Here is a 112592-nt window from a genome sequence, read left to right as displayed (position 1 = left end):
TGTCGGGTCTCACCCACAAGCGCCGTCTGTCGGCACTTGGCCCGGGTGGTCTCTCCCGTGAGCGGGCCGGCTTCGAGGTCCGTGACGTGCACCCGTCCCACTACGGACGCATGTGCCCGATCGAGACCCCTGAAGGCCCGAACATCGGTCTGATCGGTTCGCTCGCCTCGTACGGACGTGTCAACGCGTTCGGCTTCATCGAGACGCCGTACCGCAAGGTCGTCGACGGCCAGGTCACCGACGAGGTCGACTACATCACCGCCGACGAGGAAGACCGCTTCGTCATCGCCCAGGCGAACGCGACCCTCTCCGAGGAGCTGCGCTTCACCGAGCCCCGCGTCCTGGTCCGCCGCCGTGGCGGAGAGGTCGACTACGTGCCGCCGGCCGAGGTCGACTACATGGACGTCTCGCCGCGCCAGATGGTGTCCGTCGCGACCGCGATGATCCCCTTCCTGGAGCACGACGACGCCAACCGTGCCCTCATGGGCGCGAACATGATGCGTCAGGCGGTGCCGCTGATTAAGTCGGAGGCCCCGCTCGTCGGCACGGGCATGGAGTACCGCTGCGCCACCGACGCCGGTGACGTCCTGAAGGCCGAGAAGGACGGTGTCGTCCAGGAAGTCTCCGCGGACTACGTCACCGTCACCAACGACGACGGCACGTACACCACGTACCGCATCGCCAAGTTCTCGCGCTCCAACCAGGGCACCTCGGTCAACCAGAAGGTCGTCGTCTCCGAGGGCGACCGGGTCATCGAGGGCCAGGTCCTCGCCGACGGGCCGGCCACCGAGAACGGTGAGATGGCGCTCGGCAAGAACCTGCTCGTGGCGTTCATGCCGTGGGAGGGTCACAACTACGAGGACGCGATCATCCTGTCGCAGCGCCTCGTGCAGGACGACGTCCTCTCCTCGATCCACATCGAGGAGCACGAGGTCGACGCCCGTGACACCAAGCTCGGCCCGGAGGAGATCACCCGGGACATCCCGAACGTCTCCGAAGAGGTCCTCGCCGACCTCGACGAGCGCGGCATCATCCGTATCGGTGCCGAGGTCGTCGCCGGTGACATCCTCGTCGGCAAGGTCACGCCCAAGGGTGAGACCGAGCTGACCCCCGAGGAGCGCCTGCTCCGCGCGATCTTCGGTGAGAAGGCGCGCGAGGTGCGCGACACCTCGCTGAAGGTGCCGCACGGTGAGATCGGCAAGGTCATCGGCGTCCGCGTCTTCGACCGCGAAGAGGGCGACGAGCTGCCGCCGGGCGTGAACCAGCTGGTCCGCGTCTACGTCGCGCAGAAGCGCAAGATCACCGATGGTGACAAGCTCGCCGGCCGTCACGGCAACAAGGGCGTCATCTCGAAGATCCTCCCGATCGAGGACATGCCGTTCCTGGAAGACGGCACCCCGGTCGACATCATCCTCAACCCGCTGGGTGTCCCGTCCCGAATGAACCCGGGACAGGTCCTGGAGATCCACCTCGGCTGGCTCGCCAGCCGCGGCTGGGACGTCTCCGGCCTCGGTGACGAGTGGGCCAAGCGCCTGCAGGCCATCGGCGCCGACCAGGTCGCCCCCGGCACCAACGTCGCCACCCCCGTCTTCGACGGTGCGCGCGAGGACGAGATCTCCGGTCTCTTCGAGGCCACGATCCCGAACCGCGACGGCGACCGCCTGGTCCAGCCCTCCGGCAAGGCCAAGCTGTTCGACGGCCGCTCCGGTGAGCCGTTCCCGGACCCGGTTTCGGTCGGGTACATGTACATCCTCAAGCTCCACCACCTCGTCGACGACAAGCTGCACGCTCGCTCGACGGGTCCGTACTCCATGATCACCCAGCAGCCGCTGGGTGGTAAGGCTCAGTTCGGTGGACAGCGCTTCGGTGAGATGGAGGTGTGGGCGCTGGAGGCATATGGCGCCGCTTACGCCCTCCAGGAGCTGCTGACGATCAAGTCCGACGACGTGACCGGCCGCGTGAAGGTCTACGAGGCCATCGTCAAGGGCGAGAACATCCCCGAGCCGGGCATCCCTGAGTCCTTCAAGGTGCTCATCAAGGAAATGCAGTCGCTCTGCCTCAACGTGGAGGTGCTCTCCTCGGACGGCATGTCCATCGAGATGCGCGACACGGACGAGGACGTCTTCCGCGCGGCGGAGGAGCTCGGTATCGACCTGTCCCGGCGCGAGCCGAGCAGCGTCGAAGAGGTCTGACGGGCTGGCCGGCCGCCCCGCTCCGGGGCGGCCGGCTCTCCCCGGACCCGTTCAGACCATTGATTGAGACTCGACCCCGAAAGAGGGATTGACGACAAGTGCTCGACGTCAACTTCTTCGACGAGCTGCGGATCGGCCTTGCCACCGCGGACGACATCCGGACCTGGTCGCACGGCGAAGTGAAGAAGCCGGAGACCATCAACTACCGCACGCTCAAGCCCGAAAAGGACGGACTCTTCTGCGAGAAGATCTTCGGTCCGACCCGGGACTGGGAGTGCTACTGCGGCAAGTACAAGCGTGTCCGCTTCAAGGGCATCATCTGTGAGCGCTGTGGCGTGGAGGTCACGCGCGCCAAGGTGCGTCGTGAGCGCATGGGCCACATCGAGCTTGCCGCTCCCGTCACCCACATCTGGTACTTCAAGGGCGTCCCGTCGCGCCTCGGCTACCTGCTCGATCTCGCGCCGAAGGACCTCGAGAAGGTCATCTACTTCGCCGCGTACATGATCACGTTCGTGGACGAGGAGCGCCGTACGCGTGACCTGCCCTCGCTGGAGGCGCACGTCTCCGTCGAGCGTCAGCAGGTCGAGAACCGTCGCGACTCCGACCTGGAGGCCCGCGCCAAGAAGCTCGAGGCCGACCTGGCCGAGCTCGAGGCGGAGGGTGCCAAGGCCGACGTACGCCGCAAGGTGCGCGAGGGTGCCGAGCGTGAGATGAAGCAGCTGCGCGACCGTGCGCAGCGCGAGATCGACCGTCTCGACGAGGTGTGGAACCGCTTCAAGAACCTCAAGGTCCAGGACCTCGAGGGCGACGAGCTGCTCTACCGCGAGCTGCGTGACCGCTTCGGCACGTACTTCGACGGCTCCATGGGTGCCGCTGCCCTGCAGAAGCGCCTGGAGTCCTTCGACCTCGACGAGGAGGCCGAGCGCCTCCGCGAGATCATCCGTACCGGCAAGGGCCAGAAGAAGACCCGTGCGCTCAAGCGCCTCAAGGTCGTCTCCGCGTTCCTGCAGACCAGCAACAGCCCCAAGGGCATGGTGCTCGACTGCGTGCCGGTCATCCCGCCGGACCTGCGTCCGATGGTGCAGCTGGACGGTGGCCGCTTCGCGACCTCCGACCTGAACGACCTGTACCGCCGTGTGATCAACCGCAACAACCGCCTCAAGCGTCTCCTTGACCTCGGTGCCCCCGAGATCATCGTGAACAACGAGAAGCGGATGCTGCAGGAGGCCGTCGACGCGCTGTTCGACAACGGCCGCCGTGGTCGCCCGGTCACCGGCCCGGGCAACCGCCCGCTGAAGTCCCTGAGCGACATGCTCAAGGGCAAGCAGGGTCGTTTCCGTCAGAACCTTCTCGGAAAGCGTGTGGACTACTCCGCGCGTTCCGTGATCGTCGTCGGTCCGCAGCTGAAGCTGCACCAGTGCGGTCTGCCGAAGGCGATGGCGCTGGAGCTCTTCAAGCCGTTCGTGATGAAGCGCCTGGTCGACCTGAACCACGCGCAGAACATCAAGTCGGCCAAGCGCATGGTCGAGCGCGGCCGCACCGTGGTGTACGACGTCCTCGAAGAGGTCATCGCCGAGCACCCGGTGCTGCTGAACCGTGCACCGACCCTGCACCGCCTCGGCATCCAGGCCTTCGAGCCGCAGCTGGTCGAGGGCAAGGCCATCCAGATCCACCCGCTCGTCTGCACCGCGTTCAACGCAGACTTCGACGGTGACCAGATGGCCGTGCACCTGCCGCTCTCCGCGGAGGCGCAGGCCGAGGCCCGCATCCTGATGCTGTCCTCGAACAACATCCTCAAGCCGGCCGACGGTCGTCCCGTCACCATGCCGACCCAGGACATGGTGCTGGGCCTGTTCTTCCTCACCACGGACGAGGAGGAGCGCAAGGTCATCGGCCAGGGCCGTTCCTTCGGTTCCACGGCCGAGGCGATCATGGCCTTCGACGCCGGCGAGCTGTCGCTCCAGGCGCAGGTCGACATCCGCTTCCCGGTGGGCACCATCCCGCCGCGTGGCTGGGTGCCGCCGGTCGCCGAGGAGGGCGAGCAGGAGTACCAGCAGGGCGACACGTTCCGGCTGCGTACGTCCCTGGGCCGCGCGCTCTTCAACGAGCTGCTGCCCGAGGACTACCCGTTCGTCGACTACTCGGTGGGCAAGAAGCAGCTCTCCGAGATCGTCAACGACCTGGCCGAGCGCTACCCCAAGGTCATCGTGGCGGCGACGCTCGACAACCTGAAGGCGGCCGGTTTCCACTGGGCGACCCGCTCGGGTGTCACCGTGGCCATCTCCGACGTCGTCGTGCCCGAGGCCAAGAAGGCCATCGTCGCGGGTTACGAGGCTCAGGACGAGAAGGTCCAGAAGCAGTACGAGCGCGGTCTGATCACCAAGGACGAGCGCACGCAGGAGCTCATCGCGATCTGGACCAAGGCGACCAACGAGGTTGCCGAGGCGATGAACGCGAACTTCCCCAAGACGAACCCCATCTTCATGATGGTTGACTCGGGCGCCCGAGGAAACATGATGCAGATGCGGCAGATCGCCGGTATGCGTGGTCTGGTGTCCAACGCCAAGAACGAGACCATCCCGCGTCCGATCAAGGCGTCCTTCCGTGAGGGCCTCACCGTTCTGGAGTACTTCATCTCCACGCACGGTGCCCGTAAGGGTCTGGCGGACACCGCCCTGCGTACCGCCGACTCGGGTTACCTGACCCGTCGTCTGGTGGACGTCTCGCAGGACGTGATCATCCGCGAGGAGGACTGCGGCACCGACCGTGGCCTCAAGCTGAAGATCGCCGTCAAGGGTGCGGACGGTGTGCTCCGCAAGACGGAGGACGTCGAGACCTCGGTCTACGCCCGCATGCTCGCCGAGGACGTCGTCGTCGACGGCAAGGTCATCGCGCCTGCCAACGTCGACCTCGGTGACGTCCTGATCGACGCCCTGGTGGGCGCCGGCGTCGAGGAGGTCAAGACCCGTTCGGTCCTGACCTGTGAGTCCGCGGTCGGCACCTGTGCCTTCTGCTACGGACGCTCGCTCGCCACCGGCAAGCTGGTCGACATCGGTGAGGCGGTCGGCATCATCGCCGCCCAGTCCATCGGTGAGCCCGGTACTCAGCTGACGATGCGTACCTTCCACACCGGTGGTGTGGCCGGTGACGACATCACCCAGGGTCTGCCCCGTGTCGTCGAGCTCTTCGAAGCCCGTACGCCCAAGGGTGTCGCCCCGATCTCGGAGGCGGCCGGCCGCATCCGTATCGAGGAGACCGAGAAGACCAAGAAGATCGTCGTCACCCCGGACGACGGCAGCGACGAGACGGCGTTCCCGATCTCGAAGCGTGCCCGTCTGCTCGTGGGCGAGGGCGACCACGTCGAGGTGGGCCAGAAGCTCACCGTGGGTGCCACCAACCCGCACGACGTGCTGCGCATCCTCGGTCAGCGCGCGGTCCAGGTCCACCTGGTCGGCGAAGTCCAGAAGGTGTACAACTCGCAGGGCGTGTCGATCCACGACAAGCACATCGAGATCATCATCCGGCAGATGCTGCGCCGCGTGACGATCATCGAGTCCGGCGACGCGGAGCTGCTGCCGGGCGAGCTGGTCGAGCGGTCGAAGTTCGAGACCGAGAACCGTCGTGTGGTCACCGAGGGCGGTCACCCCGCCTCCGGCCGTCCGCAGCTGATGGGTATCACCAAGGCCTCGCTCGCCACCGAGTCGTGGCTCTCGGCGGCGTCCTTCCAGGAGACGACCAGGGTTCTGACCGACGCGGCGATCAACGCCAAGTCGGACTCCCTGATCGGCCTCAAGGAGAACGTCATCATCGGTAAGCTCATCCCGGCCGGTACGGGCCTGTCCCGCTACCGCAACATCCGGGTCGAGCCGACCGAGGAGGCCAAGGCCGCGATGTACTCGGCCGTCGGCTACGACGACATCGACTACTCGCCGTTCGGCACGGGCTCCGGCCAGGCCGTTCCGCTGGAGGACTACGACTACGGTCCGTACAACCAGTAAGCGAGTCGTTCGAAGGTCTGAACGACTGAAGGGCGGTCACCCCGTTGCGTACGGGGTGGCCGCCCTTCGGCGTGTGCGGGGTCTGCGTCCGGGCTGAGGACAGGGCCGCAGGCGGTGCAGCCGGGTCGGGCAGGGTGGCTGAAGAGCAGCGGGGCCGGGGGTGCCCGGCGTGGCGGGTTCGGCACCCCGCGCCGCCGGCCGGGCGGGCTGCGGCCCGGAATACCGCGGCTTCCCGGACAGCGACGGGGCCGTGCGCCCGGTCCAGCCGGTCCCGTGCACGGCCCAGCCCGGGCGTCCAGCGGCAGCTGTGGCGTCGCGGGGTCCGGCTGGGGCCAAACCCGGGAAGCCGCTGGTTCGGAACGTCGCTCAGCGCCCGCAGAGCGAGCTTCTTCGGCCCCTCCCGCTCATAGCGCTCCGTCGCTGCCGAGCGACGGGCCGGCCGGGTCCATCTGGGCCTGCATCATGCGGAGTTGGCTCACACGCATGCTGTCCAGGGCGAGCCGGGAGTTTTTGGCGGTCAGCGAGGGGAGTGCCCCCCGGCGCGCCCCGCCGGGCGGTGGGGCGAGAGGCTGACGAAAGTGACCGTGGCATGTGCGGGGAACGACTGGTTTGTGCCAGGTGGTGAACGGGACGCAACGCTCTGTCCCGCGCATCCCGGCGGACAGCATTTGTTTTGACCGGAGTCCGTGAGGTAGGTACGCTCAGACCTTGTGCCTGGGGTGTGCCTGGGCTCGTGTGCGTGTCCTCAACCGCACGGCGAGCCCGTCAGTGGTCACCGCGATCTGTGCCCCTTCTGCCCTCGGGCGGGAGTCCGCAGCATTCGACACACCCGACCGCGTGGGTCGGTGACGTTCCAGGTTAGTTTCACGAACGGCACACAGAAACCGGAGAAGTAGTGCCTACGATCCAGCAGCTGGTCCGGAAGGGCCGGCAGGACAAGGTCGAGAAGAACAAGACGCCCGCACTTGAGGGTTCGCCCCAGCGCCGCGGCGTCTGCACGCGTGTGTTCACGACCACCCCGAAGAAGCCGAACTCGGCCCTCCGTAAGGTCGCGCGTGTGCGTCTGACCTCCGGTATCGAGGTCACGGCCTACATCCCGGGTGAGGGACACAACCTGCAGGAGCACTCCATCGTGCTCGTGCGTGGTGGCCGTGTGAAGGACCTGCCGGGTGTTCGTTACAAGATCATCCGCGGCTCCCTTGACACCCAGGGTGTCAAGAACCGCAAGCAGGCCCGCAGCCGCTACGGCGCCAAGAAGGAGAAGTAAGAATGCCTCGTAAGGGCCCCGCCCCGAAGCGCCCGGTCATCATCGACCCGGTCTACGGTTCTCCTCTTGTCACCTCGCTGATCAACAAGATCCTGCTCAACGGCAAGCGTTCCACCGCCGAGCGGATCGTGTACGGCGCCATGGAAGGCCTCCGCGAGAAGACCGGCAACGACCCGGTCATCACGCTGAAGCGCGCGCTTGAGAACGTCAAGCCCTCGCTCGAGGTCAAGTCCCGCCGTGTCGGTGGCGCCACCTACCAGGTGCCGATCGAGGTCAAGCCCGGTCGCGCCGCCACCCTCGCGCTGCGCTGGGTCGTGGGTTACTCCCGCGCCCGCCGCGAGAAGACGATGACCGAGCGCCTCATGAACGAGCTGCTCGACGCCTCCAACGGTCTTGGCGCTGCCGTCAAGAAGCGCGAGGACACCCACAAGATGGCCGAGTCCAACAAGGCCTTCGCGCACTACCGCTGGTAGTCGCTACCCACATCGAGACCGAGAGAAGATTGAGCCTTATGGCCACCACTTCGCTTGACCTGGCCAAGGTCCGCAACATTGGGATCATGGCCCACATCGACGCGGGCAAGACGACCACCACTGAGCGGATCCTCTTCTACACCGGCGTTTCGTACAAGATCGGTGAAGTCCACGACGGCGCTGCCACGATGGACTGGATGGAGCAGGAGCAGGAGCGCGGCATCACGATCACGTCCGCCGCGACGACCTGCCACTGGCCGCTCAATGATGTTGACCACACCATCAACATCATCGACACCCCGGGTCACGTCGACTTCACCGTCGAGGTGGAGCGTTCGCTCCGCGTCCTCGACGGCGCTGTCACCGTGTTCGACGGTGTCGCCGGCGTCGAGCCGCAGTCCGAGACCGTCTGGCGTCAGGCGGACCGCTACGGCGTGCCGCGTATCTGCTTCGTCAACAAGCTCGACCGCACCGGTGCCGACTTCTTCCGCTGTGTCGACATGATCACGGACCGCCTCGGCGCGACCCCGATCGTGATGCAGCTCCCGATCGGTGCCGAGGCCGACTTCACGGGTGTCGTCGACCTCGTGACGATGAAGGCGTTCATCTACCCGGTGGAAGCCACCAAGGGCGAGGCGTACGACATCGTCGACATCCCCGCGAACCTCGTGGAGAAGGCCGAGGAGTACCGCGCCAAGCTCCTCGAAGCCGCCGCGGAGAACGACGAGGCCCTCATGGAGCTCTACCTGGAGGGCGAAGAGCCTTCCGCGGAGCAGCTCTACGCGGGCATCCGTCGCATCACCATCAACTCGGGCAAGGGCGGCGAGACGACCGTCACCCCCGTGTTCTGCGGCACCGCGTTCAAGAACAAGGGCGTTCAGCCCCTGCTCGACGCCGTCGTGCGCTACCTCCCCTCCCCCCTGGACGTCGAGGCCATCGAGGGCCACAGCGTCAAGGACCCGGAGGAGGTCGTCAAGCGCAAGCCGTCCGAGGACGAGCCGCTCGCGGCCCTCGCGTTCAAGATCATGAGCGACCCGCACCTCGGCAAGCTCACCTTCGTCCGGGTCTACTCGGGCCGCCTGGAGTCCGGCACCTCGGTGCTGAACTCCGTCAAGGGCAAGAAGGAGCGCATCGGCAAGATCTACCGCATGCACGCGAACAAGCGTGAGGAGATCGAGTCGGTGGGCGCCGGCGACATCATCGCCGTCATGGGCCTGAAGCAGACCACCACTGGTGAGACGCTGTGCGACGACAAGAACCCGGTGATCCTGGAGTCCATGGACTTCCCGGCGCCGGTCATCCAGGTCGCCATCGAGCCCAAGTCCAAGGGTGACCAGGAGAAGCTGGGTGTCGCCATCCAGCGTCTCTCCGAGGAGGACCCGTCCTTCCAGGTGCACTCGGACGAGGAGACCGGCCAGACCATCATCGGTGGTATGGGCGAGCTTCACCTCGAGGTGCTCGTCGACCGGATGAAGCGCGAATTCCGCGTCGAGGCCAACGTTGGCAAGCCCCAGGTCGCGTACCGCGAGACGATCCGCAAGGCCGTCGAGCGCATCGACTACACCCACAAGAAGCAGACCGGTGGTACCGGTCAGTTCGCCAAGGTGCAGATCGCGATCGAGCCCATCGAGGGCGGCGAGGCCTCGTACGAGTTCGTCAACAAGGTCACCGGTGGCCGCATCCCCCGTGAGTACATCCCCTCGGTGGACGCGGGTGCTCAGGAAGCCATGCAGTTCGGCATCCTGGCCGGTTACGAGATGGTCGGCGTCCGCGTCATCCTTCTCGACGGTGGCTACCACGAGGTCGACTCCTCCGAGCTGGCGTTCAAGATCGCCGGTTCGCAGGCGTTCAAGGAGGGTGCCCGCAAGGCGTCCCCCGTGCTCCTCGAGCCGATGATGGCCATCGAGGTGACCACGCCCGAGGACTACATGGGCGATGTCATCGGTGACATCAACTCCCGCCGTGGCCAGATCCAGGCCATGGAGGAGCGCAGCGGCGCTCGCGTCGTGAAGGGCCTCGTGCCCCTTTCGGAGATGTTCGGCTACGTCGGAGACCTCCGCAGCAAGACCTCGGGTCGCGCAAGCTACTCGATGCAGTTCGACTCCTACGCCGAGGTTCCGCGGAACGTCGCCGAGGAGATCATCGCGAAGGCCAAGGGCGAGTAACTCTCCCGAGCTCACGCTTTAGGCTTGTCACCGGAGCCTGATGGGGCATTCGTCGCAGAGCGCAAGCAATGTGGTGAATGCCCCTGGCCCCGGCATCCCAGCAAAGATCACCTGGCGCCGATGAAGCAAGGCGTACAGAACCACTCCACAGGAGGACCCAGTGGCGAAGGCGAAGTTCGAGCGGACTAAGCCGCACGTCAACATCGGCACCATCGGTCACATTGACCACGGTAAGACGACCCTCACGGCCGCCATTACCAAGGTGCTGCACGACGCGTACCCGGACCTGAACGAGGCCTCGGCCTTCGACCAGATCGACAAGGCTCCTGAGGAGCGCCAGCGCGGTATCACGATCTCGATCGCGCACGTCGAGTACCAGACGGAGTCGCGTCACTACGCGCACGTCGACTGCCCGGGTCACGCGGACTACATCAAGAACATGATCACGGGTGCCGCGCAGATGGACGGCGCCATCCTCGTGGTCGCCGCCACCGACGGCCCGATGCCGCAGACCAAGGAGCACGTGCTCCTGGCCCGCCAGGTCGGCGTTCCGTACATCGTCGTCGCCCTGAACAAGGCCGACATGGTGGACGACGAGGAGATCCTGGAGCTCGTCGAGCTCGAGGTCCGTGAGCTCCTCTCCGAGTACGAGTTCCCGGGCGACGACCTGCCGGTCGTCAAGGTCTCGGCGCTCAAGGCTCTTGAGGGCGACAAGGAGTGGGGCCAGACCGTCCTCGACCTGATGAAGGCCGTCGACGAGTCGATCCCGCAGCCCGAGCGCGACGTCGACAAGCCGTTCCTGATGCCGATCGAGGACGTCTTCACGATCACCGGTCGTGGCACCGTCGTCACCGGTCGTATCGAGCGTGGTGTCCTGAAGGTCAACGAGACCGTCGACATCGTCGGTATCAAGCAGGAGAAGACCACCACCACGGTCACCGGCATCGAGATGTTCCGCAAGCTGCTCGACGAGGGCCAGGCCGGTGAGAACGTCGGTCTGCTCCTCCGTGGCATCAAGCGCGAGGACGTCGAGCGCGGCCAGGTCATCATCAAGCCCGGTTCGGTCACGCCGCACACCGAGTTCGAGGCCCAGGCCTACATCCTGTCGAAGGACGAGGGTGGCCGTCACACCCCGTTCTTCAACAACTACCGCCCGCAGTTCTACTTCCGTACCACGGACGTGACGGGCGTTGTGACCCTTCCCGAGGGCACCGAGATGGTCATGCCGGGCGACAACACCGTCATGAACGTCGTGCTGATCCAGCCGGTCGCCATGGAAGAGGGCCTGAAGTTCGCCATCCGTGAGGGTGGCCGGACCGTGGGCGCCGGCCAGGTCACCAAGATCGTCAAGTAATTACCTGACTGTCTGACCTGGTAGCTCCGCACAGAGCACCAAGAAGGGCCCCGGCCCGCCGCGCAAGCGGTGGACCGGGGCCCTTCGGCGTGTGACGACGTCGCGTGGGTCCCTGGTCAGCCCACGGCGTCCCGCTGCGGTGCGGGGCCTCGGGGCGTGTCCGGGTGCCGGGTCCGGCCCGCGGTCCGGCCACCGCTCGGCAGTGGCAGCCGGACCAGCAGGTGGAAGTGTCCCGGGTCCGGCCGCTCGGCGGTCAGGGTTCCGCCGAGTGCGGCCGCGCGGGCGGCGAGGTTGGTGAGGCCGGTGCCGGGAGCGGTCGTACCCGGGGAGCCGGGAGCGTCGTTGCTCACGGAGAATTCGACGGCCGGGTCGGTGGCTGCCTTGCGGATGATGCTCAGGGAGATCGAGCAGTGGGCGGCACGGGAGTGGCGCAGGACATTGGCGACGGCCTCCCGCGCGACCACGGCGAGACAGTGGTCGACAGCCCGGGGCAGATCATCGGCGGTGAACGGAGCGATGTCGCTGGCCGGTCGAGCACGGTCAGGATGAGCGTGCGGCATGAGGGCAGTCGCTCGGCGAGCTGACGGGTCGTGGTGATGCCGTCCTGGCCCGGCATGGCCACATCTAGTACCGCCACGTCGGGCCGGGCGGCCAGCGCGGCGGCGAGGACCTCGTCGCCGCGGGCGGTCTGGGCCACGACATCGATGCCGGGCTGGCGCGCCAGCACAGAGACCAGTCCCTCCCCTACGACCGTCATGTCCTCGGCGATCAGCACCTTGAGCATGATCAAAGGATGTCAGCCGCTGCCTTCGGGCAGGTGCCCACCTGCGTCGTCAGGCCTGCTGGGACGCCAGAACCAGGGGCGGGCATCCGGCCCCAGCCCCACCACCGCCGCGCGCACCCTGCCCCCCGCGTACAGCGCGGGACCGCCGAGCGCCACCGGTCCCCGGGTGCGTAGGGACAGCCCCGCGCCGGTACGGAGCTGGATCAGGCCCTTCTCGGTGCGGCCGAGCAGCACCTGTCCGAACGGCGAACCGGCCGCAGTCACCGGCCCGTACCCGTCGAAGTCGGTGCGTTCCTCCACCGCCCCCGCGCGGACGACCGTCAGTGCGGCCCGCGCCGCCGCCCGGTACAGCAGCTCCACGGACCCGTCCGCGACGATCTGCGCGGCCGGCCCGTCGCCCGGCACCGGCGCCCCGTCGATCTGCGGATGGGCGGTCAGTTCGGCTCCGGGTGCCTCCTGCGTCCAGTGGTGCACCGCGAGATGCCCGGCGGCGAACACATGGACGAGGCCCTGTCCGTCCACCACGGCGCTCAGTCCGTCCTGGACCTCCCCGCCGCCCAAGTCCCGCCAGTCGCCCCACCGCCCGGACCGTTCCCGCACCCGCGTGCTCACGCCGTTGGCGGCGTTCCGCACGAAGAGATGGACCCGCCCGTCGGGCGCCGTAATCGCCACCGGGACGCCGATCCTGCGGCCGCGGTCCTGGTCCCGCTCCGGGTTGCCCAGCCCCCGCCAGGCGCGGAAGGCGCCTGCCGGGGAGCCCTGTTCGAGGAGCACGATCTCCCGCTCGTCGGCCGCCCCGTGCCCGCCGAGCGCCGCGAAGCGCAGCCCGAACAGCAGTTGCCTGCCGTCCGCCGTCGTCGCCCCGCCGAGCACCGGTGCCAGCGGTCCGCCGCCGAGATCGTCGGGGTCGCCCCAGACCCCGCTGCCGGGTGCGCTCTCGCGCCACCGCACCGCCCGCAGTCCGAGAACTCCGTACGCGGTGAGCTGCCCGTCCGCTCCGGCGGCGAGGGTGGGGCGGGGGCCCGGGTAGCGGTAATGGGTGGAGCGGACCCAGCCCTTCCGGTTGGTCAGCGGCCTGTTGCCGCCCACGTTGTAGTCCCCGCAGCCCGCCACGTTCCCGCACCGCCAGTCGGCGTCGCCCCCGTACGGGACGAGGTGCGCCGCCTTCTCCTTCAGTACGCGGTACGGCAGGTTCTTCGGCCAGTGCCGGTTGTAGTAGCCGCGGTACGCCGTGGTGACGAACCGAGGCACGGGCCCACCGTCCCCGGTGGCGCGGGCCACCCACCGCATCAGCGCCGCCCAGGTGAACGAGGCGGTCGCGGTGTGATCCGGGTGGTCGGAGTAGCCGGGCTGCTCGCTGTCCCGGCGGCGGACGGCCTCGGTGCTGTGCTGGATGTCCGGGTCCGGATCCATGGTGTGGACGAGGGTCGGCCGGTAGTGGTCGAGGAGCCCGACGAGGACGTTGATCATCTTGTCGTACGTGTACGAGCCCACCCGCTTCAGCGGTGAACCCTCGGCGACGACGGTGCGCAGGTCGAGCTCCCGGTCGTGCCAGAGGCTGGGCAGCCCCAGGCGGCCGCGGCCGGTGTGCATCGCCGTATTGAGGAAGATCAGCTCGACCCGGCGCCCGCCGTGCGTCAGGGTGTTGATCTCGGCCCGGAGCCCGTCCGCCAGCGTGATGACGGACTTCTGCCAGGCGGTGAACATCGGCAGCCCGAGCTGCATCGCGTACGACTGGCGCAGCCCCTGGTGCCGGGCGGAGGAGTACGCCGCCTTGTCGGCGGCGGGCCGCGTCGCACCGGGAATCAGGTTGATGCCGACGGCCTCACCGGCGGTGAGGTACACACAGACCACCGGGGTCCCGGCGTCCAGAGCCTGCTGGGTGTCTGGGTTCATGAAGTACAGGTCGTCGTCCGGGTGGGCGAGGATCTGCATCAGCAGGGACTGTCGGGCGTCGCCGATCACCATTCCGGGCGTCGGATCCGCCATGGGGTCACTGCGCCGGGGGGCCGGTACGGAACAGGCGCCGACGCCCATCAGGGCGGCTGCGGCGGCGGCCGCCACGACGCTGCGCCGCCGCACACCGGGCGGGCCCGGTTCCAGGCCGAATCGATCCTTCACGCCCCGTGCTCCGTCCGCTCACTCCGTCGAAGCAGCCGGTCAGTGCCGCTTCCCGCGGCAGATTAGACGGGGATCGGAGCGGTCGCGCTGCTTGTCGCGGCTACACGCCGGACCGGCGCACCATCCCTCTTCTTGGGAGGGAATCCGATCCTGGGCCCGGAGGTGCGGAGCGCCGGAGTTCTCTGCCCCCTGTCGTGACGGTCAGGTAGGCCGCTTCTGGTTCTCGATGTTGTCCTTCACTACCTGGAGTGGTGCGCCGCCGCATGATCCGGCGAAGTAGGAGCCGGACCAGAAGCGGCCGTGCAGGGTTGCGCGGTTGACGCGGTCGGTGAACGATGGCCGCGCCGCACACCGGGGTTTGGTTCCCATCGCGGTGACATGCACCAAGCCTGTCTCGGGTCTCGGTCTCGCTCCAGGGTGAACCCGTGGCGCTCGTACAGCCGACGGGCGGCGCTGCCCTGGACGGCATTCAGGCGGACGCACCCCCCTGCGGCGTCGGCGCGTTCCACGCCGACTGTGCGTCCGGTACCCAGCGCACCTCGCCCGTGCCCAGCGCCACCGTCGCCCGTACCCGCATCGGCTCGTCGCCGCGGCGCGACAGCAGCGCCAGCTCCCCGACCCGGACCGGCATCGGATCGAGCCGCCAACCGCACTCGGCGGCCAGGGCGTGCGGGTCGGTGGTCCGGCCCAGGCTGAGGTGCGGGGTGAAGCCCCCGTGGTGGCCGCGGCAGGCGGGGAACCGCCGCACCAGCTCCTCCCACAGGCCGGCCCACGGCTCCTCGCCCCCGGCCGCCGGGTCCAGCCACACCGTGGCCCCCTCGCGGTGCCCGAACCACTGCACACCTGCCAGCCGCGCATCGAAGGGCGCACACGCGGCTGCTGCGGCGGCGAGCAACGGGGCCGCCTGCTCGAAGGTGTACTCGGGGACGAAGCCGAAGAGCAGATTGACGTGCGGCGGCCAGCGGCGGATCTGCGGGTCGTGGTCCCGCCGGATCGCCTGCAGCGGCGGCCAGAGCTCCTGCGGCGGGATCCATGCCAGTGCCGTACGGGCCGTGGGCGGTACGTCCAGGACCTCGGCGCTCTCCGTGACCACAGGGGCCAGTTCGGCCAGCACGCCGTAGTGGTCGGAGACGTACAGGCCCTCGGCCGTGGGGACGTCGCCGCGGAGTTCGGCGCGCCGCACCCGCAGCCCGTCCGCGCGCAGCAGCACCCGGTCCAGCCGGGACGCCCGCCCGCTCAGCGAGGAGACCGCGGCCAGCGGATTGACGCGCGGGTCGAACGTCGGCGTCGCATCGTCCGGGCCGTGGGCCTCGCTCCACGCGTCGCGCATCCCGAGCACCGTGCCCGGCGCCTCGGTGCCGTCGTTGAAGTCGCCCATGAGGACGAGGTCGCCGTCGAGGGTTGCCAGACCCTCGGCGATCCGGGTCAGTTCGGCGTCCCGCCGCTCTGCGCCGTTCTCCGAGTGGTTGCTGCTCAGATGGGTCGCGGCGACCGTGACCGGCTCGGCGCCGGTTTCCACGACGAGGGCGACCACCGCCTTGTGCGGCCCGAGCGCGTGGTGTCCGGCCTCCCGCACGGGCAGCCTGCTCAGCAGCAGCACACCGCACTCGTCGACGTCCCGCGAGGCCGGCTCCGTCCCCAGGGTGTACGTCTCACGCACCCACGGCTCCTGGAGCAGCAGCGTGAGCAGCGAGGGTTCCACCTCCTGGAGCGCGACGACGTCGGCGTCGGCCTGGCGCAGTGCGGTCATCAGCAGCGGTCTGCGCACGGCGGTGCCGATACGGTCGGCGTCGTAGCGGTCCCACAGGGTGTTCCAGGTCAGCACGCGCAGCCGTCCCGCGGGCCCGGCAGCCCGGGGCGTCCGCGCGGGGACCCAGTCGGCGCCGTCCCAGGCGTACGGTGTGCGGGCCGTGAAGAACGGCGCCCGCAGCCGGCGTGCCTCCCGCACCCGCCCGGCGTCCGTGTCGTCGATCCGGTCGACGCCCGTGGCCCGGTTCCACACGACCTCACCGTCGGCCTCGAAGAACAGCACCCGGTGCCAGGGGATGTCGCCGCCCGGCACGAACGCGGGCAGCGGGATGCGCTCGGGCGGGGCGCCGCGCTGGTTGATCCCGATGACGAAACGGGCGGGGTCGAAGCGCGCGTCCCACTGCACCCGGTGGTAGATCTCTTCGCTGGTGCGCACGGCTACGCCTCCTCCTCGATGATCCCACTCGCCCCGATGCGCCAGGTGCGGTGCGCCTGGTCCGGGTACGGCGGGCCGAAGGGGTGCGGCGGCGTTCCCGCGGATATTCCTCCTGCGCTTCTTGCGGCGTCCGGTCGCCGTGTCGCAGAGCTGGGTGAGGCGCGGTTTGACACGCAACACCCGCGGGGTAATCTCTTCGGCCGGATTGGCCAGGCTCCCGTCACGTATGGCACACTGACCAGGTTGCTCGGTTGAGTGTCAATGCTGCGCGCCTCCCGCCGGGAGGACCGGAAGCGAGTCCCACAGTACTCGTCGGCCCCATGTGGGCCGGACGTACGGGAATCTTTCGGGAAGCGTAAGTGGGGCGCCGGCCAGGCACCCGGTGGGTGTTCCACCCCCGACGCTCTTCATTGAGCACAGCGCGGTCCATGGCCCGCACCCCCTTGGTTGGGAAATCCTTCGGGAGATCTGCGTAGAGGGGATGCGACACGCCCGACCGCGTGGGTCGGAGGAGGAGTTACCAGAACCCCCGGGTTCCAGAGCGTTACGAGAGACAGGACTACTAGTAGCCATGGCGGGACAGAAGATCCGCATCCGGCTCAAGGCCTACGACCACGAGGTCATCGACTCCTCGGCGAAGAAGATCGTCGAGACGGTGACCCGCACTGGTGCGTCGGTCGCGGGCCCGGTGCCGCTGCCCACTGAGAAGAACGTGTACTGCGTCATCAAGTCGCCGCACAAGTACAAGGACTCGCGCGAGCACTTCGAGATGCGCACGCACAAGCGCCTCATCGACATCCTCGACCCCACGCCGAAGACGGTTGACTCGCTGATGCGTCTCGACCTGCCGGCCGGCGTCGACATCGAGATCAAGCTCTGAGGTGACGCGCGAGATGGCTAAGAACATTAAGGGCGTCCTGGGCGAGAAGCTCGGCATGACCCAGGTCTGGGACGAGAACAACCGGGTCGTCCCGGTGACCGTCGTCAAGGCCGGGCCCTGCGTCGTCACCCAGGTCCGCACCAACGACAGCGACGGTTACGAGTCGGTCCAGATCGCCTTCGGCGAGATCGACCCGCGCAAGGTGAACAAGCCCCTCAAGGGCCACTTCGCCAAGGCCGACGTCACCCCGCGCCGCCACCTGGTGGAGCTCCGCACCCCTGACGCCAGCGAGTACACGCTGGGCCAGGAGGTCACTGCCGCAGTGTTCGAGTCCGGCGTCAAGGTTGACGTCACGGGCAAGAGCAAGGGCAAGGGCTTCGCCGGTGTGATGAAGCGTCACAACTTCAAGGGTGGCAAGGCGTCCCACGGTGCCCACCGTGTGCACCGTATGCCCGGCTCCATCGGTGGCTGCGCCACCCCCGGCCGTGTCTTCAAGGGCATGCGCATGGCGGGTCGCATGGGCAACGAGCGTGTCACCACCCAGAACCTGACCATCCACGCGGTTGACGCGGAGAAGGGTCTGCTCCTCATCAAGGGCGCAGTCCCCGGTCCGAACGGCGGCCTCGTCCTGGTCCGTACCGCGGCCAAGGGGGCTTGAGGTAATGAGCACCATTGACATCCTTTCGCCGGCAGGCGACAAGGCCGGTACCGTCGAGCTCCCCGCGGAGATCTTCGACGCGAAGACCAGCGTTCCGCTGATCCACCAGGTCGTTGTCGCTCAGCTGGCTGCTGCCCGTCAGGGCACGCACAAGACCAAGCGCCGCGGCGAAGTCCGTGGTGGTGGCCGCAAGCCGTACCGCCAGAAGGGCACCGGCCGCGCCCGCCAGGGTTCGACCCGCGCACCGCAGTTCGTCGGCGGTGGCGTCGTCCACGGTCCGCAGCCGCGTGACTACTCGCAGCGCACCCCGAAGAAGATGAAGGCCGCCGCCCTGCGCGGTGCCCTCTCCGACCGGGCACGCCACTCCCGTATCCACGTCGTCACCGGCGTGGTCGACGGTGCAGTCTCCACGAAGGCCGCGAAGACGCTGCTCGGCAAGATCTCGGAGCGCAAGAACCTGCTCCTGGTCGTCGACCGCGCCGACGAGGCCGCGTGGCTGTCCGCCCGCAACCTGCCCCAGGTGCACATCCTGGAGCCGGGCCAGCTCAACACGTACGACGTGATCGTCTCCGACGACGTGGTCTTCACCCAGGCCGCTTTCGAGTCCTTCGTGTCTGGCCCCAAGGCCGATGAGACCGAAGGGAGCGACGCCTGATGAGCGAGGCGACCGTAACCAGCAAGACCTTCACGGACCCGCGCGACGTTCTCGTCAAGCCGGTCGTTTCCGAGAAGAGCTACGCGCTGCTCGACGAGAACAAGTACACGTTCATCGTCGCGCCCGGCTCCAACAAGACCCAGATCAAGCAGGCCGTGGAAGCGGTCTTCTCGGTCAAGGTCACCGGGGTCAACACGATCAACCGGCAGGGTAAGCGCAAGCGCACCAAGACCGGTTTCGGCAAGCGCGCTGACACCAAGCGCGCCATCGTGACCCTCGCCGAGGGCGACCGTATCGACATCTTCGGCGGTCCGACCGCCTAAGGGCGGTCTGGATCGTCCGGAATCGGACGAGGACTGAGAAATGGGTATCCGCAAGTACAAGCCGACGACCCCGGGCCGTCGTGGCTCCAGCGTCGCCGACTTTGTCGAGATCACGCGGTCCACGCCGGAGAAGTCGCTGGTCCGCCCCCTGCACAGCAAGGGCGGCCGTAACAACGCCGGTCGTGTGACCGTTCGCCACCAGGGCGGTGGCCACAAGCGCGCCTACCGAGTGATCGACTTCCGTCGTCACGACAAGGACGGCGTGCCGGCCAAGGTCGCGCACATCGAGTACGACCCCAACCGCACCGCGCGCATCGCGCTCCTGCACTACGCGGACGGCGAGAAGCGCTACATCATCGCGCCGCGTGGACTGACGCAGGGCGACCGGGTCGAGAACGGCCCGACGGCCGACATCAAGCCCGGTAACAACCTGGCGCTGCGCAACATCCCGGTCGGTACGACCATCCACGCCATCGAGCTGCGGCCCGGCGGCGGCGCGAAGTTCGCCCGTTCCGCGGGTGCCTCCGTGCAGCTGCTGGCGAAGGAGGGCACCATGGCCCACCTTCGTATGCCGTCGGGTGAGATCCGCCTGGTCGACGCCCGCTGCCGCGCCACGATCGGCGAGGTCGGCAACGCCGAGCAGTCGAACATCAACTGGGGCAAGGCCGGCCGTATGCGCTGGAAGGGCGTTCGCCCGACCGTCCGCGGTGTCGCGATGAACCCGGTTGACCACCCGCACGGTGGTGGTGAGGGCAAGACCTCCGGTGGTCGCCACCCGGTCTCGCCGTGGGGTCAGAAGGAGGGTCGTACTCGCTCGCCGAAGAAGGCATCGAGCAAGTACATCGTCCGCCGCCGCAAGACGAACAAGAAGCGCTAGGAGCGGGTTTAGATGCCGCGCAGTCTCAAGAAGGGGCCCTTCGTCGACGGCCACCTCATCAAGAAGGTGGACGCACAGAACGAGGCAGGCACCAAGAACGTCATCAAGACCTGGTCCCGTCGCTCGATGATCGTCCCGGCCATGCTGGGTCACACCATCGCGGTGCACAACGGCAAGATCCACGTCCCGGTGTTCGTCACCGAGTCGATGGTCGGCCACAAGCTCGGCGAGTTCTCGCCGACTCGCACCTTCCGCGGCCACGTCAAGGACGACCGGAAGTCGAAGCGCCGCTAACCGCGGAGTGGAACGACTATGACTTACACCGAAGGGACAACCATGGAAGCCAGGGCCCAGGCGCGGTACATCCGCGTCACGCCCATGAAGGCCCGCCGCGTGGTGGACCTCATCCGTGGCATGGATGCCACGGAGGCTCAGGCGGTCCTGCGTTTCGCCCCGCAGGCCGCGAGCGTGCCGGTTGGCAAGGTGCTGGACAGCGCCATTGCCAACGCTGCACACAACTACGACCACACCGACGCCTCTTCGCTGGTCATCAGCGAGGCGTACGTGGACGAGGGCCCGACCCTGAAGCGGTTCCGTCCGCGTGCTCAGGGCCGTGCCTACCGGATCCGTAAGCGGACCAGCCACATCACCGTGGTCGTCAGCAGCAAGGAAGGAACCCGGTAATGGGCCAGAAGGTAAACCCGCACGGGTTCCGACTCGGCATTACCACGGACTTCAAGTCCCGTTGGTACGCCGACAAGCTGTACAAGGACTACGTCAAGGAAGACGTCGCCATTCGTCGCATGATGACGAAGGGCATGGAGCGGGCCGGCATCTCGAAGGTCGAGATCGAGCGCACCCGCGACCGCGTCCGCGTTGACATTCACACCGCCCGCCCGGGCATCGTCATCGGTCGCCGTGGCGCCGAGGCCGACCGCATCCGTGGCGAGCTGGAGAAGCTGACCGGCAAGCAGGTCCAGCTGAACATCCTCGAGGTCAAGAACCCCGAGGTGGACGCTCAGCTGGTGGCCCAGGCCGTCGCCGAGCAGCTCTCCTCCCGCGTCTCCTTCCGTCGTGCGATGCGCAAGAGCATGCAGAGCTCGATGAAGGCCGGCGCCAAGGGCATCAAGATCCAGTGCGGTGGCCGCCTCGGCGGCGCCGAGATGTCCCGCTCGGAGTTCTACCGCGAGGGCCGCGTGCCCCTGCACACGCTCCGCGCGAACGTCGACTACGGCTTCTTCGAGGCCAAGACGACCTTCGGCCGCATCGGTGTGAAGGTCTGGATCTACAAGGGCGACGTCAAGAACATCGCCGAGGTCCGCGCCGAGAACGCTGCTGCCCGCGCAGGCAACCGCCCGGCCCGTGGCGGCGCTGACCGCCCGGCCGGCCGCGGTGGCCGCGGTGGCGAGCGTGGCGGTCGCGGTCGCAAGCCGCAGCAGTCCGCGCCGGCAGCCGAGGCCCCCAAGGCCGACGCTCCCGCCGCCGCTGCTCCGGCTGAGAGCACCGGAACGGAGGCCTGACCGAAATGCTGATCCCCCGTAGGGTCAAGCACCGCAAGCAGCACCACCCGAAGCGCAGCGGTATGTCCAAGGGTGGCACGCAGGTTGCGTTCGGCGAGTACGGCATCCAGGCGCTGACCCCGGCGTACGTGACGAACCGCCAGATCGAGGCAGCTCGTATCGCGATGACCCGCCACATCAAGCGTGGCGGCAAGGTCTGGATCAACATCTACCCGGACCGTCCCCTGACGAAGAAGCCCGCCGAGACCCGCATGGGTTCCGGTAAGGGTTCTCCCGAGTGGTGGATCGCGAACGTCAAGCCGGGTCGGGTGATGTTCGAGCTGTCCTACCCGAACGAGAAGATTGCTCGTGAGGCGCTTACCCGCGCTGCTCACAAGCTTCCGATGAAGTGCCGCATCGTTCGGCGCGAGGCAGGTGAGGCGTGATGTCGGCCGGAACCAAGGCGTCCGAGCTGCGCGAGCTGGGCAACGAGGAGCTGCTCAACAAGCTCCGCGAGGCCAAGGAAGAGCTGTTCAACCTCCGCTTCCAGGCGGCGACCGGACAGCTCGAGAACCACGGTCGGCTCAAGTCCGTCCGTAAGGACATCGCCCGGATCTACACCCTGATGCGCGAGCGCGAGCTGGGCATCGAGACGGTGGAGAGCGTCTGATGAGCGAGAAGACTGTGACTGAGACGAACACCGACCGCGGTTTCCGCAAGACCCGTGAGGGTCTCGTCGTCAGCGACAAGATGGACAAGACTGTCGTCGTCGCTGTCGAGGACCGCGTCAAGCACGCCCTGTACGGCAAGGTCATCCGCCGTACGAACAAGCTGAAGGCTCACGACGAGCAGAACGCTGCGGGCGTCGGCGACCGTGTTCTCCTGATGGAGACCCGGCCGCTGTCTGCGACGAAGCGCTGGCGCGTCGTCGAGATCCTCGAGAAGGCCAAGTAATTCCTGAGGGGCATTCCCCTCAGGCAAGTTCCGCCAGGCTCGGTGGGGTTCGACCCGTTCAGGGTTCGAACCCCGCCGGGAACCGGCAGACGATCAGGAGATAGACGTGATCCAGCAGGAGTCGCGACTTCGCGTCGCCGACAACACGGGTGCGAAGGAAATCCTCACCATCCGTGTTCTCGGTGGTTCGGGTCGCCGCTACGCGGGCATCGGTGACGTCATCGTCGCCACCGTCAAGGACGCGATCCCCGGTGGCAACGTGAAGAAGGGTGACGTCGTCAAGGCCGTCATCGTTCGCACCGTCAAGGAGCGTCGTCGTCAGGATGGCTCGTACATCCGCTTCGACGAGAACGCCGCCGTCATTCTGAAGAACGACGGCGACCCCCGCGGCACCCGTATCTTCGGCCCGGTGGGCCGTGAGCTGCGCGAGAAGAAGTTCATGAAGATCATCTCGCTCGCGCCGGAGGTGCTGTAAGCATGAAGATCAAGAAGGGCGACCTGGTTCAGGTCATCACCGGTAAGGACAAGGGCAAGCAGGGCAAGGTCATCGTGGCCTACCCCGCTCAGGACCGCGTCCTCGTCGAGGGTGTCAACCGGGTCAAGAAGCACACCAAGGCCGGTCAGACGGCTCGCGGTTCGCAGACCGGCGGCATCGTCACCACCGAGGCCCCGATTCACGTCAGCAACGTTCAGCTGGTTGTGGAGAAGGACGGCAACAAGGTCGTCACCCGCGTCGGCTACCGCTTTGACGACGAGGGCAACAAGATCCGCGTTGCCAAGCGGACCGGTGAGGACATCTGATGACTGCCACCACTGCGCCGCGTCTCAAGACGCGCTACCGCGAGGAAATCGCCGGCAAGCTGCGTGAGGAGTTCTCGTACGAGAACGTCATGCAGATCCCCGGCCTGGTCAAGATCGTGGTCAACATGGGTGTGGGCGACGCCGCCCGCGACTCCAAGCTGATCGATGGCGCCGTGCGCGACCTCACCACGATCACGGGCCAGAAGCCGGCTGTCACCAAGGCCCGCAAGTCCATCGCGCAGTTCAAGCTGCGCGAGGGTCAGCCGATCGGCTGCCACGTCACCCTCCGCGGTGACCGGATGTGGGAGTTCCTGGACCGTACGCTGTCGCTCGCGCTGCCGCGTATCCGTGACTTCCGTGGCCTGTCGCCGAAGCAGTTCGACGGCCGTGGCAACTACACCTTCGGTCTCACGGAGCAGGTCATGTTCCACGAGATCGACCAGGACAAGATCGACCGGGTCCGGGGCATGGACATCACCGTGGTCACCACGGCGACCAATGACGACGAGGGTCGTGCCCTCCTTCGTCACCTCGGCTTCCCGTTCAAGGAGAACTGACCGTGGCGAAGAAGGCTCTGATCGCTAAGGCCGCCCGTAAGCCGAAGTTCGGCGTTCGCGGGTACACCCGCTGCCAGCGCTGCGGCCGGCCCCACTCCGTCTACCGCAAGTTCGGCCTGTGCCGTGTGTGCCTTCGTGAGATGGCTCACCGTGGCGAGCTGCCGGGCGTGACCAAGAGTTCCTGGTAAATCTCCTTCGCCCTTTGGGCGTTGGAACTACCCGGAAGCTCTCGGTAAGCATCTGGTCGGCAGGAGCCCGGCTCTTCATGCCGTAAGCTTGAAGGGTTGGGCGCCTGCCGCCCTGGACCGACTTACTACGCCGTAGGTCCCCGCACCGCACCCGTCCCGCCACTGAGTGGGGAGAGGGATGGCGCATACAGGAAACCCCGGCGAGAGAGGCCGAAGGCCAATTCATGACCATGACTGATCCCATCGCAGACATGCTCACGCGTCTGCGTAACGCGAACTCGGCATACCACGACTCCGTCGTGATGCCGCACAGCAAGATCAAGTCGCACATCGCGGAGATCCTCCAGCAGGAGGGCTTCATCACCGGCTGGAAGGTCGAGGACGCCGAGGTCGGCAAGAACCTCGTCCTCGAGCTGAAGTTCGGCCCGAACCGCGAGCGCTCGATCGCTGGCATCAAGCGAATCTCGAAGCCGGGTCTGCGTGTATACGCAAAGTCCACCAACCTGCCGAAGGTCCTCGGCGGCCTGGGCGTGGCGATCATCTCCACGTCCCACGGTCTCCTGACCGGCCAGCAGGCGCAGAAGAAGGGCGTAGGTGGGGAAGTCCTCGCCTACGTCTGGTAGTCGGGAACGGAGGAATAGCTCATGTCGCGAATCGGCAAGCTCCCCATCCAGGTTCCCGCCGGTGTGGACGTCACCATCGATGGCCGTACGGTCGCGGTGAAGGGCCCCAAGGGCACCCTCACGCACACCGTTGCCGCGCCGATCGAGGTCACCAAGGGTGAGGACGGCGTCCTGAACGTCGTCCGCCCGAACGACGAGCGTCAGAACAAGGCCCTTCACGGCCTGTCCCGCACGCTGGTGGCGAACATGATCACCGGTGTGACCCAGGGATACATCAAGGCGCTCGAGATCAGTGGTGTCGGTTACCGCGTCCAGGCGAAGGGCTCCAACCTGGAGTTCGCCCTGGGCTACAGCCACCCGATCCTGATCGAGGCCCCGGAGGGCATCACCTTCAAGGTGGAGTCCCCCACGAAGTTCAGTGTCGAGGGCATCGACAAGCAGAAGGTCGGCGAGACCGCGGCCAAGATCCGCAAGCTGCGGAAGCCTGACCCGTACAAGGCCAAGGGCGTCAAGTACGCCGGCGAGGTCATCCGCCGCAAGGTCGGAAAGGCTGGTAAGTAGCCATGGCATACGGCGTAAAGATCGCCAAGGGCGACGCGTACAAGCGTGCCGCCCTCAAGCGTCGCCACATCCGCGTCCGCAAGCACATCTCCGGTTCGCCGGAGCGTCCGCGCTTGGTCGTGACGCGTTCCAACCGCCACATGGTCGCCCAGGTCATCGACGACATCGCGGGCCACACGCTCGCGTCGGCGTCGACCCTGGACGTGTCCATCCGTGGTGGCGAGGGTGACAAGAGCGCCCAGGCCAAGCAGGTCGGCGCCCTGGTCGCTGAGCGTGCCAAGGCCGCAGGCGTCGAGGCCGTCGTGTTTGACCGCGGTGGTAACCAGTACGCCGGGCGGATTGCCGCTCTGGCTGACGCCGCCCGTGAAGCCGGGCTGAAGTTCTAAGCCCCGGTTCCTACGCACAGCGGACGTAACAGAGAGAGGTAAATCCAATGGCTGGACCCCAGCGCCGCGGAAGCGGTGCCGGTGGCGGCGAGCGGCGGGACCGGAAGGGCCGTGACGGCGGCGCAGCTGCCGCCGAGAAGACCGCGTACGTTGAGCGCGTTGTCGCGATCAACCGCGTCGCCAAGGTTGTGAAGGGTGGTCGTCGCTTCAGCTTCACCGCGCTGGTCGTGGTGGGCGATGGTGACGGCACCGTCGGTGTCGGTTACGGCAAGGCCAAGGAAGTTCCCGCGGCCATTGCCAAGGGCGTGGAAGAAGCCAAGAAGAACTTCTTCAAGGTTCCGCGTATCCAGGGCACCATTCCTCACCCGATCCAGGGCGAGAAGGCTGCGGGCGTCGTCCTGCTGAAGCCTGCTTCCCCCGGTACCGGTGTTATCGCCGGTGGCCCGGTGCGCGCCGTTCTGGAGTGCGCCGGCGTTCACGACATCCTGTCGAAGTCGCTCGGCTCCGACAACGCGATCAACATCGTGCACGCGACCGTGGAGGCCCTCAAGGGCCTGCAGCGTCCCGAGGAGATCGCGGCTCGCCGTGGTCTGCCGCTCGAGGACGTCGCCCCCGCGGCTCTGCTTCGTGCACGTGCGGGAGCGGGTGCGTAATGGCTCGCCTCAAGATCACGCAGACGAAGTCGTACATCGGCAGCAAGCAGAACCACCGCGACACCCTGCGTTCGCTCGGGCTCAAGCGCCTGAACGACGTGGTTGTCAAGGAGGACCGTCCCGAGTTCCGCGGCATGGCTCACACCGTCCGCCACCTCGTGACGGTTGAGGAGGTCGACTGACATGGCGGAGAACAACCCGCTGAAGGCCCACGACCTCCGGCCTGCCCCGGGCGCCAAGACCGCCAAGACCCGTGTGGGTCGTGGTGAGGCGTCCAAGGGTAAGACCGCTGGTCGTGGCACCAAGGGCACGAAGGCCCGCTACCAGGTTCCGGAGCGCTTCGAGGGTGGCCAGATGCCCCTCCACATGCGTCTCCCGAAGCTCAAGGGCTTCAAGAACCCGTTCCGCACCGAGTACCAGGTCGTGAACCTGGACAAGCTCGCGACGCTCTACCCCGAGGGTGGAGAGGTCACCGTGGCCGACCTGGTCGCCAAGGGTGCGGTGCGCAACAACCACCTCGTCAAGGTCCTCGGACAGGGCGAGATCTCCGTGGCGCTGCAGGTTTCGGTTGACGCCGTCTCCGGCTCCGCCAAGGAGAAGATTGCCGCCGCCGGCGGCACCGTCACTGAGCTCGTCTGAGACAACTCGGACAACTCGATGGCTTGAACATCCGACCGGGGATGCCTCTTATTTGGGGCATCCCCGGTTGGTCGTTCCTAGGTGGGCATGGTCGCCGGTAAGGTGGCGTGCATTGTTGCTGTGGTAACCCCTGGGCGCATGCCCGGGAATCTTTGACTCTTTCGTATTTGTCGATCCTCAAGACCGTCACCTCTCGCTCTGCGCGGGGGTCGCAGGAGGCACCGTGCTCACCGCGTTCGCCCGGGCGTTCAAGACGCCCGACCTGCGCAAGAAGCTGCTCTTCACGCTCGGCATCATCGTGCTCTACCGGCTCGGGGCGCACATCCCGGTACCGGGAGTGAGCTACGAGAACGTCCAGACCTGTGTTGACCAGGCAAGCAAGGGCAACAACAGCCTCTTCGGCCTGGTGAACATGTTCAGCGGTGGTGCACTGCTGCAGATCACGATCTTCGCGCTCGGCATCATGCCGTACATCACGGCCAGCATCATCCTTCAGCTGCTGACCGTGGTCATTCCCCGACTCGAGGCGCTCAAGAAGGAGGGGCAGTCCGGCCAGGCCAAGATCACGCAGTACACGCGTTATCTGACCGTCGCGCTCGCCATCCTCCAGGGCACCGGGCTGGTGGCCACCGCCACCAGCGGCGCGCTGTTCAGCGGCTGCCCGGTCGCCGACCAGATCGTTCCGAACCACTCGATCTTCACGACCGTCGTCATGGTGATCACCATGACCGCGGGCACCGCTGCCGTCATGTGGCTCGGTGAGCTCATCACCGACCGCGGCATCGGCAACGGCATGTCGATCCTGATGTTCATCTCGATCGCTGCCAGCTTCCCCGGCTCCCTGTGGGCCATCAAGCAGAGCGGCAAGCTGGCGGACGGCTGGATCGAGTTCGGCACCGTCATCCTGGTCGGCTTCGTCATGGTGGCCCTCGTGGTCTTCGTCGAGCAGGCCCAGCGCCGGATCCCGGTGCAGTACGCGAAGCGCATGATCGGCCGCAGGTCGTACGGCGGTACGTCCACGTACATCCCGCTGAAGGTGAATCAGGCGGGTGTGATTCCCGTCATCTTCGCTTCTTCGCTGCTCTACATTCCGGCCCTGATCGTCCAGTTCTCCAACTCCACTGCGGGCTGGGCCACATGGATCAAGGACAACTTCGTCAAGGGCGACCACCCGTACTACATCACGACGTACTTCCTGCTGATCGTCTTCTTCGCCTTCTTCTATGTGGCGATTTCGTTCAACCCCGAGGAAGTCGCCGACAACATGAAGAAGTATGGTGGGTTCATCCCGGGTATCCGGGCTGGTCGACCTACTGCCGAGTACCTGAGCTACGTGCTCAACAGGATCACTTGGCCGGGCTCGCTGTACCTGGGTCTGATCGCTCTCGTGCCGACGATGGCGTTGGCAGGCTTCGGTGGCGCTAACCAGAACTTCCCGTTCGGCGGGACGAGCATCCTCATCATCGTGGGTGTGGGTCTGGAGACCGTGAAGCAGATTGAGAGTCAGCTCCAGCAGCGCAATTACGAAGGGTTCCTCCGCTGATGCGAATCGTCCTCGTCGGGCCGCCCGGTGCCGGCAAGGGAACGCAGGCTGCGTACCTTGCCAAGAACCTGTCGATTCCGCACATCTCCACGGGCGATCTCTTCCGCGCCAACATCAGCCAGGGCACTGACCTTGGCAAGCGGGCCCGCGCCTACATGGACGCGGGCCAGCTGGTGCCGGACGAGGTCACCATTGCGATGGCCAAGGACCGCATGTCCCAGCCGGACGCCGTGAACGGCTTCCTGCTCGACGGCTTCCCGCGCAACGTGGGCCAGGCCGAGGCGCTCGACGAGATGCTCAAGAGCGAGGGCGTGACGCTGGACGCGGTTCTCGACCTGGAGGTCCCCGAGGACGAGGTCGTCAAGCGCATCGCGGGCCGGCGTATCTGCCGCAACGACAGCGCGCACGTCTTCCACGTGACGTACAACCCGCCGAAGACCGAGGGTGTCTGCGACACCTGCGGCGGCGAGCTGTACCAGCGCGACGACGACACCGAGGACACGGTCCGGACCCGGCTCGAGGTCTACCACACCCAGACCGAGCCGATCATCGACTACTACCGGGCCCAGGGCCTGGTGGTGACGATCTCGGCGCTCGGCAAGGTCGAGGACGTGACCAAGCGGTCGATGGAAGCCCTCAAGAAGGTCCGCGAGGACTGACGAACACCTGTAACACCTGTACAGACGGCCGCGGCGTCCTTGGGCGCCGCGGCCGACTGTTTGCGCCGTATCGTGGAGTACGCCGCACACCCGTTCCCGTTCGATGCAGAGAGGCGCCGCGCAATGGTGCAGATCAAGACCCCCGAGCAGATCGCGAAGATGCGTGAGGCGGGGCTGGTGGTCGCTGCCATTCACGCCGCCACCCGCGAGGCGGCGGTGCCCGGCGCCACCACTCACGACCTGGACCAGGTTGCACGCAAGGTGATCGCCGACCACGGTGCGAAGTCGAACTTCCTCGGGTACGGCGGGTTCCCCGCGACCATCTGCGCCTCGGTCAACGAGGTCGTCGTGCACGGAATCCCGGACGAGAAGACCGTCCTCAAGGACGGCGACATCATCTCCATCGACGCCGGCGCGATCGTGGACGGCTGGCACGGCGACGCGGCGTACACGGCGTTCGTCGGCACCGGTCACGCTCCGGAGCTCATCGAGCTGTCCCGGGTGACCGAGGAGTCCATGTGGGCCGGGATCGCGGCGATGAAGGTGAACAACCGTCTCGTCGACATCTCGAAGGCGATCGAGTCCTACATCCGCCGCCAGCCGCGTCCGGCCACCGGCAAGTACGGGATCATCGAGGACTACGGCGGCCACGGCATCGGTACCGAGATGCACATGGACCCGCACCTGCTGAACTACGTTGCACGCAAGCGCGGCAAGGGCATCAAGCTGGTTCCCGGTGTCTGCCTGGCCATCGAGCCGATGGTCTCGCTCGGTACGCCGCGGACCGAGGTGCTCGAGGACAACTGGACGGTCATCACGACCGACGGCACCTGGTCCTCGCACTGGGAGCACTCGATCGCCCTGACCGAGCAGGGCCCCCTGGTCCTGACGGCCCCCGACTGCGGCCGCGCGAAGCTGGCGGAGTACGGGATCCAGGCCGCGCCGGACCCGCTGGGCTAACGGCCCCACCCGATGAGAACGCGCCCCCGGGCGGGTCTAAGGATCTCCTCCGGTGGGCAAACTTGACGGATTCGTCTTTTGGGGTCCGCTGACGTAGACTGACTCGTCGGCTCTTGTGCATCCGTGTGTCCGCATACGGAGCGGAGAGTTGATCAAGGTAGCCGATTCGAAAGGCGAAGCGTGGCCAAGAAGCAAGGTGCCATCGAAATTGAGGGCACCGTGATCGAGTCCCTCCCGAACGCCATGTTCAAGGTGGAACTCCAGAACGGTCACAAGGTCCTCGCGCACATCAGCGGCAAGATGCGGATGCACTACATCCGTATCCTCCCGGATGACCGGGTCGTGGTGGAGCTCTCTCCGTACGACCTGACGCGTGGCCGGATCGTCTACCGATACAAGTAGATCTTGCCCACCCCCTGCTGCGGCGGGGCGGTGGCACTGACCCGGAGAACCTGACATCCCATGAAGGTCAAGCCGAGCGTCAAGAAGATCTGCGACAAGTGCAAGGTGATCCGCCGTCACGGTCGGGTCATGGTCATCTGCGACAACCTGCGCCACAAGCAGCGCCAGGGCTGACGCACGACCCCCTGCATCTCGCAGCACTTCGCGCGACGCACGTAATACGTACATACGCAGTGCCCGTCCAAGCTTCGGCTGACGACACCTCCGGCGGGGGCCGGGGACCCGGACGTACCACCGCTTCCCTTTCGGGAGCGGTCGGCGGCCGGGAGTGGCATTGCGGAAGACCCCCGACATAACAACTGGAGCCATTCAATGGCACGCGTTTCAGGTGTTGACATCCCGCGCGAAAAGCGCGTGGAGGTTGCCCTCACCTACGTCTTCGGTATCGGGCGCACCCGGTCCAAGGAGATCCTCGCCACCACGGGTGTGAACCCGAACACGCGCGTTCGCGACCTGGCCGAAGAGGACCTGGTCAAGATCCGCGAGTACGTGGACGCCAACCTCCGCACCGAGGGTGACCTCCGTCGCGAGATTCAGGCCGACATCCGCCGCAAGGTCGAGATCGGCTGCTACCAGGGTCTGCGTCACCGCCGCGGCCTGCCGGTCCACGGCCAGCGCACCAGCACGAACGCTCGTACCCGCAAGGGTCCGCGTCGCGCGATCGCCGGTAAGAAGAAGCCGGGCAAGAAGTAGTCCTCAGCGGACGCACTGCGGCAGTCCGGATCCCCGGGCCGTTGCAGCATCCAGCGGTCTTCGCTGTAGGACCGATCACCTCCCCTCTCCATCTGGAGTAAAGACATGCCCCCCAAGGGACGTCAGGGCGCAGCCAAGAAGGTGCGTCGCAAGGAAAAGAAGAACGTTGCTCACGGCCACGCGCACATCAAGAGCACGTTCAACAACACGATCGTTTCGATCACGGACCCCTCGGGCAACGTGATCTCCTGGGCCTCCGCCGGCCACGTCGGCTTCAAGGGCTCGCGCAAGTCCACCCCCTTCGCCGCGCAGATGGCCGCCGAGTCGGCCGCCCGCCGCGCGCAGGAGCACGGCATGCGCAAGGTTGACGTTTTCGTCAAGGGTCCCGGCTCCGGCCGCGAGACCGCGATCCGCTCCCTCCAGGCCACTGGCCTCGAGGTCGGTTCGATCCAGGACGTCACCCCCACTCCGCACAACGGATGCCGGCCGCCCAAGCGCCGTCGCGTCTGACGCACTGAAGCAACGGAGACAACTGGAAAATGGCGCGATACACCGGGGCCGACTGCAAGCGTTGCCGTCGGGAGAAGCAGAAGCTGTTCCTTAAGGGCAGCAAGTGCGAGAGCGCGAAGTGCCCGATCGAGATCCGTCCTTACCCCCCGGGTGAGCACGGACGCGGGCGCACCAAGGACAGCGAGTACCTTCTTCAGCTTCGTGAGAAGCAGAAGTGCTCGCGGATCTACGGTGTCCTTGAGAAGCAGTTCGTGAACTACTACAAGGAAGCGAACCAGAAGACCGGCAAGACCGGTGAGAACCTTCTGCGCATCCTTGAGACCCGCCTCGACAACGTGGTCTACCGGGCCGGCTTTGCCAAGTCCCGCGACCATGCCCGTCAGCTGGTGCGTCACGGACACATTGCTGTGAACGGCACGAAGACCGACATTCCGTCGGCCCGCGTCGCCGTGAACGACGTCATCGAGGTCCGCCAGAAGTCCAAGGCCCTGACCCCCTTCCAGGTGGCCCAGGCCGAGGCCGGCGAGCGCACCGTCCCGGCATGGCTCGAAGCCGTGCCGTCGACGCTGCGGATCCTCGTGCACTCCCTGCCCGAGCGCCAGGTGATCGACACCCAGGTGCAGGAGCAGCTGATCGTCGAGCTCTACTCCAAGTAGGAGAGCTCGCGGGTCCGGGCGGTACGGCTCTTTCGGGTCGTGCCGCCCGTACCCTTGTCAGTATCTGGGGGCGTCAAATAGTGGGCGCCCACGACTGAAGGACCACAGCATGCTTATCGCTCAGCGTCCGTCGCTGACCGAAGAGGTCGTCGACGAGTTCCGCTCCCGGTTCGTGATCGAGCCGCTGGAGCCGGGCTTCGGCTACACCCTCGGTAACTCTCTCCGCCGCACGCTCCTCTCCTCGATCCCCGGCGCTGCTGTCACCAGCATCCGGATCGACGGTGTCCTGCACGAGTTCACCACCGTGCCGGGTGTCAAGGAGGACGTCACCGACCTCATCCTCAACATCAAGCAGCTGGTCGTCTCCTCGGAGCACGACGAGCCGGTCGTGATGTACCTGCGCAAGCAGGGCCCCGGCCTGGTGACCGCTGCTGACATCGCCCCGCCGGCCGGTGTCGAGGTCCACAACCCGGACCTGGTCCTCGCCACCCTGAACGGCAAGGGCAAGCTGGAGATGGAGCTGACCGTCGAGCGCGGTCGCGGCTACGTCTCCGCCGTCCAGAACAAGCAGGCGGGCCAGGAGATCGGCCGTATCCCGGTCGACTCCATCTACTCGCCCGTGCTCAAGGTCACGTACAAGGTCGAGGCGACCCGTGTCGAGCAGCGCACCGACTTCGACAAGCTGATCGTCGACGTCGAGACCAAGCAGGCCATGCGTCCGCGTGACGCCATGGCGTCGGCCGGTAAGACCCTGGTCGAGCTGTTCGGTCTGGCCCGCGAGCTCAACATCGACGCCGAGGGCATCGACATGGGCCCGTCGCCGACGGACGCCGCGCTCGCTGCCGATCTGGCGCTGCCGATCGAGGAGCTGGAGCTCACGGTCCGCTCGTACAACTGCCTCAAGCGTGAGGGCATCCACTCCGTGGGTGAGCTCGTGGCGCGCTCGGAGGCTGACCTGCTCGACATCCGCAACTTCGGTGCGAAGTCGATCGACGAGGTCAAGGCGAAGCTGGCCGGTATGGGCCTGGCGCTCAAGGACAGCCCGCCCGGATTCGACCCGACCGCTGCCGCCGACGCCTTCGGCGCCGACGACGACGCGGACGCGGGCTTCGTCGAGACCGAGCAGTACTAGGACGCCTCCGGCTGGGGTGCCTGGTTTTTCGGGCGCCCCGGACCGGGGCGAGGATTTTGTCCTCAATCCCCCCATAGCCTCAAGGGCATGGGGGGACCCCCTCGATGGGCTTGATTTTTCGGGCCTGAGGTGAGGGCTTTGTCCTCAATCGCCGGACGGGCTTGATTTTGGCCGATGACTGATCTCATCGGCCTGGTCGGTGTCCGGATGGCCCATGATCTTCCGTGAGGCGGCCGCTTCACGGGAACTGACACCGGTACCTGATACGGCCGGTGCAGCACACAAGGAGAAACACCATGCCGCGTCCCGCAAAGGGTGCCCGTCTGGGCGGCAGCGCCGCGCACGAGCGTCTGCTTCTCGCGAACCTCGCGAAGTCGCTGTTTGAGCACGGCCGCATCACGACGACCGAGGCCAAGGCCCGCCGCCTGCGTCCGGTCGCCGAGCGTCTGATCACCAAGGCGAAGAAGGGCGACATCCACAACCGTCGCCTCGTTCTGCAGACGATCACGGACAAGAGCATCGTGCACACGCTCTTCACCGAGATCGCCCCGCGCTACGAGAACCGCCCCGGTGGTTACACGCGCATCACCAAGATCGGCAACCGTCGTGGCGACAACGCCCCGATGGCCGTCATCGAGCTGGTCGAGGCGCTGACCGTGGCGCAGCAGGCCACCGGTGAGGCCGAGGCCGCGACGAAGCGTGCGGTCAAGGAGGACTCCCTCAAGAAGGACGAGTCCGCCGAGGTCGTCGAGGACACCAAGCCGGCCGAGGCCGACGCGGAGTCCAAGGACGCCTGAGCGTTCTGAGACCACTGGACGGGCCCGCATCACCCTTCGGGGCGGTGCGGGCCCGTTCCGTACGTTCAGGCTTGAGAGGATCGTTGGGTGAGTGACGAAGTAGAGCCCGGTTTCGTACGGGTGCGGCTGGACCTGGCGTACGACGGCAAGGACTTCTCCGGCTGGGCGAAGCAGACGGCGCGGCGCACGGTGCAGGGGGAGATCGAGGACGCGCTGCGTACCGTGACGCGGTCCGAGCGGACGTACGACCTGACGGTCGCCGGGCGCACCGATGCCGGGGTACATGCCCGCGGTCAGGTCGCGCACGTCGATCTGCCGGACGAGGTGTGGGCCGAGCACGGTGCGCTGCTGCTGCGTCGGATGGCCGGCCGGATGGCCCCCGATGTACGGATCTGGCGGGTGGCCGAGGCTCCGGCGGGGTTCAACGCGCGTTTCTCGGCGCTGTGGCGGCGGTATGCGTACCGGATCTCGGACCGGCCCGGCGGCGCGGATCCCCTGACTCGCGGGCATGTGCTCTGGCACGACCGGCCGTTGGACGTGGACGCGATGAACGCGGCTGCGGCCAGGATGGTCGGGGAGCACGATTTCGCCGCGTACTGCAGGAAGCGCGAGGGCGCGACGACCATCCGTACGCTGCAGAAGCTGAGTTGGGTACGGGACGAGGCGTCCGGAGTCATCACGGGGGCCGTGCAGGCCGATGCCTTCTGCCACAACATGGTGCGCGCGCTGGTCGGCGCCATGCTGTTCGTGGGGGACGGGCGCCGCCCCGACCCGTGGCCGGCCCAGGTGCTGGCGGCGGGGGTGCGGGACCCGGGGGTGCACGTGGTGCGGCCGCACGGACTGACGCTGGAGGAAGTCGCCTACCCGGCCGACGAGTTGCTCGCCGCGCGCAACAAGGCGGCACGCAACATGCGGACGCTGCCGGGGGGCGGCTGCTGCTGAGGGGCGGTGCCGTCCGCTGCTGAGGGGCGGTGCCGTCCGCTGCCTCCGGACCTCTTTGATGCGCGCGTCGCCGCCGTGCCTCGGCCCTGTCGGTGACGTTCCGGTGCGGCAACGCGTCAGAGCGAGGCCGGGGCGCGGCCGATGGGGGTGCCGGCTGTCCTGATGGGTTGGGACTGGTCGGCGAAGCCCGCGGCGGCCGCCGCCGACTCCTGCGGCCGTGTCAGTTGGTGGCCGCGGTCGCCGCCGCCGAGGCCTGGACCTCGCCGCGGTGGCGGATCTGACGGAACGTGAAGTCCGTCAGGTCGTCGCCGACCGCGAAGACATTCTTGTCGGCCGTGGTGACGTTCTTGCCGTTGGTGAAGCCCCCGACGGTGAAGTAGGCGTAGCGGCCGTACGAGTTGGCGGTGCGGCGGCAGATGGAACCGCCGCGGCAGAACGTCGGCACGCCCGCGCCGCTCAGCGACGCCAGACCGCCGGACGCCTGCTGCGCCGCCTTCTTGGCCTGTGCCTCCGTCTCGAAGACCGCGACGCCGACGGTGACGGCGACCCCCGCCTTGCTGTACGTGGCGCGGATGACCTGGTCGCAGCCGTTGTTCGTGAGGATCGAGCCGAGGGCGCCCTGGGTGGTCGCGGCGCAGTTCGTCGTGCGGTGCGTGGCGCCCTTGGCGTAGACGCGGTCGCCCATCGTCAGCTTCCTGCCGGGGTAGAAGGAGTCGATGGAGATCGGCGCCCTGTCCTTCTTCACATCGGATATGTAGTCCTTCGGGTCCGGCGGGGGCGGAGGCGCCACCGTGGAGAAGGACGGCTCGGGCTCCGCCGAGCCGGTCGGCAGATCGGCGGGTCCCGGCAACTGGCTCGCGTTCTTGTCCGAGCCGGTGGAGCCGCCGTTGTTGTTGGTCGAGATGACGGCTGTGGCGACGATCGCCGCTGTCGCGGCGGTGGCAAGGGCGCCGCCGCCGATCATCAGCCATTTCTTGCGACGGTTCCGCGCGGCGGATTCATCGGCCAGCGCTGCCCAGTCCGGAGTGTGATTGCCTCCGGGCCCCCAGGAGGGCCCCCCTTGCCCAAAGCTCATGCGGCGAATCCTAGTGCCCCCTCCCGGCAGGTTTTTGCCTCGTCGCGCTGCTCGGTACGCCCGCTCGCAGCGTTGGCCGAAAGTCCTTGTAGCGGAGCTACCAGGACGTCCGGCCGCCTTGCGATCGCACGCACTGGACGACGCTCCTCATGGGGCAGACATGGCCGGGCACGGCACCAGAGGAGGCGTAAATCGGTTGGGGCGGGGCTTCGCGGGCCGTGACAATGCTGTGCATGGGACATCTTGAAGCAGGCCATCTCGAGTACTACCTACCGGACGGGCGGGTGCTGCTCGGCGATGCTTCGTTCCGGGTCGCGGACGGGGCCGTCGTCGCCCTCGTGGGGGCGAACGGCGCCGGGAAGACGACGCTGCTGCGGCTGCTGTCCGGGGAGATCCAGCCGCATGGCGGCACGGTGTCGGTGAGCGGCGGGCTCGGCGTGATGCCGCAGTTCGTGGGCTCGGTGCGGGACGACCGTACGGTCCGGGACCTCCTTGTCTCCGTCGCCCAGCCGCGTATCCGGGAGGCGGCGCAGGCCGTCGACAAGGCCGAGGAGCTGATCCTCACCGTCGACGACGAGGCCGCGCAGATGACGTACGCGCAGGCCCTCAGCGACTGGGCGGAGGCCCGTGGGTACGAGGCCGAGACCGTCTGGGACATGTGCACCATGGCCGCGCTCGGCGTCCCGTACGAGAAGGCGCAGTGGCGCGAGGTCCGCACGCTCAGTGGTGGTGAGCAGAAGCGGCTGGTGCTCGAAGCGCTGCTGCGCGGGCCCGACGAGGTGCTGCTGCTCGACGAGCCGGACAACTATCTCGACGTGCCCGGCAAGCGGTGGCTGGAGGGGAAGCTCAAGGAGACCCGCAAGACGGTCCTCTTCGTCTCGCACGACCGGGAGCTGCTGTCCCGGGCCGCGGAGAAGATCGTCAGCGTGGAGCCCGGTCCGGCGGGCAGCGACGTGTGGGTGCACGGTGGCGGTTTCGACACGTACCACGAGGCCCGCAAGGACCGGTTCGCCCGGTTCGAGGAGCTGAAGCGACGCTGGGACGAGAAGCACGCCCAGCTGAAGAAGCTGGTGCTCAGCCTTCGGCAGGCGGCGTCCATCAGCCACGAGCTGGCCTCGCGTTACCAGGCGGCGCAGACCCGGCTGCGGAAGTTCGAGGAGGCCGGGCCCCCGCCGGAGCCGCCGCGCGAGCAGGACATCAAGATGCGGCTGCGCGGTGGCCGGACCGGGGTGCGGGCGGTGACCTGCAAGGGGCTGGAGCTGACCGGGCTGATGAAGCCGTTCGACCTGGAGATCTACTACGGGGAACGGGTGGCCGTCCTCGGCTCGAACGGCTCGGGCAAGTCGCACTTCCTGCGGCTGCTGGCCGGGGAACCGGTCGCGCACACGGGGGAGTGGAAGCTCGGTGCGCGGGTCGTGCCCGGGCATTTCGCGCAGACGCACGCCCATCCGGAGCTGATGGGGCACACGCTCGTCGAGATCCTGTGGACGGAGCACGCGAAGGACCGGGGCGGGGCGATGTCCGTACTGCGCCGGTACGAACTGGAGCGGCAGGGCGACCAGCCCTTCGAGAAGCTGTCCGGCGGGCAGCAGGCACGGTTCCAGATCCTGCTGCTGGAGCTGGCGGGAACCACGGCGCTGCTGCTGGACGAGCCGACGGACAACCTGGACCTGGAGTCGGCGGAGGCGCTGCAGGACGGGCTCGAGGCGTACGACGGGACGGTGATGACCGTCACGCATGACCGGTGGTTCGCGAAGTCCTTCGACCGGTACCTGGTGTTCGGGTCGGACGGGGTGGTGCGGGAGACGGCGGAGCCGGTGTGGGACGAGCGTCGGGTGGAGCGGGAGCGGTAGGGCCGGCGCGTTTTGACCCGTCCCGGGCGGGGCGGGTACTGTCGGGGGTTGTTATACGTATCGGCTTCGTCGTTCTCACGCGAAGAGCCCTTACGTAGGTTCTCTGGAGCAGTTACCAGTGGCTCGCATACGGGCAGCGTTCCCGGCATTGTGAGCCCCAGCTGCATGATCGCTTCAGGGGTGCCATGTGTCTGGACCTCATCCACTGAAGAAGCGAAGGCTACGAAGTGCGTACGTACAGCCCCAAGCCCGGCGATGTGACGCGCCAGTGGCACATCATTGACGCGCAGGACATCGTCCTGGGTCGTCTGGCCACCACGGCTGCGAACCTCCTCCGAGGCAAGCACAAGGCGATTTACGCCCCCCACATGGACATGGGCGACTTCGTCATCATCATCAACGCCGACAAGGTTCACCTGTCCGGCAACAAGAAGACCCAGAAGATGGCGTACCGCCACTCCGGGTTCCCGGGTGGTCTGCGCTCCGTGCGTTACGACGAGCTCCTCTCCAAGAACCCGGAGAAGGCCGTCGAGAAGGCCATCAAGGGCATGATCCCCAAGAACACCCTGGGCCGTCAGATGCTCTCGAAGCTCAAGGTCTACGCGGGCGACCAGCACCCGCACGCTGCGCAGCAGCCGGTCCCGTTCGAGATCACCCAGGTCGCGCAGTAGTTCCGGCCTCCCCCTAAGACGTAAAGAAAGATCTGAGGAGAATCGTGGCCGAGACCACTGTTGAGAACCCCATCGAGGGCACCGAGGGCGAAGAGGTCTACGCCGAGGTGACCACCTTCGAATCGGAGGTTCCCGTCGAGGGCGAGTACACCAGCGAGTCGCTGGCGTCCCGCTTCGGCGAGCCGCAGCCTGCCGCCGGCCTTGGCCGTCGCAAGAACGCCATTGCCCGCGTCCGGATCGTTCCGGGCACCGGCAAGTGGAAGATCAACGGTCGCACCCTTGAGGACTACTTCCCCAACAAGGTGCACCAGCAGGAAGTCAACGAGCCCTTCAAGGTGCTCGAGCTCGACAACCGCTACGACGTCATCGCCCGCATCGCGGGTGGCGGCGTCTCGGGTCAGGCCGGTGCCCTGCGCCTCGGTGTCGCCCGTGCGCTGAACGAGGCGGACGTGGACAACAACCGCGCCCCGCTGAAGAAGGCCGGCTTCCTCTCCCGCGACGACCGTGCGGTCGAGCGCAAGAAGGCCGGTCTCAAGAAGGCCCGTAAGGCCCCGCAGTACAGCAAGCGCTAATCCGCCTGCTCACCTGCTGTACACGTTCGCCCCGGAGGCACTCCCTGTGCCACCGGGGCGTTCGTTTATTGGCACCCACAGGCGTATAACGGCATCAGACGTTCATAGGCCCGCCATGCTTGGCATGGCTCTTTGTTGCCTTGCGTCGGTCTGGGTCATGCCTGTCATGACGTGTTTTGTTTTCGCAGTTCGGTTTCGGAGCATCTTCGGAGGAAACCAGTGGGACGACTCTTCGGCACCGACGGTGTGCGCGGCGTTGCCAATGCGGACCTGACGGCTGAGCTCGCGCTCGGTCTGTCGGTCGCTGCGGCGCATGTGCTCGCCGAGACGGGCACCCTTGAGGGGCATCGGCCGACCGCGGTGGTGGGCCGTGACCCCCGCGCGTCCGGAGAGTTCCTGGAGGCCGCTGTGGTGGCCGGTCTGGCGAGCGCGGGTGTGGACGTCCTGCGCGTCGGTGTGCTGCCCACCCCGGCGGTGGCGTACCTCACCGGCGCGCTGGGCGCCGACCTCGGCGTGATGCTCTCCGCCAGCCACAACGCCATGCCGGACAACGGTGTCAAGTTCTTCGCCCGTGGTGGTCACAAGCTCGCCGACGAGCTGGAGGACCGGATCGAGACGCTCTACGAGCAGCACCGCACCGGTGAGCCGTGGGCGCGTCCGACCGGTGCCGGTGTGGGACGGGTCACGGATTACACCGAGGGCTTCGACCGGTACGTGGCCCACCTCGTCGCGGTCCTGCCGAACCGGCTCGACGGGCTGAAGGTCGTCCTCGACGAGGCGCACGGCGCGGCCGCCCGGGTCTCGCCCGAGGCATTCGCCCGGGCCGGCGCCGAGGTCATCACCATCGGGGCCGATCCGAACGGCCTGAACATCAACGACGGTTGCGGCTCCACCCACCTGGAGCTGCTGAAGACCGCCGTCGTCGAGCACGGCGCGGACTTCGGCATCGCGCACGACGGCGACGCCGACCGCTGCCTCGCCGTGGACGCCTCGGGCGAGGAGGTCGACGGCGACCAGATCCTGGCCGTGCTGGCCCTCGCCATGCGCGAGGCCGGGCAGCTGCGCAAGGACACCGTGGTCGGCACGGTCATGTCCAACCTCGGCTTCAAGATGGCCATGGAGCGGGAGGGCATCCACCTCGTCCAGACCGCCGTCGGTGACCGATACGTCCTGGAGTCGATGAAGGCGGAGGGCTACGCGCTGGGCGGCGAGCAGTCCGGCCATGTCATCGTCCTCGACCACGCCACGACCGGTGACGGCACACTGACCGGCCTGATGCTGGCGGCCCGGGTCGTCGCCACCGGCCGTACGCTCGCCGACCTGGCCGGTGTCATGCAGCGGCTCCCGCAGATCCTGGTCAATGTCCGGGACGTCGACAAGTCCCGGGTCGGCACCTCCCCGGAGCTGGCTGCCGCGGTCGAGGAGGCCGAGCGCGAGCTGGGCGACACCGGGCGCGTACTGCTGCGCCAGTCGGGCACCGAGCCGCTGGTGCGGGTCATGGTCGAGGCGGCCGACATCGAGCAGGCACGGGCGGTGGCCGGGCGGCTGGCCGACGTGGTGAAGTCAGCCCTGGGGTGACCTTCGCCGTGCGAGGTTTCGCCGTACGAGGGTGAGGTGCCGCCCGGTGTTCCTCTTGGAGGGGCGCCGGGCGGTGTCGTGTGCGGCCGGTGCCGGGCGACAGCCGAAGGACGGTCGCCGGCCCCGGGCCGTCGCGTCAGGCAGCCCGGAGCCGACGGCGGTGCATCGCCCACAGCGCCTTGAGGACCAGCAGTGTCAGCGTGCCCGCGAGCACGATCCCGCAGAGGTTCGCCGCCAGCTGGCCCACCGAACCCCACGTCTGGGAAAGGTCCTGGTAGCTGAAGGCCACCGCCGCATTGGCGGCCGCGGGCACCGTCGTCACCGAGATCGCGACGCCGATCAGCGCCCCCGACTTCGCCGAGGTGAGGGAGAGCGTCCCGCCGATACCCGCGAGGAACGCCACCACGAACGACATCCAGTCAGGCTGCCAGATGAACGCCGTATTGGGCCGCTTCGCCTCGATCATCGCCTCCGTGAACAGCCCGAGGCTGTTCATCATCCAGGCGAACCCGGCCGTCAGTACCATCGCCACGGCGAACCCGCCGACCAGCGCCCACAGCGACCGCCACACCAGCCGCGGGGCGCGCTGCACCAGCGCCGTGGAAATGCCGGCCAGTGGCCCGAACTCCGGGCCCACCGCCATGGCGCCCACGATCAGGATCGCGTTGTCCAGCATCACACCGCAGGCCGCGAGCATCGTGGCGATCGCGAGGAACGCCAGGTAGGTGACGCTGAGCGTCGACTCCTCGTGGGTCGCGTCCGCCAGCTCCTCCCACAGCACCGCGTCCGCGCCCTCGCCCGGCGCCTCCTCCTCGGCCCGGTCGGCATGCGCGGAGAGCGTCAGGTCCGTTTCCTCGACGCTGATCGAGCCGGTCTCGTCGATGCCGAGCTCGCGCAGTGATGCGATCAGCTCGTCACCCGCCTCGCGCGCCACGTCGCACGTCACGACATCGCCCGCGGGGTCGAGGGCGACACCGGGCATGACCACCAGATGCGTGGCGCCGACGGTGTGCTGCACGATGTGCACCACCTCGTCCGTGCGGCCGTGAGGGACGATCAGGCGCAGATGCAGCACGCGGATACTCCCGGAGAGGTTCGGGGGACTCAGAGTTTGCGCAGCGAGAGACGCTGGACCTTGTGGTCCGGGCCCTTGCGCAGCACCAGAGTGGCACGGCCGCGTGTGGGTGCCACATTTTCCAGCAGATTGGGCTTGTTGATGGTCCGCCACATGGTGCGGGCGTACTCCATGGCCTCCTCCTCGGAGACCTGGGTGTACTTGCGGAAGTACGAGAACGGGTTCTGGAAGGCCGTCTCGCGCAGCTCGCGGAAGCGGTTGAGGTACCAGGTCTCGATGTCCTCGGCCCGCGCGTCCACGTACACACTGAAGTCGAAGTAGTCGGCGAGCCCGACCCTGGTGCGGCCGTCCTTGCCGGGGAGCGCGGGCTGCAGCACGTTGAGGCCTTCGACGATCAGGATGTCGGGGCGGCGTACGGTGAGCCGCTCGCCCGGCACGATGTCGTAGATCAGGTGCGAGTAGACGGGCGCCGTCACCTCGTCCTTGCCGGCCTTGATGTCGGCGACGAAACGGGTCAGGGCGCGCCGGTCGTACGACTCGGGGAACCCCTTGCGCGACATCAGCCCGCGCGCCCGGAGCTCCTTCATCGGCAGCAGGAACCCGTCCGTGGTGACGAGCTCCACCCGGGGGTGCTCCGGCCAGCGGGCGAGCAGCGCCTGGAGGATACGGGCACTGGTGGACTTGCCGACGGCGACGCTGCCGGCGACGCCGATGACGAACGGGGTGCCTCGCTGCTCACCGTGGCCGTTGCCCGCGTCCCCGAGGAAGGTGTTCAGGGCGCCGCGCAGGCCGGAGGTGGCCTGGACGTAGAGGTTGAGGAGGCGGGAGAGCGGCAGGTAGACGTCCCGCACCTCGTCGAGGTCGATGACGTCCCCGAGCCCGCGCAGCTGCTCCACCTCGTCGGCGGTCAGCGGCAGCGGCGTCTTGTCGCGCAGGGCGCTCCACTCGGCGCGCGACAGGTCGACGTACGGCGTCGAAGCGTGCTCGGCGCGTCGGTGGGTGCTCCGTGGCGGCGAAGTGATCACGGTTTCATTGTTGCGGGAGTTTTGACGCAGTGGGGGGTGGGTTCGGTCACGTGGAAGCGCTGCGGGCCGGTGTCCGCACCCCGCGGCGGACACCGGCCCGTTTCGTACCATCCTGTGGTCAGGACTGCCGGCCCTTGGCCTCGATGACGGCGGCCCTGATCCGCGCCTCGCCGGTTTCGGCCGGGCGCCCTCAGACCCCGACCTTCGCCGCGAGCTCCCGTCGGGCCCGGGCCGCGGCGCCGACCGGTACCGCGTCGGCAGCCAGGGCTGCCCTGACCAGCCGGACCGGGTGGCCGCTGACCGGCGGGTCGGCGGCCAGCGACTCCAGGATGAGGGGTTCCAGCAGGGGCCAGGCGCGGCTGACCCCACCGCCGACCACCACCGTGGTGATGTCCACGACGCCGGCCGTCATCACGATCGCCCGGGCGATTCCGGCACCGGCGGCCCGGTACACCGCGAGGGCGTCCTGGTCACCGCGGCCGGCGGCCTGTGCGACCTCGCGGGCGGTCAGCCGGCGGCCGGTGCGGTCCGCGTAACGGGCGCCGATGGAACGGCCGGAGGCCAGGGTCTCCAGATGGCCCCGGCCGCCGCACGAGCAGAGCAGATCACCGAAGCCGGGGATGTGCCCGATCTCGCCGGCCGCGCCGTGCGGCCCGGTGAACAGCGCGCCGCCGGTCCACAGCGCGCCGCCGACCCCGGTGCCCAGGGTCATCCCGAGGACGTCCGACTCGCCGCGCACGGCGGACCGCTTCGGCGTCCCGGCCGCCGTGGACAACGACGCCAACTGCATGGCGGTCGGCGAGCACACCGTACGGCCCGCCGGGCACCGGCAGACGATCATGGTGAAGATCGGCTCGGCGATCGGCGCCGGCGTCATCGCCGACGGACGTCTCTACCGGGGCGCCACCGGCGCGGCCGGTGACATCACCCACATCCGGATCGACGGCGGCGCCGACATCCCCTGTTCCTGCGGCAACACCGGCTGCCTGGAAACCGTGGCGTCCGGCGCCGCCCTGGTCCGTATCCTGCGCGAGCGCGGGGCCGACGTCAGCAGCACCGAGGACGTGGCCCGGCTGGCGATCGACGCGGACCCGGAGGCCACCCGCGCGGTCCGCAGGGCCGGCGACTACCTCGGCCAAGTGCTCGCCGCCAACGTCAACTTCTTCAACCCGAACGCCGTCTATCTCGGCGGCATCCTCTCCACCCTGGAGCCGTTCGTCGCCGCCGTGCGCAGCCAGCTCTACGAGAGCTGCCACCCGCTGGTCACCGAACACCTCACCATCGAGCGGGCCAGCCTGGGCGCCGACGCCGGACTGGTCGGCGCCGGGCAGTTCGCCCTGCAGCGCGCCCTGGCCCTCGCCCTGGGCGAGGTCGTCGGCACCGACCAATTCCGTGCCCCGGCGCCCCGCCACGCCTGACACCCCATCCCCTACGAGGAGCCATGCCGCAATCCCGCACCGCCGCAGCCCGTCCGGTCATCGCCATCGCCGGGCTCGGCATCGAGTCGTCCACCTTCTCTCCCGCCCGCACCCAGGCCCCCGCCTTCCACCCCTCGCGCGGCGCCGAGGTGCTGGACCGCTACCCCTTCCTGACGCCCGGTGAGGAACTGCGCGAGGCGGCCGACTGGCACGGCGCCCTGGTCGGCAAGTCGCTGCCGGGCGGCACCGTCACCGCCGCCGCCTGGGCCGAGCTGACCGACGAGCTGATCGAGCGGCTCGCCGCGCTGCCCAAGCCGGACGGCCTCTGGTACGACATCCACGGCGCCATGACCGTGGAGGGCATTGACGACGCCGAGGCGGTCCTGCTGGAGCGCATCCGCGCCACCGTCGGCCCCGACGTGATCATCTCCACCTCCATGGACCTGCACGGCAACGTCTCCCGCGAACTCGCCCACGGCAGCGATCTGATCACCTGTTACCGGATGGCCCCGCACGAGGACCACATGGAGACCAAGGAGCGGGCCGTCCGCAACCTGGTGGACCTGCTGGTCTCCGGTGCGCCCCGCCCGGTCAAGGCCTGGGTGCCGGTGCCGGTGCTGCTGGCCGGCGAGCAGACCTCCACCCGGATCGAGCCGGCCAGGAGCGTGTACGCGGCCGTGGACGAGGTCGAGGCCATGGACGGCGTGATCGACGCCGCGATATGGGTCGGCTACGCCTGGGCCGACGAGCCGCGCAACCGCGCCGTGGTGGTGGTTACCGGCACCGACCGGGCTGCCGTGTCGGCCGGTTCCGAGCGCCTGGCCCAGGGCTTCTGGAAGGCCCGCGACGACTTCGACTTCGTCGCCCCGACCGGCACCTTCGACGGCATCCTGGACGAGGCCCTGGCCTCCGACCAGCGCCCGTACTTCATCAGCGACACCGGGGACAACCCGACCGCAGGCGGCGCCGGCGACGTGACCTGGGGCCTGACCCGGCTGCTGAGCCGCCCGGAGTTCCAGAAGGACGACGGCCCGACCGTCATCTATGCCTCGGTGCCCGGACCGGCTGCCGTCGAGACCGCCGTCGCCGCCGGTGTCGGCGCCACCGTCACGGTCACCGCCGGTGCCGAGGTGGACGACCGGCACGCGGGCCCCGTCACCCTGACCGGTGTGGTGCACGCCATCCGGCACGGCGACCGCGACGCCGAGACCGAGGTCGTCATCCGGGTCGGCAGCGTGTACGCGATCCTCACCAAGCTGCGCAAGCCCTACCACCACGAGCATGACTTCACCGACCTGGACCTCGACCCGCGCGGCGCCGACATCGTGATCGTGAAGATCGGCTACCTGGAGCCCGAGCTCTTCGACATGTCGGTCGGCTGGAAGATGGCGCTCACCCCCGGCGGTGTGGACCAGGACCTGGTACGCCTGGGCCACCATCGCATCCGCCGCCCGATGTTCCCCTTCGACCGTGAGATGGCCGACCCGGACTTGTCGGCCCGCATCATCCCCGCCTCCGACCAGCCGCTGACCGGGGACGACGAGTGACCGCACGCCCCGCCCTGGAGATCGCCGTCACGTCACCGGCCGGCGCCCGCGTCGCCCGGGAGAACGGTGCCGACCGCGTCGAGCTCTGCGCCGCCCTGGAGCTGGGCGGCCTGACCCCGTCGGCAGCCCTGGTGGAGGCGGTCGCCGCGGCGGGGCTGCCGGTGCAGGTGCTGGTCAGGTGCCGGCCCGGCGACTTCGTCCATGACGCGGAGGAGATCGCGCTGATGGCCGCCGAGGTGCGGTCCGTCATCGCCTCCGGCGCCTCCGGTGTGGTGATCGGTGCGCTGACCGCCGACGGAGCCCTGGACACCGTGGCGGTCGCCCGGCTCGCCGAAGCGGCCCGCGCCTCGGGCCGCCCGGTGGACATCACCCTGCACCGCGCCATCGACCAGTCCGCCGACCCGGTGGCCACCGCCGGACTGCTGCCCTCGCTCGGCCTCACCCGGGTCCTCACCTCGGGCGGCGCGCCCACCGCGGCCGAGGGGCTGGAGGCGATCGCCGCGGTGGCCGCCGCTGCCCCCGGGGTGCAGGTGATGGCCGGCGGCGGGGTGCGCCCCGCCGACATCCCGGCCCTGATTTCCGCCGGAGTGGCCGCCGTCCATCTCTCCGCCAAGACCAGGGCGCTGCCCCGGCGTGGCGGCGGCTGGGTACCGCTCGGCGCCGGGGGTGCGTCGGCCGAGCAGGACACCCACTTCGTCACCGATCCCGACGTGGTGGCCGAGGCACGGCGGGCGGTGGGTGCGCAGGGCTGGTGTCCTGCGCCGGGAGCGCCGGGTTCGGGGCCCATGGCCTGAGAGCCTGTCGGGGGGGGGGGGGGGGGGGGGGGGGGGGGGGGGGGGGGGGGGGGGGCCGCGGCCCCCCCCCCCCCCCCCCCCCCCCCCCCCCCCCCCCCGACAGGCTCTGAGCGGGCAGCGGTTCGCGGAGCCTCGGCGGTGGGCGCGAGAGCGGGAAGCGGACCCGGAGCCACCGCTCGTACCGGTTCGCGACGACTCCGCCGACGAATGATCCCGGCCGCCCCGCGCCCCTTCTGCGACGATGCCAAGCGAGGGGAGGGCGACCGCGAAAGGATCGTTATGTGTGGAATCGTCGGGTATGTCGGTGGGCAGTCCGCGCTTGATGTTGTCGTCGCAGGGCTGAAGCGCCTCGAATACCGCGGGTACGACTCCGCGGGTGTCGCCGTTCTCGCGGACCGCGGGCTGGCCTCCATGAAGAAGGCCGGCAAGCTCGTCAATCTGGAGAAGGCGCTGGTCGAACAGCCTCTTCCGGCCGGGACCACCGCGATCGGGCACACCCGGTGGGCCACCCACGGCGGGCCCACCGATGCCAACGCCCACCCGCACCTCGACAACGCGGGCCGCGTCGCCGTCGTGCACAACGGAATCATCGAGAACTTCGCCGGGCTGCGCGCCGAACTCGCCGAGCGCGGGCATGATCTGGCGTCCGAGACCGACACCGAGGTCGTCGCCCATCTGCTCGCCGAGGCGTACTCGTCGACCGGTGATCCGGCAGAGGCGATGCGACAGGTCTGCCGGCAGCTCGAAGGGGCGTTCACCCTGGTCGCCGTGCATGCCGATGAGCCGGATGTGGTGGTGGGAGCCCGGCGGAACTCACCGCTCGTGGTCGGGGTGGGGGATGGGGAGGCGTTCCTGGCGTCCGATGTGGCCGCGTTCATCGCGCACACCCGGTCAGCGATCGAGCTGGGGCAGGATCAGGTCGTCGAGCTGCGCCGGGAGTCCGTCACGGTCACCGACTTCGACGGGCAGCCCGCCGAGGTCCGTAAGTACCACGTGGACTGGGACGCCTCCGCCGCCGAGAAGGGCGGCTACGACTACTTCATGCTCAAGGAGATCGCCGAGCAGCCGAAGGCCGTGGCCGACACGCTCCTCGGGCGGATCGACCGCTCGGGTTCGCTCCACCTCGACGAGGTGCGCATCGCGCCGAGCGTGCTCCGGGAGGTCGACAAGGTCGTCGTCGTGGCCTGCGGGACCGCGTACCACGCCGGGATGATCGCCAAGTACGCCATCGAACACTGGACCAGGCTGCCCTGCGAGACGGAGCTCGCCAGCGAGTTCCGGTACCGTGACCCGATCCTGGACCAGCGCACCCTCGTCATCGCGATCTCCCAGTCCGGCGAGACCATGGACACGCTGATGGCGCTGCGGCACGCCCGCGAGCAGGGGGCGAAGGTCCTCGCCATCTGCAATACGAACGGGTCGACCATTCCGCGTGAGTCCGACGCGGTGCTGTACACGCACGCCGGGCCGGAGGTCGCCGTCGCCTCGACCAAGGCGTTCCTGACGCAGCTTGTCGCCTGCTACCTCGTCGCCCTGTATCTCGGCCAGACCCGCGGTACGAAGTGGGGCGACGAGATCCGGACCGTCGTCCGGCAGCTCTCCGAGGTCCCCGGGCAGGTCGAACGGGTCCTGGAGACCATGGAGCCGGTGCGCGCGCTGGCCCGTTCGCTCGCGCACAAGAACACCGTCCTCTTCCTGGGGCGCCACGTCGGTTATCCGGTCGCCCTCGAAGGCGCGCTGAAGCTCAAGGAACTCGCCTACATGCACGCCGAGGGCTTCGCCGCCGGCGAGCTCAAGCACGGGCCGATCGCGCTGATCGAGGACGATCTGCCGGTCGTCGTGGTGGTGCCGTCGCCGCGCGGGCGTTCGGTGCTCCACGAAAAGATCGTGTCGAACATCCAGGAGATCCGGGCCCGCGGCGCCCGCACCGTCGTCATCGCCGAGGAGGGCGACGAGGCGGTCGTTCCGTACGCCGATCATCTGATCTGGATCCCTGCTGCGCCTACGCTGCTTCAGCCGCTGGTGGCGACCGTGCCCTTGCAGGTCTTCGCCTGCGAACTGGCCACCGCCCGCGGCAACGAGGTGGACCAGCCGCGCAATCTGGCGAAGTCCGTGACCGTCGAGTGAGTCGAAGAATGAGTGAGTGAGCGCGTGATCATCGGGGTCGGGATCGATGTGGCGGAGATCGAGCGGTTCGGCGAGGCGCTGGAGCGTACGCCGCATCTGGCTCAGCGGCTCTTCCTGGAGCGGGAGTTGCTGCTGCCCAGCGGTGAGCGGCGCGGTATCGCCTCGCTGGCCGCCAGGTTCGCCGCCAAGGAAGCCGTCGCGAAGGCGCTCGGTGCGCCGGGCGGGCTGCTGTGGACGGACGCCGAGGTGTACGTCGAGGACAGCGGCCGGCCGAGGCTGCGGGTCCGGGGCAGCGTCGCCGCCTGCGCCGCCGAGCGGGGCGTACGGCACTGGCACGTCTCGCTGAGCCATGACGCGGGGGTGGCGTCGGCCGTGGTGATCGCGGAAGGTTGACCGTATGCGAACTGCGTACAGCGTGAAGACCGTACGGGCCGCCGAGCGTGCCCTGATGGCACGGCTGCCGGAGGGGGCCCTGATGCAGCGGGCCGCCGCGGGACTCGCCGTGGCCTGCGGCGATCTGCTGCGGCGCAATGGCCGCGTGTACGGGTCCCGGGTCGTCCTGCTCGTCGGCAGCGGCGACAACGGCGGCGACGCGCTGTACGCGGGCGCCCGGCTGGCCCGGCGCGGCGCGGGCGTCCGCGCGCTGCTGACCTCGCCGGGCCGCGCCCACGAGGGCGGGGTCGCGGCGCTCCGCGCGGCGGGCGGGCTGGCCCAGGACGCGGCGCAGGTGGGCACGGACCAGATCGGCCGTGTCGATCTGGTGGTCGACGGCATCACCGGCATCGGCGGGCGCGGCGGGCTGCGCCCGGACGCGGCCGCGCTGGTGCGCGCCTACGAGGCGACCGGGACGCCGATCCTCGCCGTCGACCTGCCCAGCGGCGTCGAGGCGGACACCGGGGAGGTGCTCGGCGACGCCGTGCGGGCGGATGCGACGGTCACCTTCGGTGCGTACAAGCCGGGGCTGCTCATCGACCCGGCCGCCGACCTGGCGGGTGCGCTGCACCTCGTCGACATCGGACTCGGCGACGAGCTGCCCGGCGTACCCGATCTGGAGGCGCTGCAGTACGCCGATGTCGCCGCGCTGCTGCCGCTCCCCGGCAGCGAGAGCGACAAGTACCGGCGTGGTGTCGTCGGCATCGTTGCCGGGTCCGCCCGGTATCCGGGCGCGGCGGTGCTCGCCGTCGGCGGGGCGCTGCGGGGCGGTGCGGGCGCGGTGCGGTACGTCGGTCCGGGCGCCGGTGCCGTGATCGCCCGGCATCCGGAGACCCTGGTCCACACGGGCCCGCCGTCGAAGGCGGGGCGGGTGCAGGCGTGGGTCGTCGGGCCCGGGCTCGGGGACGGTACGGACGCCGTCTCGGCGGTCGCCGACGTGCTGGACGCCGAGGTTCCGGTGCTTGTCGACGCGGACGGGCTGCGGCTGCTCGACGCCGCCGTCGTGCTGTCGCGCACCGCGCCGACGGTGCTCACCCCGCACGCCGGGGAGGCTGCCGCGCTGCTCGGTGTACCGCGCGAGGAGGTCGAGGCGGAGCGGCTCGCCGCCGTCCGGGAGCTCGCCGCCCGCTACCGCTCCACCGTGCTGCTCAAGGGGTCGACGACCTTGGTCGCCGACGGCACCGGACACGCTCCCGTACGGGTCAACCCGACCGGCACATCCTGGCTGGCCACGGCGGGGAGCGGCGACGTCCTCTCCGGGCTGACCGGTTCCCTGCTGGCCGCGGGTCTCGACCCGCGCGACGCCGCCTCCGCCGGCGCCTACCTGCACGGCCTCGCCGCCCGCCACGCCTCGGACGGCGGCCCGGTCTCCGCCCAGGACGTCGCGGACGCGGTTCCCGCGGCGTGGCGTGATGTGCGGGCCTGAGAGATCCTGGGCACCAGACACGGAACCGCGGAGGAGAGCCGGTGAGGAGTGGTCGACGGTGGGCAGCGACTCCGTACGCGTACGCCGGGTGTACGACCCGCAGGAGGACGGTGACGGGACCCGCGTCCTCGTCGACCGGCTCTGGCCCCGCGGCGTCGCCAAGGACCGGGCACGGATCGACCGGTGGCTGAAGGACCTCACCCCGTCGAACGAACTCCGCTCCTGGTACCACGAGGACCGCAGTGGCACCCGGTACGACGACTTCGTGGACCGCTACCGCGCCGAACTCGCCGACCCCTCCCACACGGCGGCGGTGCGGGAGCTGGTCGAGCTGGTCCGCGCGGGCGGGCCGGTGACCCTCGTCACAGCGGTGAAGGACGTCCCGCACAGCCATGTCCCGGTCCTCGTCGACCACGTGGAACATGAGCTGCGCCATCGGTGACATCGGCGGCCTCGCGACGGCTGCCGCCACCGATGCCGCACCCCGGGCCGCACGTCCGGACCGGACCGGACCCCGCGAGCCCGGCATGATCCGAAAGAAAGGCCCTGACCGCACCCCGCACCTGAGTGTCCTGGCGTACGCCTCTGAGAGACTGGGCGCGATGAACGAGACAGCGTCCTTGAGAGCCCGAGCCGAGATCGACCTCGCCGCACTGCGCGCCAACGTGCGTGTTCTGCGTGCCCGGGTGGCCGGCGCGCAACTCATGGCCGTCGTCAAATCCGATGCGTACGGGCACGGGGCGGTGCCCTGCGCCAGGGCCGCGCTCGAAGCCGGGGCGACCTGGCTCGGTACCGCGACCCCGCACGAGGCGCTCGCCCTGCGCGCCGCCGGGCTCGGCGGCCGGGTGATGTGCTGGCTGTGGACGCCGGGCGGCCCCTGGCGCGAGGCGATCGAGGCCGACATCGATGTGTCGGTCAGCGGCATGTGGGCGCTGCGCGAGGTCGTCGCCGCGGCCCGGGAGGCCGGACGGCCGGCCCGCATCCAGCTCAAGGCCGACACCGGACTGGGGCGCAACGGCTGCCAGCCGGCCGACTGGCCCGAACTGGTCTGTGCCGCCCGCACCGCCGAGGGCGAGGGCACGGTGAAGGTCACCGGACTGTGGTCGCACTTCGCCTGTGCCGACGAGCCCGGCCATCCGTCGATCGCCGCCCAGCTGGCGGCCTATCGCGACATGGTCGCGCACGCGGAGAAGGCGGGCGTCGAACCCGAGGTGCGGCACATGGCCAACTCCCCGGCGACGCTGACGATCCCCGAGTCGCACTTCGACCTCGTGCGGACCGGCATCGCCATGTACGGGATCTCGCCCAGCCCGGAGCTGGGCACCCCGGCCGACTTCGGGCTGCGCCCCGTGATGACGCTCGCCGCGTCGGTCGCCCTGGTCAAGCAGGTACCGGCCGGGCACGGCATCAGCTACGGGCACCACTACACGACGGCCGCCGAGACGACGCTCGGCCTGATCCCGCTCGGCTACGCGGACGGCATCCCGCGCCACGCCTCCGGGCGCGGCCCGGTCCTGGTCGGCGGCGTCCGGCGGCGGGTTGCCGGCCGGGTGGCCATGGACCAGTTCGTCGTCGATCTCGACGGGGACACCGTCGAGGTGGGCAGCGACGCAGTGCTCTTCGGCCCGGGGGACCGGGGCGAGCCGAGCGCCGAGGACTGGGCGGAGGCGGCCGGCACGATCGCGTACGAGATCGTCACCCGCATCAGCGGCCGCGTGCCGCGCGTCTATCTGAACGAGATCCCGGCCGGTTCTCTCTGATCCGCTCTGTCCTGCACGTCCTGACGGACAACGACCGACGAGGAGCACGGCACGGTGAGCGAGATCAGCGCGGGGGACGCGATGGCGACGGCCGCTTCGGCGGTCGGCTGGCGCCGGGCGGGCATCGCCGGAGCCGCCATAGGTGTGATCGCCGCCGGTGCGGCGGCCGGTGTCGCGGTCGAGCGGATGACCGTCGGCCGGGGCATGCGCAGGCGGGCCAGGCTGGCGCTGGACGCCTCGGGGCCGTACGGCTCGCTGCGCGGCATGCCCGGCCGGGCTGCCGCAGACGACGGCACCGAGCTGTACTACGAGACCGACGAGGTCGAACCCGACGGCAGTACGGGCGCGGGCGTCGGCCCGGGTGCGGGCTCCGGGCCCGCCGGTACCGGACCGCGCAGACGCCGGCTCTTCGGCCGCAAGGTCCCCGGGCCCGTCACTGTCGTCTTCAGCCACGGCTACTGCCTCAGCCAGGACTCCTGGCACTTCCAGCGGGCGGCGCTGCGCGGCCTGGTGCGCACCGTGCACTGGGACCAGCGCAGCCACGGCCGGTCCGAGCGCGGCCGGGCCCAGGCGCAGGGCGTGACGGTCGGGATCGACCAGCTCGGCCGCGATCTGAAGGCGGTCATCGACGCGGCGGCTCCCGAGGGGCGGCTGGTACTGGTCGGGCACTCGATGGGCGGCATGACGATCATGGCGCTCGCCGAGCAGTACCCGCAGCTGATCCGGGAACGGGTCGCCGCCGTCGCCTTCGTGGGCACGTCGAGCGGGAAGCTCGGCGAGGTCAGTTTCGGGCTGCCGGTCGCGGGTGTGAACGCCGTGCGGCGAGTGCTGCCCGGGGTGCTGAAGGCGCTCGGCTCGCAGGCGGAGCTGGTGGAGCGGGGACGGCGGGCGACCGCGGATCTCTTCGCCGGACTCATCAAGCGGTACTCGTTCGGTTCGCGGGACGTGGACCCGGCGGTCGAGCGGTTCGCCGAGCGGCTCATCGAGTCCACACCGATCGACGTGGTCGCGGAGTTCTACCCGGCCTTCACCGAGCACGACAAGAGCACGGCGCTGCCCGCGTTCCGGGACGTGCCGGTGCTGATCCTGGCGGGCGACAAGGACCTGGTGACACCCAGTTCGCACAGCGAGGCGATCGCCGACCAGCTGCCGGACGCGGAGCTTGTCATCGTGCCGGACGGCGGGCACCTGGTGATGCTGGAGCACCCGGAGACGGTGACCGACCGGCTGGCCGACCTGCTGGTACGGATCGGAGCCGTACCGGCAGCGGCTAACGTTGGCGGGCATGGAAGCACCGCACAACAGCCCGGCAGCTGAAACCGCGCACACCCCGGCGGCCATGACCGCACAGGCCCAGGTCATCGCCCGTCTCGAGGTCACGTCCGCCGAACAGATGCAGGCGCTGGGCCGCCGTCTCGCCGGTCTGCTGCGCCCCGGCGACCTCGTGATGCTCAGCGGCGAGCTCGGCGCCGGGAAGACGACACTGACCCGGGGGCTCGGCGAGGGCCTCGGGGTGCGCGGCGCCGTCACCTCTCCCACCTTTGTGATCGCCCGCGTCCACCCGTCCCTGAGCGGGGGTCCGGCGCTCGTCCATGTCGACGCCTACCGGCTGGGCGGCGGCCTCGACGAGATGGAGGACCTGGACCTCGATGTGTCGCTGCCGGAGTCGGTGGTGGTCGTGGAGTGGGGCGACGGCAAGGTCGAGGAGCTCTCGGACGACCGGCTGCAGGTGCTGATCCACCGCGCGGTCGGTGACACGGACGACGAACGGCGCTCGGTCACGCTGGTCGGGATCGGAGAGCGCTGGTCAGGACTGGGGGCGGCGCTGGAAGCCGACAGGCTCTGAGAGCACCGACACGTTTCCGACAGGCTGTCGGCAAATTGTTGCGCGGGGCGGGCCGGGCGTGGTCACATGGATGCCGAGAGCTGGTTAGGCCTGCCTAACCATGCCTTCCACCGCAGCCCAGGAGGCATCCATGCCGACGCCCGAGCGTGAAGCGCAGCCGCAGCCGCCAGAGACGTCCGCGGTGTCGATGAAGGATCTGCTGGCGGCCTGCGCCGCGGCGACCGCGGTCTCGACGCCGCCCTCGGAGGAACGGCAGGAGTGCCAGGAGCGGCACGAGCCCGGGGAGCAGCAGGCGTCCCAGGGGTGTGACGGGGAGCGCGACGCCGCCTGAGGTCTTTCGTGCGGACCGGGCCGGATCGGGGAGCGGTTCGCCGCGGGGCGGCCGGTGCCGCCGTGGTGTGTGCAGCCGCAAGGCGGCGGAAGAAGCTCATGCGAAGGGCGTCACCCAGGTCTTGGAGACACCGTGAAGGCCAGGGGGCGGCGTCGACGGCATCGCCGCAGATGTGCGTGTCGAACCCGGCACGATCCGAGCGAGAGGCCCCGGGCTGCACATCCCCGGCGCCGTTACGGGACGACGACCACCTTGGCGCCGACCGTCGCGAACGCCCACATCGCGTCGCCGTCCGCGCGCTTCATCCGTACCCCGCCCGTCTTCAGCGTCGGGTCCGGGCTCGCCATCGAACCGTCCTGTGCCGCGCTGAACCCCACGGGCACATCCCCGTCGGCCATCGCGAACCGAACCACGTGCTCGATCAGCACGCCGTCCGAGCCCTTGATCGAGCCCGAGCGCGAACCCACTTTGTAGACCCCGGGCCGGGGGCTCAGGGCACTCGGCATGACGGCGAAGGTCCGGGTCACCTTCCCCTGCGCGTCGACCAGCCACACGCGCCGGTCGCCCAGTGCGTACACCACCCGCGCCCCGGTCCCGGATTCGGCGGGAAGCGCGGCTGGACGCTTTTTGTCCTTCGGCTTGTCGTGGCCGACGGCGGGGGCGCTGCTGGACGCCTCCGGCTTGGGGACGGCGACGGAGTCGGGGGCGTTCGCCGATGCCTGGTAGGCCAGGAAACCGACCGCGACGAGTGCCGCCGTGGTGAGCCCGGCCACGATTCCCGAGCTGCCCCTTGCCACCGTGCGCGCCCCTTTTGCCGATGTTCGTATGTCGTACAAGCGTTTACGTCGTACCCGCGTCTACCCGGTGACGGTAGCAGCAGGGGCCGGTGGGAACAGGATGCCGTACGGGGCGCCATGGAGCCGCCGGCGGAGCCGTAGGCTGTTTGCGTGCTCTTGCTCGCCGTGGATACCGCCACCCCCGCCGTCACCGTCGCCCTGCACGACGGGAAAACCGTCGTCGCCGAGTCGGGCCAGGTCGACGCCCGAAGGCACGGGGAGCTGCTGCTGCCCGCCGTCGACCGGGTCCTCGCCGAGGCCGGGGTGAAACTCGACGCCGTGACCGGTGTGGTCGTGGGCGTCGGCCCCGGCCCGTACACCGGTCTGCGGGTCGGTCTGGTGACGGCCGCGACGTTCGGCTCGGCGCTCTCCGTGCCGGTCCACGGGCTGTGCACGCTGGACGGTCTCGCGTACGCCGCCGGGCAGGGCGGACTGGAGGGCCCGTTCGCCGTGGCGACGGACGCCCGTCGCAAGGAGGTCTACTGGGCGCGGTACGAGGATCCCCGTACCCGCGTCGGCGAACCCGGCGTCGACCGGCCCGCCGACATCGCCGAGCAGCTCGCCGGGCTCCCGGTGGTCGGGGCGGGCGGGGCGCTCTACCCCGACGCGTTCCCGGACACCCGCGGTCCCGAGCACGTCAGCGCCGGGGCGCTCGCGGCGCTGGCCGCCGAGCGGCTCGCCGCCGGAGCGGAGCTGCTGCCGCCGCAGCCGCTGTATCTGCGTCGGCCCGACGCCCAGGTCCCGAAGAACTACAAGGTGGTCACCCCGAAGTGACGAGCCCGACTGCCGTGCTGCGTGAGATGCGCTGGTGGGACATCGACCCGGTGCTGCAGCTCGAACACGAGCTGTTCCCGGAGGACGCCTGGTCGGCCGGCATGTTCTGGTCCGAGCTGGCGCACGCCCGCGGGCCGCAGGCCACCCGCCGCTATGTCGTCGCCGAGGCCCCGGACACCGGACGTATCGTCGGATACGCGGGACTCGCCGCCGCCGGTGACCTCGCCGACGTCCAGACGATCGGCGTCACCCGCGACCACTGGGGCGGCGGGCTGGGCTCCGAACTCCTCACCGATCTGCTGAAGCACGCCACGGCGTTCGAGTGCGCGGAGGTGCTCCTCGAAGTCCGGGTCGACAACACGCGTGCGCAGAAGCTGTACGAACGCTTCGGCTTCGAACCGATCGGCTTCCGCCGCGGCTACTACCAGCCGGGCAACATCGACGCACTCGTCATGCGTCTCCACGTACAAGAACCCGCACCAGAGCACGTACAGGAAACTGGGACTGACTGATGGCTGACGAACCGCTCGTACTCGGTATCGAGACCTCCTGCGACGAGACCGGCGTCGGCATCGTCCGCGGTACGACGCTGCTCGCGGACGCCGTCGCGTCCAGCGTCGACACCCACGCCCGCTTCGGCGGCGTCGTCCCGGAGATCGCCTCCCGCGCGCACCTGGAGTCGATGGTCCCCACCATCGAACGCGCCCTGAAGGACGCGGGCATCAGTGCCCGCGACCTCGACGGCATCGCCGTCACCGCCGGTCCCGGGCTGGCGGGCGCGCTGCTCGTCGGCGTCTCGGCGGCGAAGGCGTACGCGTACGCCCTGAACAAGCCGCTGTACGGGGTGAACCACCTCGCCTCGCACATCTGCGTCGACCAGCTGGAGCACGGCCCGCTGCCCGAGCCGACGATGGCGCTGCTGGTCAGCGGCGGCCACTCCTCGCTGCTGCTCGCGCCGGACATCACCAACGACGTACGGCCGCTGGGCGCGACCATCGACGACGCGGCGGGCGAGGCGTTCGACAAGATCGCCCGAGTGCTGAACCTCGGCTTCCCCGGCGGCCCGGTCATCGACCGGCTGGCGAAGGAGGGCGATCCGAAGGCGATCGCGTTCCCGCGCGGCCTGAGCGGCTCGCGCGACCCCGCGTACGACTTCTCCTTCTCCGGTCTGAAGACGTCCGTCGCCCGCTGGATCGAGGCGAAGCAGGCCGCGGGCGAGGAGGTGCCGGTACGGGACGTGGCGGCGTCCTTCCAGGAGGCCGTCGTCGATGTGCTCACCCGGAAGGCCGTCCGGGCCTGCAAGGACGAGGGTGTCGACCACCTGATGATCGGCGGCGGCGTCGCGGCCAACTCGCGGCTGCGGGCGCTCGCCGAGGAGCGCTGCGAGCGGGCCGGCATCCGGCTGCGGGTGCCGCGGCCCGGACTGTGCACGGACAACGGGGCGATGGTCGCGGCGCTGGGCGCCGAGATGGTGGCGCGCAACCGTCCCGCGTCCGATCTGGAACTGTCGGCGGACTCGTCGCTGCCGGTGACGGACACGCATGTGCCGGGCAGCGCGCACGACCACGACCATGTGCATGAGATCAGCAAGGACAACCTCTACTCATGACCGTCGCCCTCATGTGGGAGGCCCGGGCCGTGGACGGCCGGGGCGCCGAACTGCTGGAGTGGGCCCGGGCACGCACCGGTGAGCTGGCGGACGAGCCGCTGCGGTACGAGCTGCTGCGCGCCCCGCAGGACCGGGTGCTCGTCATCACCTGGTGGGAGGCGGCATACGGCGCCGAGCTGCCCGAGCTGCCCGAACCTGCAGCCGAGTTGATCACCCGGGCGGTGCACCGATGGCGGTTCGAGGTGGCCGGCGGCTCCACCGGCGGAACATGAGAAAGCTCAGGGGATCCTGAGATATTTCTTCAACTTCTTCGGGGGAGGGTGTCGATTGCGGCGTCTCCCGTTCGACGCAAGGGTGAGAGGCGGGGAAAGCCCCCGCCCTCCCGTACCGAGGAGTCACCATGCCGCGCTTCCTGTCGATGGTCCGCATCGATGAGCAGAACCTCGCCTCCGAGGCCCCCGACCCCGACTTCGAGGTGCGCATGGGTGCGCTGTTCGAGGAGATCACCAAGGCCGGGGTCATGCTGGAGACGGCCGGGCTCACCCCCACCTCGCAGGGGACCCGGGTCACCTGGGAGGGCGGCAAGCTGAGCTGCACCGACGGGCCCTTCACCGAGACGAAGGAAGTCGTCGGCGGCTACGCCATCACCCAGTGCAAGGACATGGCCGAGGCGCTGGAGTGGACCAAGCGGTTCCTGGAGATCCACCCGAAGAACTGGACCGTCACCTCCGAGGTCCGTGAGATCGCCGAGAGCTAATTGTTCTGTCCCGGCAGGCTTTGCCCCGTCGGGCGGACATTGCCGGTCACAGCACCGGTAGAGCTTGCTGCGCCCCGGTACGGCTGCTCTGATGGGTGGCCGTGACGGAAGCAAGCGCGCCGCAGGCGGTCGAGGCGGTATTCAGGATCGAGTCCGCGCGGATCATCGCCGGTGTCACCCGCATCGTGCGGGACGTCGGCATCGCCGAGGAGCTCGCGCAGGACGCTCTGGTCGCCGCGCTTGAGCAGTGGCCGGAGTCGGGTGTCCCGGACAGACCGGGCGCCTGGCTCCTGGCCACCGCCAAGCACCGCGCGATCGATCTCGTACGCCGCAAGGAGACGTACGAGCGGAAGCTGGCCGAGGTCGGGCGGAGCCTGCAGGACGTGCCGCCGCCCGAGCCGGCGGACTTCCACAGCATCGAGGACCCCGACCGCATCGACGACGACCTGCTGCGGCTGATCTTCACCGCCTGCCACCCCGTGCTGTCGACCGAGGCTCGGATCGCGCTCACCCTGCGGCTGCTCGGCGGACTCACCACCGACGAGATCGCCCGGGCCTTCCTGGCGTCCGAACCGACCGTCGCCCAGCGCATCGTCCGCGCGAAACGCACCCTGGGCCGGGCGGGCGTCCCCTTCGAAGTGCCGTACGGACCCGAGCGTGCGGCCCGGCTCGAATCCGTTCTCGAAGTCATCTATCTGATCTTCAACGAGGGTTACTCGGCCACCGCGGGCGACGACTGGCTGCGCCCGGCGCTCTGCGAGGACGCGCTGCGGCTGGCCCGGGTGCTGGCCGGACTGATGGACAAGGAACCTGAAGTGCACGGCCTGGTGGCCCTGTTGGAGCTCCAGGCATCCCGCATCGCGGCCAGGACCGGACCGGACGGTGCGCCCGTGCTGCTCGCCGACCAGAACCGGTTCCGCTGGGACCGGCTGCTGATCCGGCGCGGGTATGCGGCCCTGGAGCGGGCGCACGCGGTGGGCGACGCCCCGGGTCCGTACGCCCTGCAGGCCGCGATCGCCGCATGCCACGCCCACGCGGTTACGTACGAGGAGACGGACTGGGCGGTCATCGCCACGCTCTACGGGCTACTGCTGAAGGCGGCTCCGTCGGCGGTCGTCGAGCTGAACCGGGCGGTCGCCGTCTCGATGGCGCAGGGGCCGGAGGCGGGGATCGCGCTGGTCGACGCCCTGGCCGGGGACCCGGCGCTGAGGGCGTACCACCTGCTGCCGAGCGTGCGCGGCGATCTGCTGGTGCGGCTGGGGCGCATGGACGAGGCACGGGCGGAGTTCCTGCGGGCGGCGGACCTGACCCGTAACGCGCGCGAGCGGGCGCTGCTGCTGGCCCGGGCGGAGAAGGAATCCGGCGCGGCGCGATGAGTTTCCGCGGCCCGCCCAAGCTTGACATCGAGGCGCAGCGCAACGCCTGACGGCGTCCGTGCAGCCCAGTGGGCCGGGTGTGCGACATGTGCCTCAAGGCCGCCCCGGTGAACGGAAACTGACGGGCCATGAGCGGGAATCGGTCAACCGGCCGACCGGGCTGTACGCCACTGAGGTGGCCCGGGTCGCGCGGGCGCATCGGCCGGTCCGGCAGCCTCGTTGAGCGCGTGACCGGGGCGCATCGGGCGCCCGTCGCGAGAGGAGCCATCATGTCCGACCAGTACGACTACAGCCCCGAGTCCGGGGCGGGCGACGACGGTGCCCACGACTCCGACGACTCCGAGTACGACAGCGCGGACGCCGGGTTCGACGACTACAGCGAGTACCCGGACGGCCGGTCGGACAGCTGAGAGACCGGACGGAACGGGCGGGAACCCCGTCGTCACCGGCCCCGCCCGTCCCGTACACCGTTCCGGCCGCACCTCATCGGAACAGCGCCGTCGCGATCTCGTCGGTCGCGGCGATCCGGACGTCGCCCGGGTGGGGGTACTACACCTTCAGCACCGCGGGACCCGTCGTGCCGCTGGGCGGGGACGATGATCCCGGCCCGGCCGTGCAGGACCGGTCCGGTGTCCACGGCTCAGTGCCAGCGCCGCAGCGGCTCGTCGACCAGCCCCGGCAGCGACTCCATCCGGGCCCGGCCGCGTGCGCCTTCCCGGCCGAGCGTGGTCCGCGCGAAGTCCGCGGGTGTCCCGATCATCCGGACAGCCTGCGGAGAGCCGCTAGCGGATCGCACTTGCCGTCCGGCGGTAGGTCGAGCGCCGGTCCGTGATATCCGCCCAGAGGTCCCCGTACACGTTCCTCCTGACTCCCGGCTCCCGCAGGAAGTCGTGCGGGAAGCCGAGCGGTACCTCGCTCGCTGCGTCGAGCCGGTGCACCGCGTCGGCGTCGAGCGTGACATCGACACCGGCGAGATTGTCGGCGAGCTGGCTCACCCTGGTGGCTGCGATGATCGGGATGATGTTCCCGGGCCGTCCGCGCAGCCACGCCAGCGCCACCTGCGCCGGGCTCCAGCCGTCCTGTTCGGCGACCTCCAGCACCGCGGTGAGGATCTCCTCCTCCCGGCGGTCGGCCCGGTTGTCGAAGGCGGGCGAGTCCAGCCGGCCCGTTTCGCCGCGGCGGTACTTCCCGGTGAGCTTGCCTGCGGCGAGCGGGCTCCACGCCAGCACGGCCTGGTCGAAGGCGCGGGCCTGCGGCAGCAGTTCGCGTTCCGGGGTGCGATCCAGCAGGTTGTACCGCAGCTGCGAACCGGCGAACGAGGTCCAGCCCCGCAGCTCGGCCATGGTGCTCGCCTGCGCGATCTCCCACGCCACCCAGTCCGACACCCCGAGATAGAGCACCTTGCCGGACCGTACGAGGTCGTCGAGGGCGCGCATGACCTCCTCGACCGGGGTGAAGTTGTCCCGTGCGTGCACCCACAGCACGTCGATGCGGTCGGTACGCAGCCGGGCGAGGCTCGACTCCACCGACTGGACCAGGTTCTTCCGGTGGTTGCCCGCCGCGTTCACATCGCCCGTGCGGGTGGCGCAGCTGTACTTCGTGGCGAGCACGAACCGGTCCCGGCGGCCTTCGAGCAGCTCGCCGAGGATCGTCTCCGAGCTGCCGTTGGTGTAGTTGTTGGCGGTGTCGATGAAGTTGCCGCCCGCGTCCGCGTACGTGTCGACGATCCGGGCGCTGGTCTCCTTGTCCGCGCCCCACCCCCAGTCCTCGCCGATGGTCATGGCGCCGAGGCTCAGCTCGCTCACCCGCAGGCCGGTCCGGCCGAACAGCGTGTACTGCACAGTGTTCTCCCTCGGTACGTGCGTGCTTCCGGTCAGCCGGTCGCATTCGGACGTTACGAGCTGGAGCGTGCTTCAACGCAAGCCACGCCGAACCGTGCCCGCACCCGGTCGGTAGGGTCGGCCCCATGTCCCGCCGCACGCTGCTGCCGCCGCCCCCTCCGCCCGTCGAGATACGTTCCTGGCCCGACAGGGAAGCCTTGCTCGCCGACCGGGCCGTCGTCCTCGGCGAGCTGGTCGCCCTGCATGTGGGGCGCGGCCGGCTGGTGCTGCTGTGGCTGTGGGGCATCCTGTGCGCGCTCGGCTGGTCGCTGGTGGGGACCGCGATCCTCACGTTCGAGGAGTCGTACGACATCGTCAGTGCCGTCCCCGGCGTCGTCCTCGCCGCCCTGGGCGCCTGCTGTGTCGTGCCGTCGGTGGTCTTCGTCGTCGTCGGCCTGCGCCGCGACCGGCAGATCCGCCGACTGCTCTACGCCTGGGGCGAGTTGGACCGCGATCCGGACGGTGACATGCGGCTGCGGGCCCCCGGTATGAGCCTCGCCTGGATGCTGCCGTCGTTCGCGCTGTGCGCGGTCGGGCTGTACGCCTGCGTGGCCGTCCCGGCGAGTGCGGAGGCGCCTGAGGACACCTACGGTGCGGTCGCCCTCGTCATGGGACTCGGGATGATCGGCTGGCTGCTCGGTCTGATCGGCGTCACCAAGGCGTTCGCACACCGCCGTTGGGTGCTGAGGGTGCTCGTCGAGGCGCCCGGGCCCGAGCCGCTGTTCTCCGTCGGCGGCGGTGCTCACCGCTGAAACCGTCTCTATCCTGGCCGCGTAACAGGACCCGCTCAGGGGGAGGGTGTCACATGGAGTGGTACTGGTGGGTGCTCATCATCTTCTGGACCGGCGGCTTCGGATGGGCGGTCGACAACGTCCGTACGGCGTTGCGCAACCGGCACACCCGCAGGCTGGAACTGCTGGAGGCGGGCAAGCAGGAACGCCTGGCCGTCGAGGCGGCGAACCGGCCGCCGGAGCCGGTCTGCGGCTGCACGCACCACCTTGCGAAGCATGACAAGCAGGGCAGGTGCCATGAGCGGGTCGAGGTGCCGACGGCCTGGGACGAGAGCAAGAAGCCGGTCCGCTTCGAAGCCGGGCAGTGCAACTGCCAGCAGTACGTGGGCCCGCAGCCGCTCTCCCAGGTGTATGCGGACGACCTGACCGACCTGGCCTGACGCCTTGCCCCACGACGGGGAGTGGGCTCCCCGTCGCGGGGGAGACCTAAGGCGTGTCGGGCCGCACGGGGTGGCCGATCAGCATGGTCGGCGCCCCGGCGACCCGGGTCAGGAACACGGTCGCCGCGTTGGGGCCCTGGAGCTTCATCTTCCTGCGCAGCTCCTCCGGTTCGACGGCCGAGCCCCGCTTCTTGACGGTCAGGACGCCGACCCTCCGCTCCCGCAGCAGCGCCTTCAGCTTCTTCATGTTGAAGGGCAGTTGGTCGGTGATCTCGTACGCGGAGGCGTAGAGGGAATCGTACGGCTCGTCGCTCGTGACGTACGCGATCGTCTCGTCGACCAGCCGGCCGCCCGACCGCTCCACGATGTCGGCGACCAGATGGGCGCGGATGACGGCCCCGTCCGGCTCGTACAGATAGCGGCCCACCGGTCCGACGGGCGGGGCGGGCAGCGCGGCCGGGGCCGACAGGGTCGCGCCCGCCGGGAGCAGTGTGGCGCGGTACGAGCCCGGGGCGAACCCTTCGCCGAACCAGAGCACCGCCTCCTTCACATCGCCGTGGTCCGAGATCCACTCCGCCTCCGCCTGTGCCGGGATCGCCTCGTGCGGGATGCCGGGGGCGATCTTCAGCGCGGCGCGGGGGGCCGCCAGCGCGGCGCCGGTCGCCCAGGAGAGCGGCGGCGAGTACGCCTCGGGGTCGAAGATCCTGCCGCGCCCGCCGCGCCGGGCCGGGTCGACGAAGACCGCGTCGTACGCAGACGTGTCGATCTCGGTGACATCGGCGCAGCGCACCTCGATCAGGGTGTCGAGGCCGAGTGCGGCGGCATTGGCGCGGGCCACCTCGGCGGTCAGCGGGTCGCGGTCCACGGCGAGGACGGAGATGCCCGCGCGGGCGAGGGCGATGGCGTCACCGCCGATCCCGCAGCAGAGGTCGGCGACGCTGCGCACGCCCGCGTCGGCGAAGCGCCGGGCGCGGTAGGTGGCGACCGAGGTACGGGTCGCCTGCTCGACGCCGTTCGGTGTGAAGAACATCCGGTACGCGTCCCCGGCGCCGAACTTCGCCACCGCCCGCTGCCGCAGCCGCGCCTGTCCCAGCGCCGCCGACACCAGCGGGGCCGGATGGCCGCGGCGCAGCCGGGTGGCGGTGGCGAGCTCCTGGGAGGGGTCGTAGGCCCGCAGCTCGGCGAGGAGTGCCTCGCCCTCGGGTGTGCGCAGGGCCATGAAGGCGGCGAGCGGGTCGGTCGGGCCGGTCGGATCGAAGGCGTTCACCGGCCCATTGTGAGCCAGCCGGGGGACCGCGCGGGCCCGGCGGAGGTGTCGGCCCCAGCGGCCGGGCAGCCACTGGCAGTATGCGAAACCATGCGGCTTGTACGACAAAAGGAAGATTTAACCGCACAGGGGCATGGTCCGGGCGTCATGCGGCGCGGACCGGGCCATGTGGTCCTGGCCGCACTCCTTGTCGCCGCAGCCGCGCCCGGCTGCGCCTCCGAGTCCGGCGGCGGCCCCGCCGCCGGGCATCCGGGCGGCTCCGCCCAGCGGACGCAGGCCGCACGCGACCTGCACCCGGGCGACATCATCCTCACGCACGTCAGGGGCCGTGAGGACTGGAGCGGCTCCATGGCCGACCTGGTCCGGGCGGTCATGAGGACCATCGCGGACAAGGGGTACGCCGTGGCCCGGCTGGAGAACCACGTATGAGAAGGGCGCACCGGATGCTCGCCGGACTGCTGGCAGCCGGTGCGTTCCTGACCGCCACCGCGGGGTGTGCGCAGTCGGTCGACCCGATCGAACGGCTGGGCCGGAAGGCCGCGCAGAAGGTGAGCCGGCCGCACCGGACGCCGGGGCCGGGACCGGTGGCGGAGCCGGAGCGCCGGCAGGGTGTGCGGGGTGATCAGGGGGAGGCGGGGCCGATGGTCGTCGGCTCCTGCGGCCGGCCGGGATGGCTGCAGGAGCCCGGGCCTCCATGGTTGTCTCCGCCGCTGAGACACTGGTGGCCCGACTGGTCGGGACCGTCCGGCGGAGCGGGCGCCGGGACGGGGTGCCTGCCGTACGGTCACGAGGCGCGGTGCGATCGCGGCGAAGGACCGGACCGGGCCCGCCCGGGGCCGGTTTGCGCGCAGCGGCGCGACGCCGGCCGCGGCTCCGCGAATCAACCGCCCTGCCCGCAGCCGACGTGCGCGCCGCCCACCAGCGCATCGGGCCATGGCAGCCCGCCCAAGGAGTCTGCTGTCGGCGATAACTGAAGTGGTCGGTCAGCAGAACGCCGTTGGGGTCCTCAAGGCCGACAGTGATGTGTTCGTGAACGCGGCGGCCCGGGAACGGGTTGCCGGACCGTCGTGCACAGCAGGAGGAATTGCGTCGGGCGCTGCCTGGGAGCCCACCCCGACGAGGGCCTCACCTCACCCGGGGGCATGAAGCTCCAGGGCTGAGCGACCCTGCGCAAGCGCCCGTCCCCGGCAGCACCGGAGGGACGGGCGCTTCGCGTCGCTCGGGACCGGCCGTGGGCGTTCATGGTCTCGGTTTCCCAGCCGTCGAGCAGGTCGGGCAACGCCTTGGGGTCGGGGCCGGGGTCGCGGTGCCGGCGGATGAAGGCGCGGGCGCCGACGGGGGGCCTGACGTCCGGCACCTCCTCACCGTCGTACGGAACGGTGCGGTTCGTCCCTTCGTTCCCCGTACGTCGTCCCGGGAGCAGTCCGGTGCGGTGACGCCACGACCGGACTGAATTGGCACTCCGCTTGACCGAGTGCTAATCGCGGTCATAGTCTCAGCTCTGGCACTCCCCACTGGAGAGTGCCAGCAGTACTGTGCGACCGGCAGGTCCGGCACCCGCGACGACGGACCCACCTGATCGCCACCCCAGACAGTTAACCCCGCAGTTAACCCCGAGATCTCCGAAGGGGGAGGCCGGATCGTGACGACCACCAGCTCCAAGGTTGCCATCAAGCCGCTTGAGGACCGCATTGTGGTCCAGCCGCTCGACGCCGAGCAGACCACGGCCTCTGGCCTGGTCATCCCGGACACCGCCAAGGAGAAGCCCCAGGAGGGCGTCGTCCTGGCCGTGGGCCCGGGCCGCTTCGAGAACGGCGAGCGTCTGCCGCTCGACGTCAAGACCGGTGACATCGTGCTGTACAGCAAGTACGGCGGCACCGAGGTGAAGTACAACGGCGAGGAGTACCTCGTCCTCTCGGCTCGCGACGTGCTCGCGATCATCGAGAAGTAATTCACACACGTTTGCTTCCGTTCTGCGCCCCTGGCCCCCTGCGAGATAACAAGCCGGGCGGTCAGGGGCGCAGTTCGTTCGAGAGGACAGTTCAGCTCCCATGGCGAAGATTCTGAAGTTCGACGAGGACGCCCGTCGCGCCCTTGAGCGCGGCGTCAACAAGCTTGCCGACACGGTCAAGGTGACGATCGGCCCCAAGGGCCGCAACGTCGTCATCGACAAGAAGTTCGGCGCTCCCACCATCACCAACGACGGTGTCACCATCGCGCGCGAGGTCGAGCTCGACGACCCGTACGAGAACCTCGGTGCCCAGCTGGTGAAGGAGGTGGCGACCAAGACCAACGACGTAGCGGGTGACGGCACCACCACCGCCACCGTGCTCGCCCAGGCGCTCGTCCGCGAGGGCCTGCGCAACGTTGCCGCGGGCGCTTCCCCGGCCGCCCTGAAGAAGGGCATCGACGCCGCGGTCAAGGCTGTGTCCGAGGAGCTCCTCGCGACCGCCCGCCCGATCGACGACAAGTCCGACATCGCCGCCGTGGCCGCGCTCTCCGCGCAGGACTCGCAGGTCGGCGAGCTCATCGCGGACGCGATGGACAAGGTCGGCAAGGACGGCGTCATCACCGTCGAGGAGTCCAACACCTTCGGCCTGGACCTCGAGTTCACCGAGGGCATGGCCTTCGACAAGGGTTACCTGTCCCCGTACATGGTGACCGACCAGGAGCGTATGGAGGCCGTCCTCGACGACCCGTACATCCTGATCCACCAGGGCAAGATCGGCTCGATCCAGGAGCTGCTCCCGCTGCTGGAGAAGGTCATCCAGGCCGGTGGCTCCAAGCCGCTGCTGATCATCGCCGAGGACGTCGAGGGCGAGGCCCTGTCGACCCTGGTCGTCAACAAGATCCGTGGCACCTTCAACGCCGTCGCGGTGAAGGCCCCGGGCTTCGGTGACCGCCGCAAGGCCATGCTCGGCGACATCGCCACCCTCACCGGTGCGACCGTCATCGCCGAGGAGGTCGGCCTCAAGCTCGACCAGGCCGGTCTGGACGTGCTGGGCACCGCCCGCCGTGTCACGGTCTCCAAGGACGACACGACCATCGTGGACGGCGGCGGCGAGCCCGGCGACGTCAAGGGCCGGGTCAACCAGATCAAGGCCGAGATCGACGCCACCGACTCCGACTGGGACCGCGAGAAGCTCCAGGAGCGCCTCGCGAAGCTGGCCGGCGGCGTGTGCGTGATCCGTGTCGGTGCCGCCACCGAGGTGGAGCTCAAGGAGAAGAAGCACCGTCTGGAGGACGCCATCTCCGCGACCCGCGCCGCGGTCGAGGAGGGCATCGTCTCCGGTGGTGGCTCCGCTCTGGTCCACGCCGTCAAGGTTCTCGAGGGCAACCTCGACAAGACCGGCGACGAGGCCACCGGTGTCGCGGTCGTGCGCCGCGCCGCGGTCGAGCCGCTGCGCTGGATCGCCGAGAACGCCGGCCTCGAGGGTTACGTCATCACCTCGAAGGTCGCCGAGCTCGACAAGGGCCAGGGCTTCAACGCCGCGACGGGCGAGTACGGCGACCTGGTGAAGGCCGGCGTCATCGACCCGGTCAAGGTCACCCGCTCCGCGCTGGAGAACGCCGCGTCCATCGCGTCGCTGCTGCTGACGACCGAGACCCTGGTCGTCGAGAAGCCGGCCGAGGAAGAGGCCGAAGCCGGTCACGGCGGCCACGGTCACTCGCACTGACGCGCTGCCACCTCGGCTCACCGCCGCACAAGGCCCCCGTTCGCCCCGCTGTTCAGCGAGGGGAACGGGGGCCTTCGGCCGTTCTTTGCCGTTGGATCAGTCGAGCGCGCCGAGCTGCCGCATCAGGCCGAGGAGATCCTCGTGCCACCAGCCTTCCTGGATCCTGCCGTCCTTGAACCGGAAGATCGTGGTGCCCGTCATGGTGCACTGCCTGCCCGTGGGGGCGATCCCCATGAAGTCGCCCTCGTGGGTGCCGGTCCAGGTCCACAGCGTCACGACGTCGTCACCCTCACAGACCTGCCGGTCCAGGCTGAAGGTGAAGTCGAAGGCCGCGCGCCATGCGATCACCTCGTTCTTCAGGGAGTCGGACCCGATCACCGTGTCCTGTTCCTTCGCGACGTCGTGGTCGATGTAGTCGGGCGCGAACACCTCGTCGATGGCTTCGAGGTTGCCCCCGACAGCGATCTCGTGGAAGAACCGGCGCGACAGTGTCTGGTTCAACTGTTCGTCACGGACCACATCGAGGTCGGTGAAGGTGGGCATCCCGTCGCAGAGCGCCACCAGCTCCTGGAAGATCTGGTCGGTCTCCGGCAGCTTCGAGTTCGCCATCGCATCTTCGTACGAAGGGAATTCGACGATCTCGACGTAGTGAGACCCGTCGGAGCGGTCCTTGCCGATGAGGCTGTGCGTAGCCGTCCGGGTGCCCTTGGTCTGTGCGACCCATTCGTCCATGAGGCGGTCCATGTCGTCGAACCGATCCGTCTTGCAGTCGATTACTTGTACGAATCTCATGGCGTCTCCCGGTCCTGAGGTCCGGATGGGATCCTTCCAGTTTAGTGAGACAGCGGGCTTTCGATGTTCGGGGCTCAGGCCGAGTGCCGCAGGCTTCCGGCGTGCACGGGGTCCGCGAAGGGCAGACCGGACGCGAACCGCTCCATCTCGTCGAGTGCCTGGTCGGCCATCCGGTGCAGCTCGTCGCCCAGCGAGCCCGCGATGTGCGGAGTGAGCAGCACATTCGGCAGCTCGTACAACGGCGAGAGCGCGGGCGGAAGTTCGGGATCCGTCACATCCAGCACCGCGTGCAGCCGCCCGCTCCGCAGCTGGGGAAGCAAGGCATCCTCGTCGATCAGCGACCCGCGAGCCGTGTTGATCAGCGTCGTGCCCGTCGCCATCGCCGCCAGCTGCGCCGCGCCGATCAGATGGTGCGTCTCCGGCAGCTGCGGCGCATGCACGGAGACGACGGAACTGCCTGCGCACAGCTCGTCCAGCGTCGCGAGCCGTACGCCCAGCCGGGCCGCCTCCGCCGCGTCCACGTACGGGTCGTACAGCAGGACGTCCAGGTCGAAGGGGTGCAGCAGCTCGATCACCCGTCGGCCGATGCGGGATGCGCCGATGATGCCGACGGTACGGCGGTAGTTGCCGGAGCCGGCGAGCTCCTGGAGCCAGTCGTGGTCGGTGCGGATGGCGGCGTAACGCTGCGCGGTCTGCAGCACCCGCTTGCCCGCGAACAGGATCGCGGCAAGGGTGAACTCGGCGACGGGCAGCGCATTGGCAGCGGCCGCCGAGGTGACGGCGATCCCGCGTGCCCAGCAGGCGTCCGTGATGTGGTGCTTCACGGAACCGGCCGCGTGCACCACCGCCCGCAGCCGCGGCGCGCCCTCCAGCACCTCGGCGGTCAGCGGTGTCGCACCCCAGCAGGTCAACAGCACGTCGGCCTCGGCGAGCGCGGCGGCCGTCTCCGGTGTCGGGTCGGCCAGGTCGTGGGCGACGAAGCGGGGATCCGTACGGGTGAGGGCGGCCAGTCGCGTGCGGTGGCGCTCGGCGAGGAGCCGGTCGGCGATGCCGGGGCCCATCGCCAGCAGGGCTTTCGGCCGGTTGTCAGTGGCGTGAGGCATGGTGGAACTCGTACTCCTCAAAGGGCGCTCGGCTCAAGGGTCGGGTGACGGTCACTTGACGCTTCCGGCGGTCAGTCCCGCCTTCCAGTGCCGCTGCAGGGAGACGAAGGCGACGATCAGGGGGATCACGGCGAGGAGGGATCCCGTGACGACGAGCGGATAGAAGCTCGGCTCGCCGTGGGTGTTGGTGTTCCAGGAGTACAGACCGAGGCTCAGCGGGAACAGTTTGCGGTCGGACAGCATCACGAGGGGGAGGAAGAAGTTGTTCCAGATCGCGGTGAACTGGAAGAGGAAGATGGTCACGAAGCCGGGCATGACCATCCGCAGCCCGATCGACCAGAAGACGCGCAACTCGCCCGCTCCGTCGATACGGGCGGCCTCCAGCGCCTCGTTCGGGATGTAACCGGCGGAGAAGACCCGGGCGAGGTAGACGCCGAACGGGTTGACGAGGACCGGGATCAGCACGGACCAGTAGGTGTTGACCAGACCGGTCCTGGACGCCAGGAGATACATCGGCAGGGCGAGCGCCGTGGTCGGGACCAGCACACCCATCAGCACAAGGCCGAACAGCGTCTCCTTGCCCCGGAATTCGTACGTGTTGAATGCGTACCCCGCGGCGACACAGATCAGCGAGCAGACGACGGCGCCGCCGCCCGCGTAGATGAGGCTGTTGAGGTACCAGCGGAAGTAGATGCCGTCGCCGTAGGCGGCGAGGTTCGACAGGTTCTCGCCGAGGTTGAAGCCGTCGAAGGAGAACGCGTTGCCCGCGAGCAGATCACCGGTGTCCTTGGTGGCGGCGGTGACCAGCCAGACGAGGGGGAAGAGCATGTAGACGACCGCGAGGACCAGGAAACCGTTGACCGCCGTCCTGGACATCCAACGGCTCTTCGGAGCTGAGGAGTTCATGCCTTCCTGCCCTTCCGGCCGGTGAAGCGGGTGACGACGAAGGACAGCAGCGCGGCTGTGAGGGCCAGCAGGAGGGAGGCCGCGGCCGCAAGGCCGTAGTCGTTGCGTTCGAAGGCCGCGGTGTACGCGTACATGTTCGGCGTCCAGGTGGAGGAAACGGCGGATCCGGTGCCCTTGTTGAGGATCAGCGGTTCGGTGAACAGCTGCAGCGAGCCGATGACCGTGAACAGGGCGACCATCACGACCGAGGCGCGGATCAGCGGCACCTTGATGCTCAGCGCGATGCGCCAGGCGCCCGCCCCGTCGACCGTGGCCGCTTCGAGCACGGACCGGTCAATGGCCTGCAGCGCCGCGTAGAAGATCACCATGTTGTAGCCGAGCCACTCCCACAGGGCGATGTTGACGACGGACGGGAGCGCGCCCTCGGGGGAGAAGAAGTCGAAGCCCATACCGCCGGACTCCATGGCGCTGATGACCGGGCTGAGCTGCGGCGTGTAGAGGTACACCCAGATCAGCGCGGCGATGATGCCCGGCACGGCATGCGGCAGGAAGAGCGCGAGCTGGAAGAACCGGCGGGCGCGGGCCAGCGTGGAGTCCAGCAGCAGGGCGAGGGCGAGGGCCCCGATGAGCAGCAGCGGAATGTAGAAGAGGCAGTATCCGAGGAGTACGCCGAAGCCCTCGCGGAACGCCCGGTCGCCCAGCGCCGCGGTGTAGTTGTCGAGTCCGCTGAAGACGGTCTCGGTGCCGCCGAAGCCCAGGCCGGACTGTTTCTCGGTGAACAGGCTGAGCCAGACCGCGTAGCCGATCGGCACCACCATCGCCAACGTGAACAGTACGAAGAAGGGCCCCAGCAGAATGCCGGCGGCTCCGGTCGTCCGGGCGCGCTTCATCAGCCTGCGTCCTCGACCTTCAGACCGCGCTTCTTGAGCTCGGCGACCGTGGCGTCATGGCCCGCCCTGACCGCGTCGGTGATCGTCGTGCCGCCAGCCGCGACCTTGCCGAACTGGTCCTTGATGGCGGTGTTCGTCGTGCCGGTCGTCGGCCCCCAGGTCCAGTCGGGGCCGATGGACGTCGCCGCGTCCTCGAACACCCGGTAGATGTCCTCGCCGCCGTAGAAGTCCGCGTCGAAGGCCTTCTTCGCCACCGGGCGCAGCTCGGCTGCGGCCGGGAAGGCGCTCGACGTGCCGGACGCGATCCGGGCCTTGATGCCGTCCTCGGTGGTCGACATCCACGTGGCGAACTCGACCGCGGCCTTCGCCTTCTTGCTGGTCTTCGTCACCGCGAAGGTGGAGCCGCCGAGCATGCCGCTGGCCGGCTTGCCGTCCCAGCTGGGCAACGGGGCGACCGCCCACTTGCCGCTCTGCTCGGGCAGGGTGCCCTTCAGGACGCCTGCGCCCCAGGCGGCGCCGAGATAGCCGACGGTGCCGCCGCTCTTCAGGGAGTTGGTCCACTCGGGGCTGAACGAGGCGTTGGCGCGGATCAGGTCGTCGTCGAGCAGACCCTGCCAGTAGTCGGCGACCTTGTTGGTGGCCGCGTCGGTCGTGGTGATCTTCCAGGTGTCGCCCTCGGCCTTGTACCACTGGGCGCCGGCCTGCCAGGCCATCGCCTGGAACGTGGTCGGGTCGTCGGGGAAGAACGTACCGATGCGGGCCTTCTTGTCGGCCTTCTTGACCTTCTCGGCCGCCTTGCGGAACTCGTCCCAGGTGGTGGGGACCTCGACGCCGTACTTCTCGAACAGGTCCTTGCGGTAGTAGAAGGACTGCGGTGAGGCGTCGAAGGGGACGGCCCAGTTCTTGCCGCCGAGCGTCGTCAGCTCCACCGCCTGCGGCAGCAGCTTCTTCCTGATGTCCTCGGTGAAGTACTGGCCGATGTCCTGGAGCGCGCCCTGACTGACGTACTCCGGGAGCTGCGGGTACTCGATGGAGACCAGGTCGGGGGCGTTGCCCGCCTTCACCGCGTTGGAGATCTTGGCGTAGCCGCCCGCGTTGCCGGACGGGATCTCCTCGTACACGACCTTGATGTTCTTGTGCGAGGCGTTGAACGCGTCAACGACCTCCTTGGACCCCTTGGCCCAGCCCCAGAAGGTGATGCTGACGGGCTTGCCGTCGCTCCCGGGGGCGGCGCTGTCGTCGCCGCTGCCGCCGCAGGCCGTGAGTACGGCCAGGGCGGTGGCGGCGCCGACGAGGGCGAGGGACGTTCTGCTCGAACTGCGGCTCACAGCGAGGCTCCTGAACAGGCGACGACATTGGCGTTGGCCGTGATCTTTGAACCAGTCGTGACCGAAGTCAAGAGCGAAAGATTGATTGATCGAAAAAAGATCACATAAGTTACGTGCAGAAGCGGGAGGTGGGAGCTGTGGGAGGGGGCGCGGGAGAACGGGTTACGGAAGGGGCGAACCGCACGAGTCGCGGACCCGCAGCTGCGGCAGCAGCGTCAGATGGCGCCGCGGCGCGCCCGCGCCCTCACCCAGCCGTTCCACCAGTAGATCGGTGGCATGCCGGCCCACATCGCGCTTGGGCGGCGCCACCGCCGTCAGCGGTGTGTCCGCGAGCGCCGCCACTTCGTCGTCGTACGCGATCAGCGCCAGGTCGTCCGGCACCCGCACACCCACCTCGGCCAGGCGCTGCACCACCTGGATCGCGTCCACATCGTTGTGGATCAGCGCCGCCGTGGCCACCCCCGAGACGACCGCTTCGCGCAGCGCCTGCACCGCCTCCTCGAAGGCGTCGGGAGCCAGCTCCGCCGGTACGGAATCGATCACGTCCTGCGGTGCGCGCAGCCCCAGCACGGCCAGTGCCTCCGTGTATCCGGACCGCACCGCAATCGCTGTCGGAGAGTCCGCACGGGCCATCAGCAGCGGCGCCCCGTGCCCCAGTTCCACCAGGTGGCGCATGGCGAGCAGTACCCCGTGGGCATGGTCCGAGCAGACCCGGTCCAGGCCGTCCAGCCGCGAGCCCGCGGCGGGCCGGCGCTCCAGCAGCACCGTGGGCACGGGCAGCGAGGCGATCCAGTCGCCGAACGCCGCCGGGTCGCCGGGATGCTGCCAGCCGGGCGCGATCAGCAGCCCCTCGGCGCCCGCCGAGAGCAGACCCTCGGTGCGCGCGTGGTCCTCCTCGGGCCGGTAGTCCGAGATCCGCAGGATGAGCCGGGCCCCGGCCCGGGCCGCCGCCTCGTGCGCCCCGCGGATGACCTCGGCGAAGTAGTACGTCGCGGAGGGCGCGAGCATGCCGAGGACCAGCCCGCTGCCCGCGCCGGAGGCGGCGCCGGTGGCCGCGTGGTCCTGCGGCCAGGAGACCGAGCCGTGCACCCGGTCCAGCAGGCCCCGGCCCGCCAGATCCTCCACGTCCCGGCGCACCGTGACAGGCGAGACGCCCAGCTGGGAGGCGAGATCGGAGACCCGGGCCGAGCCCCGTTCCCGTACCAGCCCCAGCAGCCGGTCATGACGTTCAGCAGCGGTTTCGCGCACGGCAGCAGTCCCCTCGCAGTGATCCGACTCCGGGATCGACCCTAGTCCAGCGTGATCGAACGATGGCAGTTTCGATCATTCAAACGTAATCCATTGACGCTCGATCAATCCGAGTCCAGGATTCCGGCGATGCCGACTCGACCCTGACTGTTCGTACGGAGGAATTGTGAGACATCGCGTCACCGCCGCAGCGCTCGCGGCCCTGACTGCTGCCGCGGGTGTGACCGTCGCGGGCCAGGGAGCCGCACAGGCCGCGCCCACCGGCCGCACCTTCCATGTCGACTGCTCGGCCGACCCGGCCGGTGCCACCGGCAGCAGGCAGCATCCGTGGACCACCCTGGCCGAGGCCGGCGCCCGCACCTACGGCCCCGGCGACCAGCTGCTCTTCAAGCGCGGCACCACCTGCACCGGCACCCTTGCCCCGCGGGGCACCGGCTCCGCCCGCGCCCCCTTCACCATTGCCGACTACGGCAGCGGCGAGGCCCGCGCGAAGCTCGACGGCGCGGGCGCCCACGACGTCGTCCTGCTCTCCAACATGCAGTACCCCACCGGCACATCGGGGGTGGGAGAAGGAGCGGGGCTGGGTGCGTGCAGCTGCAAGGCGGAGGATTGAGGCATGGCGGAGCCGTGGTGATTGACGACAACGCGGCAGATGTGCGTGCCCAGCCCCGCGACGCCGCCTCCCATGTGCCGGTCGGTCTCATCCGCTCACCGTCCGACCGCCCTACTGCGGACCGTACTTGCGGCCTGTCTTGGAGGTGACCCCTCCGAGCAGGCCGCGCGGCGCCACCTTCACCAGCCCCATCAGCGCCTTGTACCGCGCGTCCGGGATCGACACCGACTTCCCGCGCGCCAGATCCGCCAGTGCCGAGTCGACCAGCTTGTCCGCGTCGAGCCACATCCAGCCCGGGATGTTGCCGGTCCCCATCCCCGCGCGCTCATGGAACTCGGTCCGTACGAAGCCGGGGCACAGCGCCATCAGCCGCACCCCCGAACCGGCCAGGTCCTTCGCCGCGCCCTGGGTGAACTGAACGACCCACGCCTTGGACGCGCCGTACGTCCCGCGCGGTACGAACGCCGCCACCGAGGCCACATTGACCACCCCGCCCCGCCCGCGTTCCTTCATCCCCGCCGCGGCAGCCGAGGTCAGCCGCAGCACCGCCTCGCAGTGCACCTTCAGCATCTTCAGCTCGTCCGCCATCGACACATCCAGATAGCGGCCCTTGTTGCCGAACCCGGCATTGTTGATCAGCAGATCGACAGGCTGCCGGCGGTTCGTCAGCCGCGCCTCGACCGAGGCGATCCCGTCGTCCTCGGAGAGGTCGGCGGTCAGCACCTCGGCCTCGATGCCGTGCCGGTCGTGCAACTCGGTGGCCTGTTCCCGGAGCCGCTCGGTGCTGCGCGCCGCCAGCACCAGGTTGTGCCCGTCGGCCGCGAGGCGCCGCGCGAAGGCGGCCCCGATTCCCGCGGTCGCGCCCGTAATCAATGCAGTCGTCATACGCGGCACGTTAGTGCCCCGCACCCCGCACTGATCACTCGCCGGGTGCCTGCGACTCCACGTACTTCAGGGCGGCGCGCAGCGTCTCGGGATGCAGTGCGTCCCGGGCCGTGAGCAGCTCCGGCAGCAGGTCCCGTCGCGTCGTCGCCGCCAGGAACTGCATCCGTACGGTGACGTCGTGGTCCGGCCGGTGCACGATCTCGACCGGGTCCCCGGCGCGGATCTCGCCCGGCTCGATCACCCGCAGGTAGGCACCCGGAGCGGCCGCCTCCGTGAATCGCCTGACCCAGCGCTTCTCTCCGAGGTGACCGGCGAACGTGCGGCACGGAATGCGGCCCGACGTCACCTCCAGGACCAGATCGGGTCCGATCCGCCAGCGCTCGCCGATCCTCGCGCCGCTCACGTCCAGTCCGGCGGTCGTCAGGTTCTCGCCGAACGCGCCGTTGGCCAGCGGGCGGCCGAGCGAACGCTCCCAGGCGTCGAGATCCTCGCGGGCGACGGCGTACACGGCCTGGTCCGAGCCGCCGTGATGGCGCAGATCGCACACCGCGTCCCCGGCCACCCCACTGCCGCCGCTGCCCTTGGGACCGGGATCGGTGACCCGCACCGGGCCGTCGGCCGGCTGCTTGTTGATCCCGGTCGCACCGCCGGCAGCGTCGGTGTAGTCGACGGCCTCGGGCCGTCCCGCATTCACAGTCAGCAGTTTCATGCGGCGAACGCTAGTGCCCCTCCCGGCAGGCTTTGCCCCGTCGCGCCGTCCGGCAGGCCCGCTCGCTGCGTCGGCCACAAGCCCTGGCAGCTCCTTCCCCACGCTGTCAGCCCCGTTCGAGCTGGGGAGACCCCACCCCAGGACGCCCGGCCGCCTTGCGATCGCACGCACTGGACGACGCTCCTCACGGGGCAGACATGGCCGGTCACAGCACTAGCGATCCCACCCTCAAAGGCGTATGCGAACAATTCGCATGTGTCCCAAGCTGCCCTTATGGTTGAGGAGTGATCGAAGCCCGTCATCTCCGTGTCCTGCGCGCCGTGGCCGCCACCGGCTCGTTCTCCGCCGCCGCGCGCGAACTGGGCTGCACCCAGCCCGCGGTCAGCCAGCAGATGAAGGCCCTGGAGTCCTCGGCCGGCACCACGCTGCTGATCCGCACAGGCCGCGAGATGCGGCTCACCCAGGCGGGTGAGGCGCTGGTGCGTCACGCGTCAGGCATCCTCGCCGGGCTGACCGCCGCCGAGGAGGAGGTCGCCGCGATCGCCGGGCTGCGGGCCGGCCGGGTCCGGCTCGTCTCGTTCCCCAGTGGCAGTTCCACTCTGGTTCCCGGGGCCCTGGCCGCTCTGCGCGCCGCCCACCCGGGGACGAGGGTCTCCCTGGTCGACGCGGAGCCGCCACGCTCGGTCGAGATGCTCAGGGAGGGGGACTGCGACATCGCTCTGGCGTTCCGCTACGGCGCCTCGGGCGGCGAATGGGAGGACCTGGTCGTACGCCCGCTGCTCACCGACCGGCTGATCGGCCTGGTTCCCGATGGGCACCGGCTGGCGGGCGCGGACGCGGTGGGGATCGGTGAACTGGCCGATGAGTCCTGGATCGCGGGCTGCCCGCGCTGCCGCCGGCAACTGGTGGAGGTCTGCGAGAAGTCCGGCTTCATTCCCCGGATCGACTTCGCCACCGACGACTACCCCGCGGTGATCGGCCTGGTCGGCGCCGGTCTCGGAGTGGCCGTGCTGCCGGAGCTGGCGATCGAGTCGGTACGTCCCAAGGGGGCCCGCACGGTGACGGTGGAGCCGGCCATCGAACGCCAGATCGTCGCGCTGACTCTTCCCGATCTGGCCCACGTTCCCGCGGTGGCAGCCACCCTGGACCAGCTGTCCCTGGCGGCCGCCCGCTAGGCCGGGGCCGGGGCATGCCACTGGCCCGCCCGCAGACATGCGGTGCAGGAACGTTTCTTCTGCTGTTGTACAAGGCGCGGAAGGATCGATCAGCCGTGTCCGGAGGGGGCGGCCATCCCAGTAGGCGCCGCCGCGATCAGCCGGTTGCGGGCCCGTCCCATGAGCTCCTCGCGCTCGTCCTCGGTCAGTCCGCCCCACACTCCGTAGGGCTCGCGCACTGCCAGGGCATGCGCCGCGCACTCGGCGCGTACCGGGCATCGCATGCAGACCTCTTTCGCCGAGTTTTCGCGGGCGCTCCGTGCTGCTCCGCGCTCACCTTCCGGATGGAAGAACAGCGAGCTGTCGACCCCACGGCAGGCCGCCAGCAGCTGCCAGTCCCACAGATCGGCGTTGGGTCCGGGAAGGCGGGAGAAATCTGCCATTGCTTGTCCCCTCGAAACCATCGTGGGTCGGAAACGTCGTTGTCGTTCGTCGTTGGACCGGTGCCCATGACCGTACATCTACGGTGCTAGTAGATGTAAATATGACTGATTGCGAATCTAGCCACAGACACCAGCAAAAGGGAAGAAAAGTGACTAAATGGGGCATACGTTCAAGTGAAGTTCGGTTGACGGCTTGACGATCCGCGCCGCTCTCCTCTGTGCACGGTCCCTCACGTAGAGTGCCGAACCCGCCCTGCGGGCCCGTAACTCTTTCGAGTGACCATCGTTGAGAGTGCGGAGGCGGTTGGCAGAAAAAGCGATCGGGCAGATGTCCGAGAGCGTCAACCGCACAGGTGACGACTTGTAACAGCCTGGAGGCTCAAGGTGACGCGCATCAGCTGCGGAGGACGGTCATGACATCCGTCCTCGTCTGCGACGACTCCCCGCTTGCCCGAGAGGCGCTCCGTCGCGCGGTCGCGACCGTGCCCGGCGTCGAGCGTGTGACGACGGCGGCCAACGGCGAGGAAGTCCTCCGCCGCTGGGGAGCCGACCGTTCGGATCTGATTCTGATGGACGTACGCATGCCCGGTCTGGGAGGTGTGGAGACGGTCCGGCGGCTGCTCTCCGCCGACCCCGGGGCCCGGATCATCATGCTGACCGTCGCGGAGGACCTGGACGGTGTCGCGCTCGCGGTCGCCGCCGGTGCCCGCGGATATCTGCACAAGGACGCCTCCCGCGCGGAGCTGCGGGCGACCGTCACCCAGGCGCTGGCCGATCCGACGTGGCGGCTCGCCCCGCGTCGGCTGCGGTCCGCCGAGATGGGTGCGGCGCCCACGCTCACCGCGCGTGAGATCCAGGTGCTGGAAGGGATGAGCCATGGCCGTTCCAACGCGGAGATCGGGCGCGAGCTCTTTCTCTCCGAGGACACGGTGAAGACGCATGCCAGGCGGCTGTTCAAGAAGCTCGGCGCCTCGGACCGGGCGCACGCCGTCGCACTCGGCTTCCGCTGGGGCCTGGTCCGCTGATGACCGGCCATGACCGGTAGCCGGCCGCTTCCCCGTCCGCACTTCGGCGGACGGGGTGACGGGGGCGGCAGGACGTCGATCGGCTGCTCGGCGGCCTCGGTATGTGACGCTTCCCGGCCGATGACGCATCCTTGAGATGTGGAGTTCCTCGGGAACGATTCGGTCGAGCGGAAGGGGAGGGCGCAGGACATGACTTCCGGCGCACCCGCTCATAACGCTTCGGTGCACAACTACGGACGCGGTGCCGCGGATGAAGCGGCGTCAAGGCACCATGGTCCGATGCGCGACGACGAGACGACAGTGATCGGTGCTCTGGTGCACCGCGCCGTCGACGGAGACGCCCAGGCCACCCATGATCTGCTGGCCCATGTCCACCCCCTCGCGCTGCGCTACTGCAGGTCCAGGCTGAACCGGTTGCCCGGTGATGCTCGCCACTTTGTGGAGGACCTGGCGCAGGAGGTCTGTGTCGCGGTGCTGATGGCGTTGCCGCGCTACAAGGACACCGGCAGGCCCTTCGAGGCTTTTGTCTTCGCCATCGCCGGCCACAAGGTCGCCGATCTCCAGCGGGCCGCGATGCGGCACCCGGGGTCGACCGCCGTGCCCTCCGACGAGATGCCGGAGCGGCCGGACGATTCACTCGGGCCCGAGGAGCGTGCGCTGCTCAGCAGCGATGCGGCCTGGGCCAAGAAACTCCTCGCCAATCTTCCGGAGAACCAGCGCGAGCTGCTGGTTCTCCGGGTCGCGGTCGGTCTGACCGCCGAGGAGACCGGACAGATGCTCGGCATGTCGCCGGGTGCGGTCCGGGTTGCTCAGCACCGCGCGCTGAGCAGGCTGCGCGCCCTCGCCGAGCAGTAGAGCGGCGTCGGATTTCCTCGTACGCAGGTTCCGTACGAAGCTACAGAACCTCTAGGTGATCTTGATCGTGGAATGAGACACCCCCGGAGGCCGTTAGCATGGACATCCGCACCGATCAAGACCATTTGGGGAAGGTGTCATGACTGCAAACGTCGACGGAGTGCCCGAGAAATTCGCGACGCTCGGGCTGACATACGACGACGTGCTGCTGCTGCCCGGCGCGTCCGACATGGCGCCCGATCAGATCGACACCTCCTCGTACATCTCCAAGAACGTACGGGTGAACATCCCGCTGCTCTCCGCAGCGATGGACAAGGTCACCGAAGCCCGCATGGCGATCGCCATGGCCCGGCAGGGCGGCGCCGGCGTACTGCACCGCAATCTCTCCATCGCCGACCAGGCCAACCAGGTCGACCTGGTGAAGCGCTCCGAGTCCGGGATGGTCACCGACCCGATCACGGTGCACCCGGACGCGACCCTGCGTGACGCCGACGAGCTGTGCGCCAAGTTCCGTATCAGCGGCGTGCCGGTCACCGACGCCGCGGGCAAGCTGCTCGGCATCGTCACCAACCGTGACATGGCCTTCGAGTCCGACCGTTCGCGCCAGGTCCGCGAGGTCATGACGCCGATGCCGCTCGTCACCGGCAAGGTCGGCATCTCCGGCGTGGACGCCATGGAGCTGCTGCGCCGCCACAAGATCGAGAAGCTTCCGCTGGTCGACGACGGCGGGGTCCTCAAGGGCCTCATCACCGTCAAGGACTTCGTCAAGGCCGAGCAGTACCCGAACGCCGCCAAGGACAAGGAAGGCCGACTGCTGGTCGGCGCCGCCGTCGGTGTCGCGGGCGACGCGTACGAGCGGGCCCAGGCGCTCATCGAGGCGGGTGTCGACTTCATCGTCGTCGACACCGCGCACGGCCACTCCCGCCTCGTCTCCGACATGGTCGCCAAGATCAAGTCGAACTCCTCGGTCGATGTCATCGGCGGCAACGTCGCCACCCGTGACGGCGCCCAGGCGCTGATCGACGCGGGTGTCGACGGCATCAAGGTCGGCGTCGGCCCCGGTTCCATCTGCACCACCCGCGTGGTCGCCGGTATCGGCGTGCCGCAGGTCACGGCGATCTACGAGGCCTCGCTCGCTGCCAAGGCGGCCGGTGTCCCGGTCATCGGCGACGGCGGCCTGCAGTACTCCGGCGACATCGCCAAGGCTCTCGTGGCCGGCGCGGACACCGTGATGCTCGGCTCGCTGCTCGCGGGCTGCGAGGAGTCTCCGGGCGAGCTGCTCTTCATCAACGGCAAGCAGTTCAAGTCGTACCGCGGCATGGGTTCGCTCGCCGCGATGCAGTCCCGTGGCGACCGCAAGTCGTTCTCCAAGGACCGCTATTTCCAGGAGGGCGTCGCCTCCGACGAGAAGCTCGTCCCCGAGGGCATCGAGGGCCAGGTCCCGTACCGCGGCCCGCTCTCCGCGGTCGTCCACCAGCTCACCGGCGGTCTGCGTCAGTCGATGTTCTACGTCGGCGGCCGCACCGTCCCGGAGCTCCAGGCCAACGGCCGGTTCGTACGGATCACCTCGGCGGGGCTCAAGGAGAGCCACCCGCACGACATCCAGATGACGGTCGAGGCGCCGAACTACAGCAGGAAGTAACGCATCACCACAGGTGAGGGGCGGTCCGGGCGTACCGGGACCGCCCCTCAGCCGTGTGTCGGGGATACTGGACAACGCAGACGTAGAGGGAAAGGCCACACCATCGTGACTGAGATCGAGATCGGGCGCGGCAAGCGCGGCCGCAGGGCGTACGCATTCGACGACATCGCCGTCGTTCCGAGTCGTCGCACCCGCGACCCGAAGGAGGTCTCGATTGCCTGGCAGATCGACGCCTACCGGTTCGAGCTGCCGTTCCTGGCCGCACCCATGGATTCCGTGGTCTCCCCGCAGACCGCGATCAGGATCGGCGAGCTGGGCGGCCTGGGCGTCCTCAACCTCGAGGGCCTGTGGACCCGGCACGCCGACCCGCAGCCGCTCCTCGACGAGATCGCCGAGATGCCCGTGGAGTCGGCGACCCGCCGCCTCCAGGAGATCTACGCGGCCCCGATCCAGGAGGAGCTGATCGGGCAGCGCATCAAGGAGGTGCGCGACTCCGGTGTCGTCACCGCCGCCGCGCTCTCGCCGCAGCGCACCGCGCAGTTCTCCAAGGCCGTCGTCGACGCGGGCGTGGACATCTTCGTCATCCGCGGTACGACGGTCTCCGCCGAGCACGTCTCGGGCGCGGCCGAGCCGCTCAACCTCAAGCAGTTCATCTACGAGCTGGACGTCCCTGTCATCGTCGGCGGCTGCGCCACGTACACCGCGGCCCTGCACCTGATGCGGACCGGCGCGGCCGGTGTCCTCGTCGGTTTCGGCGGCGGCGCCGCGCACACCACGCGCAACGTCTTCGGCATCCAGGTCCCGATGGCGACCGCGGTCGCCGATGTGGCCGGGGCCCGCCGCGACTACATGGACGAGTCCGGCGGCCGGTACGTGCACGTGATCGCGGACGGCGGCGTCGGCTGGTCCGGCGACCTGCCGAAGGCCATCGCCTGCGGTGCGGACGCCGTGATGATGGGCTCCCCGCTGGCCCGCGCGACGGACGCGCCCGGCCGCGGCCGGCACTGGGGCATGGAGGCCGTCCACGAGGACGTGCCGCGCGGCAAGCTGGTCGACCTGGGCTCCGTCGGCACGACGGAGGAGGTCCTCACCGGCCCCTCGCACACCCCCGACGGTTCGATGAACATCTTCGGTGCGCTGCGCCGGGCGATGGCGACGACGGGATACAGCGACCTCAAGGAGTTCCAGCGCGTCGAGGTGACGGTGGCGGACTCGCAGCACCGCCGCTGATTGTTGACGGACATACGGGAGGGCCCGGACCGCTCGAGCGGTCCGGGCCCTCCCGTATGAGCCGGATCAGTCCGCGGCCTTCTTGGCGCTGGAGAACGCGGCGAACGCGGCGATCGCGATGAAGACGTAGGTGAGCGGGCCGGCGTCGGCCTTCCACGCCTCGTTCAGGAGGCCGAAGTGGTCGAAGAACAGCTCGGAGACGGTGACCGGGAGCTCCTTCGCGGCGATCATCGCCTCACCGAGCAGCTGCCCGAAGTAGACGGAGACCAGCGCGAGCACCGCGCTGAGGACCGGGAGCGCGGGGTTGCGGCCGCCGACCTTGCCCGCTGCGAAGCCGATGAGGAAGCCGACGCCCACGGCCGCGTAGCCGATCTGGTGCTTGGTGGCGCCGATGATCGCGCCGTAGACGCCCGCGGCGACGACCATCGCGACGACGGCGGCGAGCAGGCCGAGACCGATGTTGTTACGGACGGGACCGGCCGGTGCGAACGGCGCGCCGCCGAACTGGCCGGGCTGGCCCGGCTGACCGGCGAACGGGTTGCCGCTCGGAACGCCCGGCTGCCCCGGCTGCTGACCGGCGTACGGGTTGCCGCTCGGAATGCCGGGCTGACCCGGCTGACCGGCGTACGGGTTGCCGCTCGGAACGCCGGGCTGACCCGGCTGCCCGCCCCCGAACGGGTTGCCGCCGGGCTGGGCGTCGTACGGCTGCTACGACTGGTTTGGCGGCGGCACGGGCTGACTCATGGTGGTATCCCCCTGGGACAGAAGCGCACGACTGTGCGAGAAGTGACGCCGCAGGCTAGCAGCCGCCTGCGACATCGCCCACCGAAATCCTTGGGGGAACTGCGCTCACAGCCGGTGTGCGGCTCCGGCCGGGGTGGCGCCGCGGGTGTCCAGAAGGAGCTGGGCTTTCACGGCGAGGCCCTGGAGGTCGTACGTACGGTGGTGCTGCAGCAGCAGCGTCAGGTCCGCGCTCGCCGCCGCCTCGTACAGCGAGTCCGCGCGCGGGACGGGCAGTTCGCGTACGCGCCAGTCCAGGACGTGCGGGTCGTGGTAGCCGATCTGCGCGCCCATGTCCATCAGCCGCGTCGCGATCTCCCGGGCGGGGGACGCCTCCTGGTCGGCGAGGTCCGGCTTGTAGGTGACGCCGAGGAGCAGGACCCGCGCGCCGCGGACCGACTTGCCGTGTTCGTTCAGCAGGGTGGCGCAGCGCTGGATCACGTAACTCGGCATCCGGTCGTTGATCTCCTGGGCGAGCGAGACCATCCGCAGCGGGCGGCCGGGGGTGCGGCTGCTGTACGGGAGGTAGCCCGGGTCGACCGGGGCACAGTGGCCTCCGACGCCGGGGCCCGGACGGAACGGCTCGAAGCCGAACGGCTTGGTCTCGGCGCACCGGATGACGTCCCAGAGGTCGACACCGAGGTCGTGGCAGAGCACCGCCATCTCATTCACCAGGGCGATGTTGACGTGCCGGAAGTTGGTCTCCAGAACCTTCGTCATCTCGGCCTCGCGCGGCCCGCGGGCGCGTACCACCTTGTCGGTGAGCCGGCCGTAGAACGCGGCGGCCGATTCGGTGCAGGCGGGGGTGAGGCCGCCGATGACCTTGGGGGTGTTGGCGTAGACGTGGACGCGGTTGCCAGGGTCGAGACGGCTGGGGGAGCAGGCGAGATGGAAGTCGCGTCCGGCGCGCAGCCCTGAGCCCTCTTCGAGGAGAGGGCGCACGAAACTCTCGGTGGTGCCGGGGGGGACGGCCGATTCCAGCAGGACCGTGGTGTGCGGGCGGAGTCCGGCGGCGAGGGCGCGGGTGGCGTCGGCGACGGCGGTGAGGTCGATGGTGCGGTCGGCGCCGAGAGGGGTGGGCGCGCAGATCACGGCGGTACGGACCCGGCCCAGTTCGGCCGGGTCGGTGGTGGGCCGGAAGCCCCCCGAGAGCATCCGGCGGATCTCCGAGGCGGTGAGGGCGCCTTCGACGGGGGTGCGGCCGGCGGAGAGCTCGGCGAACGGGTGTGGGTCGGTGTCGTAGCCGACGGTGCGGATACCGGCGGCGACGGCGGCTTGGGCGAGAGGCAGGCCGAGGTGACCGAGTCCGATGACGGCGAGGTCTGCGGGCATAGAAGTGGCCGTCCTTCCCTAAGACCATGAGAGCAGAAAGCGCAACCGCTGAGGACAGCGCAATGTCACACTAGGCGTAAATATGACCTATATGTCGCATTGTGCGAGGCTCGTCGCCCGGGTGTTGTCCACAGGCGGTGGCTGAAGTCGCGGACCGCGGACAGAATCGAGAGGCGGCTACGGGCGCCCGACCCCCCGGTCGGACCTCAGCCCCGTGCCGGACCCACCCCGATCTACCGGGAGGCAGCGGTGAGGACAGCGACACTGGGACCCGCGGAGCGCGCCGAGGCGCTCGCCGCGATGGCCGAGCGCGAACTGGACGTGCTGGTCGTGGGGGCAGGCGTGGTCGGCGCCGGAACGGCGCTGGACGCGGCGACACGAGGGCTCTCGACCGGACTGGTCGAGGCGCGCGACTGGGCGTCCGGCACGTCGAGCAGATCGAGCAAGCTGATCCATGGAGGGCTGCGCTATCTGGAGATGCTCGACTTCGCGCTCGTGCGGGAGGCGCTGAAGGAGCGCGGGCTGCTGCTGGAGCGGCTGGCTCCGCATCTGGTGAAGCCGGTGCCGTTCCTCTATCCGTTGCAGCACAAGGGCTGGGAGCGGTTCTACGCGGGTTCGGGCGTTGCGCTGTACGACGCGATGTCGGTGTCGTCGGGGCACAGCCGAGGGCTGCCTGTGCACCGGCACCTCTCCCGCCGCCGGGCTCTGCGGGTCGCGCCCGCACTGAGGAAGGACGCGCTGGTCGGGGCGTTGCAGTACTACGACGCCCAGATGGACGACGCCCGCTACGTGGCGGCGCTGGTGCGGACGGCCGCCGGATACGGCGCGAAGGTGGCGAACCGGGCCCGGGTGATCGGCTTCCTGCGCGAGGGCGAACGGGTCGTCGGCGCGCGGGTGGAGGACGTCGAGGCGGGAGGGGAGTACGAGGTCAGGGCCAAGCAGGTGGTCAACGCGACCGGGGTGTGGACGGACGACACCCAGGCGCTGATCGGTGAGCGCGGACAGTTCCACGTCCGGGCGTCCAAGGGCATCCATCTGGTCGTCCCGAAGGACCGCATCCACTCCTCGACCGGACTCATCCTGCGGACCGAGAAGTCCGTGCTGTTCGTGATCCCGTGGGGCCGCCACTGGATCATCGGGACGACCGACACCGACTGGGACCTGGACAAGGCGCACCCGGCCGCGTCCAGCGCCGACATCGACTACCTCCTCGAGCACGTCAACTCGGTCCTGGCCACCCCGCTGACCAGGGATGACGTCGAGGGTGTCTATGCCGGGCTGCGGCCGCTGCTGGCCGGCGAGTCGGACGCGACCAGCAAGCTGTCGCGCGAGCACACGGTGGCCCACCCGGCCCCGGGGCTCGTCGTCGTCGCGGGCGGCAAGTACACGACGTACCGGGTGATGGCGAAGGACGCCGTGGACGAGGCGGTGCACGGCCTCGATCAGCGGGTGGCCGACTGCGTCACGGAGGACATCCCGCTGCTGGGCGCGGAGGGCTACCGGGCGCTGTGGAACGCACGGGCGAGGATCGCGGCCCGCACGGGGCTGCATGTTGCCCGGGTGGAGCATCTGCTGAACCGGTTCGGGTCGATGACCGAGGAGATCCTGGAGCTGATCGCCGCCGACCCTTCGCTGGGCGAGCCGCTGCCGGCGGCGGACGACTATCTGAAGGCCGAGATCGTCTACGCCGCCTCGCACGAGGGGGCCCGTCACCTCGACGACGTCCTGACGAGGCGGACCCGGATCTCGATCGAGACCTTCGACCGGGGCACTCGCTCCGCGCGGATATGCGCGGAGCTGATGGCTCCGGTGCTGGGCTGGGACGAGGGGCAGATCGAGCGGGAGGTGGAGCACTACGAGAAGCGTGTGCAGGCGGAGCGGGAGTCGCAGCGTCAGCCGGACGACCTGACGGCGGATGCGGCACGGCTCGGGGCGCCGGACATCGTGCCGATCTGACGGTCCGATCGTTGGTCCGAGCCGATCGGCGGCCCTTCAGGAGGTGGGGTGACGGTTCTGCCCCGCGGGGCAGAACTCCGCTTCGAGGAGCGCCGGTTCGAGGGTCGCTTCGGTCAGGGTGTCCGTGTTGATGCGGAACGTCAGGGTGTGTCGGCCGTCTCGGGTAGCTGCGGTACGGACGTAGCTGCCCGCGATATGGCCGTTGTGACCCCAGACCGTCGTCCCGCACGAGAGTTTCTGCGGATAGATGCCCATGCCGTAGATCCCGTGCGCCGTAGCGGTGTTCAGCAGGGTGCTCAGCTGGGCGGGCGGCAGCAGGCGGCCGCCCAGCAGGGCCGCGTAGAAGTGGTTCAGATCGGCGAGCGTGGAGATCAGCTCTCCGGCGGCGCCCGCGGTGCGCGGATCGAGGACGGTGACATCGCGGAGGGTGCCGTCGGCCGGGTCGCGGGAGTAGCCGCGCCCGTGCGGGGCCGGCAGGCCGGTGCGGGCGCCGGGGAGCGAGGTGCCGGTGAGACGGAGGGGTTCGATGATGCGGTGTCTGATCTCGGCGGCGTAACTGTGTCCGGTGACGCGTTGAACAACCAGGCCGAGCAGGACGTAGTTGGTGTTGGAGTAGGAGTAACCGCCGGTGGTGTTCGTGGGGCGGTGGGCCACGGCCGTATGGATCGCGGCGATGGCGGAAACGGGGTGCGTGCCCGGGACCGCGGTGTAGTCGTAGAGGCCGCTGGTGTGGGTGAGCAGGGCGTGCAGGGTGATGCGGCGGCCGTCGTTGCCCTGGCCGCGTACCAGCCCGGGCAGATGGCTGTCGACGGTGTCGGACAGCTGCAGTCTGTGCTCCCGGGCGAGTTGGAGGACGACCGTCGCGACGAACGTCTTGGTGATGCTGCCTGCCCGGAAATGGTCCGCCGAGCGGATGCCGGGACCCGTCGAGCGGTAGGTGGCGCGGCGGACGGAGGAAGCGTCCCAGGTGAGAAGCGCCGCGGCCGGGGCGCCGCCCTCGGCGACGAGCCGAGGGAGGTACGCGGCTGCGGGCGTGAGGTGTGGTTCGCTGGGCAGGCTCGTTGTTCCGAGGCAGAGCAGCGTGAGCACCACCAGGGTGGCGGGCAGCGCTCTGAGTGACGGCATGGCAGGGAGTCCCTTCCTCCGGCCACATCATGACGGACCCCGGACCCGGGACCATGACCGGTCCCGGGGTGAGGGACAATGAAGGCTCTGCCAGGGCGGGTTGATCGCAGAGGGGACGCATGTCGGAGGCGGAGCAGGCACGGGAGCCCCAACGGGACACGGATGGACGTCTCCTTGCGGGTAGGTACCGGCTCGGGGTGGTGCTCGGCCGGGGCGGTATGGGCACGGTCTGGCGTGCTGTCGACGAGACGCTGGGCCGGACGGTCGCGGTCAAGGAGCTGCGGTTCCCGTCGGCCATCGACGAAGACGAGAAGCGTCGGCTCATCACGCGCACACTGCGCGAGGCGAAGGCGATCGCCAGGATCCGCAACAACGGTGCGGTGACGGTCTACGACGTGGTCGACGAGGACGACCGGCCGTGGATCGTGATGGAACTCATCGAGGGCAAGTCGCTCGCCGAGGCCGTGCGCGAGGACGGTGTGCTGACGCCGAAGCGTGCGGCCGAGGTCGGTCTTGCCATCCTCGACGTACTGCGTTCCGCACACCGCGAGGGCATTCTGCACCGCGATGTGAAGCCGTCCAACGTCCTGATCGCCGACGACGGCCGCGTCGTGCTGACCGACTTCGGCATCGCCCAGGTGGAGGGCGACCCGTCCGTCACCTCGACGGGCATGCTCGTCGGCGCTCCGTCGTACATCTCGCCGGAGCGCGCCCGCGGACACAAGCCGGGACCGCCCGCGGACCTGTGGTCGCTCGGCGGACTGCTGTATGCGAGCGTCGAGGGCTCCCCGCCGTACGACAAGGGTTCGGCGATCGCCACCCTGACCGCGGTGATGACCGAGCCGCTCGACCCGCCGAAGAACGCGGGCCCACTGGAGGAGGTCATCTACGGCCTGCTCGCCAGGGACCCGGAGCAGCGGCTCGACGACGCGGGCGCGCGGGCCCTGCTCAACGAGGTGATCCACGCCGCCGACAAGCCGGCCCCCGTGGTGCCCCCGCAGGCCGACTCCACCCAGGTCATGACGCTGCCCGGAAGTGTCGTCGCTCCCCGCACCAAGGGGGCGTCGAAGTCCGGTGAGGCGGCGGAGGGCGCCCGGGACCGGCTGCGCGGTGCGCTGCGTTCCGGGCGGAACGCGAAGGCGGCACCCGGAGCGGGTGCGGCTGTCGCTGCTCCTGTCTCCGCCGCCGCGCCCGCTGCCTCTGCCGATTCCACGGCCCCGGCCCGGCCCAAGGTGTCGGCGGCCTCCGCCTCCGGGGGTGTACCGCCGCAGCGTCCGGGCGGCCCGTCGAGCACGCCGGTCCGCGCGTCCCTCGCAGACGTGGTGCCCCGTCGCACCCTGGCGATCATCGCGGCCGCCGTCGCGCTCGTCGTGCTCGGCACCGTCCTCGCGCTCTCGCGCGGCGGGGGCGACACGGACAACCGGAGCAGCGGCTCCGGCAAGGGCGGCACGTCGGCCTCGGCAGGGGCTGCCACGAGCGCCGGCTCCGGCAAGGACCAAGGCCAGGGTCAGGGGCAGAGCGGCGATCAGGGCGAGGACCAGGGCAAGGGCAAGAACAAGGACGACGACTCGGGCAAGGGTTCGGACGACTCCACATCCAAGGGATCGGACGCGGGCAAGGCGGGCGCACTGCCCGACGGCTACAAGACGGTCACTGACCAGCGGTTCCACTTCATGATGGCGATGCCCGAGAACTTCACGCCTTACAAGATCGCGGGCGCCAACTCCGGCCAGATCTACGCCGTGAACGGCGGCTACCCGCGCGTCCAGGTCGACTACAACAGCTCACCCAAGGACGATGCCGCCGCGGCCTGGAACGCGGCCAAGGGCTACATCGCGGCCACCAGCAGCGGTTACCAGCACTTCGGGATCAAGGACGTCGAGTTCAACGGCTATCCGACCGTTGCCGACTGGCAGTTCGAGCGCAATGAGAACGGGCAGCGGAGCCACGTGCTCAACCGGGGCTTCAAGGTCGATGCCACGCACGGCTACTCGATCATGATCAGCTGCAAGGCGAGCGAGTGGAACAGCGAGGAGTGCCGGACGCTGCGCAAGACCGCGTTCGACACGTTCCGGCCCAAGGACTGAGCGGCCGGTTGCGTCGACCCTGCCGCACGGTCGGCACTTGCCACGTATGGTGAGAAGCCAAGGACCGTACGCAGCCATAACCGTAGGTGAATTGCACAGTATGTGACCGCAATTGACGGTTGATGCGGTCTCCGTGACCGGGGGACAGCGCGCTCTGGGGAGGCGTCGTGGACGACTATGCGGGTCGGGTGCTTGCCGACCGCTACCGCCTGCCGCTGCCGCCTTCCGATGAGTACGAACTGGTCGAGACCCGGGCGTTCGACACGTACAGCGGACAGGAAGTCCTGGTGCGGCAGGTGCCGTTGCCGGAGGTCGTGGACGCCGAGGTGCTCGACGGGGACGGACCGCCGCCTGCGGCGCGCCGGGCCGGTGGGCGTACGGTGCGGCGGCCCGCCGACCCCGCGGTCCGGCGCGCGATCGAGGCCGCGCAGGCCGCGGCCCAGGTGCCCGATCACCCGAGGCTCGACCAGGTCTTCGACGTGTTCGCCGAGGATGGATCGCTCTGGATCGTGAGCGAACTGGTCGCGGCCCGTCCGCTGGCAGCGCTGCTTGCCGAGCGGCCGCTGAACCCGTACCGGGCCGCCGAGATCGGCTCCGATGTGCTGACGGCCCTGCGGGTGCTGCATGCACACGGCTGGACCCACCGGAACATTACCGTCCGTACGGTGCTGATCTGCGACGACGGACGCGTCATGCTGACCGGCCTGGCAGCCGGGGCGGCGGAGGAGGCGTTGTGCGGGTATGTGCCGACGCCGCAGCCCGAGGACGGGAGCGGGTACGGGCGGCCCGCGCTCGAGTCGGGCCCGACCGGTCCGTACGTACCGCCGCCCGCGGAGCCCGCCGAACAAGCAGGGCCGCCCGGACCCGTCGAGCTGCCGTCCTCGCGCGGTCCGGCCGGTGAGCTGGAGACCGTACAGTCGCCGCTGCATCCCGACGCGGCTGCCCCCGGCGCGGACGGCTCCGCGCATCTGCGGGCCGCGCGCGCCGGAGCCATCGCCGCCTACCGCGCGGGCGCCCGCGCCGCCGCACGCGTCAGCGAGGACCAGCGACGTGCCGGGACCGGCGAGCCGGAGGAAGCGGACCGGACCGGCAGCCTCCCCGTTCAGCGTCCCGGCCCCCCGGACATCGGCCGCCCGCAGCTCATGGATGGGTGGGGCCCCACCGCGACGGACCCGTACGACGACGAGGGCGACGAGGACGACGACGAGTACGACGGCCCGCACGGCCGTGACGGCGGCGACGCGGGCCACGGTGGCCAGGGGCCGCCCGAGCGGCGGATGCACCTGATCGGCTCATGGGGCGACGGCGCCGGCTCCGGGCGCCCCGTTCCCGCGGGCGGTTCCAACGAGGACGCCCTGCGCGCCGACGCCCGCCGCCACGGCAACTCCGCACCGCGGCAGCAGGAGCACCGGCAGCAGCCCACCTCCGGCCGCTGGGACGACATCGTCGCCGGTGACCAGGGAGTCTCCGCCTACCGCGGCCCCGCCACCACCCTCGCCGCCGAGCGCGCCCGGCAGGCACGGATCGCCGTCGTCGGCGCCGTCACCGAGCGCTGGGCACCCGAGCAGGCCGGACCGGTGCACGAGAACTGGCAGCTGGCACCGCCCATCGGCCCCGCCACCGACCTCTGGGCGCTCGGCGCCCTGCTCTACCGCGCTGTTCAGGGCCACGCCCCGTACCCCGAGGAGAACGCGGCCGAGCTCGTCCAGATGGTCTGCGGCGAGCCGCCCGCCTTCGCCGAGGAGTGCGGTCCGCTGCGTCCGGTCGTCGAGTCGCTGCTGCGCCAGGACCCCACCGAACGCCCGGACTTCGAGGAGCTGCGCGGCTGGCTTCGCTCCCTCGTGCGGTCGGCGCCCGAGCCCGAGGCCGGTCTCGATGTCGTGCCGGTGCCGTCCGTCGACGGCACCCGGCTGCCCGTCGTACGCCGCCGGGGCGAGCTGGTCCGCAAGCGCCGCGGCCGCATGGGCAGCGCCTCCGCGCACGGCCGCCACCGCCAGACGAGGGAGCGGCCCGAGCGGTACGAGAAGCCCCGCGAGCCCAAGGGCCCCAAGGCGCTGCGCACTCCGCCCCGTCCCCGGCAGGGCGAAGGACGTGCGCCGCGGCGGCTCGGACGGCTGCTGCTCGTGCTGATCCTGCTGGGCCTGGCCGCCGCCATCGCATACGCCGTGATGTTCATGCCCAAGGCGGACAGCGGTGCCGGGCAGGGCTCCCCCTCCGGTTCCGAGGGCTCGACCGCGGCGGCCTCGGACACCGGCTCACCCGAGTCCTCCGACGGGAAGCCACCGGCACAGTCCGAGCCGCCGCCACCGTCCCGGTCGCCCGGTGCCGAGCAGCCGCAGACCAGCCGCTCGGCCGTCGCGCTCGCACCCGGTTACACCCTGCGCAAGGACGCCGAGGGCTTCGAGGTCGGCGTGCTCAAGGGCTGGCAGCGCAGTGCCGGCGCCGACCGGCAGGTCAGGTACGGCAGCGACGGGTTCAGCCTGCTGGTCGTTCCGGGGCGCGACACCGTGAAGGCGAACGGCGGCGACCCGCTCGTCTACCAGAGCGACAAGGAGCGGGAGTTGCAGCCCTTCCGGGAGTCCATCTGGTCATCGGCGACCGGGCTGCGCCGTATCGACGTCGGTCAACAGGCCATGGCGGAAGGCCAGTTCACCTGGCAGGACCAGACCGGGCGCGAGGTGTACGTCCGCAACCTCGCGATGATTGTCGACGGCCGCTACCACGTCATCCAGGTGATCGGCCCGGAGAACGAGCGGGACGAGGTGACCGCCGTCTATGAACAGGCCATCTCCTCCTACCGCGTGAACTCCTGAGGCACCGGCAGCGGAAGAGCGCCCGCGCGACAAGCATCACAGTGCGGTTTCTTGAGCGGTGCGAGGTTCCGTGGTTGTACTCCCCTCCGTAACCTGGCATCCGAAGAAACGGGGCGGGGAATCGTGGAACGATCACAAGGAACGGACGCGGGACTGGTACTGGCCGGAAGATACCGGCTCGGTGAAGTCCTGGGGCGCGGCGGCATGGGCAAGGTGTGGCGCGCCCATGACGAAGTGCTGCATCGCACGGTCGCCGTCAAGGAGTTGACCGCCGGGCTGTATGTCGCCGAGGCCGACCGGGTCGTGCTCCATGCCCGGACCCAGAAGGAGGCCCGCGCCGCGGCCCGCATCACCCATCCCGGCGTGGTCACCGTCCATGACGTGATCGAGTACGACAACAGGCCCTGGATCGTCATGCAGTACGTCGACGGACCGTCACTCGCCGACGCCGCCAAGGAGAGTGGCGAGATCGCGCCCCGTGAAGCGGCCAGGATCGGCCTCCATGTCCTGAGCGCGCTGCGTGCCGCGCACAGCGCTGGTGTGCTGCACCGGGACGTGAAGCCCGGCAACGTACTCCTCGCCCGTGACGGTCAGGTGCTGCTCACCGACTTCGGTATCGCCGCGATAGAGGGCGACTCGACCATCACCAGGACCGGCGAACTCGTCGGGTCCATCGACTATCTGGCGCCCGAGCGGGTACGCGGCGGCGATCCCGGTCCCGCATCCGACCTCTGGTCGCTCGGCGCCACCCTCTACTCCGCGGTCGAGGGACGCTCGCCGTTCCGCCGTACGTCCCCGATCTCCACCATGCAGGCCGTCGTCGCCGAGGAACCGGCGCCGCCCGCCCGGGCCGGCGCGCTCGGCCCGGTGATCACCGCGCTGCTCCGCAAGGCCCCGGCGGACCGGCCCTCGGCGGCCGAGACGGAACGGATGCTGCTGGACGCGATGGAGGGGCGGGAGCCCCGGTCGGCGCAGGCGTACGTACCGACGCAGCGGGTGCCCGAGGAGGCCCTGCGGGCGACGGACCCGGGTGTCACGGGGCACACGGCCGGTATTGGGCCGGAGGCCCTCGACCCCGAACCGCAGTTCAGGTCCGCCCCGGTGACCCGCCGCAGCCGCGGCCGGTGGCGTACGGCGGTCCTGGTCATCGCGCTCGCCGCGCTGGTCGGCGGTGGCGCCGGGCTGGCCGCGATGAAGTTCGGCGAGAGCTCCGGGACGGGCGGCACGGAGGGCGGAACCGTCCATGCGACCGGCACTCCGCTGCGCACCCCGGCCCAGGACCCGGGGCCTGCCCCCTCCGCCAAGGCAGTGCCCGACGGCTGGCACCCGGTCACCGATCCCGAAGGGTTCGGCCTGGTCGTCCCCGACGGCTGGGAACGCCGGGTGAAGGACCGGAACGTCGACTACACCCCGGACAACGGCGAGCACTACATCCGGATCAGCGTCGATCCGGAGCCCGACTTCGATAATTCGTACATGCACATGGTGGACCTGGAGAAGAAGCTCACCGAGCGGCTGCCCGCCTATGAGCGCAAGACCCTCCACTCCAACATCTACCGCGATCGTCCCGGCTCCCTCTGGGAGTTCACCTGGACCGAGTCCAAGGATCACCCCGGCCCGCGCCACGCGATCGACCAGATGTACTTCGGGGAGGACGGCGGCCCGGAGTACGCGCTGTACATGTCGGGTCCGGCGAAGGACTGGGAGACGACGCGGGAGCAGTTCGACACGATGCTGCGGGGCTGGCGTGCCCCGGGTGACGCCGGCTGACGGTGCCTGCGCGTGCGGCATGACGAGCGCACGGAAGACCAGGGGGTGCAGGGGCGGTGGCCGAGACCAATCCGCGGAAGACCGGCCGGAGGATCGTGCGGACGGGCATACGAGGATCCCGCGTCCGCTGAGGACTGCGTTCCGCTGCCGCGGAGGTGTTTCGCGAACGGCCGGCCGGCCCGTCCGGCTCGGTAGATAGCCCCTGATCAGCGAATATGCCGCCAGTGATCGCTGGCTCGATCTGTGGGGACTGTGAAAACCTGTTACCGGTGGGTATCCAAAGTGTGCGGCTGGACATACTCTCGCCCCATGACGGACTCGCAGGCCTCTGCTGCCCACCCTGGTTCGAACCCTGTGGCCGCTGCCCCCGCGGGCGCGCGCACAGCCGCCGATGTGGTGACGCCCGAGGTGGTCGCCCAGCTGACCCGTGGCGTCCTCGGCTCCGGCCGTACCGCGAACCACACCCCCTTCACCGGGGAGAAGCTCGCCGACCTGCCGGAGTCCACCCCCGAGGACGTCGCCGAAGCCTTCTCCCGGGCCCGCGCCGCCCAGCCCGCCTGGGCCGCCACCCCCGTCCGGGCCAGGGCCGCCGTCCTGCTCCGCTTCCACGACCTCGTACTCCAGCGCCAGGCCGAGGTCCTCGACCTCATCCAGCTGGAGACCGGCAAGGCCCGCCTGCATGCCCACGAGGAGGTACAGGCGGTCGCCATCGTCGCCCGGCACTACGGGCGCAAGGCGTCCTCGTATCTGAAGCCGAAGCGGCACACCGGTGCCGTACCGACGCTGACCAAGGCCACCGAGCTGCGCCAGCCGCGCGGCGTCGTCGGCCAGATCGCGCCGTGGAACTACCCGCTCGAACTGTCCGTCGGCGATGCGCTGCCCGCGTTCGTCGCCGGCAACGCCCTTGTGATGAAGCCCGACACGGAGACCGCCCTCACCGCGCTCTGGGCCCGTGACCTGCTGATCGAGGCCGGGCTGCCCGCCGAGGTGTTCCAGGTCGTTCTCGGTGACGGACCGGTCGTCGGCCCCGAGGTCGTCAAGCACGCCGACTACGTCTCGTTCACCGGATCCACCCGAACCGGCCGCGAGGTCGCCCAGGGAGCCGCCGCCCGCCTGGTCGGCGTCTCGCTGGAGCTCGGCGGCAAGAACGCCATGCTGGTCCTGAAGGACGCCGACGTGGGGAAGGCCGCCGCGGGCGCCGTCCGCGCCTGCTTCTCCTCCGCCGGACAGCTCTGCATCTCCATCGAGCGGCTGTACGTCCACGAGTCGGTCGCCGACGACTTCGTGGCGCGGTTCGCCGCCCGCACCAAGGCCATGCGGCTCGGCGGCTCCCTCGCGTACGGCGCCGACATGGGTTCGCTCGTCAGTGAACGCCAACTGGAGACCGTCACGCAGCATGTCGCGGAGGCCGTCGAGAAGGGGGCCACACTCGTCGCGGGCGGTGTCGCCCGCCCCGACATCGGCCCGCTGTTCTACGAGCCGACCATCCTCGACGGTGTCGAGGCACCCATGGCCGTCTGCACCCAGGAGACCTTCGGCCCGGTCGTCTCCATCTACCGCTTCTCCGACGAGGACGAGGCCATCGCCCTCGCCAACGCCACCCCGTACGGCCTGAACTCCAGCGTCTGGACCAAGGACTCCAGGCGCGGTCACCGGGTCGCCGCCCGGCTGCGGACCGGCACGGTCAACATCAACGAGGGGTACGCCTCCGCCTACGGCAGCGTGCAGGCCCCGATGGGCGGCATGAAGGATTCCGGCCTCGGCCGACGGCACGGCTCCGAGGGCATCCTCAAGTACACCGAGGCCCAGACCGTCGCCCAGCAGAGGCTGATCCCGCTCGCCCCGTCCTTCGGGATGGACGACGAGAAGTACGCGGCGTTCATGAGCCGCAGCCTGAAGATGATGAAGGCGTTCCGCCTGCGCTGAGCCCGTAACACCGCAGCACGTTCTGTCCTTTTCGCACCGAGGAGAGCCATGTCCCAGGACAGCCCTGCCCAGAATCAGGCCGGACCGGCGGGTGAGACCGAGGACGACGCGGCGTACGACTACGACGTCCTCGTCGTCGGCTCGGGCTTCGGCGGCGCGGTGTCCGCCCTGCGGCTGAGCGAGAAGGGGTACCGGGTCGGGGTCCTGGAGGCGGGCCGCCGCTTCACCCCCGGCACCCTCCCCAAGAACTCCTGGGACATCAAGAACTACCTGTGGGCCCCCGCCCTCGGGCTCTTCGGCATCCAGCGCGTGCATCTGCTCGGCAAGGTGATGGTGCTCGCCGGGGCGGGCGTCGGCGGCGGCTCCCTCAACTACGCCAACACGCTGTACGTCCCGCCGGCCCCGTTCTTCGAGGACCGCCAGTGGGCTTCCATCACCGACTGGCAGGACGAGCTGACGCCGTACTACGACCAGGCCAAGCGGATGCTCGGGGTGCGGCTCAACCCCACGATGACCCCGTCCGACGTCCATCTGAAGGCGGCCGCGCAGGCCATGGGCGTCGGCGACACCTTCCACCTCGCCCCGGTCGGTGTCTTCTTCGGCGACGGCAACGACGCCGACGGCACGGCGAAGGCGAAGCCCGGCAAAACGGTCGCCGACCCGTACTTCGGCGGCGCGGGCCCCGCCCGCAAGGCCTGCACCGAGTGCGGCGAATGCATGACGGGCTGCCGCCACGGCGCAAAGAACACCCTCAACGAGAACTACCTCCACCTCGCCGAGAAGGCCGGCGCGGTCATCCACCCGATGACCTCCGTCGTCGCGATCACGGACGACCCGGAGGGCGGGTACCACGTCACGACCGTCCCGACGGACCGCCGGAAGAAGGGCGGGCCGACGCGGCTGCGCGCCCGTAAGGTGGTCGTCGCGGCGGGCACGTACGGCACCCAGACCCTGCTCCACACCATGAAGGACAAGGGGCTGCTGCCCCGGCTCTCCGCCAGGCTCGGCGAGCTGACCCGTACCAACTCCGAGGCGCTCGTCGGCTCCCAGACCAGCGACCGCCGCTACCGCAGGAAGCACGGCACCGCGAAGGCCGACTTCACCCAGGGCGTCGCCATCACGTCCTCGATCCACCCCGACGAGAACACCCACATCGAGCCGGTCCGCTACGGCAAGGGTTCCAACGCCATGGGCTCCCTGTCGATCCTCCAGGTCCCGTACGGCGGCCGCCGGGTGCTGGGCTGGCTCGGCAACATGGCCAAGCACCCGGCCCTCGCCGTCCGGTCGCTCTCCAACCGTCGCTGGTCGGAGCGGACCATCATCGGTCTCGTCATGCAGTCGCTGGACAACTCCCTGACGACGTACCGCAAGCCCAGCGGTATCGGAAAGGGCCTGCTCACCGCCCGGCAGGGGCACGGGGCGCCCAACCCCACCCAGATCGAGGAGGCGACGCGCAGCGCCTCGTTGCTCGCCGACGAGATCAACGGCTTCGCCGGGTCGAACGTCGGCGAACTGATGGGCACCCCGCTCACCGCGCACTTCCTCGGTGGCTGCCCGATCGGTGCGAGCGCGGAGGACGGGGTCATCGACCCGTACCACCGGCTGTACGGGCACCCGGGCATCTCGGTCGTGGACGGCTCGGCGGTCTCCGCGAACCTCGGCGTCAACCCGTCGCTGACCATCACCGCGCAGGCGGAGCGGGCCATGTCGTTCTGGCCCAACAAGGGGGAGGCGGACCCGCGCCCGGCGCAGGGCGAGGCGTACGAACGGCTGGCCGCGGTCGAGCCGAAGGCACCGGCGGTGCCGAAGGAGGCGTTCGGCGCGCTGAAGCTGCCGTTCCTGGGTCTGCCGGCGGTACCGCCGAAGAAGAAGCAGTAGGGCCTCTCTTTCGGATCTTTCGGACCGGGCCGGATCCGGACAGCGGAAAGGGGCTGCACCCCCCTCCGAGAGCAGCCCCTCACGCCTACCGGTGACCTCGCCCGTTACGCGGCGGCGTCACCGTTCCTGCGGCGCCGCACGACGAACATCGCACCGGCGCCGAGCACTACGGCCGCGCCGCCCGCGAGGGCGAACATCGGCACTGCGGAGGACGAACCGGTCTCGGCGAGCGTGCCGGAGACCTGACCCGTGGTGTTGGAGGACGGCTTCTCGGCCGGGACCGGAGCGGTGCCGCCGGTCTGCGGCGTCGAACCGCTGCCGCCGGACTTCACGATCTGGAACTTGTACGCGACATCGCTGACGCCCATGCAGTCCTTGTCGCCGACGTACAGACCGGCGCCGAGGGTGAAGCCGGCGCCGACCGGGGCGGTCGACTTCACGTTGATGCGGAGCGGGATGTCGACCTCGTAGCCCGCGCGGATCTCGTCGGACTGGCCGACGTAACCCACCGCGCGGTCGCCCTCGCCGAGGTCCTCCCACGTGTTGGTGTCCAGGTCGAGCGCCTGGAGGCTGACCTGCTTCGACTTGAACAGGTCGTTGCCGTCCTTGTCGGAGGAGGCGCCCGCGAAGTAGTCGATCTCACGCACGGTCGTCTTCGACGAGTTGTAGACGTTCATCGTGAACTTGTGCCAACCACTGCCGCGGGCGATCTTCCCCGGCAGGCCGTTGATCGAGATGTCCAGGTCGGACTTCTCGCACTCGGTCGGCTCCTGCGGGTCCTCGGACTTGGACGGCGTGCCGGAGGGCGTGCCGGACGGGGTGGCGCCGGTGTCCGCGGAGGGCGTGCTGGACGTCTTCGCGGCAGGCTCGTCCGTCTTTTCGGCCTTTTCGGCGGGAGAGGAGGTGTTCTCGGCGGGAGCTGTGGTGGTGACCTCGTCGGACGGCGTATTGCTGGGCGTCGCCTCGGTGCTCTCGGTCGGCTCCGGGGTCGTCGACTCGACGGTTGTGACGGTGTCGTCGGCGAACGCGACCGGAGCGGCCAGGATGGCTGCGGGTGCTATGACTGCGGTGGCGGCGGCGACCGCCATGGCGCGGCGAAGCTTCATCAAGACCTCAGAAGTCCGGTGTACCGCTGTGGTCGCGGTACGCGGTTGGGGACGGGCCTTCCGCGGTGGGGTCACGGGTGGGACCGTTGTTCTGCATGCATGACCAGCCGGCCGCCGCAATGGTTGTCCCGGTATTCACAGAATCCTTATGTGACATGCGCCACCTGGTGCTCCGTCGTCACTCGCGACCCGCGGAAATTCGCCGCCGCTCCATGACAAGGGCCCCGCGGTCCGGTGTGAACCGGCCCGCAGGGCCCTTGTTGATCAGCACCGGCGTCAGGGCAGCGCCGATGCCGAGGGGCGGCCCCGGGGGGTGGCGTCGCGGGAAGGTGGTGCGTCGGGTCGGCGCCCCCGGCGCACGGGGGCGCGTACGAGGTGTCGACCCATGTCGCAGATGGTGTGATATGAGGGACTTGCCCCTTGTATCGTGCTGGATCGGTTGCGTCCCGCGCAACCGTTCGACCGGATACGGTCGGCTCCGGGCGTCCCCGGAGCCGACCGCTCTTGGGGTGACAGGGCCGCTGTCCCCTGCGGACCGGTCACGCGCGCTGGGACGCGGTCCCACGGCGTACCTGCGGTACGCCACACGCTCCAGCGGAGCCACGCGTGGTTTCTTCCTGAGCCGCCCCTGGCTGGCACGGACACCGGGACCAACGAAGTCGGCGACGCGCCGGTCACGCGCCGTACGGGTGAGAGTCGGTCCGAACTCAGATACGCCTCCGGAGCCACCGGAGCCTCGTCGGCCGCCGCGCGCCCGGCCCGCGGGTGGGTTGCGCGCGGCCGACCTGCGGGGAGTCACACGCGGCCGCGGCACAGCTCCAGCAGCGTCATCGCGAGCGAGGTGCCGGGCTTGCCGAGCGCCTTCCGGTACTGGCCGAGGATCTCCATCTCGCGGGAGAGGTTGACCCGGCGGCCGCCGGAGGTGATCCGCGCCTCCTGAATGACTGCCGAGACGGCCATCCGTTCCTGGACGAGCCCGATGATCCGGTCGTCGAGGGCGTCGATGCGCTCGCGGGCGTCACCGATCAGCCGGGCGGCCTCATCGGTGTTCGCACCGGTCTTCTCGATGAGGGTCTTCGTGGCGGCGGTGCTGTTGCTCATGGTGTGACTCCTGGGGGATGTGGTCCCCGGAGCGGTCGGGCCCCGAACGCAGAACGCCCCGGGCCTGTCGGCCCGGGGCGCCTGGAACGTTGCTTGTCAGTTGCTCAAGCAGACACGACCATGGCAGCCGGCGGGCCGGATGCCATAGGTAAAGACGAAGGTCGTGTGCTGACGCATGGACCCAGTATGGCCCCGGGCCGGGCGATGGGCCAACGCGCGGCCCGGATGCTGAGACGCCGCCGACGGCACGGTCGCGCGCCCCGCTCCGGCCGACGCCCGAAGGGTCCTGGCCCGTACCCCGGAAGGCGCAGAAATCCGTCTCCCTCGCAACCCCGGTAGAATCGGCAGAACCGACCCCCCTCTCAACGCCGGAAGGCCGCCCCCGTGCCAGCAGCACCCCCCGCCGCCCCCGACACCACACCCGACGTGGTCCTTGTCGTCGACTTCGGCGCGCAGTACGCCCAGCTCATCGCCCGCCGCGTCCGTGAGGCCCGGGTCTACAGCGAGATCGTCCCGTCCACGATGCCGGTGGCCGAGATGCTGGCCAAGAACCCCCGGGCGATCATCCTGTCCGGCGGCCCCTCCTCGGTGTACGCGGACGGCGCGCCCAGTCTCGACCGCTCGCTGTTCGAGGCCGGGGTCCCGATCTTCGGTATGTGCTACGGCTTCCAGCTGATGGCCACCACGCTCGGCGGCACCGTCGACGACAACGGTGCCCGTGAGTACGGCCGTACCCCGCTGACGGTCTCCAAGACCGGCTCCACGCTCTTCGAGGGCACGCCCGCCGAGCAGTCCGTCTGGATGTCGCACGGCGACGCCTGCTCCGCCGCCCCCGAGGGCTTCACCGTCACCGCGTCCACGGACGTCGTACCGGTCGCCGCCTTCGAGAACGACGAGAAGAAGCTCTACGGCGTCCAGTACCACCCCGAGGTCCTGCACTCCACGTACGGCCAGCAGGTCCTGGAGCACTTCCTCTACCGCGGCGCGGGCATCGAGCCGACCTGGACCACGACGAACGTCGTCGAGGAGCAGATCGCGCTGATCCGTGAGCAGGTCGGCACCAAGCGCGCCATCTGCGGACTCTCCGGCGGTGTGGACTCCGCGGTCGCCGCAGCCCTCGTTCAGAAGGCCATCGGCTCCCAGCTGACCTGCGTGTACGTGGACCACGGTCTGATGCGCAAGGGCGAGACCGAGCAGGTCGAGAAGGACTTCGTGGCCGCCACCGGCGTCCAGCTGAAGGTCGTCGACGCCGAGGAGCGGTTCCTGAAGGCGCTGGCCGGGGTTTCCGATCCCGAGCAGAAGCGGAAGATCATCGGCCGCGAGTTCATCCGCGTCTTCGAGCAGGCCCAGGCCGAGCTCGTCGCCGAGGCGGGCGCGGCCGGCGAGGACGTCGCGTTCCTCGTGCAGGGCACGCTCTACCCGGACGTCGTCGAGTCCGGCGGCGGCACCGGCACCGCAAACATCAAGTCCCACCACAACGTGGGCGGCCTCCCCGACGACATCGAGTTCCAGCTCGTCGAGCCGCTGCGGCAGCTGTTCAAGGACGAGGTCCGGATGGTCGGCCAGGAGCTCGGCCTGCCGGAGGAGATCGTCCAGCGCCAGCCGTTCCCCGGTCCCGGTCTCGGTATCCGGATCGTCGGCGAGGTCACCAAGGACCGGCTCGACCTGCTGCGCGAGGCCGACGCCATCGCCCGCGAGGAGCTGACCGCGGCCGGACTCGACCGCGACATCTGGCAGTGTCCGGTGGTCCTCCTGGCCGACGTCCGCTCGGTCGGCGTCCAGGGCGACGGCCGCACCTACGGTCACCCGATCGTGCTGCGCCCCGTCTCCTCCGAGGACGCGATGACGGCCGACTGGTCGCGCCTGCCGTACGAGGTCCTGGCGAAGATCTCCACCCGCATCACCAACGAGGTCGCCGACGTCAACCGCGTCGTCCTCGACGTGACGAGCAAGCCGCCGGGCACCATCGAGTGGGAGTGACCCCCACTGCGGGGCCGATGCCGATGCCGTCGCTCGTTCATCCGGGCGGCGGCATCGCCGTGTCCGGGGCCGCCGCTCCGGCGAATCGATACGTGATCGCTCTGGCCACCTGCGGTGACCGGCGGTAGCTTCCGTCCGAATGCCCTGGGAGCCCCGAGGAGTCGTCATGCCCGAGCCCACGCCGATCCCCGTCGAACAGCTGCAGTTCGCGATGCCGCCCGTCCACGAGTCGGCCGGCGAGGAACGCGCGCACCGCAAGGAGCGGCTGGCCGGGGCGTTGCGGCTGTTCGGTGAGTACGGGTACGAGGACGGGGTCTCCGGCCACCTCACCGCGCGGGACCCGGAGTTCGCCGACTGCTTCTGGGTCAACCCGTTCGGCGCCCCCTTCGACGTGATGGGCCCGGAGGATCTGATCCTGGTCAACGGCGACGGGCAGGTCGTCGAGGGGCGCCACCACGTCAATCAGGCGGCGTTCGCCGTCCACGCCCAGGTGCACCGGGCGCGCCCGGACGTCGTCGCCGTCGCGCACACCCACTCCCTGCACGGCCGGGCGTTGTCCACGCTCGGTGAGTTCATCGAGCCGATCACCCAGGAATCCTGCGCGTTCTACGAGGATCACGCGGTCTACCAGGCCTACACGGGCGTCGTGGTCGACGAGGACGAGGGGTGCCGGATCGCGGCCGCGCTCGGCACCCGCAAGGCGATCATTCTGCGCAACCACGGGCTGCTGACCGTCGGTGACTCGGTGGACGCGGCCGCCTGGTGGTTCCTCACCATGGAGCGTTCCTGCCAGGTGCAGCTGACCGCGCGGGCGGCTGGGAAGCCGGTGCTGATCGAGCACCAGGACGCCGTCGCCACCCGTGAACAGCTCGGCAGCGACCTGGTGGCCTGGATCAATTACCAGCCGCTGTGGAAGCGGATTGCTCGAACGTTCTGACGATCTGCGCGTCCGGGCCGCCCCGATGCGGCATCTGATCGTCCCGTACGGCACAATTCGCAGCAATCGGTGGTCAGTTGGCGGTACTGGGGCGGGAAAGGGCGGCGTTCTCCGTGGCGTTGGACGAGGCACGACAAGGCGCGCACGGCGGTGGCTGTACGTGCGGCGACTGCCCGCACGGAGCGCGCGAGGGGCACCGGCGCGCGGTGGCCGCCTTCCTGGCCAAACGGGACGGACTCGCCGCGGGTCAGGGCCTGCCGACCGGTGTCGCCCAGTCCGCGTCCGCGACCCGGCAGTGGGTCTCCGACGAGCTGACCGAGTCGGCCCGCACGGTCGCCGAACGCAGCCGGGAGGAGGGCGACGCCTGGCTCCACCGGGTCTGGCAGCGCACCCTGGCCGTCGTCTGGGGGAGCGTCGCCGTGCTCGTCATCGGCGAGTCGGTCACCGCGATCGGCGCGGGCTGGTCGACCGCCCGCACCGCCGGTCTGCTCGCCGGGGTCGTCACCGCGGCACTGCTGACCGGCGCCGCCCGCTTCCACCGGGCCCGCGGCGGCGTTCTCGCCCCGCTGATCGGCGAGGACAACCGGCTCTCCACCTCCCGTGCGGTCGCCGTCGCCTGGGTGCTGCTCGCCGTCTTCTCCGTACTCGTCCTCGCGCTGCAGCTGGCAGGGGCCTCCGGCCACGCGGAGCGCGACGCGCTGATCGACGGTCTGGAACTGGCGCGTGGCGCCGGGGTGCTGACCGTGCTGGCGCTGGTGTGCGCCGTCGCCGTGCTCGTGCGCCGGGTGGTGACCGTACGCGTCCTCGCACAGCGCCTGCAGAAGCTGCGGGCGGACCGGCCGCGCGCCGCCGATCTGCTCACCGACGACTCCGGGCGCGGCAGTTTCACGGATGTGCAGTACGTGCTGGTGAGCGCCGTAGCCGTCCTCTTCTCCGCGGTCCGGCTGGCCCGCCGGCCCGAGCAGCTTCCCGATCTGCCCTGGGGGCTGGCCCTGCTGGTGGCGGTCTCCGCGGCGACGTACTTCGCGGGGAAGCACGCGGAGGGCGGGCGCCCGGTCGTGCTGTCCGTCGTACGGGCCCGGGAGGCCGGTGACCTGGACGCGCCGATCCGTACCGGCGACGACATCGAGATCCGCGGCGCGGGCTTTGTGCCGCCCGGCGCCGGGGCCCCGGACCGGCTGGCCCGCATGGTGGTCCGGATCGGCCGGGTCCATGTCCATGTCCCGCTGATCCCGGTCACCGGAGGCTTCGCCAACCCGACCGACACCGTGCTCACCGTGCCGGTCCCGGTGGAGGTGGAACCCGGACGGGTGGACGTGCAGGTCGTGACCGCCGCCGGCGTGGAGACGAACCGGGTCGAGATCGACGTCACGGACTAGGAGGGCACTGAAGATCCTGGCCGGGCTCCCGGCGTCTCGCACGCACATCTGCGGCGTTGCCAAAACGGCCTGACAGCTCCGCTATGAGGCCGCTTCGGTGCCTTGCCGCTGCACGCACCGGACGCCGCCCGCTGATCCGGCCACGATCTTCAGCACCCTCCTAGATGCGACAGACCGTCCTTCCTCCGGCCGCAGCGTGGGTCTGATCGAACCGCGGGGCAGCTGAGCAGCTCGTTCGCCGCGTACGTATGGTCTGGTGACGGGTCGACGGAAGGGCGGGGTCTTATGCGTGGGTATGGCGCGAATTCGCGAGGTCTGGGCGAGGTCGTCAGCATCCGGGAGCTGGCGCGGGAGCATGCCCTGCTGCCGCTGCGGATCTTTCTCGGTGTCACCTTTCTCTATGCCGGGCTCGACAAACTGACGGACAGTGCCTTCTTCCGCGCCACGGGCCCCGGCTCCATCGGCGAGACGATGCACGCGGTGCGCGACTCCGCCGCGATCCCGGCCCTCGTCGATCTCGCACTGAAGAGCCCGGGAGCCTTCGGGTACGCCATCGCCCTCGGTGAGATCGCCGTCGGCATCGGCACCCTGATCGGGCTGCGGGCCCGGCTCGCCGCACTCGGCGGGGCGCTGATCTCGCTGAGCCTGTGGCTGACCGTGAGCTGGCAGGTCAAGCCCTACTACTTCGGCAACGACCTGGCCTACCTCATGGCCTGGCTGCCACTGGTGCTCGCCGGCGCCGCGTCGTTCTCCGTGGACGCCTTCCTCGCGTCGCGACGGCGACGGATACGGTAGCCGATCCACGTCGTGGTCGCGGCGAGCCAGAGGCCGCCGAAGAACACCGGGCAGAAGAAGGCCCAGGGGGCGTCCCAGGTGCCCGCCGCGTCGGCCGCGTAACCGGCGGCGAGGGCGAGCATCGCGACCCCCGCGACCGCCCGGCCCGGCCGGATCTCATGACGCAGCACGAATGACCTCCACCTGTCCGATACCGACTTCCAGATCCAGCTCGACCGTGCCCGCCGGGGTGACGCCCGCGGGCGGGGCGATCGTGCGGTGTTCCTTCCGCGACGGGCTGATGTCCACATTGCCCGGCGGATCGCCCGGCAGCCGGATGTCGCCGAGCCCGGCGTGCGCCCGCACCTGGAGCGTCACCGCCTTCGGTACGACGACGACCGCCCGGCCCGCGCCGACCCCCAGCTGCGTCCGGACCGTGTCACCCTTCGAGGCCGGCACCTTCGACAGGTCGAGTCTGCCGACACCGCTGCCCAGCTTGTACCGCGGCTGGACCGCGGCGACCGACGCCGGGCGCCATTCCTCCCGTACCCAATGGGTGCTGATGTCCTTCGGCAGCGCGGCCGCGCCCGCCAGCAGCGCCGCCGTGATCATTGCCAGCAGGACGGTGCCGAACCCGGTCCTGCCGAGAAAGGTGCTGACCAGCATCCCCGCACCCAACACCGCGAGCGCCGCGGCCAGGCCGAACTGCAGGCTCGTACCGAGCGGATGCGTGTGCCAGCTGAGCCCCGCGCCCAGACCGCCCGCGATCAGGGCGAGCAGAAAGACCAGGCCGCCGATCGAGCGTGGCCCCCGGTTGGCCCGGGCCGGCTCGGGTGCGCGGTACGGGGAGTCCGCCGCCCTGCGGGGTACCGGCGGACTGTCGGCCACCGCACCCGCCGGGCCCCACAGATACCCCGGTCCCACCGGCCCGGACGTGCCGTCCTTGACGATCGGATCCCGCCACCAGGACGGGCTGCCCGGCGACGGCGGTGCTTTCACCTCCGGCGGGGCGTCCGCCACCGCCTGCGCGGCGGCCGTTGGGTGCAGCGGGTCCTCGGGCGCGGCGGTCCTGCGGTGCTGCGTCCACACGCTGAAACCGATGACCGCGAGCGTCAGCATCGCGGAGAACGCCAGCGTGCCCCCATTGCCCAGCATGGACAGGAAGAGGCCGCAGCCGATCAGCGCGAACAGCGCCGCGATCAGCGACGCCCCCTCGACCCGGCCGGACAGCAGCCTGCGCGCCTCGTTCTCCTCCTCGCCCTCCAGCGGGAGCAGCAGCCATGCGAAGCCGTAGAAGATCAGGCCGACGCCACCGGTCACCGACAACACACCGATCACGATCCGGAAGATCACCGGGTCCACGTCGCAGTACCGGCCGAGTCCGCCGCACACCCCGGCCACCACTTTCTGCCGCGAGCTGCGCTGCAGCTGCGGTCTCGGTGCGGGCGGCGGTGCGACGCCGGGCGCGGCGTCCTGGGGAACGGTCATGGCTCCATGGTGACGGGCGGCCGGCGCCGACGGGACCCGGGCCGACCCTGGCCGATCCCTGATATTGGTTCCCCCGGACCCTGAAGGGCGCCGTCGCGGCGTGCGGCGGGTGCGACCTGCCCGTCTCAGGGTCGAAGTGGGGGCAGACCCTGATACCGCCGCGCACACCCTCCATGTGACGATCGGGGCATGCCGACCGCCACACCCCGAGCCGCAAGCTCCCTCAGCGCCGACCCGGAGGAGCCGCCGCTGCGCAAGCTGTACCGCAGCGCCGACGGACGCCTGCTCGGCGGCGTCGCGCGCGGTCTCGCCGGACATCTCGGGCTGCCCGTCGTCTGGGTGCGGTTCGTCTTCCTCGGACTGTTCTTCGCGGACGGCCTCGGGGCTCTGCTCTACGCCGTGTTCTGGATCGTCGTCCCGCTCGGCGTCGGCGGCGTCGAGACGCCGCGCTCCATGTTCGAGACGGCCCCCGACGGCCGGCGCAGGCTCCGCAAGCCCGACAAGGGGCAGGTGTTCGCCCTCCTCGCGCTCCTCATCGGCGCCGTCATCTTCGTCGGCAACGTCGACATGGGCAGCGAGGCGGACCGTTACATCTGGCCGACGCTGCTGATCGGCGCGGGCTCCGTCCTGGTGTGGCGGCAGGCCGACAACGCCCGCCGGGCCCGCTGGATGGAGGTCGGAGGCCGCCGCCGGGTGCTGCATCTGGCCCGGGCGCTGGCCGGGGTCGCCCTGGTCGGCCTGGGACTCGCCGTGTTCATGGTGGTACGCGGCTCCGCGGCCCAGCTCGGCAATGTCCTGACCGCGGCGATCGCCGTCCTCACCGGCATCGCGCTGCTGGCGGGTCCCTATCTCGTCCGCATGACCCAGGACCTGTCCGAGGAACGCCTGATGCGCATCAGGGCCCAGGAACGCGCCGAGGTCGCGGCTCACGTCCACGACTCCGTGCTGCACACCCTCACCCTGATCCAGCGCAACGCGGACGACGGCAACGAGGTCCGCAGACTCGCCCGCGCCCAGGAACGCGAGCTGCGCAACTGGCTGTACAACCCCGAGGGCACCGGCAAGGACGAGGGCGACGAACCGGAGACCCTCGCCGAAGCGGTCAAACGCGCCGCCGCCGAGGTCGAGGACAAGCACGGCGTCCCGCTGGAGGTCGTCGTGGTCGGCGACTGCCCGCTCGACGAGAAGCTCGCCGCACAGATGCAGGCCGCACGCGAGGCGATGGTCAATGCCGCGAAGTACGGTGGCGAGGGCGGCGCCGTGCAGGTCTACGCGGAGGTCGAGGGGCGCACGGTCTTCGTCTCCGTACGGGACCGTGGACCGGGATTCGATCCGGATGCCGTACCGGGGGACAGAATGGGCGTACGAGAATCAATCATCGGCAGGATGCAGCGCAACGGCGGTACGGCGCGGCTGCGTTCGGTGCCCGGCGGGGGCACGGAGGTCGAGCTGGAGATGGAGAGGGCGAGCGAATGACGGAGACCACCGAAACGGCCGGGGGCCCGGAGCGCCGGGTACGGGTCGTGCTCGTCGACGACCACCGGATGTTTCGCACCGGAGTCCAGGCCGAGATCGGCCGCACCGAGGAGACCGGTGTCGAGGTCGTCGGCGAGGCCGCCGACGTCGACCAGGCGGTCACCGTCATCACGGCGACCCGCCCCGAGGTCGTCCTCCTCGACGTGCACTTGCCGGGCGGCGGCGGCGTCGAGGTGCTGCGCCGCTGCGCCCCGCTGATGGGCGCGGTCGAGAACCCGGTGCGGTTCCTTGCGCTGTCCGTTTCCGACGCCGCCGAGGATGTCATCGGTGTCATCCGCGGTGGCGCCCGCGGCTACGTCACCAAGACGATCACCGGCACCGACCTGGTCGATTCGGTCTTCCGGGTGCAGGAAGGCGACGCGGTGTTCTCGCCCCGGCTGGCCGGCTTCGTCCTCGACGCGTTCGCCTCGACGGACGCACCGCCGGTCGACGAGGACCTGGACCGGCTGACGCAGCGCGAGCGCGAGGTGCTGCGGCTGATCGCGCGCGGCTATGCGTACAAGGAGATCGCCAAGCAGCTGTTCATCTCGGTGAAGACGGTCGAGTCGCATGTCTCGGCGGTGCTGCGGAAGCTCCAGCTGTCGAACCGTCACGAGCTGACGCGGTGGGCGACGGCCCGACGGCTGGTCTGAGAGCCTGTCGGGTGACCTCTGATCGGGCGGCCACACCCTGGCACGATCGAAGGTCACCCGACAGGCTCTGAGTCAGCTGTTCTCCCGTTCGGGGTCGACGGAGATGTTGAGTTTCTCGCCGACCCTTCGGTAGCCGATGCCCGCGTAGATCCGTTCCACAGCGGCGTCGGCCGGCTCCAGCCACACCATCCGGCAGCCCCGCGCGAACGCGGCCGCAGTCAGATGGGCGGAGAGTGCGGCGCCGATGCCGCGGCGGCGGAAGGCGTCGGCGACGGCGAGCCCGGTCAGTTCGGTGAGGCCGTCGACCGGGACCGAGCAGCCGCCCGCGCCCGCCGGGGTGCCGTCGAGGGTGGCGAGCGCCGCCACTCCGCCGCCTGCCACCGCGTCGCGCAGCCAATCGGCTTGGCCGCCCTCGGGCTCCCCGGTCCCGCCGTATCCGTGGTGCTGTACGCGGGCGGCGGCGTCGAACTCGGCGTCGGTGGCCGGTTCGGCCAGCACGAGGGTGTCGACGGGCTTCGGCGGCAGGAGGTCGCCGGGTGTGCACGCCAGGATCGGCGGACGGTCCTCGACGGTGAACCCGGCGGCGAGAAGGGCGGGTTCGACCGCGGGTGCCCAGCCAGGCAGATACTCCAGGCGCGGCATCCGGTCCCGTTCGCGAAATGCGGCGATCAGCTCCTGCACGTCGGTCGCGGTCGGTTCGGCGTCCCGGTCCGGGATCGCGTAATTGGCGTACTTCAGCGACCAGTTCGGTTTGTGGCGGACGGTGAACGGGCCGACCCGGAGGCGGCCGGGGGAGCGGAGGGCGAGTGTCTGGGCGTAGGTCTGGACGTCGGTGTCCAATGGCATACGGGGTTCCCCTTCGACCGGTCCGGTGGGACTGAAGGACTCAGGACCGCGAACTGTGCAGCAAGGGAGCCTATGCGACCCGGGTCGCTCCCGCGAAGGGCATGCCGTCGATCGGCGCGATGCGGACCGGCGCTCCGGGGTGGGGCGCGTGGATCATCTGTCCGTCGCCGATGTAGAGACCGACATGGCTGATCCCGGAGTAGAAGAACACCAGGTCGCCGGGGGCGAGTTCGGAGCGGGGGATGTTCTGGCCGGCGTTGATCTGGGTGTATGTGGTGCGGGGGAGCGATACGCCGGCGGAGCGCCAGGCGGCTTGGGTCAGCCCGGAGCAGTCGAACGAGGACGGTCCGGTCGCGCCCCAGACGTACGGCTTGCCGAGCGCCCCGTAGGCGAACGCGATGGCCTCCGCGGCGCGGGCGTTGGGGGCCTGGGCGGTGCCTAAGCGCAGGGCGCTGCGATCCGCGCGGGCGGCGCCTCGGGCGGTGTCCGCGCGTTCGAACTCGGCACGCTCCGCGGGGGAGAGGGTGTCGAGGAGCTTCTGGGCGTCGGCCAGTCTGGCCCTGACCGTCGTCCGGTACTTCTTCAGGTCGGCCCGGCGGGCCGTGAGGGCCGCCAGCTCGTCCTCCGCCTCCGCGCGCAGCTGGGCGATCTCGGTGACCTGCCGTTGCACGTGGGAGACCTCGGCCGCCTGGCGGTCGACGGCCCGGTCCACGTACGAGGCCCGTTGCAGATACTGGTCGGGGTCCGAGGACAGCGCCAGCTGCACGGCGGGGTCGAGGCCGCCGGTGCGGTACTCCGCGGCGGCGAGCGAACCGAGTGCGTTGCGGGAGGCGTTGAGGCGTTCGGTCCTGCGGGCGGCCTCGTCGCGCAGCGCGTTCAGGGACTTGGCGGCGGTGGTCGCCTTCTCCTTCGCGCCGTTGTACTGCTCGGTGGCGACCTCGGCGTCGTGGTACAGCCGGTCCACCGCGGCCTTGATCCGGGCGGGGGTGGGCTGTGGTTCGGCGTGCGCGGAGCCCGGCAGGGCGGCGGCGGTCGCCGCCGCGGCGAAGGCGAGGCTGGCTGCGGTGCGGCCGGCGGAGCCGGGGTGCGGGCGCTGCCTGGGTTTCCGATGCGCTGCCACGGGGGCGGGGCTCCTTGCGTCGACTGCCCGTCGGGGCCTACCGGCGGGCCGCTGAGGTCCGGCGGCGGGACGCCAACAGGGGGAGCGGCCCGCCGCCGGATTTCTCGGCGGGGTGACCGGGCTGCCGTCCGGGTGCGGAGCGGTGGTGAAGCCGGCCACCTGGACAGGGACGCTAAGCCCGGGGCGCGGGGAAGAGTCGTAATGACGGTTATTGCCCGAACTTGGCGATGCGTTGTCGTTGAGTGACTGGAAAATTACATCAGAGTCAGGCAATTGGTGCAGATGCAAGCGAAATATCAAGGAGCCCCCACCTCGCCGAAGAGGGGTGATATGGCCCCGGCTAGGCTGCTGCCTCATGGACGTACTCATCAATGTCTTCGTCGCGCTGCACATCATCGGCATCGCCGCCCTCCTGGGCGGCTTCCTGACCCAGATGAAGGCGATGGGCGCGGGCACGGCACGCTTCGTCCCGGCGATGCTGCACGGCGCGCTGACCATGCTGGTCACCGGCGTCGCGCTGGTCGGGCTCAACCAGGCCGACGGCCATTCGGTCAACAACATCAAGATCGGCGTGAAGCTGGCGGTCCTGGTGGTGATCCTCGCGCTGGTCTACATCAAGCGGGACGAGGAGAAGGCCGAGAAGGGCGTGTTCGCGGCGGTCGGCGGACTGACGGTCGCCAACATCTTCATCGCGATGCTCTGGACCTGAGCCGGACCACCCTCATGCGAGAGTGAGCCCCTGCCGGATCCGGCAGGGGCTCACTCTCGCATGAGGGCCCGCCGCTACGCCGGGCGCACGCTGCCGTAGATCGGCATGTAGTAGATCGACTCCTCGCGGACGTTCGCCCCCGGCTTCGGGGCGTGGATCATCATGCCGTCGCCTTTGTAGATACCGACATGGCTGATGTCGTCGTAGAAGAAGACGAGGTCACCCGGCTGCAGGTTGGCGGTGGCTATCCGGGTGCCGACCTCCACCTGGTCCCAGGTGGTGCGGGGGATGTCGACGCCCGCCGCCTTCCAGGCGGCCTGGGTCAGCCCCGAGCAGTCGTAGGAGGAGGGGCCCGTGGCTCCCCAGACGTACGGCTTGCCGATCTGGGCGCGGGCGAAGGCGAGAACCTTCTCGGCCTTCGAGGTGGCGCTGGTGTCCGAGCCGGTCCCGGTTCCCGCGCCCGTCCCCGT

The 112592-nt window shown here is 69.6% G+C and carries 112 protein-coding genes and 3 pseudogenes (2 of these 115 only partly in view); 84 read left to right on the top strand and 31 right to left on the bottom strand.

The window, feature by feature from the left end:
* The 6 genes from rpoB to tuf all read left to right on the top strand — a co-directional run.
* A protein-coding gene (rpoB, locus tag ACIBB8_RS12330; protein ID WP_366133242.1) for a DNA-directed RNA polymerase subunit beta crosses the window boundary here: on the top strand, nt 1–2192 show its 3' portion. The gene continues 1294 nt to the left of window position 1, outside the view; 2192 of the gene's 3486 nt are visible here — the last part of the coding sequence; the start codon falls outside the window, past its left edge; its stop codon occupies nt 2190–2192.
* Between the two features lie 98 nt (nt 2193–2290).
* Nucleotides 2291–6190: a DNA-directed RNA polymerase subunit beta' gene (locus tag ACIBB8_RS12325; RefSeq protein ID WP_358856900.1), complete on the top strand. Its 3900-nt coding sequence runs from the start codon at nt 2291–2293 to the stop codon at nt 6188–6190.
* A gap of 895 nt (nt 6191–7085) precedes the next feature.
* Nucleotides 7086–7457: a 30S ribosomal protein S12 gene (gene rpsL, locus ACIBB8_RS12320; protein WP_003948652.1), complete on the top strand. Its 372-nt coding sequence runs from the start codon at nt 7086–7088 to the stop codon at nt 7455–7457.
* Nucleotides 7458–7459: 2 nt separating this feature from the next.
* Complete coding sequence (rpsG, locus tag ACIBB8_RS12315) at nt 7460–7930, top strand: 30S ribosomal protein S7 (RefSeq protein ID WP_030977935.1); 471 nt, start codon at nt 7460–7462, stop codon at nt 7928–7930.
* A gap of 38 nt (nt 7931–7968) precedes the next feature.
* Entirely contained in the window at nt 7969–10095 is a 2127-nt protein-coding gene (fusA, locus tag ACIBB8_RS12310) for an elongation factor G (protein ID WP_345514958.1), read from the top strand.
* Nucleotides 10096–10255: 160 nt separating this feature from the next.
* Nucleotides 10256–11449: an elongation factor Tu gene (gene tuf, locus ACIBB8_RS12305; protein WP_266358734.1), complete on the top strand. Its 1194-nt coding sequence runs from the start codon at nt 10256–10258 to the stop codon at nt 11447–11449.
* A gap of 116 nt (nt 11450–11565) precedes the next feature.
* On the opposite strand, the gene ACIBB8_RS12300 is transcribed toward tuf, so the two are convergent.
* The 5 genes from ACIBB8_RS12300 to ACIBB8_RS12280 form a co-directional block, all read right to left on the bottom strand.
* Nucleotides 11566–11799 (bottom strand): hypothetical protein, encoded by a 234-nt coding sequence (locus tag ACIBB8_RS12300; protein WP_398951125.1) that lies wholly within the window; start codon nt 11797–11799, stop codon nt 11566–11568.
* Nucleotides 11800–11843: 44 nt separating this feature from the next.
* A complete protein-coding gene (locus ACIBB8_RS12295) occupies nt 11844–12233 on the bottom strand; it encodes a response regulator transcription factor (RefSeq protein WP_398951123.1) in 390 nt (129 codons plus the stop codon).
* A gap of 12 nt (nt 12234–12245) precedes the next feature.
* Nucleotides 12246–14270, bottom strand: coding sequence for a PIG-L family deacetylase (locus ACIBB8_RS12290; protein WP_398951207.1), 2025 nt, complete (start codon nt 14268–14270; stop codon nt 12246–12248).
* Between the two features lie 285 nt (nt 14271–14555).
* On the bottom strand, nt 14556–14723 hold the full coding sequence (locus tag ACIBB8_RS12285) for a transposase (protein ID WP_398951121.1): 168 nt from the start codon (nt 14721–14723) through the stop codon (nt 14556–14558).
* Nucleotides 14724–14823: 100 nt separating this feature from the next.
* A complete protein-coding gene (locus tag ACIBB8_RS12280) occupies nt 14824–16539 on the bottom strand; it encodes an RNA repair domain-containing protein (RefSeq protein WP_398951119.1) in 1716 nt (571 codons plus the stop codon).
* A 571-nt stretch (nt 16540–17110) separates the two neighbouring features.
* Between ACIBB8_RS12280 and rpsJ the strand changes: the two genes are divergently transcribed.
* The 32 genes from rpsJ to truA all read left to right on the top strand — a co-directional run bounded on the left by rpsJ (nt 17111) and on the right by truA (nt 35147).
* Nucleotides 17111–17419: a 30S ribosomal protein S10 gene (gene rpsJ / locus ACIBB8_RS12275; RefSeq protein ID WP_003948644.1), complete on the top strand. Its 309-nt coding sequence runs from the start codon at nt 17111–17113 to the stop codon at nt 17417–17419.
* Between the two features lie 13 nt (nt 17420–17432).
* Complete coding sequence (rplC, locus tag ACIBB8_RS12270; RefSeq protein WP_030914132.1) at nt 17433–18077, top strand: 50S ribosomal protein L3; 645 nt, start codon at nt 17433–17435, stop codon at nt 18075–18077.
* A gap of 4 nt (nt 18078–18081) precedes the next feature.
* Entirely contained in the window at nt 18082–18732 is a 651-nt protein-coding gene (gene rplD / locus ACIBB8_RS12265) for a 50S ribosomal protein L4 (protein WP_358856903.1), read from the top strand.
* Nucleotides 18732–19055, top strand: coding sequence for a 50S ribosomal protein L23 (rplW, locus tag ACIBB8_RS12260; RefSeq protein WP_030914135.1), 324 nt, complete (start codon nt 18732–18734; stop codon nt 19053–19055). The genes rplD and rplW overlap by 1 nt, the downstream gene beginning before the upstream one ends.
* Nucleotides 19056–19095: 40 nt before the next feature.
* The gene (gene rplB / locus ACIBB8_RS12255) at nt 19096–19932 is read left to right on the top strand and encodes a 50S ribosomal protein L2 (RefSeq protein WP_266982598.1); all 837 of its coding nucleotides are present in this window, start codon (nt 19096–19098) and stop codon (nt 19930–19932) included.
* A gap of 12 nt (nt 19933–19944) precedes the next feature.
* Nucleotides 19945–20226: a 30S ribosomal protein S19 gene (rpsS, locus tag ACIBB8_RS12250; protein WP_283853425.1), complete on the top strand. Its 282-nt coding sequence runs from the start codon at nt 19945–19947 to the stop codon at nt 20224–20226.
* A 42-nt stretch (nt 20227–20268) separates the two neighbouring features.
* On the top strand, nt 20269–20616 hold the full coding sequence (rplV, locus tag ACIBB8_RS12245; protein ID WP_004571827.1) for a 50S ribosomal protein L22: 348 nt from the start codon (nt 20269–20271) through the stop codon (nt 20614–20616).
* On the top strand, nt 20616–21452 hold the full coding sequence (gene rpsC, locus ACIBB8_RS12240; protein ID WP_037688007.1) for a 30S ribosomal protein S3: 837 nt from the start codon (nt 20616–20618) through the stop codon (nt 21450–21452). Before rplV ends, rpsC begins: the two co-directional genes overlap by 1 nt.
* 5 nt (nt 21453–21457) lie before the next feature.
* Nucleotides 21458–21877, top strand: coding sequence for a 50S ribosomal protein L16 (rplP, locus tag ACIBB8_RS12235; RefSeq protein WP_072485538.1), 420 nt, complete (start codon nt 21458–21460; stop codon nt 21875–21877).
* On the top strand, nt 21877–22101 hold the full coding sequence (gene rpmC / locus ACIBB8_RS12230) for a 50S ribosomal protein L29 (RefSeq protein WP_014047786.1): 225 nt from the start codon (nt 21877–21879) through the stop codon (nt 22099–22101). Before rplP ends, rpmC begins: the two co-directional genes overlap by 1 nt.
* Nucleotides 22101–22385: a 30S ribosomal protein S17 gene (gene rpsQ, locus ACIBB8_RS12225; RefSeq protein WP_030977953.1), complete on the top strand. Its 285-nt coding sequence runs from the start codon at nt 22101–22103 to the stop codon at nt 22383–22385. Before rpmC ends, rpsQ begins: the two co-directional genes overlap by 1 nt.
* Before the next feature lie 106 nt (nt 22386–22491).
* Nucleotides 22492–22860, top strand: a complete 369-nt coding sequence (gene rplN / locus ACIBB8_RS12220; protein WP_003966950.1) for a 50S ribosomal protein L14 — start codon at nt 22492–22494, stop codon at nt 22858–22860.
* Nucleotides 22861–22862: 2 nt separating this feature from the next.
* Complete coding sequence (rplX, locus tag ACIBB8_RS12215; RefSeq protein WP_003966949.1) at nt 22863–23186, top strand: 50S ribosomal protein L24; 324 nt, start codon at nt 22863–22865, stop codon at nt 23184–23186.
* A complete protein-coding gene (rplE, locus tag ACIBB8_RS12210; RefSeq protein WP_037688009.1) occupies nt 23186–23743 on the top strand; it encodes a 50S ribosomal protein L5 in 558 nt (185 codons plus the stop codon). Before rplX ends, rplE begins: the two co-directional genes overlap by 1 nt.
* A gap of 2 nt (nt 23744–23745) precedes the next feature.
* On the top strand, nt 23746–23931 hold the full coding sequence (locus ACIBB8_RS12205; protein ID WP_003948630.1) for a type Z 30S ribosomal protein S14: 186 nt from the start codon (nt 23746–23748) through the stop codon (nt 23929–23931).
* A 224-nt stretch (nt 23932–24155) separates the two neighbouring features.
* Complete coding sequence (gene rpsH / locus ACIBB8_RS12200; RefSeq protein WP_005313538.1) at nt 24156–24554, top strand: 30S ribosomal protein S8; 399 nt, start codon at nt 24156–24158, stop codon at nt 24552–24554.
* A gap of 21 nt (nt 24555–24575) precedes the next feature.
* Nucleotides 24576–25115: a 50S ribosomal protein L6 gene (rplF, locus tag ACIBB8_RS12195; RefSeq protein ID WP_398951112.1), complete on the top strand. Its 540-nt coding sequence runs from the start codon at nt 24576–24578 to the stop codon at nt 25113–25115.
* Nucleotides 25116–25117: 2 nt separating this feature from the next.
* Complete coding sequence (gene rplR, locus ACIBB8_RS12190; protein WP_030914149.1) at nt 25118–25501, top strand: 50S ribosomal protein L18; 384 nt, start codon at nt 25118–25120, stop codon at nt 25499–25501.
* Between the two features lie 47 nt (nt 25502–25548).
* The gene (rpsE, locus tag ACIBB8_RS12185) at nt 25549–26154 is read left to right on the top strand and encodes a 30S ribosomal protein S5 (protein ID WP_072485533.1); all 606 of its coding nucleotides are present in this window, start codon (nt 25549–25551) and stop codon (nt 26152–26154) included.
* The gene (gene rpmD, locus ACIBB8_RS12180; RefSeq protein ID WP_030914154.1) at nt 26154–26336 is read left to right on the top strand and encodes a 50S ribosomal protein L30; all 183 of its coding nucleotides are present in this window, start codon (nt 26154–26156) and stop codon (nt 26334–26336) included. Before rpsE ends, rpmD begins: the two co-directional genes overlap by 1 nt.
* Before the next feature lies 1 nt (nt 26337).
* Complete coding sequence (gene rplO / locus ACIBB8_RS12175; RefSeq protein ID WP_037688017.1) at nt 26338–26793, top strand: 50S ribosomal protein L15; 456 nt, start codon at nt 26338–26340, stop codon at nt 26791–26793.
* Nucleotides 26794–27016: 223 nt separating this feature from the next.
* Nucleotides 27017–28336 carry a preprotein translocase subunit SecY gene (gene secY / locus ACIBB8_RS12170; RefSeq protein ID WP_398951109.1) on the top strand — a complete coding sequence of 440 codons (1320 nt, stop codon included), beginning with the start codon at nt 27017–27019 and terminating at the stop codon, nt 28334–28336.
* Nucleotides 28336–28995, top strand: coding sequence for an adenylate kinase (locus tag ACIBB8_RS12165; RefSeq protein WP_398951107.1), 660 nt, complete (start codon nt 28336–28338; stop codon nt 28993–28995). Before secY ends, ACIBB8_RS12165 begins: the two co-directional genes overlap by 1 nt.
* A gap of 123 nt (nt 28996–29118) precedes the next feature.
* Nucleotides 29119–29955, top strand: coding sequence for a type I methionyl aminopeptidase (gene map / locus ACIBB8_RS12160; protein ID WP_358856907.1), 837 nt, complete (start codon nt 29119–29121; stop codon nt 29953–29955).
* 180 nt (nt 29956–30135) lie between these two features.
* Nucleotides 30136–30357, top strand: a complete 222-nt coding sequence (infA, locus tag ACIBB8_RS12155) for a translation initiation factor IF-1 (protein WP_003956442.1) — start codon at nt 30136–30138, stop codon at nt 30355–30357.
* Between the two features lie 60 nt (nt 30358–30417).
* Nucleotides 30418–30531, top strand: coding sequence for a 50S ribosomal protein L36 (gene rpmJ, locus ACIBB8_RS12150; RefSeq protein ID WP_003956441.1), 114 nt, complete (start codon nt 30418–30420; stop codon nt 30529–30531).
* A gap of 198 nt (nt 30532–30729) precedes the next feature.
* Entirely contained in the window at nt 30730–31110 is a 381-nt protein-coding gene (gene rpsM, locus ACIBB8_RS12145; protein ID WP_018519286.1) for a 30S ribosomal protein S13, read from the top strand.
* Nucleotides 31111–31215: 105 nt separating this feature from the next.
* Nucleotides 31216–31620 carry a 30S ribosomal protein S11 gene (gene rpsK, locus ACIBB8_RS12140; RefSeq protein ID WP_003956432.1) on the top strand — a complete coding sequence of 135 codons (405 nt, stop codon included), beginning with the start codon at nt 31216–31218 and terminating at the stop codon, nt 31618–31620.
* A 29-nt stretch (nt 31621–31649) separates the two neighbouring features.
* Entirely contained in the window at nt 31650–32276 is a 627-nt protein-coding gene (gene rpsD / locus ACIBB8_RS12135; RefSeq protein ID WP_358856908.1) for a 30S ribosomal protein S4, read from the top strand.
* 109 nt (nt 32277–32385) lie between these two features.
* Nucleotides 32386–33408, top strand: coding sequence for a DNA-directed RNA polymerase subunit alpha (locus tag ACIBB8_RS12130; RefSeq protein WP_024755423.1), 1023 nt, complete (start codon nt 32386–32388; stop codon nt 33406–33408).
* A 296-nt stretch (nt 33409–33704) separates the two neighbouring features.
* Nucleotides 33705–34205, top strand: a complete 501-nt coding sequence (gene rplQ / locus ACIBB8_RS12125) for a 50S ribosomal protein L17 (RefSeq protein ID WP_398951103.1) — start codon at nt 33705–33707, stop codon at nt 34203–34205.
* An 87-nt stretch (nt 34206–34292) separates the two neighbouring features.
* The gene (gene truA / locus ACIBB8_RS12120) at nt 34293–35147 is read left to right on the top strand and encodes a tRNA pseudouridine(38-40) synthase TruA (protein ID WP_398951101.1); all 855 of its coding nucleotides are present in this window, start codon (nt 34293–34295) and stop codon (nt 35145–35147) included.
* 220 nt (nt 35148–35367) lie between these two features.
* Here the strand turns inward: truA and ACIBB8_RS12115 are convergent, their stop codons facing one another.
* The gene (locus tag ACIBB8_RS12115) at nt 35368–36222 is read right to left on the bottom strand and encodes a hypothetical protein (RefSeq protein ID WP_398951099.1); all 855 of its coding nucleotides are present in this window, start codon (nt 36220–36222) and stop codon (nt 35368–35370) included.
* Between the two features lie 224 nt (nt 36223–36446).
* Between ACIBB8_RS12115 and ACIBB8_RS12110 the strand changes: the two genes are divergently transcribed.
* The 4 genes from ACIBB8_RS12110 (at nt 36447) to glmM (ending at nt 40896) form a co-directional block, all read left to right on the top strand.
* Complete coding sequence (locus ACIBB8_RS12110) at nt 36447–38075, top strand: ABC-F family ATP-binding cassette domain-containing protein (protein WP_398951204.1); 1629 nt, start codon at nt 36447–36449, stop codon at nt 38073–38075.
* Between the two features lie 227 nt (nt 38076–38302).
* Nucleotides 38303–38746, top strand: a complete 444-nt coding sequence (gene rplM / locus ACIBB8_RS12105; protein WP_018960214.1) for a 50S ribosomal protein L13 — start codon at nt 38303–38305, stop codon at nt 38744–38746.
* Nucleotides 38747–38790: 44 nt separating this feature from the next.
* Nucleotides 38791–39318, top strand: coding sequence for a 30S ribosomal protein S9 (rpsI, locus tag ACIBB8_RS12100; protein WP_358861585.1), 528 nt, complete (start codon nt 38791–38793; stop codon nt 39316–39318).
* A gap of 219 nt (nt 39319–39537) precedes the next feature.
* Nucleotides 39538–40896 (top strand): phosphoglucosamine mutase, encoded by a 1359-nt coding sequence (gene glmM / locus ACIBB8_RS12095; RefSeq protein WP_398951096.1) that lies wholly within the window; start codon nt 39538–39540, stop codon nt 40894–40896.
* A gap of 136 nt (nt 40897–41032) precedes the next feature.
* Here glmM and ACIBB8_RS12090 read toward each other — a convergent pair whose 3' ends face one another.
* The 3 genes and pseudogenes from ACIBB8_RS12090 to ACIBB8_RS12080 form a co-directional block, all read right to left on the bottom strand.
* A complete protein-coding gene (locus ACIBB8_RS12090; protein ID WP_398951094.1) occupies nt 41033–41971 on the bottom strand; it encodes a DUF389 domain-containing protein in 939 nt (312 codons plus the stop codon).
* Nucleotides 41972–42000: 29 nt separating this feature from the next.
* Complete coding sequence (gene coaA, locus ACIBB8_RS12085; protein ID WP_398951092.1) at nt 42001–42996, bottom strand: type I pantothenate kinase; 996 nt, start codon at nt 42994–42996, stop codon at nt 42001–42003.
* A gap of 190 nt (nt 42997–43186) precedes the next feature.
* A pseudogene (locus ACIBB8_RS12080) lies at nt 43187–43741 on the bottom strand (ROK family protein); the annotation flags it as partial.
* Between ACIBB8_RS12080 and ACIBB8_RS12075 the strand changes: the two are divergent.
* The 11 genes and pseudogenes from ACIBB8_RS12075 to ACIBB8_RS12025 all read left to right on the top strand — a co-directional run.
* Nucleotides 43740–44414 (top strand): annotated as a pseudogene (locus ACIBB8_RS12075) (ROK family protein); the annotation flags it as partial. The pseudogenes ACIBB8_RS12080 and ACIBB8_RS12075 overlap by 2 nt on opposite strands.
* A 23-nt stretch (nt 44415–44437) precedes the next feature.
* A complete protein-coding gene (locus tag ACIBB8_RS12070) occupies nt 44438–45961 on the top strand; it encodes a M81 family metallopeptidase (RefSeq protein ID WP_398951090.1) in 1524 nt (507 codons plus the stop codon).
* Nucleotides 45958–46755 (top strand): copper homeostasis protein CutC, encoded by a 798-nt coding sequence (locus ACIBB8_RS12065; RefSeq protein WP_398951088.1) that lies wholly within the window; start codon nt 45958–45960, stop codon nt 46753–46755. The genes ACIBB8_RS12070 and ACIBB8_RS12065 overlap by 4 nt, the downstream gene beginning before the upstream one ends.
* A gap of 279 nt (nt 46756–47034) precedes the next feature.
* Nucleotides 47035–48882 carry a glutamine--fructose-6-phosphate transaminase (isomerizing) gene (gene glmS / locus ACIBB8_RS12060; RefSeq protein WP_398951086.1) on the top strand — a complete coding sequence of 616 codons (1848 nt, stop codon included), beginning with the start codon at nt 47035–47037 and terminating at the stop codon, nt 48880–48882.
* Between the two features lie 24 nt (nt 48883–48906).
* Nucleotides 48907–49275, top strand: a complete 369-nt coding sequence (locus tag ACIBB8_RS12055; protein WP_358861589.1) for a holo-ACP synthase — start codon at nt 48907–48909, stop codon at nt 49273–49275.
* A 4-nt stretch (nt 49276–49279) separates the two neighbouring features.
* The gene (locus ACIBB8_RS12050; RefSeq protein ID WP_398951084.1) at nt 49280–50740 is read left to right on the top strand and encodes an NAD(P)H-hydrate dehydratase; all 1461 of its coding nucleotides are present in this window, start codon (nt 49280–49282) and stop codon (nt 50738–50740) included.
* Between the two features lie 58 nt (nt 50741–50798).
* Nucleotides 50799–51182, top strand: a complete 384-nt coding sequence (locus tag ACIBB8_RS12045; RefSeq protein ID WP_398951082.1) for a DUF488 domain-containing protein — start codon at nt 50799–50801, stop codon at nt 51180–51182.
* Nucleotides 51183–51342: 160 nt separating this feature from the next.
* Nucleotides 51343–52500 (top strand): alanine racemase, encoded by a 1158-nt coding sequence (alr, locus tag ACIBB8_RS12040; RefSeq protein WP_398951080.1) that lies wholly within the window; start codon nt 51343–51345, stop codon nt 52498–52500.
* 54 nt (nt 52501–52554) lie between these two features.
* A complete protein-coding gene (locus ACIBB8_RS12035; RefSeq protein ID WP_398951078.1) occupies nt 52555–53817 on the top strand; it encodes an alpha/beta fold hydrolase in 1263 nt (420 codons plus the stop codon).
* Nucleotides 53786–54346, top strand: coding sequence for a tRNA (adenosine(37)-N6)-threonylcarbamoyltransferase complex ATPase subunit type 1 TsaE (gene tsaE, locus ACIBB8_RS12030; protein ID WP_398951076.1), 561 nt, complete (start codon nt 53786–53788; stop codon nt 54344–54346). Before ACIBB8_RS12035 ends, tsaE begins: the two co-directional genes overlap by 32 nt.
* Nucleotides 54347–54476: 130 nt before the next feature.
* A complete protein-coding gene (locus tag ACIBB8_RS12025; protein WP_398951074.1) occupies nt 54477–54677 on the top strand; it encodes a hypothetical protein in 201 nt (66 codons plus the stop codon).
* A 233-nt stretch (nt 54678–54910) separates the two neighbouring features.
* Here the strand turns inward: ACIBB8_RS12025 and ACIBB8_RS12020 are convergent, their stop codons facing one another.
* Nucleotides 54911–55474, bottom strand: a complete 564-nt coding sequence (locus tag ACIBB8_RS12020; RefSeq protein ID WP_398951072.1) for a hypothetical protein — start codon at nt 55472–55474, stop codon at nt 54911–54913.
* A 150-nt stretch (nt 55475–55624) separates the two neighbouring features.
* On the opposite strand from ACIBB8_RS12020, the gene tsaB reads away from it, so the two are divergent.
* The 7 genes from tsaB to ACIBB8_RS11985 all read left to right on the top strand — a co-directional run bounded on the left by tsaB (nt 55625) and on the right by ACIBB8_RS11985 (nt 60439).
* Nucleotides 55625–56287, top strand: coding sequence for a tRNA (adenosine(37)-N6)-threonylcarbamoyltransferase complex dimerization subunit type 1 TsaB (gene tsaB, locus ACIBB8_RS12015; protein WP_398951070.1), 663 nt, complete (start codon nt 55625–55627; stop codon nt 56285–56287).
* On the top strand, nt 56284–56799 hold the full coding sequence (rimI, locus tag ACIBB8_RS12010) for a ribosomal protein S18-alanine N-acetyltransferase (protein WP_345515005.1): 516 nt from the start codon (nt 56284–56286) through the stop codon (nt 56797–56799). The genes tsaB and rimI overlap by 4 nt, the downstream gene beginning before the upstream one ends.
* The gene (gene tsaD / locus ACIBB8_RS12005; RefSeq protein ID WP_366133268.1) at nt 56799–57896 is read left to right on the top strand and encodes a tRNA (adenosine(37)-N6)-threonylcarbamoyltransferase complex transferase subunit TsaD; all 1098 of its coding nucleotides are present in this window, start codon (nt 56799–56801) and stop codon (nt 57894–57896) included. The genes rimI and tsaD overlap by 1 nt, the downstream gene beginning before the upstream one ends.
* Nucleotides 57893–58168 (top strand): hypothetical protein, encoded by a 276-nt coding sequence (locus ACIBB8_RS12000; protein ID WP_366694805.1) that lies wholly within the window; start codon nt 57893–57895, stop codon nt 58166–58168. Before tsaD ends, ACIBB8_RS12000 begins: the two co-directional genes overlap by 4 nt.
* A gap of 128 nt (nt 58169–58296) precedes the next feature.
* Nucleotides 58297–58653, top strand: a complete 357-nt coding sequence (locus ACIBB8_RS11995) for a YciI family protein (protein WP_398951066.1) — start codon at nt 58297–58299, stop codon at nt 58651–58653.
* Between the two features lie 95 nt (nt 58654–58748).
* Nucleotides 58749–60029, top strand: coding sequence for an RNA polymerase sigma factor (locus ACIBB8_RS11990; protein ID WP_398951064.1), 1281 nt, complete (start codon nt 58749–58751; stop codon nt 60027–60029).
* A 269-nt stretch (nt 60030–60298) separates the two neighbouring features.
* Entirely contained in the window at nt 60299–60439 is a 141-nt protein-coding gene (locus ACIBB8_RS11985; protein ID WP_398951061.1) for a hypothetical protein, read from the top strand.
* Between the two features lie 372 nt (nt 60440–60811).
* On the opposite strand, the gene ACIBB8_RS11980 is transcribed toward ACIBB8_RS11985, so the two are convergent.
* On the bottom strand, nt 60812–61870 hold the full coding sequence (locus ACIBB8_RS11980) for an aldo/keto reductase (protein ID WP_398951059.1): 1059 nt from the start codon (nt 61868–61870) through the stop codon (nt 60812–60814).
* A 125-nt stretch (nt 61871–61995) separates the two neighbouring features.
* On the opposite strand from ACIBB8_RS11980, the gene ACIBB8_RS11975 reads away from it, so the two are divergent.
* Together ACIBB8_RS11975 and ACIBB8_RS11970 are read left to right on the top strand one after the other, a co-directional pair.
* On the top strand, nt 61996–62661 hold the full coding sequence (locus tag ACIBB8_RS11975; protein WP_398951057.1) for a hypothetical protein: 666 nt from the start codon (nt 61996–61998) through the stop codon (nt 62659–62661).
* Between the two features lie 53 nt (nt 62662–62714).
* Nucleotides 62715–63080: a hypothetical protein gene (locus tag ACIBB8_RS11970; protein WP_398951055.1), complete on the top strand. Its 366-nt coding sequence runs from the start codon at nt 62715–62717 to the stop codon at nt 63078–63080.
* Nucleotides 63081–63126: 46 nt separating this feature from the next.
* Here the strand turns inward: ACIBB8_RS11970 and ACIBB8_RS11965 are convergent, their stop codons facing one another.
* Nucleotides 63127–64299: a methyltransferase domain-containing protein gene (locus tag ACIBB8_RS11965; protein WP_398951202.1), complete on the bottom strand. Its 1173-nt coding sequence runs from the start codon at nt 64297–64299 to the stop codon at nt 63127–63129.
* 330 nt (nt 64300–64629) lie between these two features.
* Here ACIBB8_RS11965 and ACIBB8_RS11960 point away from each other — a divergent pair.
* The 3 genes and pseudogenes from ACIBB8_RS11960 to groL form a co-directional block, all read left to right on the top strand.
* Nucleotides 64630–64776: pseudogene (locus ACIBB8_RS11960) on the top strand (polysaccharide deacetylase family protein); the annotation flags it as partial.
* Between the two features lie 1213 nt (nt 64777–65989).
* Nucleotides 65990–66298 (top strand): co-chaperone GroES, encoded by a 309-nt coding sequence (gene groES / locus ACIBB8_RS11955; RefSeq protein WP_003998759.1) that lies wholly within the window; start codon nt 65990–65992, stop codon nt 66296–66298.
* 100 nt (nt 66299–66398) lie between these two features.
* Nucleotides 66399–68024: a chaperonin GroEL gene (gene groL, locus ACIBB8_RS11950; protein WP_327244799.1), complete on the top strand. Its 1626-nt coding sequence runs from the start codon at nt 66399–66401 to the stop codon at nt 68022–68024.
* Nucleotides 68025–68120: 96 nt separating this feature from the next.
* Here groL and ACIBB8_RS11945 read toward each other — a convergent pair whose 3' ends face one another.
* The 6 genes from ACIBB8_RS11945 to ACIBB8_RS11920 form a co-directional block, all read right to left on the bottom strand.
* Nucleotides 68121–68816 (bottom strand): ester cyclase, encoded by a 696-nt coding sequence (locus ACIBB8_RS11945; protein WP_398951053.1) that lies wholly within the window; start codon nt 68814–68816, stop codon nt 68121–68123.
* A gap of 74 nt (nt 68817–68890) precedes the next feature.
* Nucleotides 68891–69919: a hydroxyacid dehydrogenase gene (locus ACIBB8_RS11940; protein ID WP_398951051.1), complete on the bottom strand. Its 1029-nt coding sequence runs from the start codon at nt 69917–69919 to the stop codon at nt 68891–68893.
* Nucleotides 69920–69970: 51 nt separating this feature from the next.
* Nucleotides 69971–70825, bottom strand: coding sequence for a carbohydrate ABC transporter permease (locus ACIBB8_RS11935; RefSeq protein WP_398951049.1), 855 nt, complete (start codon nt 70823–70825; stop codon nt 69971–69973).
* Nucleotides 70822–71715 carry a carbohydrate ABC transporter permease gene (locus tag ACIBB8_RS11930; RefSeq protein WP_398951047.1) on the bottom strand — a complete coding sequence of 298 codons (894 nt, stop codon included), beginning with the start codon at nt 71713–71715 and terminating at the stop codon, nt 70822–70824. The genes ACIBB8_RS11935 and ACIBB8_RS11930 overlap by 4 nt, the downstream gene beginning before the upstream one ends.
* Nucleotides 71715–73043, bottom strand: a complete 1329-nt coding sequence (locus ACIBB8_RS11925; protein ID WP_398951045.1) for an ABC transporter substrate-binding protein — start codon at nt 73041–73043, stop codon at nt 71715–71717. Before ACIBB8_RS11925 ends, ACIBB8_RS11930 begins: the two co-directional genes overlap by 1 nt.
* A gap of 162 nt (nt 73044–73205) precedes the next feature.
* Complete coding sequence (locus tag ACIBB8_RS11920; RefSeq protein ID WP_398951043.1) at nt 73206–74291, bottom strand: LacI family DNA-binding transcriptional regulator; 1086 nt, start codon at nt 74289–74291, stop codon at nt 73206–73208.
* Nucleotides 74292–74457: 166 nt separating this feature from the next.
* On the opposite strand from ACIBB8_RS11920, the gene ACIBB8_RS11915 reads away from it, so the two are divergent.
* Entirely contained in the window at nt 74458–74904 is a 447-nt protein-coding gene (locus tag ACIBB8_RS11915; protein WP_398951041.1) for a hypothetical protein, read from the top strand.
* A gap of 111 nt (nt 74905–75015) precedes the next feature.
* Here ACIBB8_RS11915 and ACIBB8_RS11910 read toward each other — a convergent pair whose 3' ends face one another.
* Nucleotides 75016–75789 carry an SDR family NAD(P)-dependent oxidoreductase gene (locus tag ACIBB8_RS11910; protein WP_398951039.1) on the bottom strand — a complete coding sequence of 258 codons (774 nt, stop codon included), beginning with the start codon at nt 75787–75789 and terminating at the stop codon, nt 75016–75018.
* 34 nt (nt 75790–75823) lie between these two features.
* Nucleotides 75824–76498, bottom strand: coding sequence for an MOSC domain-containing protein (locus ACIBB8_RS11905; RefSeq protein ID WP_398951037.1), 675 nt, complete (start codon nt 76496–76498; stop codon nt 75824–75826).
* A gap of 284 nt (nt 76499–76782) precedes the next feature.
* Here ACIBB8_RS11905 and ACIBB8_RS11900 point away from each other — a divergent pair, with 284 nt between their 5' ends.
* The gene (locus ACIBB8_RS11900; RefSeq protein WP_398951035.1) at nt 76783–77673 is read left to right on the top strand and encodes a LysR family transcriptional regulator; all 891 of its coding nucleotides are present in this window, start codon (nt 76783–76785) and stop codon (nt 77671–77673) included.
* Between the two features lie 89 nt (nt 77674–77762).
* Here ACIBB8_RS11900 and ACIBB8_RS11895 read toward each other — a convergent pair whose 3' ends face one another.
* Nucleotides 77763–78095 (bottom strand): WhiB family transcriptional regulator, encoded by a 333-nt coding sequence (locus ACIBB8_RS11895; protein ID WP_358860549.1) that lies wholly within the window; start codon nt 78093–78095, stop codon nt 77763–77765.
* A 413-nt stretch (nt 78096–78508) separates the two neighbouring features.
* On the opposite strand from ACIBB8_RS11895, the gene ACIBB8_RS11890 reads away from it, so the two are divergent.
* The 4 genes from ACIBB8_RS11890 (at nt 78509) to ACIBB8_RS11875 (ending at nt 82847) form a co-directional block, all read left to right on the top strand.
* Nucleotides 78509–79120 carry a response regulator transcription factor gene (locus ACIBB8_RS11890; protein WP_003948568.1) on the top strand — a complete coding sequence of 204 codons (612 nt, stop codon included), beginning with the start codon at nt 78509–78511 and terminating at the stop codon, nt 79118–79120.
* Nucleotides 79121–79399: 279 nt separating this feature from the next.
* On the top strand, nt 79400–79975 hold the full coding sequence (locus ACIBB8_RS11885; RefSeq protein WP_030084428.1) for a sigma-70 family RNA polymerase sigma factor: 576 nt from the start codon (nt 79400–79402) through the stop codon (nt 79973–79975).
* 139 nt (nt 79976–80114) lie between these two features.
* A complete protein-coding gene (gene guaB / locus ACIBB8_RS11880) occupies nt 80115–81617 on the top strand; it encodes an IMP dehydrogenase (protein ID WP_398951032.1) in 1503 nt (500 codons plus the stop codon).
* A gap of 105 nt (nt 81618–81722) precedes the next feature.
* Nucleotides 81723–82847: a GuaB3 family IMP dehydrogenase-related protein gene (locus ACIBB8_RS11875; RefSeq protein ID WP_030914322.1), complete on the top strand. Its 1125-nt coding sequence runs from the start codon at nt 81723–81725 to the stop codon at nt 82845–82847.
* A 66-nt stretch (nt 82848–82913) separates the two neighbouring features.
* Here ACIBB8_RS11875 and ACIBB8_RS11870 read toward each other — a convergent pair whose 3' ends face one another.
* Entirely contained in the window at nt 82914–83273 is a 360-nt protein-coding gene (locus ACIBB8_RS11870; RefSeq protein WP_398951029.1) for a hypothetical protein, read from the bottom strand.
* A gap of 423 nt (nt 83274–83696) precedes the next feature.
* A complete protein-coding gene (locus tag ACIBB8_RS11865) occupies nt 83697–84959 on the bottom strand; it encodes a nucleotide sugar dehydrogenase (protein ID WP_398951027.1) in 1263 nt (420 codons plus the stop codon).
* A 249-nt stretch (nt 84960–85208) separates the two neighbouring features.
* On the opposite strand from ACIBB8_RS11865, the gene ACIBB8_RS11860 reads away from it, so the two are divergent.
* Complete coding sequence (locus tag ACIBB8_RS11860) at nt 85209–86915, top strand: glycerol-3-phosphate dehydrogenase/oxidase (RefSeq protein ID WP_398951025.1); 1707 nt, start codon at nt 85209–85211, stop codon at nt 86913–86915.
* 36 nt (nt 86916–86951) lie between these two features.
* Here ACIBB8_RS11860 and ACIBB8_RS11855 read toward each other — a convergent pair whose 3' ends face one another.
* Nucleotides 86952–88040, bottom strand: coding sequence for a serine hydrolase domain-containing protein (locus ACIBB8_RS11855; RefSeq protein ID WP_398951023.1), 1089 nt, complete (start codon nt 88038–88040; stop codon nt 86952–86954).
* 119 nt (nt 88041–88159) lie between these two features.
* On the opposite strand from ACIBB8_RS11855, the gene ACIBB8_RS11850 reads away from it, so the two are divergent.
* The 5 genes from ACIBB8_RS11850 to ACIBB8_RS11830 all read left to right on the top strand — a co-directional run bounded on the left by ACIBB8_RS11850 (nt 88160) and on the right by ACIBB8_RS11830 (nt 98514).
* Nucleotides 88160–90127 (top strand): serine/threonine-protein kinase, encoded by a 1968-nt coding sequence (locus ACIBB8_RS11850; protein ID WP_398951021.1) that lies wholly within the window; start codon nt 88160–88162, stop codon nt 90125–90127.
* A 167-nt stretch (nt 90128–90294) separates the two neighbouring features.
* On the top strand, nt 90295–92940 hold the full coding sequence (locus ACIBB8_RS11845) for a protein kinase (protein WP_398951019.1): 2646 nt from the start codon (nt 90295–90297) through the stop codon (nt 92938–92940).
* 123 nt (nt 92941–93063) lie between these two features.
* A complete protein-coding gene (locus tag ACIBB8_RS11840; RefSeq protein ID WP_398951017.1) occupies nt 93064–94710 on the top strand; it encodes a protein kinase in 1647 nt (548 codons plus the stop codon).
* Nucleotides 94711–95019: 309 nt separating this feature from the next.
* Nucleotides 95020–96636, top strand: coding sequence for a succinic semialdehyde dehydrogenase (locus tag ACIBB8_RS11835; protein WP_398951015.1), 1617 nt, complete (start codon nt 95020–95022; stop codon nt 96634–96636).
* A 48-nt stretch (nt 96637–96684) separates the two neighbouring features.
* The gene (locus tag ACIBB8_RS11830; RefSeq protein ID WP_398951012.1) at nt 96685–98514 is read left to right on the top strand and encodes a GMC oxidoreductase; all 1830 of its coding nucleotides are present in this window, start codon (nt 96685–96687) and stop codon (nt 98512–98514) included.
* A 104-nt stretch (nt 98515–98618) separates the two neighbouring features.
* On the opposite strand, the gene ACIBB8_RS11825 is transcribed toward ACIBB8_RS11830, so the two are convergent.
* Nucleotides 98619–99620 carry an LAETG motif-containing sortase-dependent surface protein gene (locus ACIBB8_RS11825; RefSeq protein WP_398951010.1) on the bottom strand — a complete coding sequence of 334 codons (1002 nt, stop codon included), beginning with the start codon at nt 99618–99620 and terminating at the stop codon, nt 98619–98621.
* 795 nt (nt 99621–100415) lie between these two features.
* The gene (locus ACIBB8_RS11820; protein ID WP_398951008.1) at nt 100416–100721 is read right to left on the bottom strand and encodes a chorismate mutase; all 306 of its coding nucleotides are present in this window, start codon (nt 100719–100721) and stop codon (nt 100416–100418) included.
* Nucleotides 100722–101105: 384 nt separating this feature from the next.
* On the opposite strand from ACIBB8_RS11820, the gene guaA reads away from it, so the two are divergent.
* The 4 genes from guaA to ACIBB8_RS11800 all read left to right on the top strand — a co-directional run bounded on the left by guaA (nt 101106) and on the right by ACIBB8_RS11800 (nt 105812).
* On the top strand, nt 101106–102701 hold the full coding sequence (gene guaA, locus ACIBB8_RS11815) for a glutamine-hydrolyzing GMP synthase (protein WP_366692514.1): 1596 nt from the start codon (nt 101106–101108) through the stop codon (nt 102699–102701).
* Nucleotides 102702–102867: 166 nt separating this feature from the next.
* The gene (locus ACIBB8_RS11810; protein ID WP_398951005.1) at nt 102868–103638 is read left to right on the top strand and encodes a class II aldolase/adducin family protein; all 771 of its coding nucleotides are present in this window, start codon (nt 102868–102870) and stop codon (nt 103636–103638) included.
* Between the two features lie 113 nt (nt 103639–103751).
* Complete coding sequence (locus ACIBB8_RS11805) at nt 103752–105017, top strand: hypothetical protein (protein ID WP_398951003.1); 1266 nt, start codon at nt 103752–103754, stop codon at nt 105015–105017.
* 285 nt (nt 105018–105302) lie between these two features.
* Nucleotides 105303–105812, top strand: a complete 510-nt coding sequence (locus tag ACIBB8_RS11800; RefSeq protein ID WP_398951001.1) for a DoxX family protein — start codon at nt 105303–105305, stop codon at nt 105810–105812.
* On the opposite strand, the gene ACIBB8_RS11795 is transcribed toward ACIBB8_RS11800, so the two are convergent.
* Both ACIBB8_RS11795 and ACIBB8_RS11790 read right to left on the bottom strand, forming a co-directional pair.
* Nucleotides 105719–105982, bottom strand: a complete 264-nt coding sequence (locus ACIBB8_RS11795) for a hypothetical protein (RefSeq protein ID WP_398950999.1) — start codon at nt 105980–105982, stop codon at nt 105719–105721. The genes ACIBB8_RS11800 and ACIBB8_RS11795 overlap by 94 nt on opposite strands.
* Nucleotides 105969–107279 carry a PspC domain-containing protein gene (locus ACIBB8_RS11790; RefSeq protein ID WP_398950997.1) on the bottom strand — a complete coding sequence of 437 codons (1311 nt, stop codon included), beginning with the start codon at nt 107277–107279 and terminating at the stop codon, nt 105969–105971. The genes ACIBB8_RS11795 and ACIBB8_RS11790 overlap by 14 nt, the downstream gene beginning before the upstream one ends.
* Before the next feature lie 189 nt (nt 107280–107468).
* Here ACIBB8_RS11790 and ACIBB8_RS11785 point away from each other — a divergent pair, with 189 nt between their 5' ends.
* The gene (locus ACIBB8_RS11785; protein ID WP_398950995.1) at nt 107469–108755 is read left to right on the top strand and encodes a PspC domain-containing protein; all 1287 of its coding nucleotides are present in this window, start codon (nt 107469–107471) and stop codon (nt 108753–108755) included.
* Nucleotides 108752–109447: a LuxR C-terminal-related transcriptional regulator gene (locus ACIBB8_RS11780; protein ID WP_398950993.1), complete on the top strand. Its 696-nt coding sequence runs from the start codon at nt 108752–108754 to the stop codon at nt 109445–109447. Before ACIBB8_RS11785 ends, ACIBB8_RS11780 begins: the two co-directional genes overlap by 4 nt.
* Before the next feature lie 72 nt (nt 109448–109519).
* Here ACIBB8_RS11780 and ACIBB8_RS11775 read toward each other — a convergent pair whose 3' ends face one another.
* Both ACIBB8_RS11775 and ACIBB8_RS11770 read right to left on the bottom strand, forming a co-directional pair.
* Entirely contained in the window at nt 109520–110293 is a 774-nt protein-coding gene (locus tag ACIBB8_RS11775; protein WP_398950990.1) for a GNAT family N-acetyltransferase, read from the bottom strand.
* Between the two features lie 70 nt (nt 110294–110363).
* Complete coding sequence (locus tag ACIBB8_RS11770) at nt 110364–111413, bottom strand: NlpC/P60 family protein (RefSeq protein WP_398950988.1); 1050 nt, start codon at nt 111411–111413, stop codon at nt 110364–110366.
* A gap of 355 nt (nt 111414–111768) precedes the next feature.
* On the opposite strand from ACIBB8_RS11770, the gene ACIBB8_RS11765 reads away from it, so the two are divergent.
* Nucleotides 111769–112122 (top strand): hypothetical protein, encoded by a 354-nt coding sequence (locus ACIBB8_RS11765; protein ID WP_398950986.1) that lies wholly within the window; start codon nt 111769–111771, stop codon nt 112120–112122.
* A 74-nt stretch (nt 112123–112196) separates the two neighbouring features.
* Here ACIBB8_RS11765 and ACIBB8_RS11760 read toward each other — a convergent pair whose 3' ends face one another.
* Nucleotides 112197–112592: the end of an NlpC/P60 family protein gene (locus tag ACIBB8_RS11760; RefSeq protein WP_398950984.1), read on the bottom strand. Its footprint extends 792 nt past the window's final position; only the last 396 of its 1188 coding nucleotides appear in the window; its start codon lies beyond the right edge, outside the window; it ends in the stop codon at nt 112197–112199.

The organism is Streptomyces sp. NPDC051286, assembly GCF_044455345.1.
In the GTDB taxonomy this organism is placed as follows: Bacteria; Actinomycetota; Actinomycetes; order Streptomycetales; family Streptomycetaceae; genus Streptomyces.
This window is presented reverse-complemented; position numbering and strand designations above follow the sequence as displayed.

Excerpts from the sequence above, each read along its gene's own strand:
- rpsK (WP_003956432.1), top strand. The coding sequence starts at position 31,216 with ATGCCCCCCAAGGGACGTCAGGGCGCAGCCAAGAAGGTGCGTCGCAAG.
- rpsE (WP_072485533.1), top strand. The coding sequence starts at position 25,549 with ATGGCTGGACCCCAGCGCCGCGGAAGCGGTGCCGGTGGCGGCGAGCGG.
- ACIBB8_RS12050 (WP_398951084.1), top strand. The coding sequence starts at position 49,280 with ATGCGAACTGCGTACAGCGTGAAGACCGTACGGGCCGCCGAGCGTGCC.
- ACIBB8_RS11895 (WP_358860549.1), bottom strand. The coding sequence starts at position 78,095 with ATGGCAGATTTCTCCCGCCTTCCCGGACCCAACGCCGATCTGTGGGAC.
- tsaD (WP_366133268.1), top strand. The coding sequence starts at position 56,799 with ATGGCTGACGAACCGCTCGTACTCGGTATCGAGACCTCCTGCGACGAG.
- ACIBB8_RS12025 (WP_398951074.1), top strand. The coding sequence starts at position 54,477 with ATGCCGACGCCCGAGCGTGAAGCGCAGCCGCAGCCGCCAGAGACGTCC.
- ACIBB8_RS12070 (WP_398951090.1), top strand. The coding sequence starts at position 44,438 with ATGCCGCAATCCCGCACCGCCGCAGCCCGTCCGGTCATCGCCATCGCC.
- ACIBB8_RS11785 (WP_398950995.1), top strand. The coding sequence starts at position 107,469 with ATGCCGACCGCCACACCCCGAGCCGCAAGCTCCCTCAGCGCCGACCCG.
- rpsG (WP_030977935.1), top strand. The coding sequence starts at position 7,460 with ATGCCTCGTAAGGGCCCCGCCCCGAAGCGCCCGGTCATCATCGACCCG.
- rpsH (WP_005313538.1), top strand. The coding sequence starts at position 24,156 with ATGACCATGACTGATCCCATCGCAGACATGCTCACGCGTCTGCGTAAC.
- ACIBB8_RS12130 (WP_024755423.1), top strand. The coding sequence starts at position 32,386 with ATGCTTATCGCTCAGCGTCCGTCGCTGACCGAAGAGGTCGTCGACGAG.
- map (WP_358856907.1), top strand. The coding sequence starts at position 29,119 with ATGGTGCAGATCAAGACCCCCGAGCAGATCGCGAAGATGCGTGAGGCG.
- ACIBB8_RS11800 (WP_398951001.1), top strand. The coding sequence starts at position 105,303 with ATGCGTGGGTATGGCGCGAATTCGCGAGGTCTGGGCGAGGTCGTCAGC.
- ACIBB8_RS11970 (WP_398951055.1), top strand. The coding sequence starts at position 62,715 with ATGGAGTGGTACTGGTGGGTGCTCATCATCTTCTGGACCGGCGGCTTC.
- rplB (WP_266982598.1), top strand. The coding sequence starts at position 19,096 with ATGGGTATCCGCAAGTACAAGCCGACGACCCCGGGCCGTCGTGGCTCC.
- ACIBB8_RS11790 (WP_398950997.1), bottom strand. The coding sequence starts at position 107,279 with ATGACCGTTCCCCAGGACGCCGCGCCCGGCGTCGCACCGCCGCCCGCA.
- ACIBB8_RS11905 (WP_398951037.1), bottom strand. The coding sequence starts at position 76,498 with ATGAAACTGCTGACTGTGAATGCGGGACGGCCCGAGGCCGTCGACTAC.
- ACIBB8_RS11935 (WP_398951049.1), bottom strand. The coding sequence starts at position 70,825 with ATGAACTCCTCAGCTCCGAAGAGCCGTTGGATGTCCAGGACGGCGGTC.
- ACIBB8_RS12115 (WP_398951099.1), bottom strand. The coding sequence starts at position 36,222 with ATGAGCTTTGGGCAAGGGGGGCCCTCCTGGGGGCCCGGAGGCAATCAC.
- rplQ (WP_398951103.1), top strand. The coding sequence starts at position 33,705 with ATGCCGCGTCCCGCAAAGGGTGCCCGTCTGGGCGGCAGCGCCGCGCAC.
- ACIBB8_RS11835 (WP_398951015.1), top strand. The coding sequence starts at position 95,020 with ATGACGGACTCGCAGGCCTCTGCTGCCCACCCTGGTTCGAACCCTGTG.
- rplE (WP_037688009.1), top strand. The coding sequence starts at position 23,186 with ATGACTGCCACCACTGCGCCGCGTCTCAAGACGCGCTACCGCGAGGAA.
- tsaE (WP_398951076.1), top strand. The coding sequence starts at position 53,786 with ATGGAAGCACCGCACAACAGCCCGGCAGCTGAAACCGCGCACACCCCG.
- alr (WP_398951080.1), top strand. The coding sequence starts at position 51,343 with ATGAACGAGACAGCGTCCTTGAGAGCCCGAGCCGAGATCGACCTCGCC.
- ACIBB8_RS11825 (WP_398951010.1), bottom strand. The coding sequence starts at position 99,620 with ATGAAGCTTCGCCGCGCCATGGCGGTCGCCGCCGCCACCGCAGTCATA.
- rpsC (WP_037688007.1), top strand. The coding sequence starts at position 20,616 with ATGGGCCAGAAGGTAAACCCGCACGGGTTCCGACTCGGCATTACCACG.
- ACIBB8_RS11810 (WP_398951005.1), top strand. The coding sequence starts at position 102,868 with ATGCCCGAGCCCACGCCGATCCCCGTCGAACAGCTGCAGTTCGCGATG.
- rplC (WP_030914132.1), top strand. The coding sequence starts at position 17,433 with ATGGCTAAGAACATTAAGGGCGTCCTGGGCGAGAAGCTCGGCATGACC.
- rpmJ (WP_003956441.1), top strand. The coding sequence starts at position 30,418 with ATGAAGGTCAAGCCGAGCGTCAAGAAGATCTGCGACAAGTGCAAGGTG.
- rpsM (WP_018519286.1), top strand. The coding sequence starts at position 30,730 with ATGGCACGCGTTTCAGGTGTTGACATCCCGCGCGAAAAGCGCGTGGAG.
- ACIBB8_RS11995 (WP_398951066.1), top strand. The coding sequence starts at position 58,297 with ATGCCGCGCTTCCTGTCGATGGTCCGCATCGATGAGCAGAACCTCGCC.
- ACIBB8_RS11765 (WP_398950986.1), top strand. The coding sequence starts at position 111,769 with ATGGACGTACTCATCAATGTCTTCGTCGCGCTGCACATCATCGGCATC.
- ACIBB8_RS11855 (WP_398951023.1), bottom strand. The coding sequence starts at position 88,040 with ATGCCGTCACTCAGAGCGCTGCCCGCCACCCTGGTGGTGCTCACGCTG.
- ACIBB8_RS11965 (WP_398951202.1), bottom strand. The coding sequence starts at position 64,299 with ATGGCCCTGCGCACACCCGAGGGCGAGGCACTCCTCGCCGAGCTGCGG.
- ACIBB8_RS11780 (WP_398950993.1), top strand. The coding sequence starts at position 108,752 with ATGACGGAGACCACCGAAACGGCCGGGGGCCCGGAGCGCCGGGTACGG.
- rplR (WP_030914149.1), top strand. The coding sequence starts at position 25,118 with ATGGCATACGGCGTAAAGATCGCCAAGGGCGACGCGTACAAGCGTGCC.
- rplD (WP_358856903.1), top strand. The coding sequence starts at position 18,082 with ATGAGCACCATTGACATCCTTTCGCCGGCAGGCGACAAGGCCGGTACC.
- ACIBB8_RS11940 (WP_398951051.1), bottom strand. The coding sequence starts at position 69,919 with ATGCCTCACGCCACTGACAACCGGCCGAAAGCCCTGCTGGCGATGGGC.
- rpsQ (WP_030977953.1), top strand. The coding sequence starts at position 22,101 with ATGAGCGAGAAGACTGTGACTGAGACGAACACCGACCGCGGTTTCCGC.
- ACIBB8_RS12000 (WP_366694805.1), top strand. The coding sequence starts at position 57,893 with ATGACCGTCGCCCTCATGTGGGAGGCCCGGGCCGTGGACGGCCGGGGC.
- ACIBB8_RS11985 (WP_398951061.1), top strand. The coding sequence starts at position 60,299 with ATGTCCGACCAGTACGACTACAGCCCCGAGTCCGGGGCGGGCGACGAC.
- fusA (WP_345514958.1), top strand. The coding sequence starts at position 7,969 with ATGGCCACCACTTCGCTTGACCTGGCCAAGGTCCGCAACATTGGGATC.
- ACIBB8_RS11885 (WP_030084428.1), top strand. The coding sequence starts at position 79,400 with ATGCGCGACGACGAGACGACAGTGATCGGTGCTCTGGTGCACCGCGCC.
- rplP (WP_072485538.1), top strand. The coding sequence starts at position 21,458 with ATGCTGATCCCCCGTAGGGTCAAGCACCGCAAGCAGCACCACCCGAAG.
- rplO (WP_037688017.1), top strand. The coding sequence starts at position 26,338 with ATGGCGGAGAACAACCCGCTGAAGGCCCACGACCTCCGGCCTGCCCCG.
- ACIBB8_RS12290 (WP_398951207.1), bottom strand. The coding sequence starts at position 14,270 with ATGGGCGTCGGCGCCTGTTCCGTACCGGCCCCCCGGCGCAGTGACCCC.
- ACIBB8_RS12295 (WP_398951123.1), bottom strand. The coding sequence starts at position 12,233 with ATGCTCAAGGTGCTGATCGCCGAGGACATGACGGTCGTAGGGGAGGGA.
- ACIBB8_RS11930 (WP_398951047.1), bottom strand. The coding sequence starts at position 71,715 with ATGAAGCGCGCCCGGACGACCGGAGCCGCCGGCATTCTGCTGGGGCCC.
- ACIBB8_RS11870 (WP_398951029.1), bottom strand. The coding sequence starts at position 83,273 with ATGGTCGTCGCCGCGGGCGTCTACGGCGCGATCATCGGCGCCACCAAG.
- rplV (WP_004571827.1), top strand. The coding sequence starts at position 20,269 with ATGGAAGCCAGGGCCCAGGCGCGGTACATCCGCGTCACGCCCATGAAG.
- rpsJ (WP_003948644.1), top strand. The coding sequence starts at position 17,111 with ATGGCGGGACAGAAGATCCGCATCCGGCTCAAGGCCTACGACCACGAG.
- ACIBB8_RS11865 (WP_398951027.1), bottom strand. The coding sequence starts at position 84,959 with ATGCCCGCAGACCTCGCCGTCATCGGACTCGGTCACCTCGGCCTGCCT.
- rplW (WP_030914135.1), top strand. The coding sequence starts at position 18,732 with ATGAGCGAGGCGACCGTAACCAGCAAGACCTTCACGGACCCGCGCGAC.
- ACIBB8_RS11890 (WP_003948568.1), top strand. The coding sequence starts at position 78,509 with ATGACATCCGTCCTCGTCTGCGACGACTCCCCGCTTGCCCGAGAGGCG.
- ACIBB8_RS11820 (WP_398951008.1), bottom strand. The coding sequence starts at position 100,721 with ATGAGCAACAGCACCGCCGCCACGAAGACCCTCATCGAGAAGACCGGT.
- rpsS (WP_283853425.1), top strand. The coding sequence starts at position 19,945 with ATGCCGCGCAGTCTCAAGAAGGGGCCCTTCGTCGACGGCCACCTCATC.
- ACIBB8_RS11910 (WP_398951039.1), bottom strand. The coding sequence starts at position 75,789 with ATGACGACTGCATTGATTACGGGCGCGACCGCGGGAATCGGGGCCGCC.
- rplX (WP_003966949.1), top strand. The coding sequence starts at position 22,863 with ATGAAGATCAAGAAGGGCGACCTGGTTCAGGTCATCACCGGTAAGGAC.
- guaB (WP_398951032.1), top strand. The coding sequence starts at position 80,115 with ATGACTGCAAACGTCGACGGAGTGCCCGAGAAATTCGCGACGCTCGGG.
- ACIBB8_RS12110 (WP_398951204.1), top strand. The coding sequence starts at position 36,447 with ATGCTGTGCATGGGACATCTTGAAGCAGGCCATCTCGAGTACTACCTA.
- ACIBB8_RS11945 (WP_398951053.1), bottom strand. The coding sequence starts at position 68,816 with ATGAGATTCGTACAAGTAATCGACTGCAAGACGGATCGGTTCGACGAC.
- ACIBB8_RS11975 (WP_398951057.1), top strand. The coding sequence starts at position 61,996 with ATGTCCCGCCGCACGCTGCTGCCGCCGCCCCCTCCGCCCGTCGAGATA.
- ACIBB8_RS11830 (WP_398951012.1), top strand. The coding sequence starts at position 96,685 with ATGTCCCAGGACAGCCCTGCCCAGAATCAGGCCGGACCGGCGGGTGAG.
- groL (WP_327244799.1), top strand. The coding sequence starts at position 66,399 with ATGGCGAAGATTCTGAAGTTCGACGAGGACGCCCGTCGCGCCCTTGAG.
- glmS (WP_398951086.1), top strand. The coding sequence starts at position 47,035 with ATGTGTGGAATCGTCGGGTATGTCGGTGGGCAGTCCGCGCTTGATGTT.
- rpmC (WP_014047786.1), top strand. The coding sequence starts at position 21,877 with ATGTCGGCCGGAACCAAGGCGTCCGAGCTGCGCGAGCTGGGCAACGAG.
- ACIBB8_RS11775 (WP_398950990.1), bottom strand. The coding sequence starts at position 110,293 with ATGCCATTGGACACCGACGTCCAGACCTACGCCCAGACACTCGCCCTC.
- rpsD (WP_358856908.1), top strand. The coding sequence starts at position 31,650 with ATGGCGCGATACACCGGGGCCGACTGCAAGCGTTGCCGTCGGGAGAAG.
- rplF (WP_398951112.1), top strand. The coding sequence starts at position 24,576 with ATGTCGCGAATCGGCAAGCTCCCCATCCAGGTTCCCGCCGGTGTGGAC.
- ACIBB8_RS11850 (WP_398951021.1), top strand. The coding sequence starts at position 88,160 with ATGTCGGAGGCGGAGCAGGCACGGGAGCCCCAACGGGACACGGATGGA.
- ACIBB8_RS12285 (WP_398951121.1), bottom strand. The coding sequence starts at position 14,723 with ATGGGAACCAAACCCCGGTGTGCGGCGCGGCCATCGTTCACCGACCGC.
- ACIBB8_RS12165 (WP_398951107.1), top strand. The coding sequence starts at position 28,336 with ATGCGAATCGTCCTCGTCGGGCCGCCCGGTGCCGGCAAGGGAACGCAG.
- rpmD (WP_030914154.1), top strand. The coding sequence starts at position 26,154 with ATGGCTCGCCTCAAGATCACGCAGACGAAGTCGTACATCGGCAGCAAG.